The sequence below is a fragment of the Vicinamibacterales bacterium genome (assembly GCA_036504215.1).
In the GTDB taxonomy this organism is placed as follows: domain Bacteria; phylum Acidobacteriota; class Vicinamibacteria; order Vicinamibacterales; family Fen-181; genus FEN-299.
On sequence record DASXVO010000021.1, the window covers coordinates 57,672 to 173,014 of the forward strand.

Below are 115,343 nucleotides of genomic sequence, written 5' to 3' on the forward strand. Positions count from 1 at the left end.
AACGCTCGAGCCACCGACCACCGGGCCAAGGATCTCCATGCCCTCGACGAGCCCGAGGACAACGCCGAACAGACCCAGCCACGACCAGACAGCCTTCCCCCGGCCATCCGCCGCCAGCGCACCCGCGGTGGCGGCCAGGAGGACGAAGGCCAGCCCGCAGGAGAAGTGGACGTAATCGAGCTGCTGGGCGAGAAATTCGATCATTGAGTCCCGGGCAGGGGAATACCGCGTAGGTACGGCACACCCCTACACCATTCTTTCGGCTTTGTCCTCAACTTCAACAGTCCGTAGGTCATCCGGCCGAAAGACGGAGTTCGCTGCAAGGGGTTCGGGCGGGGCGTGGAATCAGGGAATTAAGTCCGCCCCCGGGGTGAATTAGTCTCCGATTTAGACCCCCGTGGTCCATAACACAGCCATATCGATGATGGCATGAGTCTCGCTTACCTCCGTGACGACCCATTCCAACCCCCGTTGTGGGAGCCCCCAAGCCTTCGCCCCGACGACAGAGACAAGGTGACGCGTTCCATTTCGCGACATGGGAGGCGTGACCGTTTGAGCGTGGCCCCCATTGCGGCGGTCCAGCCCTCGGACCGCCGCAACCACTTTCTTCCTTCCGCCTTCCACCTTCCACCTTCCGCCTTCATCCTTCCTCCTTCCGCCTTCATCCTTCCTCCTTCCGCCTTCATCCTTCCGCCTTCATCCTTCCTCCTTCCGCCTTCATCCTTCCTCTTTCCTCCTTCCTCCTTCATCGTTCCTCCTTTCTCCTGCTATCCTGTCGCCCATGCGCCGACTGGCGGCTGAACCGCTTCATGTCCTGCCGGACTTCGTCGGGCGCCCGATTGCGTCGCCCGGGCGACGCCTGGTGGCGTTTGCCATCGACACCGTGCTGCTCGTGATTCCAACAGCCCTCGCCGGTGTGGTGGTCGCCGGGATGATCCTCTACGCCACCGATCGACCGGCCTACCATGCGCTCACGCGGATCAAGAGCGGAGGTGCCAGGGATCCCTCGGCCACCCGAGCGACCCTGCGCGACCTCGCGCCGCTCCTGGTGCGCCTGGAAGCACCTGGCCTTCCGGCGGCAGCCATCGAGGCCACGGAAGCCGGTGAACTCGACAAGGCCGCCGCTCTGTTGGGCGAGTTCAATTACGTCTTGTCGCTGAAACTGACTGAAGGCGAGAACACCAAACCGCTGCCGCCAAAGACGATTCGCATCGACGTCGAACGGATCATTCCCCCGGTGGCGCGTGGGATCGCGCTGTTCGCCGTGCCCGCCTTGTACTTCACGCTCTTCACGTGCTCCTCGCGCGGGGCGACCCCCGGCAAGCGTCTCGCCGGAATCCGCGTCGTCCGGCTCGACGGCGAGCGCTTGTCGTGGCTCGAAGGCCTCGAGCGGTTCATCGGCTACGTGCACATCCCCGCCACCCTGTGCCTCAGCGTGCTGGATCTCTGGCGCGATCCGAACCGTCGCCTCCCGCACGACCGCACGGTCCACACCGCCGTCATCGCCGTCCGGTCGCGGGCGGCGACGCGGGCGACGCAGCCCGCGGCGGTCTGATGGCTCCCGCGCCGGCGACGCCGACACTCCGCGTCAGGACCATCCTCGGGTTCTGGACTCCCCTGGCCGCCACGTGGTTGATGATGGCGATCGAGGGTCCGTACGTTGCGGCCATCATCGCCAGGCTGGCCGATCCGGTCCGCAACCTCGCCGCCTACGGCGTCGCCTTCTCGTTTGCGTTCATGGCCGAAGCGCCCATCATCATGATGATGACGGCGGCCAACGCGCTCGTCGCCGATCGGGAGTCGCTCGTCGCACTGCGCCGTTTCATGATCCGATTGAACACGGCGTTGACCGTGGCCATGCTCGTCGGTCTCTTCCCGCCCGTCTTCCGTTTCGTCACGGATCGTCTGATTGGGCTCCCCCCTGACGTCGCGCAGCTCACGCACGTCGCCACGTCGTTCCTCGTCCTCTGGCCGGCCGCGATCGGGTATCGCCGCTTCTACCAGGGGATCCTCGTGCGGCACCGCATGCCGCGCCGGGTGGCCTATGGGACGGTCATCCGCCTGGGAACGATGTCGGTCGTCGGGGGAGGGCTGGCGATTGCCACGACGCTGCCCGGCGCCTACGTCGGTTCGCTCGCGCTCGGCACAGGAGTGATTGCCGAAGCCGCCGCCAGTCGCTGGATGGCCCGGGCCATTGTCGAGCGGTTGCTGCACGAGGTGCCGAAGCCCGGCGCACCACGGCTGACGATGGGTGAGATCGCACGATTCTACGTGCCGCTCGCGCTGACCTCGTTGCTGGTCATCGTGGTCAACCCGTTCGTCACGTTCTTCCTCGGCCGCAGTCGCTCGCCCATCGAATCGCTGGCCGTGCTGCCTGTGGTGACTGGCTTCGTGTTCATCTTCCGCAGCGGGGCCATCGCCTACCAGGAGGTTGGAGTGGCCCTGACGGGCGCGAATCGTGAGCACGAGGGCCCGGTCGGCCGGGTGGCACTCGGCCTCGCGTCGGTCTCGACCGCGGCCATCGGCCTCGTGCTGTTCACGCCGCTCGGCCCCGCCTGGTTCGAACGCGTGTCCGGCCTGTCGCCGCAACTGTCGGCCTTCGCCCTGTGGCCCGCACGCGTCCTCACGATCGTGCCTGCGCTCGACTATCTTCTCAGCGTGCAGCGGGCGCTGCTCGTACTCGCGCGGCGTACTCGGGTCATCAGCGTGGCGACCGCCGCTGAGGCTGCCACCATCCTCATCGTCCTTGCCGGCGGCATCGCCGGTCTCGACATGGTCGGCGCGATTGTCGCCAGCGCCGCCATCGCGCTCGGGCGCCTGGCCGGCAATCTGTTCCTGCTCGCGTCGGCGCTCGGGTCGGGCCGACGGCCGGTCGCGACCTGACCGTGGATGTGAGCGAGGCCGGCGGGCGGCTCTCCCGCTCAGCTTTCGTTCCTCACTGCCCACCATCCTCCCCTATCGCCATGGCCTTGTCTTGACGAGAAATCAATAAGCAGGGATACCAGACATCGAGGGCGTGCTATGTCGATGCGTCGAAGGGCGATCGGACTGGTCCTCGTCGGGCTCGCGGCTGCCGCCGTGGCGGCAACCATGTGGCTCCACGCTCGCCAGACGCCGCCCGCGACCGTCCGCGTGGGTTACCGCCACTCTCCTCCTTCCTACCTCGCTCCCGAGGGAGCGCCGCCCGGAGGTATCGCCGTCGACACCATCGCCGCGGCGGCCGCCCGCGGCGGCGTCACGATCAAGTGGACGCGGATCTCCGGCGATGCTCTGGCGCCGCTCCAGAGCGGGATCATCGACGTCTGGCCCACTCTCCCGCTGGGCATCGACACCATGGGCCTGCACGTCACCGAACCCTGGCTGCAGAGCACCTTCGTGCTGATCACGCGCGAGGGCAGCCATATCACCAGCGCGCGCACCGCGGCCGGACGACGGGTGGCGCATCTCCCGAGCCGACGCGGCCTCGAGGACGAGATCTTGCGGCGCGCGGTGCCCGGTGCCACCTATCTCGCCGTCGAGGACGCGGCGGTGCTTCCGGCCGTCTGTTCCGGGACTGCGGACGCCGGCTTCATCGAGGGACGCCTGGCCCAGTGGCTGCTGCTGAACCGACCGCCCGCTTGCGCGGATATTCCTCTGGCGTTTGTCGCGCTCGAGGGCGCCGGACTGTCGTACGCCATCGGCTCCACAGTCGCTGCCGGCCCCGTGGCCGACCGGCTCCGGGCTGAGATCGCACGCATGGCGGAGGACGGCACCCTCGCGTCGATCCAGTCCAGGTGGTCGATGGCCGCACCGAACGAAACCGGCCTCGCGACGGCTCTCGAGCGCGCCAGGCAGCGCGCCCGCTGGTCTCTGTACGGCGGCGCCGCTCTGGCCGTGGCGCTGCTGCTGTCGCTCTGGCAGATCCGACGGAGCGTCCAGGCCGCGCAACTGGCCGAGCAGGCGTCGCGGGCGATGAAGGACTACGCGTCGCAGCAGGAGCGCTATCGTCTGCTGTTCGAGCGAAACCTGGCTGGCGTCTTCCGGTCAACGGTTGATGGCCAGGTACTGGAGTGCAACGACGCGTTCGCGCGCATGCTCGGGTACTCCTCCCCGGCCGAGGTCGTGGCTCAGCCGGCCCTCACCCTCTATCCCGGCCCGGCCGATCGGCAGCGATTCGTGTCGCGGGTTCTCTTGAACGGCAGCGTGACCAACGTCGAGAACCAGGTACGTCGACGGGACGGGTCGGCGGGATGGCTGCTCGAGAACGTCAGCGTGTTCCGACAGGGCAACGGGCACGCGACGGTGCTCGAGGGGACGTGCATCGACATCACGGAACAACGACGCCTGGAAGAACAGTACCGCCAGGCGCAGAAACTCGAGAGCGTCGGCCGTCTGGCCGGCGGCGTCGCGCACGACTTCAACAACCTCCTGACTGCAATAACCGGTCACACCGAGTTGCTCCTGGCGGACGTCGGCGAGACGAGCCCGTACCGCGTGTCGCTCCAGGAGATTCGGAAAGCCAGCCACCGTGCCGCATCTTTGACGCAGCAGTTGCTCGCCTTCAGCAGGAAGCAGATCCTCCAGCCCGTGGTGCTGAGTATCAACGACGTCGTCGACGACACCTGCCGGCTCCTGACGCGCGTCATCGGCGAAGACATCGAGCTGACCACGCGCCTGGACCCTGGGGCCGGCACCGTTCGCGCCGATCCCGATCAACTCGCCCAGGTGTTGATGAACCTCGCGGTCAACGCGCGGGATGCCATGCCAGGCGGGGGCCAGCTCACCTTCGAAACCCGCCCGGTGCTGGTGACTCCGGCCGACGTGCAGGACGATGCAGACGCGGTGGTCGGTGCCTGCGTGCGCATCACGGTATCGGACACTGGCCACGGGATGGACGCCGAAACCCAGCGCCGCCTCTTCGAACCCTTCTTTACGACGAAGGAGCAGGGAAAGGGCACCGGGCTCGGGCTCTCCACCGTCTATGGCATCGTCAAGCAGAGCGGCGGCCACATCCGGCTTCGGAGCGAAGTCGGGAAAGGAACGCGATTCGAGATCGACCTGCCGAGCGCTCCGACGGTGGCGGACGGGAACGGCTCGACTGCGCCCAGTCAACACGGATCCGGGGAGAGCCGGTAGGACCGCGGTTCAAGGTCCGGCTCGACCGGCCGAATATCTAGACGAGAGGTTTGCCATGGCGGATGAGTTCGCGAGCGTCACCTTCACGGTCAACCGGACGAACCGGGACCTGCCGCGCCGGGATCCCCAGCAGCAGGACTCGCGCCGGCGTCCACCCAAACACTCACCTCCAGCGGCCGACCCTGCCGTTTCGGCGGCTGTACCGGGAGACGAGGCCCCGACGGTTGGCTCTCACCTGAACGTCCGCGCCTGAACCGCCTCGCGGCCATCTTCCTTCCTGCTGTCCGCGCCTCGTTCTCGGCCTTCCGTTTCCCGTTCCCCGTTCATCGATCGCCGTCGTCATTTTCCATTTCTCACCTTCGGTCTTGCACCATAATTGCAGTGGATATGGAGGACGACCATGTCGCTCGTTCGCTCCCGCCGTTCGGAGATCCCGATGGCCCTCGTGCTCGCGATCCTCATTGCGGCGCTGGCGGCCTGCAGCCAGAACTCCCGCCTGAAGGCCCGATGCATGTCGGGCGACGTCACCGTCTGCACCCAACTCGGCGACATGTTCGCCACGGGAAAGGGCGTGCCACGCGACATGGGGCGCGCCGCGGAGATGTACGAAAGGGCCTGCGGCGGCGGGGCGGCGGATGTGTGCAATACGCTCGGTGAGATCTACGAGAAGAGCGGGGCGATCGAAGGAGGCGTGGAGCGGTCCACGCAGATGTTCCAGCGCGGGTGCGATGGGGGCAGTTCGGCAGGCTGCCTCAACCTGGGTCTTGCGTTTGCCGCCCGTGAGGACAAGGTACGGGCCGCCGGGCTCTACGAGAAGTCGTGCAGCGGCGGCTGGGCGCCAGGCTGTCATCAACTGGCAGTCAGCTACGAGCAGGGGGAAGGCGTGGCAAAGGACGTCACCCGCGCCATCGGGTTCTATACCCAGGCGTGCGACGGAGAGCACGTGGAGAGTTGCCTGGCCATCGGCAATCTGTACGCAGCGGGTGAGCTGGTGCCGAGAGACATGGCGGCTGCGATCCGGATGTACGGCAAGGCACTCGCACTCCACGAGCAGTCGTGCGCCGCGGGCAGCCAGAACGACTGCACGGAGCGCGATCGCATCCGCAACCGCATCATGATCCTGTCGGCCGCGCCGCCCGCGTCACCCGGCGCGACCAAAGAAGGCGGAGTCCGCTGAAGGGCTGGCGCTCGCGGGGCTCGTCGCACGCGATGGCTCACGTTGAGCGGGGGTCGGTAGCCTCCTCTGCCTGATACGCGCTCGACATCTGCAGGTGGTCGTTCATGGCCGCGGATGCGGCCTCGACGTCGCGCCCTCGGATCGCCTGGTAGATGCGGCGGTGCATCTCCGACGAGTCCCGGAGGTTCCGCTCGGTCGCCCGCTCGGCCGTCTCGCGCCTCCGGCCGTAGTACAGCTCCGACACCATCTCCACCAGCGTGGCGACAATTGGGTTACCCGAAGCTGCCGCCACGGCCCGGTGGAAGTTGATGTCGTGCACCAGGAAATCCTGCGGATCGTTCATCGCCGCAAACAGGTTGGCGACCTCCTCAGCGAGCGTCGCCAACTCCTCGGGGGTTGCTCGACTCGCCGCCAGGGCGGCGGCGCCGACCTCGAGAATCCGCCTGGCCTCGTACATCTCCTCGCGGGTGAACCCGTGCAGGGCCGCCAGGAAGCCGAGCGGCTCGCTTCCAAGCGTGGGAGGGCCCGCGGGAATGAACGTACCCGAACCGTGACGGGAGCGGACCACCCCCATCGCCGAGAGTGCCCGAAGGCCCGCGCGGACCGTCGGTCGGCTGACGCCTATCTGAATCGCCAGGTCCCGTTCGGCCGGCAGTCGGTCGCCCGGTTTCAACTGGCCGCGTTCGATGAGCGTTCGGACGTGGGCGACCACGTGCTCCGTGCTGCCTTCGCTCGTCCGTTCGGCCGGGTACCGGCCTCGAGCCGTGCTGCTCATCATCGGTCTGATCCCGTCGCGGTTCCGTGCCGTCAGAAACTGACCTTGATGCCCAATTGCACGTCCCGCGGGAGGTTGCGCTGCTGGTCGAACAAGCCGAAGGTGGCCTTCGTCGGGTCAGTGCCCGGGTTCCAGAAGACGACGTAGTTGAGCGCGTTGATCGCCTCGATGCGCGCCTGGATCCGCACGCGGCTCCCGATGCGGAAGTTCTTGGACGCGCCGAGATCGAACAGGTGGATCGCCTGGTTCCGGATGCCGCCGATCGTGGACGGGAAGTACCGGGCGTTCCCGCTGCCGAGCGAGATCCGCTTGTCGGATATCTGCTTCTTGAAGTCGTCCACGCCGTTGGTCTGCACGGTGGCGTCGTGGAAGTAGAAGTTCGTCAGGTCCCACGCGGGCGTATCCACGCCGATGATCCCGCCGCTCGCGTCCTTCTTGCCGATCGTGGCTGCCAGCGTCGTCGGATCGCCGTTGTAGTAGATGGAGTTGCCGAAGACCACCGGCGCGCCGCTCTGATACTGGTACGTGCCCTGGACCTGCCACCCGCCGAGGATCGCATCGAGGGCGCCGTTCCAGCGCTTGCCCCATTTGCGGTCCCTGCCGAACGGGAGTTCGAAGATCCCCGCGGCCGTCACCCGGTGCGGGCGATCGTCCGGAGACAGCCGATCATCGAGCTGTGTGTCGTACGGATTCAGATAGGAGCTGCGTTCACGAAGCCGCGAGTAGGTGTACGTGCCAAGCAGGTTGAAACCCTGCGAGAACCGCTTCTCGATCCTGAACTCGCCCGCGTTGTAGGTACTCGAGCCGCCGTAGGTCTCGATCGCGACGCGGCCGAACTCGGGGTATGGCTTCAGCAATTGCGACCGTGCGATGGTCGAGCCATTGAAGCTCGTGCCCGGCAGCAGACCGGCAAACGGGTTGGTCACCGTCCCGCTGAGATACTTCTCCTGGTTGTCGTCGCGCGCCAGACTGGTCGAGACGTACTGCTGCGGGATGGCGTTCAGATCCGTGCGCACACCGAGGTTCGATCCGCGCAGGCCCACGTAGTAGGCCTCGACGACGATCTTGCCGGGCAGTTCACGCTGCAGGCCGACCTGGAACCGCGAGTAACGGGCCTTGGTGCGGTCGTACTGGATGAGGCTCGCGCTCGACGTCACCAGGTCGCGGCCGTTCGACGTCGCGAGCCCCTGGCTCGATCCCGGCGGCGTGCCGAGGCCGGACGGGAACGGCCTCGCCAGGTTCGCCGCGAAGGTCAGTCCGGAATCGTTCGTCGGTACGATCAACGTCGGCTGCGAGTAGCCGGTCTGGTTGATCGCATCCATCAGGAAGGGCGTGGTGTACAGGCCCCACCCCCCGCGCAGGACGGTCTTCTCGGTCAACTGATACGCGCCGCCGACGCGCGGCAGGACCGCGCTGGTGTTCGCCCACGCCTTCGGATTCGCGCTGTCGGTGAACAGCAATCCACCGCGGACGGCGAACTGCGAGGCCGGCACCTCGGCGATTGGGGCTTTGGCATACGCCGCCTTGGCCGCGGCCTCGACGGGGTTCGAGCTGGTCAGATCGAACCCGCGCAGGTTCTGGCCGTTGGCTTCCCTCAACCCGATCTCGTACTCGAAGCGCAGGCCGAGGTTCAGCGTGAAGCGCCGTGACACCTTCCAGTCGTCCTGAACGAAGAGGGCGTGTCCCATCGCGTTGTGGTCGCGGTCGACGTTGACATCGATCAAAGACTGGGAACTGCTGGAGGAGGGCACGCCGAGCATGAACGCCGCGAGACCCTGCCCCATCTGGCCGGACACTGAGTTATTGAGCCGCGTGTAGTCGGTGCTGAAGTAAATCCGGCCACCCATGTACCCGTCGTCACTTCTCTTCTCGCGGTTGTACCGCATGTCGTAGCCGGCCTTGACCGAGTGGCTCCCGAAGATCGCCGTGACCGTGGGCAGGAACGACATCGTGTAGAACGGCCGCTCGAAGCCCATCTTGTAGTCGGACCGGAGCGAGCCGAGCGTCGCATAGCCGTTGATGTCGACCCGCGGAATGTACTGGTAGCCGCGCATCAACTCCAGCGTGGCGGCCGGAAAACCGAGCTGGGCCGGATCGAACGTCGATGCGGGCTCGCGCCACTCGCCGAACTTCTGGTAGCTGCCCCGCAGGTCCACGATCAGGTTGTTCTTCACCACGCGCGTGTAGCCAAGGGTCACACCGTCGTTCGACCGGTTGTCGTAACCCTTCGTGATGTCGAAGTTGTTGACCGTGCCCGCCCAGTTGTAGCGATCCTCCAGGCGGTAGTTGCGATACCAGGTGCCGAACACGCGGTTGTTCGCGTTGAAGTTGTGATCGACGCGGACCAACTGCGCGTTGTAACTGTACGTGCGGTCCTGGGACGAGTAGTAGTTGTTCGTGCCGTCGGCCAGGCCCGTCCGATTCGGGAGCGGGTAGTACGCCATGATCTTCTTGGCGATCGCATCGATCCGTTCCGGCGGAATGACGTTCCCGGTGAACGGCGTGCGGACGATGGCACTCCCGACCTTCTTGGCGGAGTAGGGATCGTAGATCTGGATGCCGAGCGGCAGCAGTTCGGAGAAGTCACCGGTCCGCTCCTTCACACTCGGGACCGTGTACATCGTCGGCTCCGCGGAGCGGTCCTTCAGGATCTCCGACGAGAACATGACGAAGGTCTTGTTCTTCACGACCGGGCCGGCAATCATGCCGGTGAACCGGTTGTACTTTCGTGGATCGATGGGCTTCCCTTCGCGCTGGGTGAAGAAGAGGGCGGACGTGCGGCTGTCGTCGCGGTTGAAGTAGGACGCCGCGCCCCTCAAGCTGTTCGTGCCGCTCTTGAGCGCAAGGTTGACGGTCGCACCCGCCGTGTGGCCGACCTGGGCGTCGAAGGAGTTGGTTTCGACCTTGAACTCCTGAACGGCCTCCGACGGCGGCGAGAAGCCCACCCGTTGATCGGAGACGATGTTCGGCGCGCCGTCGAGCGAGAAGTCGTTGCCGCCCTTCGCGCCGTTCGAATTGAACGCCCCGAGGTTCGCGTTGTCGCCCGGGCGGGTGAACTTCAGGTCGGTGGTGTTCGACACCCCCGGCGCGAGCTGGCTGAGCATGTACGCCGTGCCGTCGCCGAGTGGCAGTTCGGTCACCTGCTTCGAGCTGATGATCTGTCCGGTGGACCCGTTGGCGAGGTTGAGCTGTGGCGCCTCGGCGATGACCTGGACGGTCTCGGTGATTCCCCCCGTCTCGAGCGTGAGGTTGATGGCCAGCGTGTCGCCGACCTGCACCTGGATGCCGCTTCGCACGAGCTTCTTGAAGCCGTCGAGCTCGGCGGTGACGCTGTACTTGCCGGGATTCAGGAACCGCGCCTCGTATTCACCGCGGGCGCTCGTCACAGTCGTGACGGCGACGTTGGTGTCGACGTTGGTCACCGTCACCGACACGCCCGGCAGGATGCCGCCCGTCGTGTCGAGAATCACCCCCGTGATGTTGCCGCGGAACTCCTGCGCCGCCACCGGTGCGACGAGCAGCCCGAGGGCTACGATGAGAAAGAACAGGAGGTTCACGCATAGAGACCGCCCGCCGTGAGACCACATCACAACCTCCTCGCGCCAACAAGATCAAATGGTAAGACCACTATGAGTAGAGTACACACCGACGCTTATCCGGACGGGAGAGGATGAACCCGGCGGGCGGATTTGTCAAGCGTTTGAATCAGCCCAACAATTACGCCAAAGCGGAATGTTGTTGGCCCGCTCCCAAACATCCTGGGGACAACCACGAAGACGACGCAAAGTTAGCCTCTCAGCCGGACTGATGCTGCGAGGTCATTCCACTGACCGTAACATCACTTCGCCGACAACGTCACCTCGAGAGGCGATCGGAGGCGGCGTGCGAAGTCGGCAAGGTAGCGTCCCCATCCGTCGGCGCCTCCCGGCACCTGGCCGGTCTGATCCCAGGCGAAGCCCGCGTGATAGACGGCCGGCTTGTCGGCGGCCCGGTTCCCCACGGCCAGGTAGTTGCCGTCCGCCTCCGTGAACGCCACCAGGCCGGCCGGGTCCACCACGACGGCGCAGGCCAGGTTGCCAGGCGCGCCCTTCACGGGCTCCCATGTCCGGAGAATGCCCGTGAGCGGGTCCGAAACCATGAGGGAGCCGGGGTTCTTCTTGATCCCCGCCGCGAACGTGCCGGCCCTCGGGGACCCGTCGAGGGTGTAGCGGCTCTCGAACCGATCGAGGTTCTGCCCGGCGTCGAGCGTAATCCGCTTCACTTCCGACACCCTGGTACCGGCCGCATCCCAGGCCGGGTAGACGAGGTCGAACATCACGCGAATCGGCCCGTTGGCATGGACCTGGCTGTCGCGGAAGTTCGCGGAGACATACAGCTTGCCGTCCACCCAAACGCCGCTGCCGCCGCATCCACGGCTCTTCCCGGCCGAGTAGAAGTCCCCGCCGGTGCCGTTGTCCTTGTGGTAGTCGTCCAGCAGGTACCAGTCGTTGACGATGAGCCGGGGCACACGCTTGCTCCAGACATCGACGGCGCTGCTGGTCAGGGGTTCCTGCGCCCAGGTTTCGAGCGCCGCGCCGTACATCCGGTGTGCGATGCGGTCGTTCTCCCACGCGAAATCGTCGCGGCGTTCCCGCACGAAGCGGCCGTAGGCCTTGAAGTCGTCACGCTTCAGCGTCTGGCGTTCGCCCACGGCCAATTCGAACGACTTCGTCTCGTTCGGACCGAGGTCGACCTGGAAGATCAACTCCTCGAACTTCCCGTCGTCGTTCACGTCCACGGCCTGCGTGAGCAGTTCCCGCCCGCTCGACGCGTCGCGGACCTTGACCTTGCGGACGTCATCGGTCGCCAGCAGTTTCTGCACGTCCGCTGCCGCCAGGGTCACGGTCTCGCTCGTCCGAGGCAGGTCGAGACGGTTCTTGACGGTCACTGCCGGCCCGGTGCCCGATACGGGAATCGGCGCCACCATGGCGCCCAGCGCGAGCACGAACGCGACGATCGAAGCGGTGCGGATCATACGGACTCCTTGATGGCGGCGGGTCTCGCGCCCGCACCCTCGCTGCTCTGGCCATGCGCGGGCACGAACGCCCGCGCCCACTCTGCCTGTTCCCGCCTGCGCCTCTCGGCGGCGGCGGACCTCCGTGCCCGCACGACGACTAGCGCGGGAAGTAGTAGTACGTGTTGTTCGCCCGCCGGATCTCGAAGTTGCGCAACAGCGTGATCATCTCGGCGCCGGCCATCAGGGCCGGGCCGTAGCCCTGCATCGCCCGGAGGTCGGTCGGCCGGTTGTAGTAGTAGACCATGTCGTGCGCCGCCGTCGTGCCGACGCAGATCCCCTCGATCTGGCCGTCCGGCGTGACCTTCTGCTCGAGCGCACGCCACCCGGTCTGCGCGATTGGCGCGTAAGCGGGGGAGATCCAGCCGCGGTTGATGCCGCGCGCGATCGCAAACGTGTACATGGCGGTGGCCGAACTCTCCAGGTAGCTGTCGGACTTGTCCACGAGTTGGTGCCACATCCCGCTGCCGCTCTGGTACGCCGCCACGCCTTGCACGCTGCGCTGGAACTGGTCGAGGACGCGCGCGCGATCCGGATGGTCCTGCGGCATCACGGAGAGGAGTTCCGTCATCGCCATCAGCATCCACCCGGCGCCGCGACCCCAGAAGAATCTCGCGTCCACCGGCGCGTTCTCGAACCACGAGTGATCGTAGAGCCCCTTCCCGCCGTCGAACATGCGCAGCGACATCCCGATCACCTGCTTCGCCGCATCGTCGAAGTACCGGCGCTCACCGGTGAACGCGCCCATCTGCGCCAGGAACGGGATGCTCATGTAGGCGTCGTCGATCCAGAGCGCGACGGGCACCGGCCGCGGGCGCGCCAGCGTTCCGTCGGCGAGGCGCTTTTGCCGCTTGCCGATGTGGTCGTCCACCAGGCCGATGGCTTCGCGGTAGCGTTGGTCCTTCTTCACGGCGTACGCCTTGACGAGGGCGGCGCCGATGGCCCCGCAGTCGTCGAGTTCCTTCATGTCCAGCAGCCGTCGATACCCGGCCGGCTGCGGGCCGAATGCCTTCGCCTGCCGCCTGAAGTAGTCGAGGTGGTCGAAGATGAAGTCGAGGTTCTTGATGGCGTACGCCTGGAAGCTCGGGTCCTTCGTCACGTCGGACACGTGGATCATCGCGGCGAGCACGACGCCCATCGAGTACGTCCAGTCGTTGAACTCTCCCTTCCCGGTGTCGATCCCCGCCGTCTTGGTCGGGTTGGTGAAGTCGGTGATGACCGCGCCCGTCTCGCGATCGACGATCCGGTAGGGCGTCGATCGCACGAAGTGGTCACGAATGCGGTCGAGGACGGCCCTGACGTCGGCCTCGCTCGGCACCGTATAGTCCACGCCGGGAGCCACCGAGGGCTGGCTGAACGACGGATCGCTGCGGCCCGCCTGTGCCACCTTCGATGCGCCGGGCTGCGGCTGCGCCCGCGCGACGGCACCGAACGCGAGAACGACGAGGACCGCCACGAGCAAGATCTTCCGCACCATCATGCCCTCCTCTGGGACCGAGGCCGCGCGCCCGTCAACGGCTGATGGTCTCGGTCGTCGGCTTGCCATTCACCCGGACGTTCTTCAGCACGATGTTGCGGACCGCTTCGAGGACATCCCCCTTCTCGACGTTGTCGAAGGTGCAATCGATCACCCGTACGTCGGTCACCGGGTCGTGCGCGTACCCGCGCAGCAGCAGGCCGTACTGGCTCTTGCGGCTCGTGACGTTGCGGACCTCGATGTCGCGGACGACCGGCGGGAACTTCCCGGCGTCGCCCTCCTCGTAGAAGAAGTTGACCGTCACGACGGCTTCCGCGACCTGGCCGACGGTCACGTCGCGCATGTAGACGTGCTCGATTGTCCCTCCCCTGACCGAGTTCGACTTGATCCGCAGCGCCCGGTCGAGCTGCGGACTGTCCATCCGGCAGCGCTCGGCGAAGATGTACCTGGCGCCGCCGGAGATCTCGCTCCCGATCACCACGCCCCCGTGCCCATCCTTCATCGTGCAGTCGCGGACGATGATGTTCTCGGCCGGCACGTTCAGGCGCCGTCCATCTTCGTTTCGCCCGGATTTGATCGCAATGCAGTCGTCGCCGGTGTCGAACGTGCAGCCCTCGATCAGCACGTCCTTGCACGACTCGGGATCACACCCGTCGTTGTTCGGGCCGTGGCTGAGGATGTCGACATTCCGGACGATCACGTTGGTGCAGAGGACGGGATGGATCTCCCACATCGGCGAATTGCGAACCTTCACGCTTTCGATCAACACGTTCGTGCAGCGGTAGGGCTGGATGAAATTGGGCCGCAGGCAGGAGCCTTCACCGAACACACGCTCGGCTACCGGCGTCCGCTTCTCACCCATCTCGATCAGCTTCGCGCGCGCCCGGTCCTGGGTCACCGCTCCTGGCGTCTTCGACCGGCCCTTCCAGGGCCACCAATACTGCTCACCGGCCTGGCCGTCGAGCGTGCCAGTGCCCGTCACCGCGATGTTCTGTTGCTCGAAGGCGTAGATGAAGGCGGAGTAGTTCATCAACTCGACGCCTTCCCAGCGCGTGAAGACCAGCGGCAGGTACTGCTTCGGGTCGCGGCTGAACCGAAGGACGGCCTTCTCCGTGACGTGGAGGTTCACGCCGCTCTTCAGGTGGATGGCGCCGGTGAGGAACGTCCCGGCCGGCACGACGACGCGTCCCCCTCCCGCCGCCTGGCACGCTGCGATCGCCTCACGGATCGCGCCGGTGCAGTCGAGGACGCCGTCGCCCGCCGCGCCGAACCTGGTGATGTCGAAATCGCGCGCGGGAAAGACCGGCGGCTTGATGCGCGCCAGCACCGAGGCGGCATGCGCCCAGGCATCGTCCCCAGCGCCCGCTGGCGTTTGTCCCACGACCCACGCCGGCACGGCGGCGGCATGGCGGGCGACGAGCAACGCCACGCCTGCCGTACCTGCACGCCTGAGGAAGTCGCGACGAGAGCGATCGATGGACATGATGAGGAACTCCGACTGCGAGGCGTTCGCGTGATCCAAGTGGTCAGTCCACTGGCGAGACTGAACAACATCCCAGTTGGTGGGTTGAATATCACTCCGGCTACGGGGAGTCAAGTGAATTGGCTGCATTAGGGTCGATAACCCCGCCAGAGACGCGCCGATCGAACCGTCGCGATCGACCGCGGAGAATTGCCAAGTGGACGGTCCAATAGTAGTCTATTCGGCAGCTGTGGATTGTCCATACGGCTTCAACCCGCTCCCGATTATCATGATGAGCACTATGACCTTGCCGCCCATCGATCCTCGCACCTGCATTGTTCGCAATACCGCCGCGAAGAGGGGCCGGACCCGCAGCGTCTCTCCCGGCACGACGGCCGCCCGGCACCTCCACTACGGCCGGATCATCCTCGACGCCACCGACGCCCCGGTGCGCGTGGACCCCGGCACGCACGAAACGGGTCTCATCTGCGTGAAGGGACGCGCGATTGTCACGGTCGGCACGGAGGGATTCGCGTGCTCGCGCTACGACACGCTCTACATCCCGCGTGAGACCGCGTTCACGGTCGCCGCGGGCCCGGACGGCTGCGACATCGTCGAACTCTCGGCTCCCGTCGAGGGTCACTATCCCGTGCAGTTCGTCTCGTTCGAGGCGATCCAGGGCGACAGCGGCCTGCACTTCCGGACGGGCAGCGCCAACGCGATGCGGGAGATCAACCTGGTGCTCGCGAAGAACGTCCAGGCTGGCCGCATTGTCGCGGGCGTGACGTTCAGCGACCCCGGACACTGGACCTCGTGGCCTCCTCACGAACACGCGGTCATGCTCGAAGAGGCCTATCTCTACGTGGACATGCCGTCGCCGGCTTTCGCCGTGCAGCTCGTCTACACCGATGTCGGCAACCCCGAACTGGCCACGATCGTGCGAGAGGGCGACGTCGTGCTCATGCCCCAGGGATATCATCCGAACGTCGCGGCGCCGGGCCACCGGATCGGCTTCATCTGGATGATGGCGGCCGAGCGCGAAGGGGTGGACCGCCAGTTCGGCGTCGTCAACGTCCAGCCCGAATTCGCCACGACGGCATCCGGCCTCGATGCGGGCCGGGCGAGGTGAGACGATGACCCACGATCTGTTTCGACTCGATGGACAGGTGGCGCTCGTCACCGGGTCGTCGCGCGGGCTCGGCGCCGCCATGGCCCAGGCCCTGGCCGGGGCAGGCGCCGACATCATCCTGCACGACCGATGCCTGGCGGGCGACACCGAGCAGGCGATCCGCGGCCAGTCCGGCGTCCGGACGAAGTGCCTCGTCGCCGACCTCTCCGACCGTGCCGCCGCCGGCCGGCTGGCGGACGAGGCGATCGCCGAAATGGGGCACGTCGACATCCTGGTCAACAACGCAGGCATCATCCGCCGGGCGCCGGCCGCCGAATTCTCCGACGTGGACTGGGACGACGTGATCGAGATCAACCTGACCGCCGTCTTCCGGCTGTGTCGCGCCGTGGGCGCGCAGATGGTGGCCCGCGGTCACGGCAAGATCATCAACATCGCGTCGCTGCTCTCGTTCCAGGGCGGCGTCATCGTACCGTCGTACGCGGCAGCCAAGGCGGGGGTCGCGCAGCTGACCAAGTCCCTGGCGAACGAGTGGGCGTCGAAGGGCGTCAACGTGAACGCCATCGCGCCCGGCTACATGAAGACGGACAACACCAAGGCCCTCGTCGAGGACCCCGTGCGGTATCGCCAGATCACCGAGCGAATCCCCGCGGGCCGATGGGGCGAGCCGCGCGACCTGGCGGGCCCGGTCGTCTTCCTGGCCTCGCGGGCCTCCGACTATCTCCAGGGCCACGTGCTGGTGGTGGACGGCGGCTGGATGGGGCGGTAGGAGAGGAACGGAGCAGGATCGTGTGACGGTCGAGAGGATCTTATGGCTCAAGGACGAGTGGGAACCACACTGGGGATCGAGGCGTGCGGAGTCGTGGCAGTCATCCGGATGCGTGAACCGGAGAAACTCCGGGCCGTCGTCGATGCGTTGGCTGAAGGCGGCGTTCGCGCACTCGAGGTGACGATGACGGTGCCCCGGGCCATTCAGATGATCGAGCAGCTGGCCCCGGCGCTGCCGAAGGGCTTCCTGCTCGGCGCCGGCACGATCCTCGACCCGGAGACCGCCCGCCTGGCCATTCTCGCCGGCGCGCAGTTCATCGTCGGGCCCGTGTTCCGGCCCGAGGTGATTGCGATGTGCCACCGGTACGACGTTGCGGCCATGCCCGGGTGCTTCACGCCGACCGAGATCCTCTCGGCGTGGGAAGCCGGCGCCGACGTGGTGAAGGTCTTCCCGGCCACGCCGCTCGGCCCGGGGTTCTTCAAGGACGTGCGGGGTCCGTTGCCCCAGATCAAGCTGATGCCGACCGGCGGCGTCTCGCTCGACAACGCGGGCGACTGGATCAAGGCGGGAGCCGTCGCCGTCGGCGTGGGTACGGCCCTGCTCGATGCGAAGGCCATCGCCGCGGGCGACTACGGCGTCATCACGGCGAACGCGAAGCGGATTGTCGGCAATGTGCAGGCGGCGCGGGAGGTGCGGTGATGCAGAAGGTGGTGACGTTCGGCGAGATCATGCTCCGCCTGAGCCCCCCGGGCTTCGAACGCTTCTTCCAGTCCCCGGTGCTGAGCGCCACCTTCGGCGGCGGTGAAGCGAATGTCGCGGTGAGCCTCGCGCACTTCGGACTCGACAGCCACTACGTCACGCGCCTGCCGAAACACGCGGTGGGCGAGGCGGCCGTGAGGACGCTGCGCGCGGAGGGCGTCCGCACCGAGTTCATCCTGCGCGGCGGCGACCGTGTCGGCATCTACTTCGCGGAAGCCGGCGCAAGCCAGCGCGCCTCCACTGTCGTGTACGACCGCGCGCACTCGGCAATCGCCGAGATGCAGCCGGGCAGCATCGACTGGAAGGCCGTGTTCGATGGGGCCTCGTGGTTCCACGTCACAGGCATCACGCCCGCGCTCGGCGCGGATGCCGCCACCTGCACGCGTGAGGCGGTCGAGGCCGCCAGGGCGGCCGGCGCCCGGGTCAGCGTGGACTTGAACTTCCGCAAGAAGCTCTGGTCCGAGGCGCAGGCCCAGGCCACCATGCGGCCGCTGATGAAGTCGGTGGACGTCGTGGTGGCGAACGAAGAGGACATCCAGGCGGTTCTCGGACTCCACGTGCCCGATACCAACGTGACGAGCGGCCAGCTGAACCTCGCCGGGTACCGGCAGGTTGCCGGGCAGGTCACGAGCGAGTTCGGACCGACCGTGGTCGCGATCACGCTGAGGGAGAGCCTCTCGGCCAGCGACAACGGATGGAGCGCGGCGCTGTGGGACGCGACCACGGGCGCGTTCTACCACAGCCAGCACTACGACGTCCGGCTCGTGGATCGGATAGGCGGCGGCGATAGCTTCGCGGCCGGGCTGATCTACGGACTCGTCACGGGGCGGGCGCCCGAAGCCGCGCTGCGATTTGCCGTTGCGGCGAGCGCGCTGAAGCAGACGATCCCCGGTGACTTCAACCGCGTGTCGGCGGACGAAGTCGATCGACTCGCCAAGGGCGATGCCAGCGGCCGGGTGCAGAGATAGCTGACGTTCGGCGGCCGTGCCGCGAGCCCGGCTGAGGCGGCCTCGGGGTGGGACGGACGTATCATTGTACCTGGCGCCCTGCCCGGAGACGTCCCATGCGCTTCAGCCTTCGTGATCGTCGACCCTGGCGTCGACTGATCGGAGCGGCCACGGTGTCGCTCGTCGCCGTCGTTCCCACGATGCTCATCAGCCAGCGGGCCGCGGTTTCGGCGGATTCGAAGCTCGCCAACGTGCTCGCGGACCTGGCGTCGACACCCATTCAGGCGATCACCTCCTGGCGCGCAACAGCCGGGGCAGGCGCCGCCGCTGACGCGCTGCCGCGGTCCGTCCGCGACGCACTCCAGTCGCGGCGCCTGCGCATCAACGACCGCGGCGAGGTGCAGGTCTACGTCCTGGTGGCCGCGGTGACCGACGCCAACCTGCAGGCAATGAAGGCGGCCGGGGCCACCATCGAGATCAGCGCGCCCGACCGTCGGCGCGTGCAGGCGCGGATTCCGACCACCCGCCTTTCCGCGGTGGCTGGCCTGCCGTTTGTCGAGTTCATCCGGCCTCCCACGTACGCCCGGCGGAGAAGTGGCGTGGCGATGACCGAAGGCGATGCGATCCTCCGGTCGGATTCCGTGCGCAGCCAGTTCTCACTCGACGGCAGCGGCGTCCGGGTGGGCGTCGTGTCGGACGGGCTGAAGGGGATCTTTGCGACGAACTGCGCGACCTGCGGCGGCGTGTCCGGCGGGCCAATCGACACAGCCGACCTGCCGTTTGCGACGGGCACACGAAACGCGTCGGGGGTGCTGACGGTGGCGGCCGGCGGCATCACGGGGCGGTCGTTTCAGGCGAACAACGACCTCGAGGGCCTGCCCGATCCCTCACCGCCGTGTGCGTTCGCCGGCGCGGGGGCGGAAGGCACGGCACTGCTCGAGATCGTTCACGATGTCGCGCCCGGCGCCCAACTGGCCTTCGCCAACGCCGACACCGACCTGGCGTTCAACCAGGCGGTCAATTTCCTCGCGGCGAGCAACGACGTGGTCGTCGACGATCTCGGCTTCTTCGGTGAGGCGTACGACGGAACGAGTTCGGTGTCGAGCAACACCGCGGCCGCGCTGAACGAGCCGTCGAACCGCATCCGGACATACGTCACGGCGCTCGGCAACGACGCCGACGAGCACTACCTGGGAACCTTCGCCGACTCGGGCGTGGACGGCACGACGGTGAGCGGCATTACCACGACAGGCCGCCTGCACCTGTTCCAGCAGACGGCGGACACGACCGACGTACTCGGCCTCGGCCCGCGGCCCTACAACCTCATCTCGCTGGCGCGCAACGCCGAGGCGGTCATCTTCCTCACCTGGAACGATCCGTTCGGCGGCTCGTCGAACGACTACGACCTCTACCTCGTGCAGCAGAGCACGGGTCTCGTGGTGGCCTCGAGCACGACCCGCCAGAACGGGCGCCGCGATCCGCTCGAGGTGATCGACTACACGAACACCGGCGCGGCCGATTCCTTCCGGATCCTCGTCCAGAACGTCGGCGATCAGGCGGCGCCGAGGCAACTGAACCTCTATTCGTTCGGCCCGGAGTGCGCCCAGGCCGGCCCGGGACTCCTGGCGCCGGGCCGCCACGAGCGGCACAACTACAACACCGCCTCGCGTAGCATCGCCGCCCAGGGCGACGCAGGCGGATCGCCGGCGAGCGTCATCTCGGTGGGCGCCATCTGCTCCGCCTCGCCGGCGGCCGTCCGGGCCGTTCCCACCGACGAGTCGTGCAACGACAGGAACACCCGGACGATCGAGTTCTTCAGCAGCGTCGGCCCCACGCTCGACGGGCGGATCAAACCCGATGTCACAGCCATCGACGGGGTGACCATCACCGCCGCCGGCAGTTTCAACTCGCCATTCTTCGGCACGTCCGCCGCCGCGCCGCACGTGGCGGGCATCGCCGCCCTCCTGTTGCAGGCGGCGCCGTGCCTGGTGAGCGGGTCGACCGGCGCCCGCGACGTGGTGGCCGCGCGCACCACGCTGCACGACCTCATCGTCCTGCCCAGCACGCCGATGGGCACGACCGTGCCGGACAACGTGTTCGGCTACGGCCGCGCCGACGCGCTGGCCTCCGTGCAGCGGACGTTGCCGGCGCTCGTCGGACCGACGGCGGTGACGGTGAACGGGAACAGCCCGAATGGCGCGGTCGTTGCTGTCGCGGGGCTCGGGTGGTCGGATCCGACCCAGTGTCCGTTGACGAGGCTGTCCTGGAGCGGAGGCTGCGGTACGAGCCCGGGCACGACGATGGACTGCCCGTTCGGCACGACGAAGGTGACCGTTTCGGCGAGCAACAACGGCGTGAGCTTCTCCCCCGGCGTCGAGATGCAGATTACCGTGACGACCTTCTCCGTGGGCGCGACGCCGGGGTCCGCGACGGTTCCCGCGGGACAGTCGGCCGTCTACCAACTCGCGATCCAGTCGCAGGGCGGGCCCTTCACGGGGCCGGTCACACTGGGATGCTCGAGCCTGCCCCAGGGGGCCGGGTGTTCGTTCAACCCGCCCACCGTCACGCCCGGAGCGTCGGGCGCGGTCACCACGCTGACCGTCACCACTACCGCGCGATCGCCGATTGGCGCGCATTCGGTCGGCGGCCGGCCCCGCTCTCGGCCCGTCCCCTGGCTGGCGTTGGCGGCTGCGGCCGTGTGCGTCGCGATGTCGTGGCGGCGGCCGCGCGCGCGAACCTGGATCGGCCCGCGAGGTCTGATGCTCGCCACGACAGGCACGGCCTTGACCGTAGCCATGCTGTTGGTCCAGGCCGCCTGCGGAGGCGGTGGCGGGACCACGCCGACAACACCGCCGTCATCGCCGGTGGCCACGGCGTCTCTGTCCGCCACGAGCCTGACGTTCGGTTCGCAGGCCGTGCAAACGGTGAGCGCGCCGCAGATCCTCACCGTGACCAACACCGGCAACGCCGTGCTGAACGTGTCGAGCATCGCGGCAGCCGGCGAATTCACGCAGGCAAACGGGTGCGGCAGCGCCGTTGCGGCCGGCAGTCACTGTGCGATCAGCGTGAGCTTCGCACCGACAGCCGTGGGACCACGTGCGGGCGTGCTGACGCTCGCCAGCAACGCGTCCAACGGCACACAGACGGTGAGCCTGACAGGAACCGGCGGGAGCACGGCCGGCGGGACACCGGCCGGCACCTTCCAGATCGGCGTGACGGGCGCGTCGGGATCGCTGGTGCAGTCCGGCACCTTGACGCTCGTCGTCCAATAGCGGGGGGCGGAGTCCGGGCGAGACGCCGTTGGTGATACCGGCGTCCAGGGTCTCGACCGCCTGACGTCCCTTCCGGATCAGCGACTCGCTTCCACCGACACCGGCTCCACGTGCCAGATGTCCCGGCAGTAGTCGCGGATCGAGCGATCGGACGAGAAATATCCGATGCGCGCGACATTCAGGATGGACATCTTCGTCCATCGTTCCTGGTCGGCGTACGTCCGGCTCACCCGATCCTGACAATCGACGTAGGAACGGTAGTCCGCCAGCAGCATGTATTCGTCCCAGTTCAGCAGCGAATCCACCAGCGGCTGGAACCGGCACCTGTCGTCGGGCGAGAAGTGCCCGGCGGCGATCTGGTCGATCACCTCCCGCAGTTCGGCATCGGCCTCGTAGCAGGCGCGCGGCCGATAGCCCTGGCGTCTTCGATCCAGCACCTCCGTGGCGGTCAGACCGAAGAGGAAGAAGTTCTCGGCCCCCACCTCGTCCCGGATCTCGATGTTGGCGCCATCCAGGGTGCCGATCGTCAGTGCTCCGTTCATCGCGAACTTCATGTTGCCCGTCCCGGAGGCTTCCAGACCGGCGGTGGAGATCTGTTCGGACAGATCCGCCCCAGGATAGATCTTGTGCGCGCTCTTCACATTGAAATTCGGGAAGAAGGCCACCCTCAAGCGGCCATCCACCGCCTTGTCGCCGTTCACCACCGCGCCCACCGAGTTGATCAGCTTGATGATCAGCTTGGCCATGTCGTAGCCGGGGGCCGCCTTGCCGCCGAAGACGAACGTGCGCGGCTGAATCGACGCGGCGGGATCGTGCCTCGCGCGGTTGTACAGCGTGACGATGTGCAGCACGTTCAGCAGTTGTCGTTTGTACTCGTGCAGTCGTTTCACCTGGACGTCGAACAGCGTGTCGAGATCGATCCCGACGCCGGTTCTCGCGCGCAGCAGGTCGGCCAGGACGGCTTTGTTGTGGCGCTTGACTTCACGCCATGACTGCCCGAACGCGGGATCGTCGGCCAGCGGTTCGAGCCCGCGCAACTCCTCCAGTTGTTTGATCCAGCGATCGCCGATCCGGCTCGTGATCAGGCCGGTCAATCCGGGATTGCTCAGAACGAGGAAGCGGCGTGGGGTGACGCCGTTGGTCTTGTTGCTGAACTTGTCCGGCGCGATCTCGAAGAAGTCGCGCAGCACGCCTGTCTTCAGGAGTTCGCTGTGCAGTCTCGCGACGCCGTTGATGGCGTGGCTGCCCACGCAGGCGAGGTTCGCCATGCGGACGAAACGCTCGCCCGTCTCGTCGATGATCGACAACCGCTGAACGCGCTCCTCGTCGCCGGGGTGGAGGCGACGGATGTCGTCGAGGAAACGCTGGTTGATCTCGAAGATGATCTCCAGGTGCCGCGGCAGCACGCTGGCGAAGAGCGGGACCGGCCAGCGTTCGAGGGCTTCCGGCATCAGGGTGTGATTGGTGTAGCCCAGGATCTTCTGGGTCATCCCCCAGGCGGCATCCCAGCCCACACCGTGCTCATCGACCAACAGGCGCATCAGTTCGGCGACCGCGATCGCGGGGTGGGTGTCGTTGAGCTGAACGGCCCACTTGTCGGGAAGTTCGTCGAACGTTGTGGTTCGCTGCAGGTAGATGCGGATGATGTCCTGCAGCGCGCACGAGACGAAGAAGTACTGCTGCTGCAGCCGCAGTTGCTTGCCCTGCGGGGACCCGTCGTTGGGGTAGAGCACCTTGGTGATGTTCTCGGATTTCACCTTCTCCTGCACCGCACCGTAGTAGTCGCCGGTATTGAACGCCTGAAAGTCGAAGGACTCGGCGGCCTCCGCTTTCCAGAGCCGGAGCAGGTTCACCGTGTCGGTGCGATAGCCGACGACCGGAGTGTCACAGGCCGTGCCTCGCACCACCTCGTGGGGAATCCAGCGCACCCGGGCCACCCCATCCTCGCAGACGCGCTCCGTGTGACCACCGAACTTGACGTCAAAGACGATCTCCGGGCGGGCAATCTCCCAGGGATTGCCAAGTCGCAGCCATTTGTCGGTCAATTCGACCTGCCAGCCGTCGCGGATGGTCTGGTTGAAGATGCCGAATTCGTACCGAACGCCGTAGCTGATCGACGCCACCCCGAGCGTGGCCAGCGAATCCAGGAAGCAGGCCGCCAGGCGTCCCAGGCCGCCGTTGCCCAGCCCCGGCTCTACCTCCTGCTCGAGCAACTCCTCCAGGTCGAGGCCCACCAACCTCATCGCCTCCGCGGCCTGGTCGTAGATGCCCAGGTTCACCAGGTTGTTCCCCAACTGAGGTCCGATCAGGAACTCCGCCGACAGATAGGAAATCGAACGGCTGCGCTGCTCGAAGTACGTGTGGGCCGTGCGAATCTGTCGCTGGAGCAGCCGGTCCCGAATGGTGTAGGCCAGGGCCATGTAGTAGTCATTCCTGGTGGCTACGGCCGGAAACCGGGCCTGAAGGCAGGCCAGATTGTCGCGGAATGCCTGCGCAATGGTGGCCGGGTCGAGCCCAACGCGAACATCGGTCACCGTCTCCGGGGTCTCAGAGGGCTGCTTCTCCATGGTGACGCGTTCCTCCTGTACCGTTGCTCCCGACCCTTCACGACCCGGCTCACCGACGACACGACGCCGGCGACTGATGGCCCTGTTCACCACCACCCCGTCGTCCGGCCGTCGAGCACCCGGCGATCCGTCTCGTCAATATCGACGCATCGCTGCCGGCGCGCAATGACTATTTTCCGACCTGGAGCCGGAGCAGGACACGAATCGGCCGGCGCCCGGCCGCCTCGCTGGGTCCGGAACCACCGCCGACGCAGTCGCAAATCGGCAGGGGTTCCGGAGCCTTTCGACACCCGGGGAGGATTTGATTGACACGGCAGAGCCGGTTGCCATAATGGGCGGGTTCCGAGATGGTCCACGCCGGGGCTGGTTGGTCGAAGGTCGAAACCTGCTCCCCGCCACCGATGTGTCGGTCGCTCGCGGCGGGCTCTCGCGGAATCGATTGGTTTGGTCGGCAACGAAGCGGCGCTCGAACCTACGCCGCGGAGGTGAGTCCATGAAGCGTTCACTCGTCCTCGTCCTGGTCGGCGGAATCATGCTATCCGTCGGGTGTTCGCGGGAGCAGCCAGCCCCGCCGCCGTCCACCGCCGCGGCGTCCGTCCCCGCCGCCGCACCGGCACCTGCCGCCACACCAGTACCTGCCGCGGCTGCAGAGAGCGTGGCCGAGTTCCCTGACTACCCGGGTGCCGTGCGCATCACATCCGGACAGCGCGCCGAAACGGAACATGGATTCACGCGCAAGTCGGAAGCGAGTTGGACGTCGGCCGACCCGTATGGCACGGTGGTCGCCTATTACCAGAAGGCCATTGCCGACCGCGGCTGGACCATCACCGCGACCGAGTCGAAGGCCGCCGAGATCGAATGGCGTCTGGCCAAGGGCACGAGCGTGGGCAAGATCGAGGTCAAGCAGACCGTGCCGGTCACGATCAAGATCGAGCGCAGCGATCGCTGAAGTCGGGCGGCCCCTGGCCGGATGACCGCGATTCGGACGTACTGGCGCCTGACAGCCGACAGTCGTTGGCCACAGGTCAGCGGGATGTGCCGCCCGCGAGCGCGAGCGGTCCTGGAGGAGTTTCATGTCCTCGATGGTGTGTTCGAAGTGCGGCACCAGCCTGGCCGCTGGTGCGAAATCGTGTCCATCGTGCGGGCAGGCGATTGCGGCCCCGCCGTCTGCGGCCGCCAAGGCCAAGAGCCTGCCCATGGCGGCGGTGGTGGGACTGGTGGGCGGGTTGGTCGTTCTGCTTGGTGCCGTCACGCTCTACCGATCCGGCGTGCTGTCCGGCCCCTCCTCCCCGACAACTCCTGTTGCCGCCACTCAGGCCGCGCAGCCGGCTCCGCCGACGGGAGCTTCGACACCCAGCGCTCCAGGATCGACAGCGGCGCCCGGGGCGATGGCGGCAGCCGGTGCCACGGCTTCCACGCCTCCGGCTGCTCAGCCGGCGCTGGGCGCAGCCCCATCCGCGCCAGGCGCCGCGCCGGCGCCCGCGATCCCCGGGACGCCGCCTGCGGTCGCACTACCGGCAAAACCGGCTCCGCCGCCGCCACCGCCGTTCGAGAAGACCTACGAGTGTCGTGAGTATGCCGTCTTCGACGTGTCGCCCGAAACGACGATTGTCACCGTTGATGGCGAACTCATCGGGATCGTGGACGAATGGGATGATGCGGGCGGGGGAAAGAAGTACGAGTTCAAGCGCGAGGGCGTTCACTACGTCAAGCTGTCGCACCGCGACTACAAGACGGTCTGGCTCAGGTTTATCGTCAGCAAGAAGGCGGAGCACAAGACGGCGGACGTCGAGCTCGAGCTGAAGAAGAAGAAGGACTAGCCGGGCCGCGTCGCGATTCACCTGACAGGGGCGGCGGGCGACGTCGGCTGCGCGGTCGGCGGTGCAGGCGTGGTCGGGGCGCCCGGATTCGGGGCCGCCCCGCCCGGCGAGGCCGGCGCCACGACGCCGCCGACGGCCGCCACGGGCGCCGCCGCACCGGCAGGCGCCGGCTCTCCGGTCGAACCGGTGAACACGACGAGATACCCGACCCACATGCAGGCGAGCAGGAGCATGTGCGGCATCAGGCGCGGAATGGCATACTCGGTCGAACGACGGCGCGCAATCATCACGATCGCCACCGCCGAGCCCACCATGCCGCCGGACACCAGCAGGAACGCGATGAAGGTCACGACGGCCGGACTGATGAACGGCGTCACCGTGTAGGTGGATGTCGCGATCGGCACCTGCCCGACGACCGAGTCCCACACCTTCACGATGTAGGCCAGCAGGTTGTAGACGCCGTCCGACAGGAACTCGTGCATCACATGGGCCACGTGGCCGGAGAAGGCCAGTGGCAGGAACGCGATGCCGTAGGCGGCGGCGTTCACTCCCATCGTCTCGCGCGACGCGGCGGCGGACAGCATCGACGTGACCGCGAACGGCACGAGCGCCAGCAGTCCGAACCCGACGAAGAGGATGGTGTGCGCCGTCGCGTCAGACCAGCCGAGCCGTTGCTGGAACGCGATCCACCAGGTCAGCGCCGGAAACTGGTGCTTGGCCATCAGGCCGACCAGGACGACCCCAAAGACCGACATCGCGAGCATCGGCTCCTTGTTGCGCCACAGTTCCTGCAGCGGCGGCCGCAGATTCAACTGCAGACCCCGGTTGTCGCACGTGCGCACGCAGTTCAAGCACATCATGCACTCGGCGTTCGTGTTGATGGACGCCGGGTACGCGAAGAGCGGGCACCCCTCCAGCTCCGCGGTTCCCTTGTGGCAGGAGTGGTCTCCGCACTGGGTCTGGCAGACCTTCTTGTTGCCTCGAATCTCGAAGATGCTCATCGACGAATACGCACCCAGCACCCCGGCCAGCGGGCACAGGTACTTGCAGAACGCCTTCCGCTCGAACAGGACGGTCATGGCCGCGGCGAAGTAGAGGATCACGAGCAGGAAGATCGCCGTCGCCCAGGGCCGGTCGGCCACGCCGAACAACTCCTCGATGTAGTCCACGAAGATGAACGAGGCCGCGAGCAGCCAGAAATCGAGGCGTTTCAGGATCGCGGGAGCCGGCAGGTTGAACCGCTTGACGCGGCCGGCAAGGTCGCCGATGCCGGCAATCGGGCACACGCCGCACCAGATCCGGCCGACCAGGAAGGCCGATACCGGAAGCAGCGGAAACCAGACGAGCCAGGTCACCAGCATCCCGGGATTCGTCGCGAATTGAGTCAGCGGGTGACCCGCGGGCAGAGACCCGCCGTACAGCGTGAACAGCGTGACAACGGCCACGAACACGATGTCCACCCAGATCAGGGTCGACATCAGCCCCGGGCGGCGGAGGAAATCGCGGATCCGATCGTCCCGGAGGAGGTTCCGCTTGTGAAACTCCTTCTCCGGGGGCGCGACGAATATCAGGTCGCCCGGGATGATGTTGTCCTGCGAGGCGACCATCGCCGCGCGCTGCATGACGTTCTCGAGTTCGCGCACGTTGCCCGGCCAGGCGTACGACACGAGTCGCTCGGTGGCCTCCCGCGAGAGCGGCGCCGGCGGCCGCCCCGCGAGCGCAGCGTGGACCTTCAGGTAGTGCTCGGCCAGCAGCGGGATATCCTTCAGGCGCTGGGTGAGGGCGGGCGAAACCACGGTGCGCTTCGCCACGAGTTCCCGCAGTTCCGGGACCAGTTGCTCCAGGACCGCCGATTCATCACCGGTCGCGACGAGAATCACCCGTGTCCGACACTGCACCGTGTCCTTCCCCTGGACCCGGTGGAACCACCCGAGCCGCAGGTATTGCGCCAGCAGTGCCTGCAGGTGCGGCCCGAGCAGTTCGGCGTGCGCGATCATCAGCGTGCCTTCGCCGATCATCTCCAGGTAGCCGATCTGCGGCTTCCCTGGCGCGTCGGTCCGCGGCTCGAGGCCGAAGATCGCCGCGCCATGGTTGCTCGTCGCCGGATCGCTCAACGAGATTTCGACGTACGGATCGTCGTGGTGCGGGCCGACCTTGTGGAAATGACGGGCGAACATCCGCTTGCCGGATCCCTGGGGACCGACGATCAGGACGGGCTGGTCGTCCTTCGAGAGCGCTTCCAGGCGTTCCTTCGCGCGAAGCATCCGCTTGTCTTCGCCGATGATCTCGACGTCGGTCGCGGTGAGGAGGTCGGCGAGGTCGTCGCGGGCGCCTGGCCCCGGGAGGGCGAGCGCGTGGCGCTTGGTGGTCTGCAGCTTCTTCAGGATCGTGCGCGCGATCTTGTGGCTGTCGTCCGCCTCCTTCTGCATCACGCTGTCGAGCGAGGCCATCGTCAACTGCAGCACGCACGAGTCCTCGTCGGCGACCAGCGTCTGTGGTGCGGACACGGCGGTCACGAGCGCCCGTTCACCGATGTGATTGCCGGCCTCCACGCGGCCCACCGCCCGCTCGCCGCCTTCGTCGTTGATCTCGACGACGCGCAGCGCGCCCCGGTGGACGAAGATGATGCCCTCCATCGGCGCCGACTGGCGCAGCAGCACGCCCCCCTTCGGCACGATGCGCGCCGTCATCAACTTCGCGGCGGCGGCCAGCGTGGGCAGCTCCAGCGCCCGCAGCAGATCGCTTCTCCCCATCAGGACCAAGCGCTCGGCGTCGGACACCTCCGGCGAAGGCTCGAGGAATCGCAGGACCGTGCTGCCCAGCTCGATCTTCATTCCGGCCCGCAGCCGGGTCGTCGTTGTCAGCGCACCGTCGACGTAGGTGCCATTCGAGGACTCGAGGTCGCGGAGGACGTAGTCGCCGTCCTCGTAGAGCACCTCGGCGTGCACGCGCGAGACGCCGGAATCGGTCAGCACGATGTCGTTGCCGGTCCCGCGGCCCAGGCGAACCGGCGTCCGGCCGACAAAGACCGAGAGCGGCCTGGCATCACCGCTGACGACTTCGAGCGTCGCGGGCGCGATCGCGCTGGGAGGCGCGGAACCCGGGCGGCCGGGCACAGGCGCGAGCAGCGTCACCGGGAGCGGTGCGCGGTCGGCGTCGGATGCGCCGATCCAGGGAGATTTGGGCTGGTTCATGGCCAATCGTCCACCTTCACCGAGAATCCGGCGAGGTTCCCGCGCCTGCAGGTGAGCCGTGTGGCGCGGTGTCCCGCCTGTCCTATCGCGAGTCCGTGCCGGTCCGCACTCCGGTCCCGATCGGCGCCGGATCTGCGTGATTCGACTCCACGTAGCCGACCTCGCGATACCGTCTGATCTTCTGCGGCACGGTCACGTTCCAGTATTCGTCGAAGTCGAACGCCGAATAGTCGTGAAAGGGTGCGAGTCCGGTGTCGACCAGCAGGCACTCGCACCGCCCGGCCGACTCGACGACGAAGATGTTGTTCGGGCTGACCGAGATCTTGGACGAGGGATGGCGCACGAACAGGTCGAGGAGGCGTTCGACAAATTGCCGTACGGCGGCACGCACGCGCACGTGCCGCGGGCTCCGCGGGTCGCCGAGCCGGTCGTACAGGACCGCGAGCGACCCGCCCGCGAGCCGTTCCTTGACGACGAACCTGCCGAACGGATCGACCTCGAGAATGGCCGGCACCGGAATGCCCTCGCCGACGAAGAACGCGGTCTGCTCGGCTTCGCCGAGCACGTGATCGCGGCAGTAGGGCCGCGGTTTGGCGACCTTGAACACTGCCGTCGGACAGCCTTCGTAATCGAACACGGTGCCGTTCTCGCCCTCACCGATCTTCGGCAACTTCAGCCGGTAGACGTGGCCCGCCACGTCGAGCGACACTGAGCCGGCCGGCGCGTGCAACCCCTTGAGCACGTGGCTCGTCTCGTTGTCGAGGTACAGCTCGCGGAGATCACCGGCCAGGCTCTGCACCGAGTCGGAAGACCCGAACCCGAGCCCCCTTTCGGATCGGTCCTCCCGCAGAAACAGGCCGTGGTAGCCGGCCGCGCGCAGATCCCTCACGAGGTCCGCGACCCGGTCATAGGGGAACGCGAACAGCACCTCGATGAGGCGAGCCTCGCGCCCGGAGAGCGATCGGTAGCCGCACACGCGGCACTCGTCGACCCGGACGCGCGGAATGCTGATGTTGGAGCCGTCGACCATGACCTCGTGCGACGTCTCGACGGTGGTCAGGATACCCTCCTCGCAACGCGGGCAGATCTCGGCGCGCGAGGAAGAGTTCGTCCCGGCTGAGGTGGTGGAGGGAAACTCGCTCACAGTCGCCTCGCTAGCTGCCGCCCCGCTCCTGGGCCTCGAGAACCTCCTGGTGGGCGCGGTCTCGGGCGTGGAGGCGCTCGGCGAGCATGATGGCGATGTTGTGGATGAGCCTGTAGGGCGCCGTCAGCTTCGCATCGAGCATCTCGTTGAATCGGTCACGGTCGATTTCGATCAATTTGCACGCGGTCGTGGCGACGACCGTCATCGAGCGCGGGACGTGCAGCAGAAACGCCATTTCGCCCAGAACCGACCCCTTGCCGATCCGCACGTTCCACGCACTCCCGCGAGTGATGGTGTGACGCCGGGCCTCCACGACACCATCGAGGATGAGATAGAAATTCTCCCCGACCTGCCCCTGGCGAAGAATGGTCTCCTCCGCGTCGAACTCCACGGTCCTCGCGGCTTTCAGCAGGATGAACACTTCCGCCGGCGTCATGCCGCGGAGGATTTCGAACGACTTGACCTCGTCCCGCTCCGACTCGTTGACTTCTCGGGGCACGAGCCACTGCAGGTAGCCGGTGCGCTCGTACTTGCGGATCCGCTCCGGCAGCACCTCGTTCCAGTAGTGGCTGAACGTGAAGCCGTCGTAGTTCTTCTTGAGCGTCGTGCCGGGATCGATGAGCACGAACCGGACAGGATCGTGGAATCGCCCCCCTTCGCTCAGGACGTAGATGTTGTTCGGGCTGATCGACACCTGGCAGTCGGGACGCTTGCGGAAGAGATCCAGCAGGCGGTTCAGGAACTTCTCGAGATCGGCGAGGATCAGCTCCTGCGCTCGCGCCGTGAGCTGGGAGAACCGGAGATAGATACTGGTGATCGACTCGCCCTCGATGAGGTCCTTGACGCAAAAGCGCCCGAGCGGATCCATGGAGTGGATTCGCGGGACGACGACCCCCTCGGCCAGGAAGAACGCGGTGGTCATCGATTCCTCGAGCAGCCGCTCCCTGCAGATGGCTTGCGGCTTCGCGACCTTGAGGCAGAGACGTCCGTGACCCGGAGGGATGGCGAGTGAGTGCGACTCCAGCCTGTAGACCATCCCGCGGTCCCCTTCGCCGAGCGGAGGAAGCGGCAGGGTGAAGCGGGCCGGCCCGTAGGTCACCTCGACAAGCGGAGCGTGCTCGGACGTCGCCCGTTCGACAGCCTGGAAGAAGTCGATCGCCGCCTCCTCCAGCTCGGGGGCGTCCAGGTTCCGGGAACTCGGAGACTCAGGTTTCATCAGCAACCTCGAAGGTCCGCACCCGTCAGGCCCTCTCGCGCCGGAGCACACCTGGACGCGTCGGCGGGACCGGAACTCGCGCAGATCCGACGCCGTCCGCGTCGAGGGTGCGAATGTGGGTGATGTCCGCGCGTCGAACGCGGTGCCATGGTAGCCGGTCGAGTACAGCAACGCAAGTCGTCTGGCGGGCCGCCTTGCTCAACCGGTGGCCGCGTGCTACCGTGCTCGGTGCGAACGCCCATGACGAACGGCCCGACCAGTCCTCGCTTTCACCTCGACGTGGTTCGCGCCGGTCGGATCCTCGGGTCGTCCGCGGACCGGTTGATCGCGATCGGCCGCGACCCGCAGTGCGACATCCCGCTCTCCGATCCTCATGTGTCCCTCCGTCACGGAGAGATTTTCTTCACCGACAAGGGCGCGGCGTACCGGGATCTCAAGAGCCGCAATGGATCCGCGGTCCGCCGCGGCGCGGACACCACTCGGATCGACGCCACGGTCGGGCACCAATTCCCGTTGCGGGATGGCGACGAACTGCGGCTCGGGAATCCCCTCGAGCCCATCGTCCTCCAGATTCGCCTCACCAGAGAGGACCAACCCGCCGGGAGCGCCCCACCCGCCGAGCACGACGACTCGCCCGTCGAGAAGCACGTCACCGGCTACAACCACTACGCGGACATCGAGACGATTCGAGGGCGGCTGGGCGACGACAAGCGGGCGCTCCAATGCCTGTACAACCTCCTCGACCGACTGACGGCCGCGCCGGATCGCGACTCGATGCTGAAGACAGTGGCGAGGCTGCTGTTCGAATCGTTCGAGTCGGCCACCCACGTGACGGTCTACCTGGGCCCACCGCAGGCGAGCACGCCCTCGGACCTCGTCCCTGCCGCTCGGGACGAGGACCTGAAGGCCGACCGGTTCAAGCCGGTCCTCGCGGCGGCCCGGTCGGGCCGGACCGGGAGCCCGAGTCCCCTCAGCCGCGTGCTGTTCGAGCGAATCACCATGAAGGGTGAGGCCCTGCTCTTCGAAGACGCGCTGAAGTCGTTCCCGTCGAGCGAGAGCATGGTGATCGCACGGGTGGTGTCGGGCCTGTGCGTGCCGCTACGGGACCGGGCGGGCATCCGCGGCATCCTGCAGATCGACAACCGGACGATCACCGGCGCGTTCACCGAGGTGGACCTGGATCTTGCGACGCTCGTCGGAAACCACGTCGCCCTGGTGCTGACCACTCTCGAGATGTACGAGCACGTAGTGCAGTTGAACCGCGACCTGTGCGACGCACTGATGCGTATCCGCCTGCTCGACACCGCAAAGGACCACCTGTCGAGGTTCGTCCCTGAAGCCGTTCGGCAGATCGTGGAGAAGAGCCCGGCCAGTCCGAAGCTCGACATGGCGGATTCGGACGCGACGGTGCTCTTCCTCGACATCGGCGGGTACACGAAGCTCTCGGAGAAGCTCGATCGCGACACGGTGAGCTTCCTGGTCGAGCGGTACTTCTCGAGCTTCATCGATGACATCTATCGGCACCACGGTGACATCAATGAAACGGCCGGCGATGGGCTGATGATCATCTTCCGGTCCGACGAGCCCGTCGACCACGCGCGGTCCGCCGTGAGCGCGGCGCTCGACATCCGCCAGCGGACGAAGCAGATCAACAGGGAGGCTGAGGGGAAGACGCCGCCGATCGACGTGAACATGGGAATCAACACGGGCACCGTCCTGCTCGGCTCGCGGCGCATCCAGGGGATTGCGGGCGCGCGATGGACCTACACCGCGACGGGAATGGTGACGAACGTGTGCGCCCGGCTCGCGGCCCACGCCGTTCAAGGGCAGATCATGATCGGACCCGAGACGGCGAAGCGGGTGGCCGCCGTCACGAAACTCAGGGAGGTCGGCCCCGTGCAGTTCAAGAACGTGGCCCAACCGCTGCCCGTGTTCGAGGTCCTGGACCAGCCCTCCGGTCCGGCTGCAGGCCCGCGCGCCAAGTGAGCGCGCCGCCGCCGTGGCGCGGCGTATCACCGCGACGAGGGCGGGTGCTGCGGGAGACCCGGCCTCAGACAGTGTCCTGGGGTCGATGGCCGGCCGCTGACGTCAGGTGAGCGTGAGCCTCTTCGAGCGTGTCGGGGATGGGAATGTGCTGCGGGCACTTCGGCTCGCACTCCCCGCAGCGGAGGCACCGGTCGGCACCAGAACCCTCCTTCACGACCCACATCTGGTAGACCATTGCCGCGGTCTTCCTCGCGTCGAACATCGTGCTCATGTTGTACGCGGAAAAGACATCGGGAATCTGGACGCCGTTCGGACACGGCATGCAGTATCCGCAGGTGGTGCAGGAGACCCGCATCCGTTCGCGGTAGAAATCGCGCACCGCAGCCACGAGACGCAGGTCTTCCGGCGAAAGCGCGTTGGCGCCCGCGGCATCCGCCGACGCGAGATTCTCCTCCACCTGGCTCGACGCGTTCATCCCTGACAGCGCCATCGTCACGCCGGAGTGATTCCACACCCAGCGCAGCGCCCAGTCGGCCGGCGTGCGCGGCACGGCGGCCTGTTGCCAGATCGCCTTCACCGGTTCCGGCGGTTCGGCCGACAGCGATCCGCCCCGTAGCGGCTCCATCGCGAACACGGCGACCTGCTTCGACGCCGCGTGACCAAGCCCTGCCGTCCCCGCCTGAAACTCCTCGTCCATGAAGTTGTACTGGATCTGGCAGAAGTCCCAGTCGTAGCCGTCGATGATCGTCCTGAAGGCGTCTGGCGATCCGTGGAAGGAGAACCCGAGATGACGGATGCGGCCGTCGGCCCTCGCACGTTCGAGCGCCGGGATTCCGTGGAGCCGCTGCACGAGGTCCCATCGCTCTGCCGACAGGCCGTGGAACATGTAGAAGTCAATCGTACTGCAGTCGAGCTTCGTCAACTGCTCGTCGAGCAACCGCTCCCAGTCGACCTCGGCCTGGACGAGCCAGGTCGGCAACTTCGTCGCCACGTGGACCTTGCCGCGCAGACCCTGCCTGAGCAGCCGTCCGACGAATCGCTCACTCTCGCCGTTGTGATACGGCTGGGCGGTGTCGAGGTAGTTCACGCCGCCGTCGACCGCCCGGCGTACGAGGGCGGCCGCGAGTTCCTCGTCGATGTGCCCGTGACCTCGTCCGACCGTCGGGAGCCGCATGCAGCCGAAACCGAGCACCGACAACCGCAACTCCGGAAACTTGGGCAACGGACGATACTGCATGTGCTCTCCAGACCGACCGCCAGGACACCTTCAACGGGCACTCCTCGCGGCCGGCGCGCCGCCGACGGCGAGGCCGACCCGGGCTCAGCGCTTCTTGGCCCTCACGGCTATCCGGACAATCGTCTTGAGCCTGGCCGGGACCACCTTGCGCGGATCGCTCAAGTAGATCTCGTGTCCGGTGCGGTCGCACTCCAGGTGCAACTCGGCCGCCGCGACCATGAGCGTCTGATACGCGGCGCCCACGCTGTCGTACGGCCCGACGTTCAGCACCTGCAGCGCCCGGCCCTCGGTCCACGTGACCCGCTTGACGTTCGACGCGTCGAGGTCCCTGCGCTCCGCCAGCGCCTTGCGCACGGTCTGAATGTCCGCGGCGGTCACCTCGTCGGGGATGCGCAACTGCAGGCGCCAACGCCACTGGTCCTTCGGTGTGTCCATCGGATCGTCGAACCAGAGGCACTCGAGCGGCGGAACGACGAAGTCCAGGAGGCCGGCGCCCTTGAGCGCGAACTTCGCGGTGTAGGCCATCGCGTAGAGCCTGCCGATGGCGGCCTGATAGTCGTCCCCGCCCGGCGCGCCTGCGCCGTCGATGGCCAGATACGTGCCGCGTGCGGCGCGGACGCTCGCCACCTTCCGCGTGGCTCGGTACAACTCGGAGTACGTCTTCTTGAGGTCGATCTTCTCGAGGTGGGCTGCTCGTGGCGTCATCTGCCGCTCTCCTGTTCGGGAGGGCGGGTCTTGACCCCGTACGGCCAAGACCCGGCCCCGGCAGACAGCTTATACGCAGAATGACGCGGGATGTCCAGACAGCGAACCGGAGGTCAGCCCTTCTTCTCTTCCATCTTCGTGGGCGTCACCCAGGTCTTCCCGTCCTTTTCCGCAACCGCGCCAGTCACGACCGCCGGCTTCTCGCCAGAGCAGGTGTGGCCGAACTTCTCGGACACCGCGTTCTTGGTGACGTAGTACTCCTTCGTCGTCCCATCCTGGTCCTTCACAACCAGGACGTCCTGGCAAGTCTTGGCATCGGCTTTCTTGAGCGCGCACTTCGCGCACATGATGCTGCCGGTCAGCGTCGTCTCGTCGGCCGCGGCCGCCGCCGCGACCAGGCCGATCACGAGGACTGCCGCAAGCGAAAACAGCGTGAACGTCTTCATCACGTCTTCCTCCTGCCGCCGCGCATGGCGCGGGGGCGAACCGTGTTTCCTGGTATGGATCCAGCGTAACCCCTGACGGTTGCGCGAGGCAAGCGGCGAAAGCCGTGAGAGAATCGGGGTGTTCGGGAGCTTCCAAGGAGCAGTTCGATGATGTGCACGCCGGCCCTTGCGTCCGTCGTCCTGTCGGTCGCCGTCGCGGCCGCAGCCGCCCAGTCGGTGTCCGCCGCCGACCCGACGCTGCGCGACCGCGTGACCGCGGTCATCCAGGCGAGCGGCGCCGAAGTCGCGATCGCATTCAGGACGCTCGACGGCCGCGACGAACTCTTCGTCAGAGATGGCGAATCGTTCCACGCGGCTTCGACGATGAAGGTGCCGGTGATGATCGAACTGTTCCGGCAAGCCGCAGCCGGGGGCCTCTCGCTCGACAACGCGGTTCCCGTCGTCAACGAGTTCAGGAGCATCGTGGACGGCAGTCCGTACACGCTCGGCGCCGACGCGGATTCGGAGCCCGATCTCTACAAAGCGGTCGGCCAGAGGCGCACGTACCGGGAACTCTGCGAGTTGATGATCACGGTCAGCTCGAACCTCGCTACGAACATCCTGATCGAGCACCTGGGGGTGGAGCGCATCCGTGCCGCGGTGCGCGATTTCGGCGCCGATGGCATGAGCGTACGGCGGGGCGTCGAGGACAACCTCGCGTTCAAGGCCGGTCAGAACAACACGACAACGGCGCGGGCGCTCCAGGTGCTGCTCGAGGCGATTGCCAACGGCAGGGCCGTGTCGCCGGAGGCCAGCCGCCAGATGGCGGGCATCCTCGAACGTCAGCGGTTCAACGAGTCGATCCCCGCCGGCCTGCCCGCGGGGACCCGCGTGGCCCACAAGACGGGCAGCATCACCCGCATCCAGCACGATGCCGGAATCGTCTTCCGTCCACGGCCGTACGTGCTGGTCGTCCTGGTCCGCGGCCTCGAAGACGAGAAGAAGGGGCATGCGTTGATCGCGGACATCACGCGGGTGATAGACGGGGCGACCAATCCCAGGGACTGACTCGGACGGGAAGGCGGCCCGAGCCGAAGGCTGAACCGGCGGGCGGCGTTCCTCGTCCAATCAGACGATGACCCCGTCGCCAGGGTGCTCACGTTGTAACATAGGCGTTTCGTGGCGCGTGTCACCCGGTCGGCATCCTCGCACTCATCCTCGAAAGCGGGCAGAACGTCATGGCGAGTGACTCGCAGTCTCTCGAAGCGCTCAAGATCGACAAGCGCGCCAAGGCTCCAGGCAGCGTCCCGGCGTGGCTCTGGCTCATCGTCGGCCTGATCGTGGTGGTCGCGATTGGGGGTTGGTGGTGGGCCAGGACACCGCGCGCGATTCCCGTGAAGACGGTGACCGTCGAGCAGCCGAAGAATGTCGGATCGGGATCGACGGTGCTCAACGCATCGGGCTACGTCACCGCCAGACGCCGGGCGACGGTTTCGTCGAAGGTGACGGGCCGCGTCGTGGAGGTGCTCGTCGAGGAAGGCAAGGGGGTCCGCGCGGGACAGGTCCTGGCCCGCCTCGACCCGACGACCGCTGAACGCAACCTGGCTCTGACCAGGGCTGAACTCGTCGCCACCGAGCGCGCGGTGGCCGAGAACCGAGTCAGGCTCGAGCAGGCTCGCTTGAACCTGCAGCGCGCCAGGTCGCTGCGCGCCGACGGGATCGTGAATCAGTCCGAGCTGGACAACGCGGAGACCGAGGTGCGGGCGTTCGAGGCGAGACTCGCGCTCACCGAAGAACAGGTGCACGTCGTGGAGCGCCAGGTGGCACTGCGTGAGACCGAACGGGCCGACCTGGTGATCACGGCCCCGTTCAACGGCGTGGCCATCTCGAAGGACGCTCAGCCGGGAGAGATGATCTCGCCCGTGTCGGCCGGCGGCGGCTTCACGCGGACCGGCATCTGCACCATCGTGGACATGACGTCGCTCGAAATCGAGGTGGACGTCAACGAGAGCTACATCAACCGGGTCGCCTCGGGCCAGCGCATCGAGGCCACGCTCGACGCCTATCCCGACTGGCGGATTCCGGGCAAGGTGATCACCATGGTGCCCACGGCCGATCGCCAGAAGGCCACCGTCCTGGTGCGGATCGGCTTCGACCAGCTCGATCCCCGGATTCTGCCCGACATGGGCGTGAAGGTCGCCTTCCTCGGCGCCGAGGCACCGAAGGCGGTGCTGCCGCCGATGACGGTACCGAAGACCGCGATCCGGACCGACGGCGGCAGCCAGGTGGTGTTCGTGGTCACCGGGGACAGCCGGCTGGAACGCCGGGCCGTGCGCGTGGGCTCCACCAAGGACGACCGGGTGGAGATCGTCTCCGGCCTCTCGTCGGGCGAAGCCATCGTCACCGAGTCGCCGGGACCGCTGAAGGACGGTGACCGCGTCGTGGTCGTCAAGTAGGCGAGGATTCCGAAACGGAGCACGCTGTGTCGAATGACATCCTGGTTCGCGCAACCGACCTGCACAAGGAATTCCGACGCGGGGGTGAACGGATCGACGTCCTGCAGGGCGTCAACCTGGAGATCCCGTCCGGTGATTTCCTGGCGCTGATGGGACCGTCCGGTTCGGGCAAGACAACCCTGCTCAACCTGCTCGGCGGCCTCGACACGCCGACGCGCGGGACGATCGCGATCGGCGGCCAGCGCATCGACTCGATGTCGTCCGGCCAGCTCGCGCGATGGCGCGCGACCAATGTCGGCTTCGTGTTCCAGCTCTACAACCTGCTGCCGATGCTGACCGCGGAGCGCAACGTCGAACTGCCGCTGCTCCTGACGCGCCTGTCGAGGAAGGAGCGAAAGCTCCACGTGGACACGGCGCTCCGCGCGGTGGATCTGTCGGCGCGCGCCAAGCACTATCCCCGTCAGCTCTCGGGCGGCCAGGAGCAGCGTGTCGGCATCGCCCGCGCCATCGTCATCGACCCGACGCTGCTGCTCTGCGACGAGCCGACCGGCGACCTCGACCGCAAGGCCGGCGATGAAGTTCTCGACCTGTTGCAGGGACTCAACCGGGAGAACGGCAAGACGATCATCATGGTGACGCACGACCCGCATGCGGCGGCGCGCGCCAAGCGCGTGCTGCACCTCGACAAGGGCGTGCTCACGACGGAGTCGGCCGCATGAAGTACCTGCCACTCCTTTTCCGAAGCCTGTTCCGTCGCAAGGTGCGGACGATCTTCACGCTCCTGGCGGTGTTGGTGGCGTTCACCCTCTTCGGCTTCCTGTCGGCCATCGAAGCGGCCTTCGGGATGGGCGTGGAGTTGGCGGGCAGCGAGCGCCTCGTGATGACGCACAAGGTGTCGATCATCCAGTTGCTGCCGGAGAGCTACCTGGAACGCATCCGGGCGACGCCGGGCGTCGTCGACGCCTGCCACCAGACCTGGTTCGGCGGGGTCTACCAGGATCCGAAGAACTTCTTCATGCAGGTGCCGGTGGACCCGGAGTGCATGTTGCGGATGTATCCTGAATTCACGCTGCCCGAGGATCAGCAGAAGGCCTGGTTCGCCGATCGGCAGGGCGCGATCGTCGGGCGGGACACGGCGAAGCGGTTCGGCTGGAAGATCGGCGACCGGATTCCGATCCAGGCGACGATCTGGCGGAAGAAGGACAATTCGTCCAACTGGCAGTTCAACCTCGACGGCATCTACGACGGCGCCGAACAGGGCACCGATCGGACCCAGTTCTTTTTCCACTACAAGTATTTCGACGAGTCGCGCCTCTTCGGGCAGGGCAATGTCGGCTGGTACGTCGTCCGCATCGGCACTGCGTCGAAGGCGGCCGCGATCTCCCGGCAGCTCGACGATCTGTTCGCCAATTCTCCGGCTGAAACCAAGACGACCACCGAGAAGGGGTTCCTGCAGGCCTTCGCCAACCAGGTCGGCAACATCGCGCTGATCGTTCGGAGCATCATCGCGATGGCGTTCTTCATCATCCTGCTCGTCACGGCGAACACGATGATGGAGTCGGTCCGCGAGCGGACCAGCGAACTGGCGGTGCTCAAGACGCTCGGATTCACCGATGGGCGCGTCCTCGCGCTGGTGCTCGTCGAATCGTGCCTGATCGCCGGGGTCGGCGGTCTCCTGGGCCTGGGCCTCGCGGCGCTCCTCGTGCCGGGCATCCCGACGAGCGCCATGCTGCCGAACTTGTTCATTCCGACCAGGTCGTTCGGCATCGGCGTGGTGTTCGTCCTCGCCCTGGGTGTCATTGCAGGCATCCTCCCGGCAGTCCGCGCGATGCGCCTGCGCATCGTCGATGCGTTACGGAGGGTGTGACCGCCATGTGGATCTTCTCAGGACTGTTCCAGGCTGCCGTCGTCACGGCCCTCAATCTGCGGACGATTCCCAGGCGGCTGAGTTCGTCGGCCGTCGCCGTGATCGGCATGGCTGGCGTCGTCACGGTGCTCGTGTCGGTGTTGTCGATCGCGGAAGGGCTCAGAACGACAATGGCCAACACCGGATCGCCGGACACGGCCATCGTCATGCGCGCCGGCTCGGATGCCGAGATGACGAGCATCATGTTGCGTGACGATCTGGTTGCCGTGAAGGACGCGCCGGAGATTGCGCGTACGGCCGCCGAGGGGCCACTCGCCTCGGCGGAACTCTTCGCGGTCGTGGACCTGATCAAGACCAGCACGGGAACCACGGCCAATGCGCCGCTGCGGGGCGTCGAACCGGCGGCGTTCAAGATTCGCAACTTCAAGATGCTGAAGGGGCGCCGCTTCGAGCCGGGACGCAACGAAGTGATCGTCGGGAAGGCGGCGGCCGAGGAGTTTCGCAGCCTCGACGTCGGATCGCAGCTCAAGCTCGGTCCGAACGTGTGGATGATCGTCGGCACCTTCGACGCGGGCGGGACGGTGCCCGATTCCGAGTTGTGGTGCGATGCAGGCGTGTTGGCGCCGCTCTACCGGCGGGGCAACAGCCGGCAGGCCGTGTACGTGCGCCTGCAGTCGCCGGAGGCGTTCACCCCGTTCAAGGACCGGCTGACGACCGACCCGCGGGTGAAGCTGAAGGTCATGCGCGAGCAGGAGTACTACGCCGGCCAGTCGGAGATGCTGTCGAAGACGATCGTACTCATCGGCAGCATCATCGGCCTGCTCATGGGCATGGGCGCGCTGTTCGTGGCCGTGATCACGATGCATTCGGCCGTCGCCAGCCGCACGCGCGAGATCGCGACGCTGCGCGCGCTCGGGTTCCGCGGCGGACCCGTGGTGATTTCGATCCTGGTCGAATCGATGATGCTGGCGCTCGTCGGCGGCGCGCTCGGCGCGATCGTGTCGTACGTCGGCTTCAATGGCTACCAGGCCGCGACGATGAACTGGCAGAACATGAGCAGCGTCGCCTTTGCGTTCCGCGTCACGCCCAGGCTGCTCGCCTTCGGCATCGGCTGGTCGCTCGTTCTCGGGTTGTTGAGCGGCCTGCTGCCGGCCATCCGCGCGATGCGGATGCCGGTCGTGACCGCGCTGCGCGAGTTGTAGCGCTCAACACGGAGGACGCCCGCCTATATCGCGGGCCTCCCGACGATCGTCATCGTCCCGCTTTCGCTGACGATGTAGAAGTCCTCGCCCTTGATGGCGATGCCGGTCGGCTTCGCCAGTCCGGGAATGGCGTACGCGGCGACAACCGAGCGCCGTGCGAGATCGATCGCCACCAGCGTGCTGTATGCCGCGCTCAGCGCGTACATCTTCCCGTCTGCGACCGTCGTTCCGGTGACATACAGTTCATCGAGCGTCCGCTTCGGGCCGAGCGTCAGCCCGGAATCGGCAGCGAGCGCCGGCGAGTACTCCTCCGACAGCGTCAGATCCCTCCGGTCGAAGCGCGACACCACCAGACGCTTCACCTTGTTGTTCGGAACCGTGACAGTGTAGATCGACCGGCCCGCGGCGTCGTACGCCGCGCTCATCGTGTACATCATCCGTGCGCGAACCGTGCCGAGGCGCGAACGCGACACCTCGTCGAACTTGTCGAACGACTCCAGGAAGTAGCGGAAGTTCCGGTCGGCATTCGCCCGATCGTTCTGTCGCAGGATGACGTAGCTCTTGTTCTCGCCCACCGCCATCACGGTCTTGCCGTCGAGAAACGCCGCACCCGCGAACCTGCCGAGGTCCACCGAGAAACCGACGTCCACGACCGTGTAGCGGCTCACGTGTCCGAGCGAGCCATCGGTCACGTAGAGCCCCTGCTGAGTGGTGATCAGGAACTGGTCGCTCGCCGCGTCGTACGCGAGGTCCGTCGGTGTGCCCTTCAGCGAGAGCGCCAGCGGCCGCTGCGACTTCACGACCAGCGTCTGGAGGCCAGCCAGCGGGCCGGCCTTCACGTCGGCATTCACGGCTCCGACGCCCGGCTCGTCGATCGACCATCGCCCGCGCAGCGAGATGGGCGCGGGCGACCACTCCTCGGCCGACCACACCCAGTGCTTCGGGTCGAACGAGAAGCGGATTGGATCGCTCTGTCCCAGGAAGGGCGGCGGGCCGGTGCTCGCGAACGCCTGGACGATGTTGCCGGCGATGACCGTCAGGTAGACGATGCCCGCCAGGGCCTCGAGCGGCCGCAACGTCCGGGGCGCCTCGTCGAGGTCCTCCTTCCGCGTCTGCATCAACAGCACGCTCATCGTGACGACGCAGATCCAGAAGATGAACAGCGCCCAGGTGTAGGTGTGGGCGCCGAGGATCTCGGCGCTGAAGCCCTGCCCCACGTCCCGCGCGGCGTGCATGGCGGTGTGGCGGATTCCCATGAACACGCCCCAGGCGCCGACCAGCACCGACAGGCCGACGTATTTCAGCTTCGGGCCGTAACGCAGGACGAACAGGCCGATGAGCGCGATGAGCGCCATCCCGATGCGCTGCTCCCAGCACATGACGCACGGGGAATCGCCGTAGATGAACCCGAGCACGAATACCGCCACACCCACCGGGATCGCGGCGAGGCCGAGGACGGCCAGAGCGAGTATCGTGTAGAGAGTGGTGCGCCTCACAGAGACTCCTTGGTGCTTCGATTTGCCGGACTTGTGCATCGAAGGACTCAGTAGTTCGCGCCGGGCAGCAGCGACGTACGGGTCGCCACCGAGAACAGGAACACCATCAGCAGCACGCTGACGACGAGCAGTCGGAAGGCGAGGCGTTCCTTCTCCGGCTTGCGCAGCACCAGCCACGCAGTGATGAACATCAAGACGAGATTGAGACACTCCAAGGCGAATCCTCCTCTACAGGACCGATATCATCTGCCGGCAGGCGGCGGTGCGCAAGCGGTGTTTCGCGACAGAAAGTCGAGAACGACTTCGTTGAAGGCGGCCGCGGCCTCCCACGTGGCCGCGTGGCCGGTGCCGGGGAGGACGTGCAACTCGCTGCCGGCGATCGCCCGGTGGAGAATGCCGGCGTATCGCGGCCCCTTGAGCAGGTCGGCCTCGCCGACGATCACGCACGTCGGGACATCGATCGCCGGCAGCCTGGCGGTGAAGTCCACACCGTCGAACGCCTCACACAGTCGCGCCACGGCCGGGAGATCGAGGTCGCGGTACCGCGCCCGAGCCGCGGACAGGACGTGCTGGCTGGCCTCGATGAACGCCGGCGAGAAGTTCCACGGAGCAGTGACGAGGAAGAAGAGATCGGGGTCGCCAGACAGCGCGGCGGCCCGCCATCCGGCGACGATCAGGCGCAGCTCTGGCCCCACCTCGCTCACCGTGTCGGCGAGGATCAGCGTCAACACGCGGTCCGGGTGGTCCAGCGCGAACGCCTGCGCCACCTCACCGCCGTACGAGATGCCGAGGATGTGCGCACGATCGATTCCGAGCGTGGTGAGCAACGCCGCCAGGTCGTCGGCGTGCAGCGCCATCGAATAGGGTCCGTCCGGGTGGTCCGACTGGCCCTGCCCCCGACAGTCGTACTGCAGCACGCGATACCTGGCCGACAACGCGGCGGTCTGGGGCCGCCAACTGGCCGCCGCGTTCATGAGGATGCCGTTGTTGAGCACGACGACCGGCGCGTCTTCCCTGCCGTGCAGTTCGTGGTAGAGGTGGATCCCGTTGCAGGCGGCGATTGGCATGGCGCCGTCATTGTAGAGGATCGGCGAGCGGGGCTGTGGGCTTCGCAGTTCGAAGGGGACATACTGTGCACAGCAGGGAGCGCAGCCATGGAAGCGATGACCGCACGGGAGATCGGAACGGCGGGGTCGGCAGCCGGGCTGGATGCGGCGTTTCGCGCGCAGCGCGAGGCGTGCTCGCGCGAGCCCATGCCTGACGCCCGCACGCGTCGGGAGTGGCTGCAGCGGCTGGCTGATCTCCTGAGGCGGAACGAGCGCGCCATCTGCGACGCGATCGACTCCGACTTCGGCCGCCGCCCCGCCCCAGAGACGCGGATTCTCGAGCTGTTTCCGAGCCTGTCCTCGGTCCGCTATGCGCGGGCCCACGTCCGCCGCTGGATGCGGCCCGAACGGCGCCACGTGTCGATCTGGTTCCAGCCCGGCCGCGCGGAACTTCGCTACCAACCGCTCGGCGTCGTCGGCATCATCGTCCCGTGGAACTACCCGCTCTTCCTCGCGGTCGGTCCGCTGGCGGCATCGCTGGCAGCGGGCAACCGTTCGATGATCAAGATGAGCGAGTACGGCCCGGCATTGGGTGCGCTCCTCGCGGGACTGATGGCGGACGTGTTTCCGGCGGATCTGGTCACGGTCGTTCTTGGGAACGTGCAGGTCGCACGCGACTTCGCCGCGCTGCCCTTCGATCACCTGTTGTTCACCGGATCGACCGCCGTCGGCCGAGACGTCATGGCCGCTGCGGCGAAGAACCTGACGCCGGTCACGCTCGAACTCGGCGGCAAGTCGCCCGCGATCGTCGCGCCCGGATACAACCTGGCCACCGCAGCGCAACGAATCGTCTTCGGCAAGCTGGTCAACGCGGGCCAGACATGCATCGCGCCGGACTACGTCCTGTTGCCGAAGGGCGAGGAGGACGCGTTTCTGGCCGCGGTGAGGTCGTGCGCGAAGCAGTTCTACGGCACGGCCGCCTCTCCGGATTACGCTTCGATCGCGCACGACCGCCAGCACACGCGACTGCTGGCCGTGCTCGCCGACGCCGAGGCGAAGGGCGCCCGCATCGAGCCGATCCTGGAACCCGGCGCGCCGGGACCGAGACGGCTGCCGCCAGTGGCGCTCTTCAACTGCACCGGTGACATGCGCGTCATGCAGGAGGAGATCTTCGGCCCGCTGCTGCCCATCGTGCCCTACGACAGTCTGGAGCATGCGGTGCAGTACGTGACCGGGCGGGATCGTCCCTTGTCGCTCTATGTCTTCGATGGGGATCGTGGCCGCGTCGATCGACTGCTCGACGCGACGCACTCGGGCGGCGTCACGGTCAACGATTGTCTGCTGCACATCGGGCAGGACGACCTGCCGTTTGGGGGCGTGGGACCTTCAGGGATGGGGCGGTATCACGGTCCGGAAGGGTTCAGGACGTTCTCCCACGCGCGGTCGGTCTTCCGTCAGAGCCGCGTCAACGGCCTGCCCGCACTCTATCCGCCGTATGGGAGACGACTCGGCGAGTGGCTGCTGAAGCTGATGCTGAGGTAGTGGTCCGTCACGCGTACACGCTGATATGCTGGCCCACGTCCGGCTGACGGCCGGCCTGCGCAATCAGCTCCACGAGCTGGGCTGCCTGCTCGGTCTCCTGTCGGCGGGCCATGCGCATCACGGAAATCACGCGCTGGACGTCTCTCGATGACTGCGTGGCGGCCGGCGAGGAGGCGCCGCCGCTCGAAATGCCGGATACACTCATACGGTCAGAATCGGCAGTGGCGGCGAGAGCTTGAATGGACACTGAGAACCTGCCTGGAGATTGATGGGATCCCGTCGATGAATACAGCGCACTCAATGCTCACGGTACTGGTTGGCTCCGGGCTCATCATTGCCGGGCTCTGCACGGTGGCAGTGGCCACACCGCAGCAGGCACCCCCTGCACGGCCGCCAATCGTGACGCCCGTGATCTCGGCACCCGCTGGTTCTGCCGCGGTCGAGCAGACATCCGCGGGGACACGTCCGGCCGCGGAAATCGTCTCCAGCTTCGAGGGCCTCGGCGTCGGTTTCGAAGGCCCCGAACCGATGCCGCTCGTGCGCAATCCGTCCGACAACACCCTGGCGGTCGGTCCCGATCACATCGTTCAGATCGTCAACACGCGGATGGCGATCTTCAGCAAGAAGGGCAAGCGCTTCGACACCACCGGCAAGGTTCTCTACGGCGCGGCGCCGACCAATGCCGTCTTCAAGGGCTTCGGCGGCATGTGCGAGGCGACCAACAACGGCGATGCCGTCGTGCGGTACGACCAACTGGCCGATCGGTGGCTCATCGTCATGCCGATCTTCAGGCGCGGGGCGGCGCGACCGGACCAACCGGAGGAATGGACGGCGTCGTCGGCGGCGTACCTCAGCCCTGTCGGCCGGCCCGGGCAGCCGGGCCCGGCGGTGCGACTCGAGTCAGCCCGATCTGAGCACCGCGCGTTCGCGCCCTCCCCGGTTGTTGTTCGCCCGTCGGACGCGGCACGGCGCCCGAGCGACGACGCGCCGAAGGGGCCGTACTCGATGTGCTACGCCATGAGCGCGGGCTCGGACCCGTTCGGTCCCTACTATCGGTACGAGTTCCTGCGTCCGCTGTTCCCGGACTACCCTCGTCCGGCCATCTGGCCCGATGGCTACTACGTCCCGACGAGCACTGGTGACAATCCGATCTCCGAGACGATCGCGACGCAGAAGCACGCGTGCGTCGCGGACCGCACCAGCATGCTCGGTGGCCGGCCTGCAACCGAGCAGTGCATCGTCATCAATGACGTCGGCTTCCTGAACAGTGCGGACGTGGACGGCAGGACGCCGCCTCCGCCAGGTGCGCCGAACATCGTGATGGCGGCCGGCGGCGTGCAACTCAGGACGCAGTTCGAGGCCGACGCCATTGGCGTCTGGCAGTTCCACGTCGATTGGGCGCATCCGGCGAACACCCGGCTGACCGCGGCGAAGGCCATTGGCGTCGCGCCCTATCACTACCTCTGTGACGGCCAGCTCACCCACTGCGTCCCCCAGCCGGGTACCGACTCGCGGCTCGACGCCCAGGGCGACAAGATCATGTCCCGGCTCGTCTACCGGCGGATCGACGACGAGGAATCAATTGTCGCTGTGCACTCGGTGAACACAACGGCCGGCGGCGGCGGCGTGCGATGGTACGAGTTCAGGGTTGGACGGGATCGGGAGGTCAGCCTTCGCCAGCAAGGCACGTACGCGCCCGATGGCCTGTTCCGATGGCTGCCCAGCCCGGCGATCGATCGGGCGGGGAACATCGCCATCGGCTATTCGTTCGGCGGCCCGCCGCACTTCGCGGGCCAGCGCCTGGCCGCGCGCCTCGCAAGTGATCCGCGGGGCCTGCTGACGCTGCAAGAAGCCGTGCTGGTGGAAGGCGAGGCCGCGCAGGCGGCAATTCGCTGGGAAGACTACACACAGACCGCTGTCGATCCAAGCGACGATTGCACGATTTGGTACGTCGGCGACTATCTCAAGAAGGAGGCAGCCAACTACTCGACGCGGGTTGGCGCCTTCCGCCTTCCGGGCTGTGCGGGGATCCGTCACTGACGGATGCGCGGAGTCTGGTTGAATCGACGATGACACGCTGAGGCGGGACGGACCCCGGCAGGCGTTGGCGTGGCAGACGGGAGGAATCATGCATCGGAACGTGCGGATGATGTGGATGATGTGGGTGCTGGCAGCGGTCGTCTCGGCCGCGACGATCGTGGCGAGCGCCGCACCGCAGGTGGTCTCGAAGTACTTCCCGCCCCGGGGCGAGTGGCAGAAGCGCGAACCGGGTGCGGTCGGCCTGGACAAGGCAAAGCTGGACGATGCGGTGGCGTTTGCGATCGCGAACGAGAACCCGAACCCGAAGGACCTTGCGGCCGACATCGTCAACACGTTCAGGAACGAGTCGCCGTACAACACGCTGGCCGGCCCCGCCGCACCGCGGGCGGGGGCGAACGGCCTCATCATCCGCCACGGACTGGTCGCCGCCGAATGGGGCGAGACCGGTCGCGCCGACATGACCTTCAGCGTCACGAAGACATTCCTTTCGACCGTGGTCGGTCTCGCCGTGGCGAACGGTCGCATCCGCGACGTGAAGGATCGCGTCGCGCCGTATATGCCTGCCGGCGTCGATTTGTTCGCGAGTCCGCACAATGCGCCGATCACGTGGGAGCATCTGCTGCGGCAGACGAGCGACTGGTCGGGGACGCTGTGGGGCCAGCCCGATTGGGCGGATCGGCCGCCACGCGGCCAGAGACCCGAGCAGTGGCCGGTTCGCGAGATGCACGACCCCGGCACGTGCTACAAGTACAACGACGTGCGGGTGAACGTGCTCGCGCTGGCCACGCTCTACGTCATGAAGCGCCCGATCCCAGAGATTCTGAAGGAGTCGATCATGGATCCGATTGGCGCCTCGAACGGTTGGCACTGGGAGCCGTACGAGAACGCGTTCGTGACGATCGACGGCAAGCGGATGGCGTCGGTACCTGGTGGCGGGCACCATGGTGGCGGCATGTTCATCAGCGCGTGGGACCTGGCGCGGTTCGGCTATCTGTTCCTCAACAACGGCAGGTGGAACGGCCGCCAGCTGGTGCCTGAGACATGGATGGCCATGGCCAGGACGCCGGGGCCTGCGAACCCGACCTACGGCTTCATGAACTGGTTCCTCAACACGCCGAATGCGGCGGGCCAGCGTCCGTTCCCGAGCACCCCGGCGTCGAGCGTGACCTTTCAGGGCAACGGCCAGAATATCGTCTTCATCGACTGGGAACACGACCTCGTCGTGGTGGTCCGGTGGATCAAGGGCGGGTCGGCGCTGAACGACTTCCTGGGCAAGGTGCTGGCGGCCGTCTCCGCTGGCACGTAGGCAGCGGCAAGTGGATGGCGCCCGCTTTCAACGACTGACGTACGCTGCGTCAGAGCATTGTCGATCACGATCAGGACGAGTGACATGGCTTCCGCGGACAAGCAGACGGGCAACTTGACCCGAGACATCCTGATCGGCGCCGTCCTGCGGTTCCTCGCCGGCCAGGATCCTGTGCTGCTCGAGAGCAGCCGCGCCGCTCTCGAGCGCGAGATCGACGGCGCTGGACCCGATGCCCTGATCGCACTCGATGAACGGCTGACGATGGACATCGGCTGGGAGTACTACCCAAGAGATCCTCTGGCGCAGCGAATTCACCATCTCCTCGCCGATCGATTCCTCCTGGAAGGCTCCGAGCTGCAGGGGGCCGAACATCTGGCAAGGGTGGTCACTGGGCCGGTGGTCATGTTCGCGAACCACCTGTCGTACGCGGATGCGAACGTCGTCGAGGTTCTGCTGCAGCGGTCGGGCGGCGAGGCGCTGGCGAATCGTCTGACTGCGGTTGCCGGCCCGAAGGTGTTCACGAGCCGGCAACGACGGTTCTCGAGCCTGTGCTTCGGCACGATCAAGGCGCCGCAGAGCGCCGGGGTCTCGTCGGAGGAGGCGACCCTGAGCGCACGAGACGTGGCACGGGCGGCACGGCGCTCCATCGAGGTTGCCCGCGGGAGGCTGCGGGCCGGCGACGTCCTCTTGCTGTTCGGCGAGGGAACGAGAAGTCGAACTGGCGAAATGCAACCGATGCTGGCAGGTGCGGCACGTTATCTGGATGTGCCCGGCGTGTGGGTATTACCGGCCGGCCTGACTGGGTCAGAGCAGTTCTTCCCGATTGACGGCGCGACCATTCGGCCGGCTCGCATCACGATGCGGCTTGGGTGCCCTGCACGAGCCGACGCACTTCTGGCCGGCGCCGACGGGGATCGACGTCTCGTCATGGACGCGATCGGCCTCGCTGTGGCGGAACTGCTCCCGCCGCGGTATGGCGGCGTCTATGCCGACGGCGATTGCTTTCCTGAGGCAAGGCAAGTCCTGGAGGCCGCGAGGCTGACGAGCGCCTGATGAGAGAATCGCGACCGCCTGGGCTTGTCACCATTCGCCGCACGTGCGCATCTCTGGAGGGTGGTGACGGCACGCCGGAACGGACTGCGCCGGCTGCCCAGTCTGAGAGGAGTCCTGCCGTGGAGATGATCGTGACGTTCCCTGGCGGCGCCCGCGTGGACGCCGAGTTCGGGCCTCATACGATTCGCACCGACCAGCCGCCACAGGGCGGCGGCGAAGGGTCGGCGCCGGCACCGTTTGCCCTCTTCCTCGCGTCGATCGGGACGTGCGCGGGGATCTACGTGCTCGGGTTCTGCCGGCAGCGCAGTCTGCCGACCGAGGGAATCCGCCTCGTCCAGCGCATGGTGCCCGACGGCCGGACGGGGTTGATTGGAAAGGTGGAGATCGACATCCAGGTACCGGCCGGATTCCCCGAGAAGTACCACGAGGCGCTGATCCGTGCGGCCAGCCAGTGCGCGGTCAAGAAGCACCTGGAACAGCCGCCGCAGTTCGAGGTCAGGACCGTCGTCGTCTGAACTCTGCGCTATAAAGTGCTTGACACGAACAGGCGCTCCCGTCCATGATCGGCGCATGTCCGGGTCCCGCCTGCTCCGATCGCGCCTGGCCTCGGCCACGCCCCGCCTGTCCGCGCGCGACGACCGCGCCACCGAACACCTGCAGTTCATCCGCGAGACGATGGAGCGGGCAGGGTCGTTCACGGCGGTGTCTGGCGTCGGGCAGACGATCGTTGGCGTCATCGGGCTGTTCGCGGCGTGGATTGCCGGACGGCAGGCCACCCAGGACGCGTGGCTGGCCACGTGGGTGGGCACGGCGGCGCTGTGCGCGGGCGTGGCGGCGGCCGCCATCCGCGCCAAGGCGCGCCGGCTCGGCATCCCGCTCTACTCGGGTCTCGCCCGCCGTTTCGCCCTGACCTTTCTCACGCCTCTTGTCTCGGGCGCCGTCCTCACCCTCGTGCTCTACCTCGATGGCATGACCGCACGGTTGCCCGGGACGTGGCTCCTGCTGTTCGGTACGGCGGTCGTCACCGGCGGCGCGTTGTCCGTCGGCGTCGTGCCGCTGACCGGCGTCGGCTTCATCGCGGCGGCCGGTGTCGCGTTCGCGCTGCCCGCGCCCTGGGGCAACCTCGTCATGGCGGCTGGCTTCGGGCTTCTCAATATCGTGTTCGGGCTCATCATCGCGGTGAAACATGGCGGGTAGACAGCTCATCGCCCGCGCCGGGACACGGCGCGCGGGAAAGGTACGAGAGGGACGGAGGATGCCGGCGCCATCGCTCGACACCGCGTTACGGCCGTTCGACACGCTCGTGCACGAGCGGATGCGCCTCGGGATCCTGAGCGCGTTGGCCGTATCCATGCCGCTCAGCTTCGTGGAGTTGAAGGCGTCACTGCGGACGACCGACGGCAACCTGAGCGTCCACGCCCGGCGCCTCGAGGATGCCGGCTACATCACGTGCACGAAGCGCTTCGAAGGCCGCGTGCCGAAGACCGAGTTCCAAATCACCGACACCGGCCGCCGCGCGCTCGAGACGTACCTCGAGCGGATGGAAGATCTGATTCGGCTGACGCGGGAACGGTAGCCTCTGGTGTCGAGGTGATCGGCCGGCCGTGCCAACTCACACGTTTGCCGGCGTCGTCTGCGGCGTCCGGGCAAGAAACCGGGCGGCCAGCAGCACGAACGCGATCCACAGGGCATCGGCGATCAGCAGGTGCACCATCTGCATCCAGACGGGCGCCAGCAGGACGATGTTGATGAAGCCCGCCAGCACCTGCACGCCCGCGATAATCGCCACGGCGGCGCCGAGTCTGCGGGTGAGGCCGCGTGCCTGAAAGGCCGTGCGGGCTCCGGCGATGGCCAACCCGAGGGCGACAACGACGGTGATGGCCGGGTGGAGCAGCCTGAGGCGAACGAGCAGGTGCGATGTGGCTGAGAAATCGGCTCCGAGCGCATCGGCCAATGATCCTGCCGGATACAGGGTGTCGCCGAGCGCGGTGACGGCCCCGCTGATTCCCGCAATGATGATCGCCAGCGCCCCGCCTGCGACCGTCAACGCGGGCGCGCCACGACGCGGCGCGTTCACCGGTTCGCCGCCGGACAACCAGTAGGCGGTCAGCGCGAGGCAGGCCAGGAGCAGGAACGTGTTGGTGAGATGCGCGGACATGAACAGCGCGCGCGCCATGCTCGCATTCTCGGCGACAAGTTGAAACAGCACGAGCGCGGCGCCGACACCGGCCTCCGCGAGCATGAACACCATGGCCCACGCGGCGCCGCGTCTGGCCGGATGCCCGGGCGCGCACGCTCGCCAGACCCAGATCAGCAATACCGCGACGAACAGCAGCGCCAGTCCGCTCGTCGCGCGGTGCGAGAACTCGACGAGCATCGCGGCGGTCGGCGCCTGCGGCACCACCTCCCCGTTGCAGAGCGGCCAGTGGGCACCGCAGCCGGCTCCAGACCGTGTCGCCCGCACGTAGGCGCCCCACGCAATGACGCCGAGGTTGTACACCAGCACGCCCCAGCCGAACCGAGCCAGTCTGGTCATGGCGGCATCCTCCGTTGGTTGCGCGATCGCCCTATCGATTCGCCAGCAGCCAGGTCGAGGCGAAGGCGAGGCGCGTCATCTTCAGCACCTGGCTGACGTCCAGTTTCTCGATGGTGTCGGACGGCTCATGGTAGCCGTCGAAGTAGTTGCCGAAGAACCGCACGAAGGGCCGGCCCTCGCGGGCGAATTCCCGGTAGTCGCTCCCTCCGCTCTTCCCGTCGGTCCGGTCGAGATGGAGCGCCACGCCGATGCCGCGGGCGGCCTGCGCGAGCACCGGACCGAGATCCGTCGCCGACTCGGCGACGCCGAGTTCGATGAAGTCGGCGGGTTTCACGCTCACGAGGAATTCCGATCCGTGCTCGAGATGCGTCTCGCCCACCAGGGTCCGCAACTCCTGGGCGGTCCATGGATGCCCAATCATGTCGAGATTGAGATAGACCGTCGTCCGCTCGAGCGGCCACAGCGGGTGCTGGACGTAGTACGTCGAGCCGAGGTGGCCTTCCTCTTCACCCGTCCAGAAGGCGAAGATCAACGTCCGCTTCGGTCTGTTCCCGGGTGATGCGAACACCCGGGCGATCTCCAGGACGGCGGCGACGCCCGACGCGTTGTCGTCCGCGCCGGGATACCAGTTGGCACCGGATCGCCCGAGATGGTCCATGTGGGCACCGAGGATGACGGCCTCGTCGCGGTGCGCCGGATCGGCGCCAGGGATCATCCCCACCACATTCCGACTGGCGGTCGCGCGTTCGTCCGCGCTGACCTGGACCGTGACGATTGCGCCGGGCAGCGGCCGGCTCGCCTGCGTGCGCGCCGCGGCGCTCGTCGACCCGACGCCCGCCAGGAGGCGGTCCCCCACGCGCTCCGACACCCGGATCACCGGCGGAAGCGTCCACTCGTTCTCGTGAACCGGCACGAAGAAGGCCGGCACGGGTGCCTGCGCGTTCACGGTCAGAGCCGAGATCGACGCGTCGGTCTCGATCGCTAGCACGGCCCGGGCGCCAAGCGACGACGCGAGCTGCGCCTTCGCCGCAAAACGCGGCCGGGCGTCATCTGCCCCGTACCGGGCGACCAACTCCGGCTTGTTCCACTCGTGACCCGCCGGCAACCCGGCGAGGATCAGGACGATCTTTCCTCTCACGTCGAGACCGCGGTAGTCATCGCGCGCGGGACTGGTCTCACGGATTCCATATCCGGCAAAGACGACGGGCGCCGCGAACTGTTGGGGCGCGAGTTCCGGAAAGAGGCAGTCGATCCCCGATTGGAACGTCTGCGCGTCGGTCGACTCGGGGCGTCGCGTTTCGATCGCCACCCGCCCGGCCATCCGGCTAATCTCGCGCAGCGGCACCAGGTGGAAGTACGGTGCGGACGGGTTGCCCTTCTCCGCCGGTATCGCCGGGGATATGCCCATCAGGGCGAGGCTCGCGGCGAGATACTCGGCGGTCGCGTCGAGGCCGCGCCCGGACAGGCCGCGACCTTCCAGGCTCGGCGCCGAAAGGTACGCGATGTGGGCCGCGAGCGCCGTCGCCCGCAACCCCTCGAGCGCGGTGGCCAGCGGCGGCGTCAGCGGGACGACAGGACCGGACGCGACGAAATCGGCGGAGACCGGCGACACCGGTCTTGCGATCTGCGCAGACCCCACGCCGACGACGGCCGCGGCCAGGGCGATCGGCAACAGGCAACGGGCCTTCATGGCTACTCCCAGCGGAAGAAGAGCACGGGCGGAATCAGCAGCAGGAAGCTGAGCACGATGAGGATCAGCATCAGCGGCAGGAACCACCTGGCCCAGCGTTCCCACGGGATCTTTCCCGCACCCAGCACGCCCATCGTCACCGCGCTCGTCGGGAGGATGGGGTTGATGAACTCGCACAACTGGTAGGCGTAAACCGTGGTCTGGCGGGTGATGCCCACGAGATCCGACAGCGGCGACATGATGGGCATCGTCAGAGCCGCCTGGGCCGTGCCCGAATGGATGAAGAAGTTGATCACGCACTGGATGAGGAACATCACCTGCGCGATGACGCCGCGCGGCAGCAACGACAGCGTGCTCGAGGTCCCGTAGAGGATCGTGTCGAGGATCTTCGCGTCCTGCGCGATCACGAGCAGCGCCCGGGCGCAGGCGATGATGAAGACGACGCCGACCATGTCCTTTGCGCCCGTGACGAACGTCCGGGCCACGCGACTCGGACCGAGCCCTCCGGCGAATCCGAGGACGATGCCCATGCCGAGGAACAGCATCGCGATCTGGTCGATGTACCACTTCCACTTCAGGACACCGACCACGAGCAGCACCATCGAGGCGACGAACAGGGCCAGCGTGGCGACGTGGCGAACGTCCCAGCCCCCGCCCTCCTCCGCCTGAATCGTCACGGCCTCGCGTTCGAGGTCGATGTCGCGGACCGGGCTGATCTCCGGGTTCCGCTTCACCCGCCGCGCGTACCACATCACGTACGCCACCATCACGGCGGTGCCGATGATCCACGAGACCACCCGGTAGCCGAGCCCCGAGTAGAGCGGCACGCCGGCGATGCTCTGCGAGATTCCGACCGTGAACGGATTGAAGAAGGCGGCCGCGAATCCGGCGGCGGCGCCGAGGAAGGGGATGGAGACGCCGACGATCGAGTCGTAACCGAGACGCCGCGCCAGCGGGATGAAGATCAGGACGAACGGAATCACCTCTTCCGACATGCCGAAGATCGATCCCGCGAGCGAGAAGATGATCATCAGCACCGGGACGAGGAATCCCTCGAGGTAGGGCCGCCCGGCAATCGTGGCGACCAGGCGCCTGATCCCGAACTCCACGGCGCCGGTTTCCTGGAAGATCCCGAAGCTCCCGCCAATAAGCAGGAGGAAGCAGATGAGCAGCGCCCCGTCGAGGAAACCCTTGATTGGCGACTCGAGCACCATCTGCGGCCCGAGGTAGACCTTCGACACCTGGTGATAGGTGCCGGCCACGGTCACGGTGCGCACGCCCTCGCTGGTCTGCACCTGGACGCGTTGGTACTCGCCCGACGGCACGAGCCACGACACCGCGAGGACGAGGATCACCAGGATCATCACCACGACGAGCGTGTGCGGCATCGCCAGGCGCTTGAGGAACGGCGTCTCGGTGGCCATACCTACTCGAAGGTGCCCGCCCGCCGGGGCACGCGGTCCTTCATCAGCCATTCGCCCTTCGCGATGACGCCGCAAATCTCCAGCGTCTTCGGCTCGAGCAGGACGACATCGGCGTCGGCACCGGCGGCAAGCTGGCCCTTGCGGCCGAGCTTCAGCGCCCGGGCCGGATTCGCGGTGATCACGCGCATCGCGGTCTCGAGCGGCACCTTCTCCTCGCGCACGGCGTCGCGCACCTCGGCGAAGAGGCTGGTCACCCGCCCAATCTCGAGCCGTTTCAGACGGCCCTGTTCGTCGAACGAGGGCAGGCTGCCCTGACCGTCGGAGGTGAACGTGACCCGCGAGATGTCGACGCCGGCCTCCAGCATCATCCGGAGCCCCTTGCTGCACTTGACCTCGCCGTCGTCGATGAACACGGGCGCGCTCGATGTGGTGAGGTCCACCACGCCGCCCGCTTTCGCGAAGGCCACCCCTTCCTCGAACAGCGCAAGGTTGCGGTTGATGTGCGTCGGCACGAACTGGCTGATCGGAATCTCGGTCTCCTCGACAATGCGACGAATCATCGACAAACCGCGAGGCCCATCACCCATGTGGACGTTCACCACGCCGGCCTTGCCAGAGAGGATGCCTCCCCGCCGTGCCTCGGCGACGGTCCTCGAGAAGGCTTCGAAGGTCGGCTGGGTCGACCGGTGATCCGACAGCGCCACCTCACCGACGCCGATGATCTTGTCGATCAGGATCAGGTCGCGCTCGATGCTGCCGGTCAGCGTCTCCACCGGCACGGCGTAGTAGCCGGTGTACATGAACGTGCTGATGCCCTCATCGTCCAGGCCGCGCGCCTTGGCGAGCAGCGCCGCGAGGCTCCGTGTGACGCCATCGGTGCCCAGACAGCCGACGACCGTGGTGATGCCGCCGCGGATCACGTCGGAGAGCGAGAGTTCCGGTGTGCGGGTCGCGTACCCGCCCTCTCCGCCTCCGCCGGTCACGTGGACGTGGCCGTCGATGAAACCGGGCGTGACGATGAACGACGATGCATCGACCGTCTCGCACCAGGACTGCGAGATCTGAATGTCTTGTTGGATCCGGATGACCCGGCCGCCCGCCATCAGAATGTCGGTGCGGCCGGCCGGGTCTGGCGTGTAGAGTTCGGCGTTCTTGAGCAACAACATGTCGGCACTCCTAAGCTCAGCAGAGCTGAGCGGGAGTGTAGCACGCTACTGCTTCTTGCTCCGTGCCCAGGCCTCGGGCGTGAGCTTGACGATCGGGTCGAGCTTCTTCTTCGCGAGTTCCTGGTTCAACGGCACCAGATCCTTGCCGGTCGCCGTGTCGAACTCCGCGGTCCCGGCATCGAGTTCGGCCGCGAGCACGGCCATCCGATCGATTTGCGATTTCGTCGGCCGGCCATCGAAGCCGTTGACGTTGCCGTACAGCGTCCCGAGTTCCTCGCGAAGCCGCTCGTCGCCCGAGATGCCCTCGCCCTTGCTGGTCGCGACGAGCGCCGTGCGCTGCTTCTCCATCCGTGCCGCGTACGCCTCCAGACGCTTGCGCATCGGATCGGCGGCCGCCAGCTTCGAGGCGCGGGCAGTCGCCTGATCGCGGGCGTCCGTGATGCCCTCGATGACGTACGTCGATCGCTCGACGAGCGCGAAGAGCTTGCCGACAACCTCGCCTTGCACCTGACGACCGGCGGCCGTCGCCTTCGATCGCGGGTCGGACACGAGGCGGATCTGCGTGGTGTACGCGTCCTTGCCCTTGATCAACCTGACCGTGTAGGTGCCCTCTGGCGCCCGTGGCCCCATCAGCGCGTAGAGGTTCGGGATGATCCCCGACCCCGCCGCGAACTGCGGCGGCTTGGACCGCATCGGCCATTCGACGCGATTGATGCCCTTGCGTTTGCCGCCCTGAATCGACGCCAGGAGCTTGCCGGTCGAATCGGACACCTCGATCCTCAGATCGCCGAACAGGTGGCGCTTCTTCAGATAGTAGGTGATGAACGCCGCCTCGGACGGGCTCTGACCCACGAACTCGCCGTCGCCGTTGAAGCCGAAGTCCATCGACCCGTTGACCATCACCTGCGGCCTCACGTCGAGGAACGCGGCATCGGCATCGAGGATCGCCGGCGTCAGCTTCCTGAGCGGCGTGATGTCGTCGATGACGTACAACGATCGCCCGTGCGTCGCGAGGATGACGTCGTGGTCGCGGGGATGGATGGCGATGTCGCGCACGGCCACGTTGGCCAGACCGGACGAGTACTGCCCCCACTGCCGGCCGCCATCCACGGAGATGAACAGGCCGAACTCGGTGCCGACGAACAGGAGGTCTCGGTTGACGAGGTCCTCCTTGACCACATGGACATAGCCCTTCAGGTCTGGCGTCGCCAGCGCCTGCCAGGTCTTGCCAAGGTCGGTTGTCCGGAACACGTACGACTTCAAGTCACCGGTCATGTGGCCGTCGAAGGTCACGTAGGCGGCGGCCTCGCCGAAGTGGCTCGGCTCGACACTGCTCACCCACGTGTTCCTGGGCAGACCCGGCACGTGGGCCACCACGTTGGTCCAGGTCTTCCCGCCGTCGCTCGTCACCTGCAGGTTCCCGTCGTCGGTCCCGACCCAGATCACGCTGCCGTTGCTCGGCGACTCGCCGATCGCGAAGATCGTGCAGTGGTTCTCCGCGGTGGAGTTGTCCGGTGTGAGGCCGCCCGAGTCCGTCTGCTGCTGCTTCGCCGGATCGTTGGTCGTGAGGTCCGGCGAGGTCCGCTCCCACGATTCGCCCTTGTCGCTCGATCGGAAGAGGAACTGCGCCGCGTAGTACATCGTCCCCGACTTGGTCGGGCTCATGTGAATCGGCGTGTTCCAGTTGAAGCGATACTTCGGCTCGCCCTTCTGTGGCGAGGGGCTGATGTCCTTGCTCTCGAGCGTCGAGCGCCGGATCCGAAAGAGGTTTCCGCCCTGGATCTCGTCGTAGATGGTGTCGGTGTCGGTGGGATCCGCGAACGCCCAGAACCCGTCGCCGCCCGACAGCGACTGCCACAGCCGATTCGGAATCCCGCCCGATCGTCGCGACGGCCCGAACCACGAACTGTTGTCCTGGAGGCCGCCGTAGACGTTGAACGGGAACTCCATGTCGAAGCTCACGTGGTAGAACTGCCCGACCGGCAGGCTGCCGACGAACCGCCAGGTGGCCCCGCGGTCCTGCGACACGTATACGCCGCCGTCGGTGCCGGCCAGCAACTGCTCGGTGTTCTTCGGGTTCACCCAGAAGTCGTGCACGTCCGAGTGGTAACTGCTCCCGTACATGCCCATGCCGCCCAGCCCGCTGAACGTCTTGCCGCCGTCGTTGCTGACCGCGGCGATCTGCCCCATCTTGTAGATGCGGTGAGGGTTCAGGGGGTCGACGAGCATCCGTGAGAAGTAGAACGGCCGCGAGTTGACGAGACTCGAGTCGTTGACCTGCGTCCACGTCTCACCGTGGTCGTCCGAGCGGTAGAGCGCGGTCTTCTTCGCTTCGACAGTCGCGTACACGATGTTCGGCTTGGACGGGGAGATGGCAATCGCGATGCGCCCGAGGTCTCCGGCCGGCATCCCGTTCTTGATGGGCTGCCACGTGGAGCCGCCGTCGGTCGAGCGATAGAAACCGCTCTTCGGGCCGCCTGAGGTGAAGAAGTACGGCGTGCGGCGCATCTGCCACATGCCGGCGTACATGGTGTTCGGGGACTCGGGATCCATGGCGAGATCGCCGCATCCGACATCCGGCGCCACATACAGCACCTTGTCCCACGACGTGCCGCCGTCCTTCGTGCGGTACACGCCGCGGTCCGCATGGTCGTCGTACAGGTGACCAGTGGCGCAGACGAACACCGTGCTCGCGTCCTTCGGGTGGACGATGATGCGCGCGATGCGCTCGGTGTCGGCCAAGCCGAGCCTCGACCAGTTCTCGCCCCCGTCGGTCGACCGGTACACGCCGTCGCCCACCGACACGCTGTTGCGAACCCATGTCTCGCCCGTGCCGACCCAGAGCGTCTTCGGGTTCGACGGGTCGATGGCGATCGCACCGATCGACTGGTTGTACTTGTCGAAGATCGGCTTGAACTGCAGCCCTCCGTCAACCGACTTCCAGAGGCCGCCGCCTGCGGTGCCCGCGTAGACCGTGAGACGGTCACCAGCAACGGCCTCGATCGCGGCCACGCGACCGCTCATCGACGCCGGGCCGATCGGCCGCGCTTCCAATCCTCCGAACGTGTCCCCATCAATCTTGACGCCCTGCGCCCCCACCGCCGCCGACACGCAGAGCATCGCACCGAGCACCAAAAAGGCGCATCGCAACGAGTGCATCATGTCAGGCTCCTGTTGTCGGGCTACTGTTTGGCCGCCGTGGGCATCTTGAACCGGGCGCCGTCGATCGGCACGTTCAGCTCGGCTTTCTGGATCGTCATCTTCATCTTCTGCGGGCTGCCCTTCGCGCCCTGTTCGACGGCGAAGGGGATCATGATGCCGTTGACCTCCTTGTAGTCGCCGATCGTGCTCTGGCTCTCGATCTCGGTTCCGCGAACCGTCGTCTTGCCTTCGGTCCTGATCTCGAGGTACTGGTCCGCGTCGAGATAGAGGTACCGGGTGTCACCGTTCTTCAGCGTGACCTTGAGCTTCCAGGCGTCGCTGCCCTCGACCTTCTCCTTGCCGATGAGCTCGACCTTGTGTCCCTTGACCTTGTAGTCCACGAGGGGGCCGTCGAAGTCGGCCTGCTCCTCGACCTGCTTGAGCTGGTCTTCGGGCATCGGCTCGGCGTCCTTCCGCCCGCCGAACGGCATGATCTGCCAGCCCGTCTTGCCGTCGTAGGCCTGGCTGCCGGTCATCCCCTGGATGGTGAAGTCGGTGCGCACCAGATTCGGCCGCTTCTGCTCGACGACGAACGGCGCCTCCATGCCGGGCCCGACCGTCATCGTGCCCGTCAACCGGATGGTCTGCACGGCCTTGAGCTTGTCGGCCCCACCGCGGGCCTGCAGGTTCTTGGCAAGAATCTCATCCAGCGTCTGCGCCGACGCGGGAATGGCCACGAGGGCGCCGAGAGCAAGCAGTGCGAACATGCGACGGAGCATCAACGGCCTCCTTGAACTGGACGGGGGAAGGGGAACACGTGAGGACTCACGAGGGAAACGGCCCATTGGATAAAGATACGAGGGGGACATGGGGAAGTTCCACGGGAAAACGAGTGGGCGCCGTCAGGCACTGAGGCGGAGGATCTCCACCAGCATCGCGACGGCCCGCTCCATGTCCTCGACGTGGATGTGCTCGTCGAGCGAGTGCTCGAGGCGCGCGCCGATACCCACGACGCCCATTTCGATGCCGTGGTTGTTGTAGATCGACGCATCGGTGAATCCGCACACGAGCGCCGGCTTCGCTTGGATACCGAGCGTGGCCAGGGCCTGCTGCGCCGTCCGCACCGTCCACGCATCGTCCGCGATGAACGATGCCTGACAGAGGTTGTTGACTTCGACCGTGACCTCGGCACCGACGCTCTCGACTTCACGGCGGATGGCGCGCACCATCTCGTCGGCCACGGCCTGGCCCTTGTCATGTGTGAGGCTGCGGCACTCGGCGGCGAAGGTGCATGAACCGGGCACGCCGTTGCGGATCATCCCGCCGTGGATGATGCCCACGTTGGCCGTCGTTTCGTGATCGAGACGGCCGATCCTGAGCGCAGCGATTGCCTTCGCGGCGGCCTGGATCGCGTTGATGCCCTTCTCCGGCTCCATGCCCGCGTGCGCAGCCTTGCCCTTGATGGTGACGTCGATGGCGAAGTACGACGGCCCGCCCGTGATGATGGTGTCGAGCGTGTCGTTGTCGAGCAGGAATCCGCGCGTTGCGCTGATCTGGCTGAAGTCCAGGTTCTTGACGCCGATGAGACCGACCTCCTCCTGCCGAGAGATCGCGATCTCGATGGGCGGCCGCTTGGGCGCGATGCGCAGCGCTTCGAGCATCTCGGCGATGCCCGCCTTGTCATCCGATCCGAGGATCGTCTGGCCGCTCGAACGGATCACGCCGTCGGAGAGCACCGGTTCGATCCCCTTGCCGGGTTTCACCGTGTCTCCATGACACGACAGGAGGATGGGGTCAGCCTCGCTCTTCCTCGCCTGCAGCTTCGCGATGAGGTTGCCGTACGCGTCGAGGTGCGCACGGGCGCCGATCTCCTCGAGCCGCGGCAGCAGCCACGCCATGAAGCGCGATTCGTCGCCCGATTCACTGTCGACGCGCACCATGTCCATGAACTGCGCGACCATCCGTTCCGTGTCCATCGACGTACCAAAGCGGTCCTGTAGCGCCATTCGTCACCTCCACCCTGCGACGGTCCTTTTGCCCTGAACATAGCACGCCGGATGATTTCCGGACACACGGCTGAGTTTCCTGTATGCGCGAGTCATTGTAGATGGGACTTAATCGAGCTAAGACCTAAGGAATCCCCACACCGACGGGGTGGCATGGATCTGGCTCGTGCATCCGCCCAGGTTCGCCAGAAACACATTTCAGGAGGTGCGGATGCAGGCTCGCTCGCTGCGTACAGCGCGGGTGGCCTCGGTGCTGCTCGGCGTCTGTCAGTTCATCATCGGCCTTCTCGCGGCAGCGCCATCGCTTGCCGCCGAGCCGCCCGGCAACGCGCCGCCTGCGGTCGTCGCGTCACCGTCAAGCCCGGTGCCCTACGCGGCGATCATCGACAAGGCGGCCGCCCGCCTGGGCGTTGACCCCAGGCTGGTGCGCGCGGTGATCCAGGTGGAATCCGGATTCCAGGCTACCGCGCTCTCACCGCAGGGCGCGATGGGCCTCATGCAGTTGATGCCCGGCACCGTGAAGCGCTACGCGGTCGTCGATCCGTTCGACCCGCGCGCCAACGTCGAGGCGGGGATCAGGCATCTCAAGTCGCTGCTCGATCGGTTCGATCTCTCACTGGCTCTCGCCGCGTATCACGCGGGAGAAACGGCGGTCGATCGCTTCGGCGGCATGCCCCCGTATCGCGAAACCCGCACCTACGTCAGCCAGGTCCTCCGATTGATGAGCGGTTCGACGCCAGACTGATTCGACAGCGCGCCGACGCGCACGGCCCTCCCCACCGGTGTTCTGCTACAATCCGTGGCCGGCACGCCTTCTCGACGAGCGACCCAGCCATGGATGATGTGCGGTCTGACCAGACGCTGCGCGCACTGCTCGACCTCGCCCCGGTGACAATCGCACGATTCGATCCCGGCGGGCGTTTCCTCTACGCCAACCGGGCCTGCGCGGCGCTCCTGGGCCTCGAGACCGGCCAGATCGTCGGGAGGACCATTCGCGAGCTCATCGCGCCGGCGTCGGTGGCGACCGTCTGGGAGCAGCACGTCGTACGCGTCATGGACACTGGGAGCACGATCGATGTCGAAGTCGTGGTTTCCCACGAGCCACGGCGAATCTATCGCACCCACTTCGTGCCTGAGCAAGGGGCCGATGGCCGACCGATCGCGGTGTTGGCGTACGCGACGGACGTCACGGAACGCAAGGCCGCCGACGAAGCCGTGCGGTTGTCGGAAGAGAAGTTCGCGAAGGCGTTCCACGCGACCCCGGATGCCATCAACATCAACCGGCTGTCCGACGGCTTGTTCGTCGACATCAACCCGGGCTTCCAGGCGCTGACCGGATATGCCAGGGATGAGGTGATCGGGCGGACGTCTGCTGACGTCAATATCTGGGCCGACCCGGCTGACCGCGATCGGCTCGTGGCGCACCTGGCGCGTGACGGCCAGATGAACGACCTGAAGGCGCCATTCCGCCTGCGGAGTGGCACCGTCCGCGTGGGAATCATGTCGGCCCGCGTGATCACGCTCGACGGCGAACCGCACATCATCTCCGTGACGCGCGACATTCACGATCGTGAGCAAGCTGAAGAGACGCTGCGCCAGCAGGTCGAGGAACTGGCGGCGCTGGCCGCGCTGGGACAGGCGGTCAACGCCACGCTGTCCCTCGACCAGACCATCGTGGCCGCGCTCGACGGCATGTGCCGCGCTGTGAACCCGGACGTCGCGTTCTTCTTCCTGCGAGAGGATGACGGTCTCGTCCTGAAGCACGTGATGCCGGGATCGTCCCGCGCGCGTTTGGGCACGATTCCCGACCATCGTGTCGGCGAGTGCATGTGCGGGCTGGCGGTGAAGGAGAAGCGGTCGCTCTACTCGGCAGACATCTTCGGCGACCCGCGATGTACGTGGGAGGAGTGCAAGCGGGCCGGGATGCGTTCATTCGCGGCGCTGCCGCTGATCAACGGCGACGACGTCATCGGTATCGTGGGACTGGCGTCGGACACCTCACGCGACTTCGAGGGCCGGGCGCGGTTTCTCGAGACGATGACCGGTCAGATCTCGGTCGCGCTCGCCAACGCCCGGCTGTACGACGAGGTGCACCGCGAGCTTGCCGATCGCCAGCGCGCCGAGGCCGAGCAGGGCCGGCTGCAGGCGCAGTTGCTCCAGGCACAGAAGATGGAATCGGTGGGGCGTCTGGCCGGCGGCGTTGCCCACGATTTCAACAACATGCTCAGCGTCATCCTGGGCCACGCCGAACTCGCCGCCGACACGACGGGATCAGAGGCCATCAACGAACATCTCGAGCAGATCCTGTCGGCTGGCCGCCGCTCGGCTGACCTGACGCGTCAACTCCTCGCCTTCGCCCGCAAGCAGGCCATCAGTCCAAGGGTCCTCGATCTCAACGACACCATGTCGGGCATGCTGAAGATGCTCCAGCGCCTGATCGGCGAGGAAATCGCACTCGTCTGGAGGCCCGGGCCGAGTCTCTGGCCAGTGGTGATCGATCCGTCCCAGGTCGATCAGATCCTCGCAAACCTCGTCGTCAACGCGCGCGACGCGATGGACGGCGTGGGCACGCTGGCCATTGAGACCGCCAACACGGTCATCGACGAGGCGTACGGCGCAGACCCTGTCGAGTGCAGCCCCGGCGAGCACGTGCTGCTGGCTGTGAGCGACACCGGCGCAGGCATGACGCGCGAAGTGCTCGACCACATCTTCGAACCGTTCTTCACGACGAAGGCGTCCGGGGAGGGCACCGGCCTGGGATTGTCCACCGTGTACGGGATCGTGAGGCAGAACAACGGGTTCATCAACGCCTACAGCGAGCCCGGGGCCGGTACGACCATGAAGATCTGGCTGCCGCGCGCCGCGACGGCCGCAGCGCTCGATCGATCGGGCGCGACGGCGGTCACGCCGACGGGCACGGAGACGATTCTGCTCGTCGAGGACGAAGACGCGGTGCTCGAATTGGGCCGCTCGATGCTGACGCGGCTCGGCTACCGTGTGCTGGCCGCCCGTTCGCCGCTGCAGGCCGTCCAACTGATCGCCGAGCTCGGTGGGTCGATTGATCTGCTCATCAGCGACGTGGTGATGCCGGAGATGAACGGCCGCGAACTGGCGGCGCGCCTGACGCTGAGCCTGCCGTCGCTGCGGTGCCTCTTCGTGTCCGGCTATACCGGCGACATCATCTCGCACCGTGGCGTACTCGACGGAAGCGTGCATTTCCTGCAGAAACCGTTCTCGCTCCCGGCGCTCGCGCAGGCCGTCCGCCGCGCCTTGGGCGACTAGCCGCCTACCCACCCGCCCGTCTGGCCCACCGCAGCTTGGCGGCGGTCGCACGCGGGTTCGCCCGGCACTCCTCGGGGCTCGGACGCGCCGGCTCGTCGGCGATGGCCGTGTACCAACCTCCCCGCAGACCTGCCTGGAACGCCTTCTTCACGCGCCGGTCTTCGCCCGAGTGAAACGTGATGATGGCCACGCGCCCGTTTTCGAGAAGGCACTGTGGCAGGTGACGGAGGAGCGTGTCGAGCGCACTGAACTCGTCGTTCACCGCGATGCGCAGCGCCTGGAAGACCCGGCGCACACTGTTTTCGCGCGCCTCGTCGGAGACCTGCGGCAGCGCCCGGCGAATGGCGTCGGCCAGCGTCGTCGTCTGCTCGATGAGCCGACCGGCCAGCGCGTCGGCCAACGTGTCGGCATGCGGTTCGTCGGCGCCCTCCAGGAGCAGGGCTGCCAGTCGATCGCGGCTCGTCCGCTGCAGCAGCTCGGAGGCCGATAGGCCACGCGCAGGATTCATGCGCATATCGAGCGGCCCGGCCGCCTTCACGGAGAATCCGCGGTCCGGTGTGTCGAGTTGCATCGACGACACGCCAAGGTCGGCCAGGACGGCGTGCGCCCCCGCCAGGCCTTCTGCGGCGAGGACCTGCGGCAGGCCAGCGAAGTTCGAGCGCCGCGTGACGAACGCCTCGGGGCCGTGGCCAAGGGCACGCATCCGCGCTTCGGTCCGCGGCAATTCCACCGGGTCCACATCGAGGCCCAGCAGCTTCCCGCCAGGTGCAAGCCGCGCGAGGATCGCCCGGGCGTGGCCGCCGTACCCGAGCGTGCAGTCGACGGCCGTCTCGCCGGCCTTCGGCGCGAGCGCCTGCAGCACCTCGTCGACGAGCACGGCCACGTGCGCGCCGGCCGGTGTCTTCCCCGAGGCACGCACCCTGGCCACCGTCTCCGGATATTTCTCGGGGGACAGTTCCTTGTACTTCTCGTGGAACCGGCGCGGATGGGTGCCGCGGTACCGTGGGCGACGCCGATGAGGCGTGGAGGATTCGTCCGTCACAGCTCGTCGTACTTTCGGTTCGAGCCCCGGGCCTTCTCCACCGGATACCGCACCTCGTTCTGGCGGAGCTTCCTGCGCATGGCAGCCGCGAGGTCAATCTTGGAGTTGTCGGCGAGCTCGAAGAGGAGAATCGCGACGTCTGCGATCTCCGATTCGATCTCCGAACGGTGGTCCACGATGCGGCGGTTCGACTGGTCGGGATCCTGCCAGACGAAGTGCTGGAGCAGTTCGCCCGCCTCAGCCGTGATGGCAACGGCCAACTCCTTCGGGTTGTGGAACTGCTTCCAGTCGCGCGCGTCGCGAAACGCGCGAATCTCCGCGGTCAGGGCGTCGATCGTGGTGGGCATGGGAGCGATCCTAACACCGCACGTCCACCAGCCTGGTTCGGCGGTGCCGTTCTGGTAGAATCGCGCCGGATACCATTTTGGGACAGACGCTCGCGCACGACGTCATCGAGTCGAAGCCGGGCGAGGGCGGAATGGGTGTCGTCTGCCGGGCTCGCGACACGCGACATGGCCGACCGGTGCCGGCTGTTCTCTACGTGCCGCCCGACGTCGCAAGGCTCGTCCATCCCCCGGCTGCTCCTCCGCCCGTCTCGTCATCACCCTCGCCCCGAGGAGAGACGTCATGACGCTCCGTTTGTCCATGGTCCTGTCCGTGGTCGTCGCGGCCGCGCTCTCCGGTCAATCCCGGCCCACGACCATGGAAGAGATGCACAAGCTGCATCAAGACTCGAAGGCCTACATCGCGGTGCTGGAGGACCCGGCACGCGACGCGTACCAGAAGCCGCACGAGGTGGTGATGGCGCTCGGCCTGAAGGAGGGTTCGCGCGGCACGCCGGCGCGACCGGGCGTGTCTATGCCATCGACGTCAGCCCGGAGATGATCCTGCACCTCAATCGCCGAATCAGGGACCTGAGCCTCGACAACGTCCGGACGATCCTCTCCCCGCCGGACGATCCCCTGCTGCCGGCCGCGTCGGTGGACCTCGTATTCATCTGCGACACCTGGCACCACATCGATCAGCGCCCGCACTATTTGGCGCTCCTCCGCAAGGTCCTCAGGTCCGGCGGTCAGATAGCCATCGTCGACTACCAGAAGCAGGACACACCGGGCGGCCCGCCGATGGACATGCGCCTCTCACGCGAGGACGTGCAAAAGGAGTTCGAGCAGGGCGGCTTCCGCATGGTCAAGGAGCATTCGTTCCTGCCGTATCAGTACTTCGTGGTGTTCGCGCCAGCGCCGAAACCGAAGTAAAGTCCCCAGGGTGCAGGGGCGGAGGGTGTGATGAAGCAGATTCGTCGAGGCGCGCTGCTGGGGCTGTTGGCAGGTGCGGTGGTCGGCGTCGGCGCGCAGGGGCCCGGGCAGGCGCCCGGCGGCCCGCGTGAAGGCGCATATCTCTATCGGTTCTCGATGCTCCAGGCCGCGCCCGGTCGGCTGGTCGATCTCATCGACGCACTCGTGAAGCAGGCCCCGCTCGTTGCCGCAAGCGGTGACGAACTGCCCTTCATCGTCCGGCACTCACAGGGCGACCATTGGGACCTGCTCGTCGTGTATCCGATGGGCAGCCTCGCCGAGTTCTACGGCCGTGACCGCGTGGCCAGACGCGCGGCGGTGGCCGGCACGGGCGGCAGCGATCCGACAACGCTCGCCCGCCAAGTCCGTGCAATGTTCTCGTGGCAGGAAGATCTGTTTGTCGCGGGTCCGCCCGTCGAGGCATTCCGGGCGAACGTAAGCGGAATGGGACTGCTGCATTTCGAGATGATGCAGGCGCTTCCAGGCCGGTTCGACGATCTCGTCCAGGAGCGACGCATGGAGAATGCCTTCAACGAAGCTCGCGGACGGGGCCAGACGCTCATCTTCACGCGTGAACAGGGTGCGGCGTGGGACGTGGTGACACTGGGGGCCTACCGGAACTGGCGACACTATGCCGAGAGTGAAACCATCCCACCGGAACTCGCCGAGCAGGCGGCCCGCAAAGCCGGATTCGCCGGCGTCGACCTCGTCGGGCCCTACATGCGGACGCTCATCTCGACGCACCGGGATACCTTGGGGCCGCCGGTCCCGGCGCCCGGACGATAGCCGTTGGCCCCGGTACCAGGACCCGCCGGACGAACGCCCTGCCGACAGCGTCGTCGCGTGTGTTGGCAATAGCGCGGGTGCTTACGCCGTCCGGCGAGCGAGTGCAAAGAGCGACGTACCGCTTCTCGCGCGCCCGCTAAGGGTCAGCTTGGTCTCGGCCTTTGCGATCGCAGCGAACGCCCACGAAAGTGGAGGTCGTGGCGCTCTGACGTAACGCTCGTAGATGGCATCCGGACGCTCACCAACGTGACCCTTGCGACGCCTCCGCTGCCACCGCAGGAGCGGGACGAACGTCCGCCCCCACCAGAGCATCTCTTGGACTTCCAGCCCGGTGCCTTCGCATGCGCGGCGCAGCATTGTCTCGTCGTACCGTCTCCGATGCCCCTGCACCTCGTCGAATTCCGAGAACAGTTCCTGGAGTGCAGGAACGCTCAGCACGACCAGGCCGCCGATCTTCGCCAGGGCCGCCACGTTGGCAACGGCCGACCGGTCATCATCGATGTGTTCGATGACGTCGAGCGCAAGCACGGCATCGAACCTGGGGTGATTCTGCGGCGGCTTCTTCGTGAGGTCCGCCAGAATCAGGCGGCGCGCCCGTTGGTCGAGACGTTCGAGTGCCCGGGTCGAGACGTCGAGGCCCGTCGCGCTGAACCGACGACGCTCCAAAGCAGCCAGCGTGACACCCCATCCACATCCGGCGTCCAGGACGTCGGCCGGCGGCATCACGAACGCACGGTCCAGCAAGGCGAGGGTGAGCCGCGCGCGCGCCTGCCACCAGGGATGTCGCTCGATCTCGCCGGCGAGGCGGACGAGCATCTCCTCGTCCATGCCTGCGCCTGCATCACCGACCGACCAGCGCTCGATCATGATGGCCGTGGCCCGGACGGTGGGATTGAAGCGTCCCGACCGGTCGAAATCACGCCGGTCCGCCTGACATCGGCAGTGATGTAGCCCGGCCGTCCCTTGGCTTCCAGGAAGATCCTCCGCAGATACTCGCCGATGATGCCGAGGCTGAGGAGTTGCACGGACGCCATCACCAAAACGACGATCATGAGGCTGGCCCAGCCCGGCGGCGTCGTCTTCATGACGAAGAACCCGGCGAGCGCCCACGCAATCAGCACGACCGACACGGCGGCAAACACCAGGCCGCAGTAGGTTGCGATCAACAGGGGACGGCCGCTGAAGCCGACGAGTCCATCGAGCGCGAGGTGCACGAGGCGGCGGAGTGTGTACTTGGGCCGACCTCGGAAGCGTTCCGCGCGCGGACACTCGACGCCCACCTGACGGAAGCCAACGAATGCCCTCAGGCCGCGGACAAACCGGTTCCGTTCCGGCAGGCTGCGGAGCGCAACCACGACCCGGCGGTCCATCAGCGAGAAGTCGCCACTGTCGAGCGGGATCTCCAGTTCGCTCACCCACCGCAGCAATCGATAGAAGGCGCGGTACGCCATTCGCTTGAGGAGGGATCCCTGCCGTCTCGAGCGGACCGCGTAGACGACGTCCGCGCCTGATCTCCACGCTGCCAACAGGCGGGGGATCGCCTCGGGCTCGTCCTGCAGATCGCCGTCCATGACAACCGTGGCCCGCGCTTCGGCGTGCTCGAGGCCGGCGCAAATGGCAGGCTGGTGGCCGAAATTCCTGCTGAGATGAACGACCGTCACCCGGGGATCCGACTCGTGCAGACCGTCCAGCGTCGCGCCGCTGCCGTCGGTGCTACCGTCGTTGACGAAGATGATCTCGTGGGAGGTCGAGGACACGGTGAGGACCGCAGTGAGGCGCCGATACAACTCGGCCAGGTTCTCGCTCTCGTTGAAGACGGGAATGACCACGTCGACCTCCGCCCGATCGCGCTCACTCATCGGCCGACTCCCTTTGCGGGCACCGACCCGGCGGGCCCGGAGGCGGAACGGAGGAGCACCAACTTCGGTGCTCCCACGTCTACTGCCCAAAATCGCAGCGCCGTCACGTCAGGTCCGCAGGATGCGGTCCCGCTCCACCCGTAGTTGATGCCGGGTGAGGCGTTCAATGCGGCCGCCGCGTCGGGCCGCGACTGGGACGGGAACAGCACCGTGCAGGCGACGTCGCGCCCATTGGCGGTTCGCGCCGTCACCAGTACCGTATCACACGCCTCCTGCCGCCCCGGCAGGTAGCACCATCCGGCCGCCGCTACTCCGCCCCCGGCCTGCGGGACGACCGTGTCGACCCAGCCGACATCCTGCCTGAGCGATTCGTCGCGCGCCACGGCCGACAGGTCGCGGAACAACGGGGGACGGACGTACCCACGGTGGTCGAGCCATCGTCCGAGCCAACGCGTGGAACCGTCCGAACTGCCGTACCAAATGAGACGCTTGATATCCGGCTGGGGAGTCACATCGATCAGCCAGAGCGCTGCCTTCGCTTGCAGTCGTTCGGTGTGGAGCTTCGGGTACTCTGGAAACGCGGCCGTCGAGGCAAGTGCATGCAGCAACATGAACCCGACGCCAGCCGCAGCACCACAGAGAACGGCCATCCTCCGCAGCACCGTTCCGGGTCTGATGGCATCCGTCCGGGTCAGGAGCAGGGCCACGATGTGGAGCAGGCCGACATGAACCCACAACGCAAATGCGACATAGCGGGGCGCGAGGGAGTAGCTCGGAGAGAATCCCAACCGCCCTGCGACGATGAGCACACCAGAGAGCAATCCAAATCCCAGAAAGGCAAGCCACGGCGCAGCGGCGGCCAGCAGTCCCTGAGCACGGCGATGTCTCACCAGGACGCCAAGCACCGTCGCCGCCACGGCGAGTTCGACTCCACCGAACAGCGCCGGCACGGCGACGTGGCTCGGCGACCCGTCGTAGACGGACGAACCGAAGTACAGAAGAAATGCCCGAACCGCATCCCAAGGATGCTCCAGCGCGATGGTCATCTTCGGATGCCACGGCGGTCGCTGGTAACCGTGGAAGTAGGCCCACGCGGCGAGCACGCCGCAGCCGACCCAGAACGCCACCGCCGCGATGCCAGCGTGCCGGCGCAGACGAGCGGGGCGTCTCGAAATCTCAACCGATTCCACGACCAGCGGAACGAAGATCCACAGGCTGAGCCCGTTCGAGAAGGAGTACATCCCGACGACACAGCACAGCGCGGCGACAACGCGCTTCGCCCACGCCCGCCAGCCAGAGTACGCCACCAGGATCCCAAGCGCCAGGCACAAAGGCGGCACGAACACGATGAACTGGATGCCCCACAGGGGGTTCTGGTATTGGACGAGCGAATAGAGCATCAGCGACGTACCGGCAAGAACGAGCAGGCGGATCTGAAGCGTCGTCTTGAGCGTCTGTCGGGCCACGAAATACAGCGCGGCCAGCAGCGCAGCCATGATGCCCTGCTGAAGGAACAGCTCGGCCTTGACGTTCCAATTGGTGAGGAGCGCGAGCCCGAAGATCACCAGCTTTGGAAACGGCAGTCGGCTCTCGTTGACCTGGCAGAAGAGATCGCTCCATTCCCATTGTGCGGACACCAACTTCCTGAACACAAGGACCATGTGCCAGGAATCGTGCACCGGGACGTCCACGCCGTAGCGCCAGACGACCCATAGCATCAAGGCGGCTGGTGCACAAGCCAGGCAAACGAGCGCCGCGGTCTCGCCGCGTTGACGGTGTGGCCCTGTCGTGTCGGCGGGCCCGATTGCAGGAGATTCGGTCGTAGGCCTCATGGGTCGCTCAGTCTCCGCTATGCGATGCGCGGTTGTCAATCGCCGAAGCGGTCGGCACTCCGAGCCCCAGGAGTGCCCGGACCGGGGCTATACTCACCCCTCATGAGCACGCTTGACCGTCGCGAGTTCCTGGCGAGCGTCGCGGCCGGTGTCGCGGCCGGCACGGTTCCGCTCGCCACCGAAGGCGGGACCATGGCCGCAACGCCCGGGCTCGAACAGCCGGCGCCGAAGGCCGCGGACGGCCTCGCCCAGCCCGCGTTCCGTCCGCTGCCGCTTGGTGCGGTGCGGCCCCGTGGCTGGCTGCAGCGCCAGTTGAGGATTCAGGCCGACGGCCTCACTGGACACCTCGACGAGTTCTGGCCGGACGTCGGCCAGAGCCAGTGGTTCGGGGGCACTGCGGAAGGCTGGGAGCGTGCGCCCTACTGGCTCGACGGCGCCATCCCGCTCGCGTGGCTGCTCGACGACCAGCCGATGAAGACGCGCCTCTCGCGCTACGTCGACTACATCGTCGCGCACCAGCGCGCCGACGGCTGGTACGGTCCGTACCCCGAGGATGCCGTCGCGAAGCGGTACGACATGTGGGCGATCCTCCTCGCCAACAAGGTGCTCGCCCAGTATCACGACGCGACCGGCGACCGACGCGTCCTCGACGCTGTCGTCCGAAGCCTGCGCGCGGTCCACGCCGGCCTCGATCGCACGCCGCTCTACGGCTGGGGCAAGTTCCGGTGGTACGAAGGGGTCGTCGCCACCCTCTACGCATACGAGCGGACGCACGAGCCGTGGCTGCTCGACCTCGCGCGAAAGCTCCGCACGCAGGGCGTGGATTTCCAGAAGCTGCTCGCAACCAACGATCTCGCGGTCCCGACGCCGCGCCGCGGGCTGTGGAAGTGGACCAAGCACGTGGTCAACACGGCGATGGCCACCAAGGCCTCGGCGCTGAGCTGGCGCCTCGATCAACGCCCGACCGATCGCGCGTTCGCCACGGCGATGATCGAGTTCCTCGACAGGCATCACGGCCAGGTCACCGGGATGTTCTCCGGCGACGAGTGCCTGGCGGGCAGAAACCCGCTTCAGGGCACCGAGCTCTGCTCGGTCGTCGAGTTCATGTACTCGCTCGAACACCTCTTCGCGGTCTTCGGCGACCCGGTGTTCGGCGATCGCCTCGAGCGCGTCGCGTTCAATGCCCTGCCGGCGACGTTCGCGCCCGACATGTGGTCGCATCAGTACGACCAGCAGGTCAACCAGGTGCAGTGCACGATCAACCCGGACCACCACTGGACGACCAACGGACCGGAGTCGAACCTCTACGGCCTCGAGCCCAACTTCGGATGTTGCACGTCGAACATGCACCAGGGGTGGCCGAAGTTCGTCGCACACCTGTGGATGAAGACTCCGGACGAGGGTCTGGTGGCAGCAGCGTGGGCCCCGTGCCTCGTCGAGACCCGCCTGCGCGACGTCCCCGTGTCCATGACGGTGGAGACCGACTATCCGTTCAGGGACATCATCAAGGTCACGGTCGCGCCCGGCGATCCCGTGCGCTTCCCGCTCCTGCTCCGCGTGCCGGCGTGGGCCGTGGGCCCGTCGGTGCGCGTCGGGTCAGGCCCGGAACAGCCGATGGCTCCGGGCACGCTGCACCGAATCGAGCGCGAGTGGACCAAGCCCGTGGACCTCACGCTGCGCTTCCCGATGCACGCGAAGACCTCCGTGCGCTACAACGAGGCCGTGGCCGTGGAACGCGGCCCGCTCGTGTACTCGCTGCAGATCGGCGAGGAGTGGTCCCGCGTGAACGCCGACAAGCCGCACCGTGAGTTGCCGCACGGCGACTTCGACGTGCGCCCGACGACGCCGTGGAACTACGGGATTGTCGTGGACGACGGGCCTCAGGGCGACAGCCTGACGTTCTTAGAGCGCCCCATCGGCGAACGGCCGTTCTCACCAGGCGGCGCGGGCGTGGTGGCGACGGCGAAGGCGCGGCAGATCCCGAGCTGGAAGCTGAGCGCCGGCTGGGCCGGCGAAATCTCGCCACCCGACGTCGCGTGGTCGGACCCGGGAAAGGCCGTCACCGACCAGCCGGTGACCGAGGTGACCCTGATCCCGTATGGCTGCACGAACATCAGGATCACGGAGTTCCCAAGGGTTCGCCGGCCGTAGCCCGCGTCGGATCCCCCGATGGAGCTCCCGGGCGGCGGCCGGGGAATTCGGCTTCAGGGAGGTTCCGCCATTGCGGTTTGAGCGATATAATTGTCGGCAACCGTGCAGGCATTCGTCGGACATCACGCGTCCTGATGCCTGTTGTCGATATTTTTTTCTGCGTCGATGACCTCCGTTTTCCGCTCGGGTGCGTCGTCTGCCCCGGGCCGACCAACTCATTAGCGCTGAGGAGTAGTGCTCATGCCCAAGTACAAGATCGCGTGGCTCCCCGGAGACGGCATCGGCGTGGACGTCATGGAGGCGGCCCGCATCATCCTCGATCGGATCGCCCTGGACGCCGAGTACATCCACGGGGACATCGGCTGGGAGTTCTGGCGGACGGAGGGCGACGCATTCCCGGCCCGGACGATTGAGTTGCTCAAGAACGTCAACGCGGCGATGTTCGGCGCGATCACCTCGAAGCCGGCCAAGGCCGCCGAGGCGGAGCTCGTCGAGTCGCTGAAGGGGAAGGGGCTGCAGTACCGCTCGCCGATTGTCCGGATGCGGCAGACATTCGATCTCTACAACTGCCTGCGCCCGTGCAAGGCGTACCCGGGCAACCCGCTGAACTTCAAGGAAGGCCTCGACTTGGTGATCTTCCGCGAGAACACCGAGGACCTCTACTCCGGCGTCGAGTTCGCGCCGGTGCCGGCGGAACTGGCGGCGACGCTCGGTAAGCTCAGTAAGGCCTTTGCGCCGTTCCAGTCGCTCGACGCGAACGACTACGCGGTGTCCTGCAAGATCAACACGCGGAAGGGCTCCGAGCGCATCGCGCGTGCCGCCTTCGAGTTCGCCAGGAAGTTCGGCCGCAAGAAGGTCACCGTAGTGCACAAGGCCAACGTCGTCCGTGCGACGGACAATCTCTTCCTCGAGATGGCGCGCTCGGTCGCGAAGGGTTTTCCCGAGATCCAGATGGACGAGGCCAACGTCGACGCCCTGACGATGTGGCTGCTGAAGAACCCGTTCAACTATGACGTGCTCGTCGCGCCGAACCTCTACGGCGACATCGTGTCCGACCTGTGCGCGCAGATGGTCGGCGGCCTGGGCTTCGGCTGCTCGGGCAACATCGGCGAGAAACTGGCGGTGTTCGAGCCGACGCACGGGTCGGCGCCGAAATACGCCGGGCTGTACAAGGCGAATCCGATCGCAACGATCCTGACCGCCAAGATGATGCTGGACTGGCTCGGCGAGGTCGAGAAAGCGACGCGCCTCGAGAAGGCCGTGGCCGCCGTCATCGCGGAGGGCAAGGTCCGGACGTACGACATGGGCGGGAAGGCCACGACGCTCGAGATGGCCGAGGCGATCGCGGCGAAGCTGTAGCCGCACAAAGGAGATCGAACATGGCGGGTATGACAGTCGTGCAGAAGATCCTGGCGCGGGCGACGGGCCGGGCCTCGGTGGACGTCGGCGAGGTCGTCGAGCCGGCCGTCGACCTGGCCATGTCCCACGAGAACGCCGCGCTGGTCATGAACCAGTTCGAGGACGTGTTCAACGGGACCGGCCTCGACGCGAAGGTCTGGGATCCGTCGAAGCTGGCCATCATCTTCGATCACCGCGTGCCCGCGGAGAGCTCGAAGACGGCCACCAATCAGAAGAAGATCCGCGGGTTCGTGGCCAAGCAGGGGATCGCCCGCTTCCACGACATCCGCGCGGACGAGGGCGGAATCTGTCATCAGATCCTGACGGAATACGGCTATTCCCGTCCCGGCATGGTCGTCGTCGGCACCGACAGCCACACGACGACGCACGGGGCGATGGGAGCCTTCGCCTTCGGCATCGGGGCCACGGAGATGGCGGGCGTCTGGGCCCTCGGCACCATCTTCAACGTCGAGGTGCCCGGAACCATCAAGGTCGTGGTCAACGGCGTGATGTCGCCCCACGTGCTGCCGAAGGACCTCATCCTCCATGTGGTCGGCAAGTTGACGGCCGAGGGCGCGAATTTCAAGGTCATCGAGTTCCACGGCGACACGATTCGACGCATGCCGACATCGGGCCGGCTGGTGCTGTGCAACATGTCCGTCGAAGCCGGCGCGACGGCGGGCATCGTCCCGTGCGACGACGAGACGCTGCGGTACCTGCGCGAGGACGCTGGCGTGACGGACCCGACTGACGCGGTGAGGCCGGACGCCGACGCCGTGTACGACCGGGTGCTCGAGATCGACGCGGCCTCGCTGGGTCCCCAGATCGCGTGCCCACACACGGTTGACAACGTCAAGCCGGTTGGCGACGTGGCCGGTACGACGGTGAACCAGATCGTCATCGGGTCGTGCACGAACGGCCGGCTCGACGACCTCGAGATCGCGGCCGGCATCCTGCGCGGCCGCAAGGTGGCGCGCGGGGTGCGGATGATCGTGTTCCCGGCCTCGTGGCGGATCTACCGGGCCGCGATGAAGCAGGGTGTCCTCGCGGACCTCGTGGACGCGGGCGCCGTCGTGATGAACCCGGGGTGCGGATGCTGCCTCGGCATCCACCAGGGCGCGCTCGGCGACGGTGAGGTGGCGCTGTCCACGACGAACCGGAACTTCAAGGGACGGATGGGCAATCCGAAGTCGGAGGTCTATCTCTGCTCGCCGGCAGTGGCGGCGGCCTCCGCGCTGACGGGTGTCATCACCGATCCGAGAGCCTGAGAGAGAGGAACAGCCATGGCAAAGGTCGTGTTGAAAGTCGGAGATGACATCTCCACGGACCACATCTACCCGGGTCGCTTCATGGCGACCGTGCTGCCGTCGGAGACGCCGCAGTTCGCGTTCGCCGATTTCGAGTTCAACGCCCGCCTGAAGTCGGGCCAGGTGGAACAGGGCAGCGTGATCGTGGGCAACAACAACTTCGGCTGCGGGTCGTCGCGGGAGCAGGCGGCGTCGTGCCTGAAGGGCTACGAGTTGACCGTGATCGCCAAGGGTTTCGCGCGGATCTTCCTGCAGAACTCGTGCAACCTCGGCCTGAGGACGATCATCTGCCCGGCAATCGAAGCCTCGGAAGGTGATGAACTGGAGATCGGCGAGACCAAGGTCGTGAACAAGACCACGGGCCGCACGTTCGCGATCGAGCCGCTGCCCAAGGCGCGGCAGGCCATCATCGACGCCGGCGGGCTCATCGCCTACACGCGCCACCGCGTGTTGCAGAAGTACGGCAAGGCGTAGGTAACGTTCGATGTGCAGGGGCGCGACGGCTTGCGCCCCTGCAGTGCCTCCTGGCCAGCCCTCGATTCCGGACGGCTCGAAGCCCGCCTCCATCCAGCGTCAGTCGAGCGTAGGCCTCGACTTCGGCTCGTCGAGGCGCGGCGCTTCACCGATCTCACGGGGCCGTCTCGAACGTTGCCAGTCCCTTCAGATTCCCACGCCCGCACCTGGCGTCAGCGGGTTGCCGCGGATGCGCCCTGGATCCCCGCGAAGTGGTCGGCGATCCACTCGATCCACCGCCGCTGCACGTCGCGCTGGTGCACCGGGTCAGCCGCGTTGTGGCCGGCCAGCGGATAGGCGATGAATCTCGTCTCCACGCGGTTGTCCTTCAGCGCGTGGTAGAGCTTGTAGGACTGCGTCACGGTGACGCGGTAGTCGCCCGTGTTCGACATGACGAGGGTCGGCGCCGTGATCTTCGTCGCGTACGTGATCGGCGACTGTGCGCGGTACGCGTCCATCAGCGCCCCGGTCCACGGCGAACCGCCGAACGAGCCCGCCCCGCCGACGTTGCCGTCGTTCAGGTTGTACTGGTCGAGCCAGTCGGTGACGGCCGCTCCCGCGACGGCGACGGCGAATCCGGGGTAGTGCCCCGCCAGCCACGTGGTCATGTAGCCGCCGTACGACCAGCCGGACACCGCCACGCGCGCCTCGTCCACCACGCCGCGCTTCTTGACCGCCGCGACACCCGCCATGACGTCGCGCCCGGGACCATCGCCCGCGTCATTGAGGATGGCACTCTGGTACGCATTGCCGAGGTGGTCGCTGCCACGGTAGTTCGGCTGGAAGACGATCCACCCTTGCGAGGCGAAGATCTGGGCCTGTGACGAGAACGCCTCCAACGAGGCCGTCCGCGGGCCGCCGTGGACCACGAGGACGAGCGGGTACTTCCTGCCGGGCGTGAAGTCCGGCGGGTAGGTGAGAATCCCGTTGTGCATGAACGCGTCCGACTTCCACTCGATCACTTCCGAGCGCCCGAGGCTCATCGCGGCGATGTCGGCATTGAAGTCCGTCAGCTTCCTCGGTGCGGTCGAGGCCGAAGCCATGTAGTACAGTTCCGCAGGCGTTCTGGGGTCGCTGCCGGCGAACGCGATCGACCCGGCGCGACCGACGGTGACGTCCACCCAGAACGACGAGGCCGGGCTCACGGTCCCGAGATCCAACCTGCGGGCCGCGCCGACGAGCGGTTGCAGCCACAAGGAGACGCGTGAGCCGTCGTTGCCGCCGACGAGGAGCGACTGTCCATCAGGCATCCAGATCGAACGCGCGAGATTGCGATCGATCGAGCGGGTGAGACTTCTGCCGGCGCCGCCTGCGACCGGGACCACGTGCACCTCGTTGCCGTTCGACCGTGCGCCGTCCCGCGGGTACCAGTACGCGATCTGCGTCCCGTCGGGCGAGAAGCTCGGATACCCCTCGAACTTCTCCCCTCGCGCAACGGCACGGATCGCGCCGTTACCGACCTCCACCACCTGGGCGGTGCTCTGCCCGCGGTCTCCCGAGTGCGCGCTGGCGGTCCGCACGAACGCCAGCAGCTTTCCGTCGGGTGACCACGAGAGCGGCGACGCCGGCGCGCCCGGGGGAAACGCGACGGGAAGGCTCCACGTGCCGCTCGTCAGGCGACGCGGGGAGCCGCCGTCGGCCGAGACGAGCCAGATGTGCGTCGACGTCGGAGCGGCCGTCGTCAGGAAGTTGTCGTTGGTCACCTCGAACGAGTGGTTGAACCGGTCGGCGCCCTTTCGCTGCTCTGGCTCATCGGCCGTGGCGTATGCGACCGTCCTGCCGTCGGGCGACCAGGCGAACTGCTGGACGCCGGTCGGCGAGTTGGACAGCCGGCGTGCATCGCCCCCGGCCATCGGCATCACGAAGATCTGGAGGGCGGCGTCGCGGCCGCTGCCCGACAGCGCGAGGAAGGCGAGGCGATCGCCGGTGGGCGACCAGCGCGGGTGGGCGACGCTCCGGCGGTCCACGGTGAGCGGGCGACGGGCGAGGCTGGCGATGTCGACGAGCACCAGTTCGCTGTCACTGCGATTCTCCTCGTAGTTCGGGCGGGCCACCACCACGACGATCGACTGGCCATCGGGAGAGATCTGCGGATCCGACACCCGCACCAGCCTGCCGAGATCGTCCAACCGCATGGGCCGGGTCCCGGCCGCGGCCGGGGACACCAGCGCGGCCACCAACACGAGAGCAGAGAAGACGGAGATCGCGTGTCGCTTCATGGTGTGCCTCGAAGGGGCGGGGTTGATGCGCGATGATACACGGCCGCCGCGCCGGCGGCCCCGCGGTCACTTCCGGAAGTCGAACGGCGGCGTCGCGCCCGCGACCGACGTGTACTTGAATGCCGCCCCGCCCCGTTTCTGCAGGAACTCCTCCTTCGCCTTCGCAAGCGTCGCGGGGTTCTGCATCAGGTCGGTCACCGTCAGCGCCATCGTCTTGGCCGCCACGAGCATCCCCTTCGCCCCGATGGACATGCCGGCGCAGGCGACAGCCTGCCAGCTGTGCGCGGGCACCCCCGGCGAGAAGGTCGCGGCGCCCATCTGCGCGGTCGGCACGTTCCAACTGACGTCACCCATGTCGGTGGACGCCGACCCGACGAGGCCGGTCCTCATCGGCTGCACTGCCTTCTGGGCGCCCATCGGCGTGGCGGGGCTGATCAGCGTGGCGCGAATCTTCTCCGCGAAGGCCTGTTCGTCTGGCGTGTAGTCGAAGCCGCCGACGCGCTGCAGACTGCGATACTGGACGGCCGACAGGGTTTCGTTCGGCAGGACGTTCCAGTACGACGTGATGACCTCGTGCTCGACGCGCGTGCCGGTGCCCATCGCCGCCCCCTCGGCCGCCTTCAGGATGCGGTCCCAGATGCCCTCGAGCGTACGCATGTCGGGATGCCGCGCCTGGTACTCGCCCTCGGCGTAGTCGGGCACGATGTTCGAGGCGACGCCGCCCTTCTTGATGATGTAGTGGATGCGCGTCTCCTGCGGCACGTGCTCGCGCATCATGTTGATCATGTAGTCGAAGGCCTCCACCCCGTCGAGGGCGGAGCGGCCGCGGTCGGGCGACGCGGCGGCGTGAGCAGCCGTGCCGTAGAACCGGAACGTCGCGGCGATCGTCGCGAGCGAGCTGGCCGGGTTCGCCTGGTTCTGGTCTCCGGGATGCCAGCCGATGACGGCATCGACGTCGGAGAACAGCCCCGCGCGGACCATGTAGACCTTGCCGCCGCCGCCCTCCTCCGCCGGCGACCCGTAGTAGCGCACGGTGCCGGCGCGGTGTCCCTGCTGCAGCCACGCCTTGACGGCGATCGCGGCCGCGGCCGACGCGGTGCCCAGCAGGTTGTGGCCGCAGCCGTGCCCGGGGGATCCGACCGTGACGGGACTTCGCGCCGGGTCTCCGGCGCGCTGTGACAGCCCGGGCAGCGCGTCGAACTCGCCCATGAGCACGATCACGGGCTTCCCGCTGCCGTAGGTGGCGGTGAAGGCCGTCGGCATGCCGGCGGCTCCCTTCGACACGGTGAAGCCCGCGTCCGCCAGGGTCTTCTGCAGCAGGGCGCTGCTCCGCTCCTCCTGATAGCCCAGTTCCGCGAAGTCCCAGATCTGCTTCGCGACCGCCGCGTAGCGGTCCTTGTCCGCGTCGATCGACGCCAGGATGCCGGCGGCCGGGTCGGGGAGCTGCTGGGCCGATCCCGCCAGCACGGCGACGACGACGAGGGCGGCGGCAGTCAGGGTGCGTGTCAGCATGGATCCTCCGGCGAGACCACCCGGCATCCGCGGGATGCGGCATGGTCGGTGGAATGGCGTTCCGGCACGTGATGCTCGCGAGCGGCGCCAGCGCGCGATCGGCAGCCGCCTTCTGGAAGGCGGCGAGGTCGGCCGGCGCGCGGTCCTTCGCGAGCAGCGCGGCTGTCTGCGACATCCTACCGGATCCCGCGCCGATCGGTTTCGGCAATCGGCCGGCCCCGTTCACCACGTATCAGTCGAGCGTGGGCATCGACTTCGGTTCGTCGTCGTGGATCCCTGTCGTGAACGCCAGGGTGAGTAGCGCCTGCTGCTCCATCTGATGCGCCTTCCCGGAGCCGGTCGCCGGGCTCGCCGAGGCGCGGCGCTTCACGGACGTCACACCGGGATGCCGGACGATCGTCCGGAGCCTGGGCAGCACGTAGAAGTGCGCCCCCATGTTCTTCGGCTCCTCCTGCACCCACGTCACCTCGCGGGCTTCCGGATACCGGTCGAGCGCCTTCGTCAGCGGCGTGGCCGGGAACGGGTACAACTGTTCGAGGCCGAGAATCGCGGTGCTCGTATCGCCGCGGCGTCTCCGCTCGGCGCGAAGCTCGTGCAGGATCTTCCCGGTGGCCACCAGGATCCGGCGTGCGTCCGCCGGAACCTCGTCGTCCAGGAGCACGGTCTGAAAGCGTCCCTGCGCCAGTTCCTCGATTTCAGACGACGAGCCGGCATGGCGCAGCATGCCCTTCGGCGTGAAGACGACGAGCGGCTTGCGCCAGGCCCGCAGCGCCTGTCGTCGCAGCATGTGGAAGTACTGCGCCGCGGTCGACGGCTGGCAGATCTGCAGGTTGTCCTCGCCGGCGAGTTGCAGGAACCGCTCGATGCGAGCGCTCGAATGCTCGGGACCCTGCCCCTCGAAGCCGTGGGGCAGGAGCAGGACGAGTCCTGACAGCAGGCCCCACTTGTCCTCACCCGCGCTCAGGAACTGGTCGATGATGACCTGCGCGTTGTTCGCGAAGTCGCCGAACTGCGCCTCCCACAGCACGAGCGCCTCGGGATAGTCGCGGCTGAACCCGTACTCGTACGCGAGCACCGCCGCTTCCGACAGCGTCGAGTTGTAGATCTCGCAGCGCGCCTGGTCCGGAGAGACATGCGCGAGCGGCATGTACTTCTGCTCGGTCTCGACGTCGATCAGCACGGCGTGCCGCTGGTTGAACGTCCCGCGTTCGCTGTCCTGCCCGGTGAGCCGGATCGGCAGACCACGAACCAGCAGTGTCCCGAAGGCCAGGGCTTCGGCCATCCCATAATCGAGCCGGCGCCGGCCAGCCCCCATTTCCGCTCGCTGCTCGAGCAGCTTCCTCACCTTCGGATGGATGTGGAAACCCTCCGGCCAGGTGGTGATCCCCGCCGCAACGGCCCGCAGTTCGTCGATTGGCGCGCCCGTGTCGACCTCGAACGACGCGTGGTGGCAGCCCCCCTGGTACGGCGCCCAGTAGCCGGGAAGCTGCGCCAGCGCCACGCGCGCCTCGACCTTCTTGCCGTCTTCCTGCGCCTGGTTGTACTCGGCGCGCACCCGGGCGGCGGTCGCTGTCCCATCGAGGCCGGTGCGGTCTGCGAACACCCTCCAGAGAGGCGGGTGGTCCTTGATCGCCTTGTACATCAGCGGCTGCGTGATCGTCGGGTCGTCCACCTCGCTGTGCCCGTGACGTCGGTACCCAATCAGGTCGATCACGACGTCGCAGCCATACGTATACCGGAACTCGGTGGCGAGGCGGGCCACGCGCGCAACCGCCGGAAGGTCCTCGCCGTTCACATGGAAGATCGGAATTGGCAGGCGGCGGGCGATGTCGGTGGCAAACGGCGACGCGTGCAGCTCGCGGTCGGAGGTCGTGAATCCCAGTTGGTTGTTGGCGACGATCTGGATGGCGCCACCAACCGTGTACCCGGGCAGGCTCGAGAAGTTGAGGGCCTCGGCCGTGATGCCCTGCCCGGCGAACGCCGCGTCGCCGTGCAGGACGATGGGCACGATGCGGGCCCTCGAATCGTCGCCTTCCCTGGTCTGGCGGGCCCTCGTCCGGCCGACGGCGACCGGGTAGACCGCCTCGAGGTGGCTCGGGTTCGACACGAGCTTGACGCGGAGGTCGCGTCCACCCAATGTGTGATACGTGCCGGTGGCGCCCATGTGGTACTTGACGTCGCCGCTGCCGAGCACGCTCTTCGGGTCGATGTCCTCGAAGCCCGCGAACACGTCGGTCGGCGCCCGTCCCACGATGTGGACCATGACGTTGAGTCGGCCGCGATGGCTCATCCCGATGAGCGCCTCCTCGAGGCCGTGGCCCGACCCGGTTTCGAGCACCTCGTCGAGCAGCGGAATGAGTCCGGTCACGCCCTCGAGCGAGAACCGCTTCGAGCCGGGATAGCGTCCGTGCAGCACCTCCTCGAACAGGTCCGCACGCACCAGCCGCTCGAGCACCCGGGGATCGTCGATCCCCGGCGTCGGCTGTTCCATCCGTTCCTGCACCCATTTGCGGCGGCCCGGGTCGGGGATGTGCATGAACTCGACGCCGATGGAACCGCAGTACCAGGAGCGGCCCAGACGGGCCGTCTCGCCGTCCAGGGTCAGCTCGGGATGGGGCTCGGCGTGCAGGAGCCCCAGCGGGTCGAGCCCGGCCTCGAGGTATCCCCATCTCCGGAATGCATCGAGCACCTGTTCGTCCGCGGCGTTCGCGGCGGCTCCACGATGCTCGCGATCGACCATCTCGGCCTCGTGCGGTTGCGGCATTGTCGTCTGCCCCTATTGTTCGGGAAATGTCCCGAAGAACAGTGTTGCTTATCGCCCGAGGCCTTGTCCACCGTCGTCCTCCCGGTTTGAAACCGTCCCCTCAATGCGCGTAAGCTCGGTATGTGAACGCCAATCTGCTCCTGCTCTGTACTTCGACTCGCAATGATGACGCCGGTCGGCGGTCACGGGACGCGGCCGGTTGTGCTCGCCCAGCATCGAGTCCTGAGGGCACCGATACGTCGCCGTATTCCTGCATCGAAGGACTCAGGAAACGCGCGTCGGCCGTGGTCTTCGTGTCGGCGGTGCTGGCTGCGCTCGGCCTCGCCAGCGCACAGGATCGACCGGCGCCGCCGCCGCCCCAGTCCATCTCGCTCGACCAGCCCGTCCCGGTCGATCCGCGCATCACGATCGGCTACCTGCCGAACGGCCTCCGGTACTACATTCGCGCCAACGCGCGGCCGTCGCAGCGCGCCGAACTGCGCCTGGTCGTCAACGTCGGCTCGGTCGTCGAGGATGCCGATCAACGCGGCCTCGCGCACTTCGTCGAGCACATGGCGTTCAACGGCGGCGCGCACTTCGCCAAGCAGGACCTCATCCGGTTCATGGAATCGATCGGGATGCGCCTCGGTCCGGGTGTCAACGCCGACACGTCGTTCGACGAGACGGTGTACATGCTGCACGTGCCGACCGACAACCCGGAGGCCATGCGCAATGCGTTCCTGTTCTTTGCCGACGTCGCCCACACGCTGTCGTTCGACGCCGACGCGATCGACAAGGAGCGCGGCGTCATCATCGAGGAATGGCGCCAGGGAAGGGGGGCCGCGGCCCGCATGCAGGATCAGCAGGTGCCGACTTTGCTGAGGGGCTCGCTCTACGCCGACCGCAATCCGATCGGCACGCGCGAGAACATCGAGAGCTTCAAGCCCGAGGTGCTGAAGCGGTTCTACGCCGACTGGTATCGCCCCGATCTGATGGCGGTCATCGCGGTGGGCGACTTCAACAAGACCGACGTGGAGCGTCTGACCAAGGAGCAATTCAGCCAGATCCCGGTTCCCGACCAGCGTCGTCCGCGTCCGACGGTCGAGGTGCCGGACCACGCGGACACCCTCTACGCGATTGCCACCGATCGGGAAGCGACGGTGACGACCGTGGGGCTGTACAACATGCTGCCGCTTCGGGAGCAGCAGTCCGTGGGCGCCTACCGACGGCAGCAGGTCGAGCGGCTCTACACCAACATGCTCAACTCCCGGCTGATGGAGTTGACGCTGAAGCCCAATCCTCCGTTCATGCGGGCCGGCATCTCGCGCGGCATCTTCGTCAAGTCGAAGGAAGCCGCGTCACTGATGGCGCTCGTGAAGGAAGACGGGATCGAGCTGGGCCTGGCAGCGCTCGTCACCGAATCCTCACGCGCGGCCCGGTTCGGGTTCACCGCGACGGAACTCGACCGTGAGCGGCGGCAGATCCTCCGGGGATATGAGAGCGCGTTTGCGGAGCGCGACAAGGAGGAATCGGCGGATCTCGCGGCAGAGTTCATCCGCGCCTACACGCAGAAGGAACCGACGCCCGGCATGACCTACGAGTACGGGCTGGTGCAACGTTTCCTGCCGGAGATCACGCTCGACGAAGTGAACACGGTCGCGAAGGACTGGGCCAGTGGCAGCCGGGTGGTCATGGTCAATGCGCCGCAGAAGCCCGGCCTCGCGGTGCCCGACAGCCAGCAGCTCGCGGCCGTCCTGAAGACCGCTGGGGCGGGTGATGTCAAGGCGTACGTCGACGTCTCGGCCGACCAGCCGTTGCTCGACCGCATCCCCACTCCCGGAAGCGTCGCAAGGACGGCGACGAAGGAACGGTTCGGCATCACGGAATGGGAATTGTCGAACGGCGTGAAGGTGGTCTTGAAGCCGACGAGCTTCAAGCAGGACGAGGTCGTCTTCCGCGCCACGAGCCCTGGCGGCACATCGCTCGCCAGCGACAAGGACTGGGTGGCGGCGATGACCGCCGCACAGGTGATCGGCGCGGGAGGCGTCGGCAAGTTCGACGTCATCCAGCTTCGAAACGCGCTGTCCGGCAAGGCGGCGTCGGTGTCCGCGTTCATCGGTGACACCGAGGAGGGCCTCGGCGGCGGTGCGTCGCCAAAGGACCTCGAGACGATGTTCCAGCTCATCTACCTGACGTTCACGCAGCCGAGGGCGGACACGGCCGCCTTCCAGATGGTGACGTCCCAGATGAGGGCGATGCTGGCGAACCAGCAGGCCAGTCCCGAGTGGGCGTTCAGGCACATGCTCGGGACGACGCTTGCGCAGAACCATTTCCGCGCGCGGCCGATGACGCCCGCGATGGTGGACGAGATGGACCTGCAGCGGTCCTTCGCGTTCTACCGGGACCGGTTCGCCGATGCCAGCGATTTCACGTTCGTGTTCGCGGGGAGCTTCGACGTGGCGACGATCCGGCCGCTCGTCGAGCGGTATCTCGCGTCGCTGCCGTCGCTCCGCCGTCGCGAGACGTGGAAGAACGAGGGGATCACGCCGCCGCAGGGCGTCGTGGAGAAGGTGGTGCGGAAGGGGATCGAGCCCAAGAGCCAGGCCGCCATCGTCTTCACGGGACCGGTCCAGTTCGATTCGCCGCACGAGGTCGCGCTCGACGTCCTCGCCCTCGTCCTCGAGACCCGTCTGCGCCTGACGCTGCGCGAGGCGCTGCGCGGCACGTACGGTGTCGCGGTGGCGGCAACCGCGTCCAAGATCCCCGAGGCGCGATACAGCATCGCCGTGGAGTTCGGCTGCGATCCCGAGCGCACCGAGGAACTGGTCAGGACGCTGTTCCGCGAAGTCGAGCTGTTGAAGGCCAAGGGGCCGACCGAGGCGGAAATCAACGACGCGCGCGAAGCGCTGATGACCGACTACAAGACCGACAACGCGCAGAACGCGCGGCTGGTGGCGAAGATCGTCGATCGGTACGAGCTCGGCGAGGATGTCGAGGAGTTCTTCAATCTGCCCGGGCAGTACATGGCGGTGACGCCAGGCTCCATTCAGGACGCGGCGCGCCGCTACCTGAACGCCGGCAACTACGTCCGGGTGACGCTGTTCCCCGAACAGGGCGGCGCCCCGAAGTAGGGGCGGGCCGCGTGCCCGCCCGCTCTCCCGGGCCTCACGCCTTCGCCGAACGGCTGAGGACCACCCCCGATCGCTCGCCATCGGGCGGTCGTCCGGTATATGTTGTCTATGGTTGTATATACAGGTGAGTCCATCATGTCGAACCGACCCGCCGCCTCCCTCACCCTGCGCCCCGGTCACGTCACGTTGTCCGAGCTGCGCGAGGTCTTCGTCAGCCACGGCACGATTCGCATCGATCCGGCGGCCCGCCCCGATGTCGACGCCGCCCGCGCGGCCGTCCAGACCATCGTCCGCGAAGGCCGCGTGGTCTACGGCGTCAACACCGGATTCGGCAAGCTGGCCCAGACCATCATTCCCGGCGAGCGGCTGGCCGAGCTCCAGACGAACCTGGTGCTCTCGCACAGCGTGGGCACGGGGCCGCTGCTCCCCGACCGCGTCGTCCGCCTCGTCATCGCGCTGAAGGCGATCAGCCTCGGCCGCGGTCATTCGGGCGTGCGGTGGGACGTCGTCGAGGGCCTGCTGGCCATGGCCAACGCCGGCGTCCTGCCGTGCGTGCCATCGAAAGGCTCGGTCGGCGCGTCGGGAGACCTCGCCCCGCTGGCGCACCTGAGCGCGGCGCTGCTTGGCGTGGGCGAGGTCAGGGTCGAGGGCCGCTGCATCCCGGCTCAGGAAGGTCTGCGCCTCGCCGGGCTCGGTCCGTTCGCGCTCGAACCGAAGGAAGGGCTGGCGCTGCTCAACGGGACGCAGGTCTCCACGGCTCTGGCACTCGCCGGGCTCTTCGCCGCCGAGGACATCTTCGCGGCGGCGATCACGGCGGGTGCACTCGCCCTCGAGGCCGTCAGAGGATCGCTCGGTCCGTTCGATCCGCGCATCCACGCCGCGCGCGGCCAGGACGGGCAGATTGCCGTCGCCACGGCGTTTCGCCGGCTGCTCGCCGGCAGTGAGATCGTGGCGTCGCATGCCGACTGTGGCCGGGTCCAGGACCCCTACTCGATCCGGTGTCAGCCGCAGGTGATGGGCGCGTGCCTCGACAACTTGAGCTATGCCGCGCGAACGCTGCAAATCGAGGCGAACGCCGCATCGGACAACCCGCTGGTCTTCGCGGACACCGGCGAAGTCGTGTCGGGCGGCAACTTCCACGCAGAACCGGTCGCCTTTGCGGCCGATATCATCGCGCTGGCCCTGGCCGAAATCGGTGCGCTGTCCGAGCGGCGGATCGCGCTGCTCGTGGACGGGAGTCTGAGCGGCCTGCCGCCGTTCCTGGTCGAAGACGGCGGCCTGAACTCGGGCTTCATGATTGCCCACGTCACCGCCGCGGCGCTCGCGTCGGAGAACAAGAGCCTCGCACACCCGGCCAGCGTGGACAGCCTGCCGACGTCGGCCAACCAGGAAGACCACGTCTCGATGGCCACCAACGGCGCCCGCCGGCTGCACGAGATGGCATCGAATACGGCGACGATTGTCGGCATCGAGGCGGCGGCCGCCGCGCAGGGCGTCGAGTTCCGTCGGCCGCTCCGTTCGTCGGAGGTCCTCGAGGCACAACTCGCGGACATCCGGACCCGCGTGGCGCCGTATCGACGCGACAGGTTCTTCGCGCCGGACATCGAGGCCATGCAGCTCTGGGCCGTTGGCGCGAGCCTGCCGCCGGACGTCGTGCGCCTGCTCCCGAGCCGGAACTCCGATGCTTCCGGGAGGAGGTGAGCGTGGCGAAGCGGCCGGCCAGGAGGACGCTGCAGCGGGCACTGACGCGCCAGTCCCCCAGGCCGCTCTACCAGGTGGTCAAAGACCACGTCCGGGACCAGATCTGCGAGGGGCAGTGGAAGCCTGGCGATCGGGTCGCATCCGAGCACGAGTTGGTGGCCACGCTGGGCGTGTCGAGGATGACTGTCAACCGGGCGTTGCGTGAACTGGCCGCCGGCGGCGAGGTGGTGCGGCTCGCGGGCGTTGGGACGTTCGTCGGTGACGAGCGGCCGCAGTTGGGGCTCCTGCGCGTCGCGAACATCGCCGACGAGGTCCTGGCGCGAGGTCATGCGTATTCGTGCGATGTCGTGCTGGTGGAACGTGAGTCCGCTGCCGTCGAGGTGGCGGCCGCGCTCGGCTTGAAGGCTGGGGACCGCGTGTACCACTCCGTCTGTGTTCATCGAGAGAATGGTGTGCCGATCCAGCTCGAGGACCGCTACGTCAACCCCAAGGCCGCACCACGCTTTGCATCCCAGGACTTCCGCCAGATCACGCCCGCCAAATACCTTCTCCAGGTCGTGCCGCTCGACGAAGTGGAACACGTCGTGGACGCGGTGACGCCGAGCAAGGAGGAAGCCCGCCTGCTCGGGATCCGGTCCACGGTTCCCTGCCTCGTGCTGACCCGGCGCACCTGGGCGGGTCAGGATCTCGTCACCTGGGTGCGCTGCCTCCACCCCGGTCCGCGCTACCGCCTTGGCACCCGGTTCAAGGCTCACGCCTCCCTGGCGTTCGCATAGCCCACGCACGAGCCCCTGGGCTCGTGATACACTCCGGAACGATAATCCTTCGAGCCTCCTCCGGTGCTTCGTCCCCCGGATCACTTCTGCCATGTGGATCGTTCGCCTCGCGTTAGGCCGACCCTATACCTTCGTGGTCCTGGCGCTCGTCATCCTCCTGATCGGTCCCCTGGCGATCCTCCGCACGCCCAAGGATATCTTTCCGACTATCGACATCCCGGTCGTGGCCGTCATCTGGGGCTACGGCGGCCTCTCGGCCGAGGATATCTCGAACCGGATGGTGTCGATCTACGAGCGCGCGCTGACGACGACGGTGAACGACATCGAACACATCGAGTCGCAGTCGCTGCGTGGCACGGCGGTCGTGAAGGTCTTCTTCCAGCCGGGCGCGAAGATCGAGATGGCGCTGGCGCAGGTGACGGCCATTTCGCAGTCGATGCTGCGGCAACTGCCCGCCGGCACGAACCCGCCGTTCATCCTCAGCTACAACGCCTCGACCGTGCCCGTATTGCAGCTCGCGCTGTCGGGCGAGCGCCTGTCCGAGCAGCAACTCTACGACCTCGGATCGAATTTCATCCGCACGCAACTCGCCACGGTGCAGGGGGCGTCGATTCCGCAGCCGTACGGCGGCAAGCAGGCCCAGGTGCTCGTCGACCTCGATCCGTCGGCGCTCCAGGCCAAGAGCCTGTCGCCGCTCGACGTCGTCAATGCCCTCGCCGCGCAGAATCTGATCCTCCCGGCTGGCACCACCAAGATCGGGAGGATCGAGTACGACGTCGACATCAACGCCAGCTCGCCGTCCGTCGAGGGGCTGAACGATTTGCCGATCCGGGTCGTGAAGGGCAGCCCGATTTACATCCGCGACGTCGCGCACGTCCGCAACGGCTTCCCGCCGCAGACCAACATCGTCCGCGTCAACGGACAGCGCGCGTCGTTCCTGGCCGTGCAGAAGTCCGGCAGCGCGTCCACGCTCGACATCATCGATCGCGTCAAGCAGGCGTTGCCGAAGATTCTCGCCGGCCTTCCGCCCGAGTTGAAGGTCCAGGAACTGGCGGATCAGTCGCTGTTCGTCCGCGCCTCGATCGAGGGTGTGCTGCGCGAGGCCATCATCGCCGCCTGCCTGACGGCGCTGCTGATCCTGATTCTGCTCGGCAGCTGGCGGAGCACCGTCATCATCACGGCGTCGATCCCGCTCTCGATCCTCACCGCGATCATCGTGCTCAGCGCGCTCGGCGAGACGATCAACATCATGACGCTCGGCGGTCTCGCGCTGGCCATCGGGATCCTCGTCGATAACGGCATCGTCGCGATCGAGAACATCAGCTGGAACCTCGAGCAGGGCAAGCCGCTCGAACAGGCCATTCTCGACGGCGCGGAGCAGATCACCGTGCCGGCGTTCGTGTCCACGATCTGCATCTGCATCGTCTTCGTCCCGATGTTCTTCATCGCGGGCGTCGGACGTTATCTGTTCGTGCCGCTGGCCGAGGCCGTCGTGTTCGCCATGCTGGCGTCGTTCGCGCTCTCGCGGACGCTGGTGCCGACGATGGCGAAGTACATGCTCGAGGAACACGCAGCCGACCGCCATGCGGCGCGTCGCGCGAGCCGCAACCCGCTGGTCCGCATCCAGGCGGCGATCGACGCGGGGTTCGGGCGGGTGCGGAACGCGTATCGGGCGGGCGGCGTCCTCAGCCTCCGTCACCCGAAGGCCGTGGCGTTCGGCTTTCTCCTGGTGTGCCTCGCCTCGCTCGGCCTGGCGCCGTGGATCGGGCGGGATTTCTTCCCCTCGGTGGACACCGGCCAGTTCAAGCTCCACCTCCGGGCGCCCACCGGCACACGGATCGAGGAGACGGCCGCCGTGTGCGATCAGGTCGAGGCCGCGATCCGCGAGGTGATCCCGCCGTCGGAGATCGCCAGCGTGACCGACAATATCGGGCTTCCCTACAGCGGCCTCAACCTGGTCTATACGAACTCGGCGCCGATCGGACCGTACGACGCGGACGTCCTCGTCGCCCTGAAGGAGAACCACAAGCCCACCGAGAGGTACGTCCACGACCTTCGATTCACGCTGAACCGAAAGTTTCCGGGCGTGCTCTTCACGTTCATCCCGGCCGACATCGTCAGCCAGATTCTCAGTTTCGGTCTCCCTGCACCCATCGACGTGCAGGTGATCGGCCGCGACCTCGAGGCCAACCGGCGCTTTGCGGCGAGCCTGCTCAGCCGGATCGCGCGGGTGCCTGGCATCGCGGACCTGCGGGTGCACCAGGCGTTCGACCAGCCCAGACTCCACCTCGAGGCGGACCGGACGCTCGTCGCCCAGACTGGCCTGACCCAGCGCGAGGTCGCGAGCAACCTGCTCATCTCGCTGAGCGGGAGCGGTCAGACCGCGCCCACGTTCTGGCTGAACCCGGCAACCGGCGTGAGCTACAGCCTGGCCACGCAGACGCCGCAGTACCGGATCGACTCGCTCCAGGACCTCGGGAACATTCCGGTGACCGGCGCCTCCGGTTCGAAGCCGCAGGTGCTCCGGGGACTCGTGTCGATGAAGCGCACCGCGGGCATGGCCGTCGTCTCGCACTACAACGTGCAGCCCGTCATCGACATCTTCGGGTCGGTTCAGGGGCGCGATCTCGGCGGCGTGTCGCGCGACCTCGATCCCATCCTGGCGGACGCCGAGAAGAAGCTCCCGCGCGGGTCGCGAATCATGGTGCGCGGGCAGATCGAGACGATGAACGCGTCGTTCAGAGGGTTGCTGGCGGGTCTGCTGCTGGCCATCGTGCTCGTCTATCTGCTGATCGTGGTGAACTTCCAGTCGTGGCTCGACCCGTTCATCATCATCTCGGCCCTGCCCGCCGCCCTTGCGGGCATCGTCTGGATGCTGTTCCTGTCGGGGACCACGGCCAGCGTCCCAGCGCTGACCGGTGCGATCATGTGCGTCGGCGTCGCAACCGCCAACAGCATTCTCGTGGTGAGTTTCGCCCGCGACCGGATGGTCGAGGGCGTCGGCGCCGTGGAAGCCGCCATCGACGCCGGCTTCACACGCTTCCGGCCTGTGCTGATGACGGCACTGGCGATGATCGTCGGCATGGTGCCGATGGCGCTGGGGTTCGGTGAGGGCGGCGAACAGAACGCGCCGCTCGGGCGCGCCGTGATCGGCGGCCTCACCGTGGCCACAGTGGCCAGCCTGTTCTTCGTGCCGGCCGTATTCGCGCTGCTGCACCGTCGCGGCCGGGCGCCTGTCAGCGACGCAAGGAGTTGATGCCAGTGACCGAGCGCGATCGCGTGCGAGCGGGAACATCGAAAGGGTGGATCGTGGCCGTGGCCGTCATCGCGGCGGTGGTGCTCTGCGCGGCCGCCTGGCGGGGCGTCTCCAGCCGGGCAACCGCGATGGCCGTCCTGGACCGGGAGACGCGCGATCTGGCGACGCCAACCGTGACCGTCATCCATCCGAAGCGTGGCGCCCCGACCGAGGAGATCGTCCTGCCGGGGACGCTGCAGGCCTTCACGGACGCGCCCATCTACGCGCGGACCAGCGGATACCTGAAGAAGCGGTACGTCGAGATGGGCGACCGCGTGAAGAGCGGGCAGTTGCTCGCCGAGATCGACGCGCCCGAACTCGAGCAGCAACTGCAGCAGGCGCGGGCCGACCTCTCGACCGCAGATGCGAACCTGCGCCTGGCGCAGGTGACGTCGGACCGATACCAGGATCTGGTGCGCACCGAGTCGGTGTCGAAGCAGGACGCCGACAACGCCACCGGCGCCCTCGAAGTCCGCGGCTCGGCTGTGCAGTCCGCGCGTCACAACGTGCGGCGACTCGAACAGCTCCAGGCATTCACGCGGATCTACGCGCCGTTCAGCGGCGTGGTCACCGCGCGCAATACCGACATCGGCGCCCTGATCGACCCTGGTGCATCCGGTGGTGCTGCCCGAGAGTTGTTCCACATCGCGTCGGTGGACCGGCTGCGCGTATTCGTCAACGTGCCGCAGGTCTACGCACGGGATGCGCGCCCGGGCCTCGAAGCCTATCTCCGGCTTGCCGAGTTCCCCGGCCGGAGCTTCATGGCGCGGCTCGTGCGGACGGCGCAGACCATCGATCCGGGATCGCGCACGCTGCTCGCGGAGTTCGAAGCCGCGAACCCTGCTGGCGAGCTCCTGCCTGGATCGTACGGCGAGGTGCACGTGAAGCTGCCGGTGCCCGCCGCTACTGTCGTCCTTCCGGTGAACACCTTGTTGTTCCGCGCCGAGGGCCTCCGCGTCGCGACGGTTCGGAACGGGCAGCAGGTCGTGCTCGCGGCCATCACGATCGGCCGCGACTACGGCACCGAGGTCGAGGTCGTCGCGGGCCTCGACGCCCGCGACTTCGTCATCGTGAGTCCGCCTGACTCGCTGGTGGACGGACAGATCGTTCGTACCGTGCAGCGGGCCGTGAACGGAACAGACGGGAGCGCGCGGTGAATCCTCGAGCAGACCTGGGTTTCGGGCTCGCCCTCGTCTTCGCGCTGGGCTGCACGGCGTGTACGCTGGGGCCCCCCTACCGCCGGCCGGAGGCGCCCGTGCCACCGGCGTTCAAGGAAGCCGACGGATGGAAGGTGGCGGAGCCGAACGACCAGGTGTCGAAGGGCAAGTGGTGGGAGCTGTTTGGCGACACACAGCTGAATGCGCTCGAAGAACGGCTGACCGTATCGAACAACTCGCTGCGCGCCGCCCAGGCGCAGTTCGAGCAGGCGCGGGCGCTGGTGCGGACGGCGCGCGCGGCGCAGTTGCCATCGGTTGTCGCCGCCGGTGCCGCCGTCGCAACCAACGCCTCCGAGAACAAGGCGAACGTCAGCAAGACTCCGGACTACGCCGACTACCTGGTTCGCGCGGATGTGGCGTACGAGCTCGACGTCTGGGGCCGCGTCCGCCAGACGGTTGCCGCCAGCCGCGCTGCGGCGCAGGCGGCAGCCGCCGACGTCGAGAGTGTCTCGCTCAGCCTCCACGCCGAACTTGCGCTCAACTACTTCGCGCTTCGCGCCCTGGACGCAGAGCAACGGTTCCTCGACGAGACGGTGGCCGCCTACGAACGGGGCGTTGACCTGACGGTGAACCGGTACAAGGGCGGCATCGCGTCGGCCGTGGATGTGGCCCAGGCGCGCACCCAACTCGAGTCGACGCGGACGCTCGCGATCGACCTTCGCGCCCGCCGGGCGCAAGTGGAGCACGCGATCGCGGTTCTCGTCGGCCAGCCCGCGTCCACCTTCTCGCTGACCGCCGCGCCGCTCTCGGGCCAGCCGCCTGGAGTTCCCGCCGACCTGCCATCCTCCCTGCTCGAGCGACGGCCCGACATTGCAGCCGCGGAGCGACGCGTGGCCACCGCCAACGCGCAGATTGGGATCGCGGCGGCGGCCTTCTACCCGGTCATCGGTTTGACGGCGTCCGGCGGGTTCGAGAGCGCCGCGCTCGTGGACCTCGTCCGCCTGGCCAGCAACTTCTGGTCGGCTGCGCCGGCTGCGGCTGTCGTGCTCTTCGACGGCGGCCGGCGGCGGGCGGCATCCGATCAGGCCCGTGCGGTGTACGACCGAACCGTGGCCGCGTATCGGGAAACGGTGCTCGTCGGGTTCAGGGAAGTCGAGGACAACCTGGTGGCGCTTCGCGTGTTGGCGGCAGAAACGAGGACGCAGAGCGCAGCGGTGGCTGCCGCTGAGCGCTATCTCGAGTTGTCGACGAATCGCTACAAGGGTGGCGTGGCGACCTACCTGGAGGTGATCAACGCGCAGACGGCCGCGTTGTCGAACCGACGCGCCATGCTGAACATCCTCGCCCGCCGGATGACTGCCACCGTTCTGCTCGTGAAGGCCCTCGGCGGCGGCTGGCACGCCAGCACGCTGCCGATGTAGCAGGCCGACGACGCGGCGGCGGTCAAGGTTTCAGTCCAAACTCGCCCCGTTCGAGCGCGAGGAGCCACTCCTTGTTCTTCAGCCCACCGCCGTAGCCGGTCAACTTCCCGTTGCTGCCAATGACGCGGTGACAGGGGATGACGATCGAGATCGGGTTGGAGCCATTCGCCAGTCCGACCGCGCGTGAGCCGTTGGGATTTCCGATGCGACGCGCCAGTTCCCCGTACGAAATCGTGTCGCCGTACGGGATGTTCAGGAGTTCGCGCCAGACGCGCTGCTGGAACGGCGTGCCCTCGGGCGCGAGGGGGAGCGTGAACTCGCGGAGACTACCCGCGAAATAGGCCTCCAACTGGCGGATCGCCTCGGCGAGGCGGCTCGCATCCTCGCGCCAGCCGGCCTGCGGCTGCACCAGGGATCGTCCTTCGGCGAACAGCACCTGGCGCAGGCCTGTGTCGTCCGCCGCGATGAGCAGTCTGCCGACGGGGCTATCCTGCCAGACGTAGTCAACAGTTCGAGTCATTGATGCCTCTCCGACTGGCGGGTCCAGGCGCCCGCAATCCTCAGACCCGCGATCCTCCGGCCGTCCACAGGTGCATGGCCGCGTAGGCGCGCCAGGGCCGCCACGCGTCGGCAAGCGCCGCAAGTTCTCGTGCCGATCTCCGCTTCGCCGCCTTAAGCAGCCCCAGGTCGCCTGAAGGAAACGCGTCAGGATCGCCGAGTGCCCGAAGCGCCATGTACTCGGCGGTCCATTCGCCGATGCCGAACAGCAACCGAACGCGAACGCGAAACACCGCCGGATCCATTTCGCCACCAAACGAGAGCTCGCCATTCGCCACCGCCCGCGCAAACCCGCCAATCGCCTCACCTCTCGTCGCCGGCACACCGAACTCCGCAGCGCGAGCGTCTGCCAGCACCTCGGGTGAGGGAAATGTATGCGTCAGGCCCGGAACTTCTCGAGGCAGTGGCCGGCCGAATGCTGCAACCAGGCGCCCGGCGAGCGTGGTTGCCGCCGCGACGCTGACCTGCTGCCCGAATATCGCGCGAACGCCGAGTTCGAATCCGTCCCAGGTGCCGGGCACGCGCAGGCCGGGCCGCCGCTTCACCAGCGGGCCGAGGAGCGCGTCGCGGCCAAGCTGTCCGTCGATCGCCATGGGGTCGGCGTCGAGGTCGAGCATGCGGCGCACGCGGGTGACGATGAGCAGCAGGTGTGCCGGGTTCGAAATGTCGATCGTGAGCCTCAGCGCGCCAACCCCTCGAGATGCGACTTCCAGCCATCCGACATCGTCCCCAATTTGGAACGTCCGGCGGTAGCTGCCCTCCATCACCGACTCGACGCCGGGAATTGCGCGCGGCGCCAGGAACCCAAGGAGCGCGTCCCAGTCGAACGGCGGACGATACCGGAGCTGAAACAGGTAGCGGGGCGGCGACCCGCCGTGCAACCGCGGCCGGACGCTTTGAGCCGATACGCCGCGTCCAGTCCTCGCCTCACGCAGTTCGCGCGGACTTCGCCCGTAGCTCCCGAGGAACGCCGCGTTGAAACGCCGGATGCTGCCGTACCCTGCCGACATGGCAATCGCCGTCAGCGGCATGTCGGTCTCGTCGATCAGCCGCTTCGCCGAAAGCAGCCGGCGGGTCTGTGCCACCGCGATCGGACTCGCGCCCAGATGCTCGACGAAGAGCCGCCTCAGGTGCCGATCGCCGACGCCCAGACGCTCGGCCAGTTTCTCCACCCCGCCCGCCTCGAGTGCGCCGTCTCCGATCAGGCGCAACGCCCGGCCGACCGTCGTCGAATCGCCCACCCAGGCGGGCGTTCCGGGCGCGCACTCGGGCCGGCAGCGCAGACACGCGCGGAACCCGGCCTCGGCCGCGGCGGCGGCCGTTGGGTAGTAGTCCACGTTCCGCTCGGCAGGCGAGACCGCCGGGCAGATCGGCCGGCAGAAGACGCCCGTGGTCCTGACACCGATGAAGAACCGTCCGTCGAAGCGGACATCCCGCGCGAGGCGGGCCTGGCGGCAGGTTGCTCGGTCGATCTGCATCACCCTTCCTTCTGACTGCGACTATAGCCCGACGCGGAGGTGAGGACTAGCCGTATTCGGACATGGTGCTGCAAGGGCCCGGTGAGGAACCTTCGGTTCGTGCTACCCTCTGCGACGACATCTGGAGGCGCCATGAAGCTCCTGCTCGCGCTACTCGTCCTCGTCTCCACAGCCACCGTGACGGCAGATCCGCCGCGGCCGCGCATCGCCGGTCTGGCCCACGTCGGCCTCTTCGTCCACGATGTCGAGAAGGCCAGGGCCTACTACCGAGATCTCCTCGGCTACACCGAGGTGTTCCCGGTCAGGAACGACGATGGGAGCCTGCGGTTGACGTATTTCAAGGTGAACGACCGGCAGTACATCGAGCTGTTCCCGGAGCGGGCGGTGGGAACCGACCGCCTCGCGCACGTCGCGTTCGAGACCGACAACGCCGAGGCGCTGAGGCAGTACCTGAAGGCGAAGGGCGTGGCCGTTCCGGACAAGGTGAACAAGGGCCGCATCGGAAACACGGCGTTCACCGTCAAAGACCCGGACGGCCACATCATCGAGTTCGTTCAGTACGAGCCGGACGGCATGACCGTGAAGGAGAGCGGCAAGTCACTCGGCACCGATCGGGTGTCGCCGGTGATGCGCCACGCCGGCTTCCTGGTTGGGACGCTCGACGCTTCGATGACGTTCTACAGGGACCTCCTGGGATTCCGCGAGACGTGGCGCGGGAGCCGCGACGGAACGACGCTCGACTGGGTGAACCTGCAGATGCCCGACAGCGAGGACTACATCGAGTTCATGCTCTATCGCGATCTGCCCGCCGAGCACGCGCGCGGCAGTCAGAACCACCTCTGCCTGGTTGTCCCGGACATCACTGCGGCCGCTGCCACGGTGCAGGCTCGAGCGCCGAAAGTCGGGTACTCGCGCCCGGTGGAGGTGCGCACGGGCGTCAACCGCAAGCGGCAACTGAATCTCTTCGATCCGGACGGCACGCGCAGCGAACTGATGGAGCCGCAGACGATCGACGGCAAGCCGACGCCCTCCTCCGCCGCCCCGCCGCCGGTTCGCGCCGGCCGCTGACAGTACCAAGCCGGGTGCGGAAGGCCACGACTCGTCATCGCGGCCTTCCGTCTAGAACACGACCTTCAGACCCATTTGCAGTTGGCGCGGATCCCCGGCAGCCGTTGCGCGGCCGAACGTGGGCACCGCCGTCGCTCCCGTGCCGAAGACGTTGTTCGGGATGAGGAGGTTCGTGCGGTTCAAGACGTTGAAGGCGTCCAGGACCGCGTCGATCTTCAGCCGCCGGCCCAGAACGAAGCGACGGCTCACGCGGAGGTCAACGGTCGCGCTGTCGAACCCGCGCCCGGTATTGCGTCCGACGCCGGCTGGCCGGTCGTTGACCGTCGTGTCGTTGTTGCGATCGGTTCCGGTCTGGACGTTGAACGGCAGCGCCGACGCGTAGCTCACGATGTACGAGAGTTGCCAGTCGTTCAAGGCGCGGCGGAGGGTGGACCCGTGGGCCGATCGTCCTGCCCCATGTGTGCCGCTGACGACGAACCGGTGCCGCTGGTCGTTGTCCGACGGGCCCCAATCGTCGTACACGTTCGCATTGTCCTGCGGCGTGCTGAAGAAGAAGTTGCCCGTATCGTCCAACGCCTTCGACAGCGTGTATGCCGCGCGGACCTGTCCCCACCGCGCCGACCGCAGTGTGACCGATGCGGTGAGGCCGTCGTACCGTGATGCGCCGACAGCTTCGTAGCGGCTGATGTTCCCGAAGTTCGGATTGGGACGGCCGAGGTTGGCAATGCCGAGCGCCGCGGCCTGCGCGGCGCTCAGCGTCGGTGCGTTGACGTTGCGCGACATGATGATGTGCCGGCCGTCGAGGTGCGTGTACGTCACCGACAGCGAGGCCCCCGGCGCCAGTTCCCGCTCGACCTGGAAACCTGCCTGCGCCGTGCGCGTATGCTGAATACCGGGATCGATCGTCGTGACGGCCGTCAGGACATTCGCCGGGTACGACGGCAGCACCTGTGGAAACGCCGGGGCGCCCGCCTGGCCGAACGACAGTACCGCCACCTTGTAGCCAATCCCGTCGCGCTGCAACGCATTGGACACGGCCCGCAGCGGGAGGCGATCGAAATAGAGTCCGTAGCTCGCGCGCAGCACGGTCCGGCGACTGCCGGGTGCCCACGCCACACCGAGGCGCGGTGACACGTTGCCCGTTTCGGTCCTGATGGGATCTGGGAGCCACTGCAGGTCGTACCGCAGGCCGACGTTCACGGTCAGGCCGCGCTGCACCTGCCACTCGTCCTGCGCGAACAGCCCGACATTGGGGTTCGACTGGAACTGCGATGCCGCGCCGAACGCCTGTTGGAAATTGATGTACCGGGCGCCGCCGAGCGCCGACAGCGACGCGAACGTATACACGCCCTGCAGTGCACCGGGAAAGACAATCGTGAGGCGGTTCAGTAGTGCGTCCCCGCCGGCTTTCACGAGATGCGGTCCGTGCTGCCAGGACAGGCCGTCGGAGACCTCGAGAACATCCGCATCTCGGGCCGTCGGCGACGAGGTGGCCGTGCCGAAGCTCGCAACGCCCGACACGTTGACCGCGGGACCCACGGGGTCGTTCGCCGGGGCGGACAGCCGGCTTCTCGTGAATTGTGCCCGTGCTTCGTTCAGCATCGACGACGAGAGCGGCGTGGCGAGGCTCACCGACAGCGAATCGTCGCGGTTGTCGAGGGGCGTTCCGCGGCTCGCGTCGTTCAGGGCGCCGGCATTTCGCGCGTTCGTGCTCGAGAGCGAATATAGGCTGTAGCGGAACGACAACAGCCCGCCCGCCGGCAGTTGGCGGTCGATCTTCGCAAACACGTTCGATGTGTCGTAGCCGGTCGAGAACTCACCCGTGGCGATGCGCGGCCCTCCGTACCCGACCTTGTCGAGGAACCCGTTGATCGCCGCAACGGCGTCCGGCGAGATCGTGACGAGGCCGGTCCGGTGCTGTCGCGTCTGTTCGAAGTTGCCGAACGCGAACATGCGATCGGGGGTCACCGGCCCACCCAGACTGAGTCCGTACTGACCCTGCGTCAATGGGTCCCTCCTCGCAGCCAGCGGGTTTCTTGCATCGAGCGCTCCGTCGCGAGTGTAGAGGTAGGTGGCGCCGTTGAACCGGTTCGTGCCCGACTGTGTGATGATGCTGACCGCGCCCGCCGCCGCGCGGCCGAACTCCGCCACGCCTCCCGAGCTCACGACCTGGAACTCGCGGATGACCTCTTCGCTCATGTAGACGCCCGACAGCCCGGCCGCATCGTCGTTGGCCGAGAGGCCATCGACGAGGAAGGTATTGCTCAGATTCCGCTGGCCGTTGATCGACAGCCCGGTGCCAGGCACGGCCGACGTCTCGGCGAAGCGCTCGGTGCTGCGCGTGTTGGTGCGCGAGGCGCCGGGCGTGAGCAGCGCCAGGTCGAGGTAGTTGCGGCCGTTGAGCGGCAGGCTGCTGATCTCGCCCAACGAGACGCCTTCGGCGGTCTGGGTTCTGCCCGCGTCCACCAGACGCGTGTCCGCTTGCACTGATACCTGCGCCGACACACCGGCGATCGCCAGCGTGAACGGCAGATCGAGTGGGCGGCCGGCCACCAGCGTGACGGTCACCGACGCCTGCTGGAACCCATCATGGTCGGCGTCGACGCGGTAGTCGCCGGCGGGCACCGACAGGAATCGGTAGCGCCCGTCTTCGGCGCTCACCGTGGTCCAACGTTGCGACGTGCCTGAACTTGTGGCTGCGATACGCGCCCCGCGGACAACTCCACCGGTCGCATCTTCGACGCGCCCGGTCAGGCTTGCGCCGGTGACGACGGTCTGGGCCGCAGACGGCCGCGCCGGACAAACCAGGGTGACAGTTACGAGACCCGCGAGCAGAAGTCGCAGTGTCGAGATCGATCGTGTGGCAGTCAGCATGACTTCCTCGGATTCGCTCCATGGCCGAAGCTCAGTTGTCCTGACGAACGCGCCGGCGTCGGGATCGGTCGTCTCGCTGCCACGCTCCTCGATGGCACGACGAGTGCCGCGGCAGAGCGAGATGCACACGACAGGCGCGTCGTGGCATCAGACAGATCGGGAGCGTGCCCCTTCGATTCAGGTGGGTTGCGCACGGCTGGCGGCGGTCGCGCTCGACGGTTGAGGTCGGACTAGGCCTGCCGGGTTCGCAACACGGATGAGTTCGGGGCGTTGGGCCGACTGAGCGCGAACTTCGGCGGAGGGGCTGGAGGGCTGACGTGTGACTCGAGGAGAGGTGGCGTGGGTGCGGCGGAACGACTGTTCCGGTCGGCGGTGAGCGGCAACTCCGGCCCATCCGCGAGGGCAGCAGTCACGTTCAACAGCCACGGCAGCGACGGATGCTCACGCCCGCACGCCGCGCGGCAGTTGGCCTTCGGCGTGCCCGCGCCGTCGGACCGGGCGCCCGGGACGCACTGTCGCCCTGAGCCCGTCCTGCAGCACTGACACACGGCTGCCGTCATGGTCCCGCCCCCCGTGCAACACTCGCAACGAGCGGGGACGATGAAGCCACTGCCGTGCACGAGGAGGAGGCTCATCGCGACGGCGACAAGGTGTGGTCGATTCGCACGCAACATGGGGGCGGACGGTGTCCCGACCGCTACGGTCGAGACTGCCGGTCGTCTACGTATGCAGCAATGGTACCAAAGTGCCAGAGCCTGCTTGGAGCCGTCGAGCTCGGCCGTTCATCGCGGTCAAGGCCCACGACGGGCGGGCGGTGTAACCACGGGCCGAATTTGTGAATCCTTGAAAAAGCTCGGTATTCGCCCCCCTGAGCTTTGCGCCAGAGATTGTGCAATCTGTCACATGCACGCCGGCACCCGTCGCGTTGGGTGGTGCTTGGTGGTAAGGTGTTCGCCATGATCCCGGTCAGCAGACGGCGATTCTTGAAAATTTCCGGCGTGGCTGCCGGACTCGCAGCCTCGGCAGGGGCGCGTCCGGCACTGGAGCACGTGTCCGGTGCGGCGACCACCGAGAAGGGCATCCGGAAGGTGCCGACATTCTGTGACATCTGCTTCTGGAAGTGTGGCGCCATCGCGCACGTCAAGGACGGCCGCCTCTGGAAGGTCGAAGGCAACCCGGAAGATCCGCTGAGCCGCGGTCGGCTGTGCCCGCGTGGCACCGGCGGCGTCGGCGCCTACTTCGATCCAGACCGCCTCAAGGTCCCGCTCGTGCGCCGGCAGAAGCGCGGCCAGGAAGAGTGGGTCCAGACCACCTGGGACGAGGCGCTGAACGTCGTCGCCGGGAAGATGGAGACGATCAAGACGAAATGGGGCGCGGAGGCGATGGCGCTGTTCGCGCACGGCCTCGGCGGTACTTTCCTCAAGCACACCCTCAAAGCCTACGGCTCACCGAACATCGCCGCACCGTCGTTCGCGCAGTGCCGCGGCCCCCGCGACGTCGGCTTCGCGCTGACTTTCGGCGAGGAAATCGGATCGCCCGAGCGGACGGACATCCGCAATGCCCGCTGCCTGGTGCTCATCGGGTCGCACCTTGGCGAGAACATGCACAACACCCAGGCCCAGGAGTTCGCGGAGGCCGTGGGCGCGGGCGCCTCGATCATCGTCGTCGACCCCCGATTTTCGGTGGCCGCGAGCAAAGCGAAACACTACCTGCCGATTCGCCCCGGGACCGACATGGCGCTCCTGCTGGCGTGGATGCACGTCATCGTCGGCGAGGGGCTGTACGACAAGGAGTACGTGGCGGCTCACGGTTACGGATTCGTGCAGTTCCAGGCAGAGCTCGAGCCGTACACACCGGAGTGGGCGTATCCCGAGACGGGCATTGCGCCCGACGCGATCCGTGAGACCGCCCGCGAGATGGCGCGCTACCGGCCGGCCACGCTGATCCACCCGGGCCGTCATGCCACGTGGTACGGAGACGACTCGCAGCGGAGTCGCGCGGTTGCGCTGCTGAATGCGCTGATGGGGAGTTGGGGACGCAAAGGCGGGTTCTGGACGCCGTCGAGCATGGATGTCCCGGGATACCCGTATCCAGCCTATCCAAAATCCACCAAGGGCAAGGTGGACAACCCCGGGTCGAGACACCGGTTCGCGACCGAGTCGATTACCACCGGCATTCGTGAGGCCACGCTGACGGGTCAGCCCTATCCGGTCAAGGGCTGGATGGTCTACGCGACGAACCTCATCAATGCGCTGCCGAACCAGGAAGAGACGATTCGCGCGATTCAGGCGCTCGAACTCCTGGTCGTGGTCGACGTCGCGCCGAGCGAAATCGCCGGCTGGGCAGATGTCGTTCTGCCCGAGAGCACGTACCTCGAACGATACGACGAGCTGAACGTCGAGTCGTTCCGCGAGCCGTTCGTCGCCCTGCGTCAGCCCGTGCTGCACTCACCCCACGACCAGAAACCGAACTGGTGGATCGCACGGACGCTGGCCGGCAAGCTGGGCCTGCAGGCGTACTATCCATGGAAGACCATTGAAGACTATCTCGACCACCGCCTGGCCAAGGCGAACCTCAGCTTCACCGAGCTGAAACGGAAGGGCATCATCCGGGGAGCGGCTGTGCCGGTGTACTTCGACGACGGTGTCGAGCCGTCGTTTCCGACGCCCTCGGGCAAGATCGAGTTCTACTCCACGCAGCTCCACGATGCGGGGTTCGACCCGGTGCCGAAGTACACGCGCCATCCCGAGCCGCCGGCCGGGTCGTTCCGGCTGCTGTTCGGCCGGGCGCCGATGCACACGTTCAGCCGGACCCAGTCGAACCCGCTGCTCCACGATCTGATGAGCGAGAATGAGGTGTGGGTCAACGCTGATGTCGCCTCGCGGCTCGGACTCGATGACGGCCGATACGTCCGGCTGCGCAACCAGGACGGCGTGCTGGGCCAGCGCATCCGGGTGAAGGCCACCGAGCGCATTCGCCCCGACTGTGTCTTCATGGTTCACGGCTTCGGCCACACCTCGAAGATGATGCGACGCGCGCTTGGCAAGGGCGCGAGCGACGCGCAGCTCATCACGCGGTACAAAACCGATCCGCTCATGGGTGGAACGGGTATGAACGTCAACTTCGTGACGATCGAGGCGGAGGCGTAGGGCGATGGCTCGTTACGGCATGGTCATCGACACGCGCCGATGCGTCGGATGCATGGACTGCGTGGTCGCCTGCAAGACCGAGAACCAGGTGCCCGAAGGGTTCGATCGCGACTGGATCGCGACCGACACCACCGGCCGCTTCCCGAACCTGCACCTGGAGATTCGCAGCGAACGCTGCAACCACTGCGACGCACCGCCGTGCGTCGACTGTTGCCCGACCGGCGCGAGCCACGTCGAGCCGTTCGGCCACGTCGTGCTCGTCACGCCGGAGCAGTGCATCGGCTGCAAGGCCTGCCTGGCTTCGTGCCCGTACGACGCCAGGTTCGTGAACCCCGACGGCTTCGCGGACAAGTGCACGTTCTGCATCCATCGCGTCAAAGAAGGGCTGGACCCGGCGTGCGTGTCGGTCTGCCCGACGCGGTGCATGACATTCGGTGATCTCGACGATCCGCGGAGCGAGGTGAATCGGCTGATCGAGTCGCGAACGCACCATGCGCTCATCCCGGCGGCCGGCACGTCGCCGCGCATCTTCTACCTGACGTAACGCGGGGCTCGCGATGCACGAATACACGCTGGCGCGTCACAACGACCTGATCGATCCGCTCGTCCACGTCTGGAACTGGCAGATTCCGTCCTACCTGTTCCTGGGCGGCTGGGTGGCGGGGATGATGATCATCGTCGGGTTCTTCCTGCTCCGCGGCCGCCACCGCGAGGAGACGAGCGTCACTGGGGTCCTGCCCGCGGTGAGCGTCGCGCTCCTGAGCCTCGGCATGCTGGCGCTGTTCCTCGACCTCGAGCACAAGCTGTACGTCTGGCGCCTCTACACGACCTTCCAGGGGACGTCGCCGATGTCGTGGGGCGCGTGGATCCTGCTCGCGGTCTATCCCGCGCTGCTGGCGGTGTTCGCGCTTCGTCCGCCAGACGTGCTGCGCGACCTGTGGCCGGCATTCGACCGCCTGTCGGACCGGCTCGCCGAGCCCCGGATGGTCCGCGTCATCGCGGTCACGAACATCTTCCTGGGCGTCGGCCTCGGGATCTACACGGGAATCCTGCTGAGCGCGCTCGGCGCCCGACCGCTCTGGAACAGCGGGATTCTCGGCGTGCTGTTCCTCGTGTCCGGCCTGTCGTCGGCCGCGGCGTTCACGCACCTCGTCGCGAGGGACAGAGGGGAGCGCGAACTGCTGGCGACGAGCGACAACGTCTTCCTGCTGGTCGAACTGGGCGTCATCGCGCTGTTCCTGATCGGCCTGCTCAGCGGGTCGCAGGCACACGCACAAGCGGCGCGGTTGGTGCTGGGCGGCCCGTTCACCGGCGTGTTCTGGGTGATTGTCGTCGGGTTGGGAATCGTGCTGCCGCTGATCGTTCAATCGCTGACCACGGCCGGCCGGCTCGCCCACACCGCGCTGGCCCCGCTTCTCGTCCTTGCCGGCGGTCTCGCACTCAGGGTCGTCATCGTCAACGCGGGCCAGTTCAGTCATTGGGCAAGGTTCTGAGGTCCGCCCGGGAGAAATGTCATGTCCTCCACAGCCACAACATTGCCGGCTGATCGAGTGGGACGCTCGATGACGGCCGACGAGGCCGCCGCCAGGAGCGGTCCTGCGCCGTACTCGAACCCGTACCTCGCCGGCATCGGCCTGGGACTCGTCCTGCTCGCCAGCTTCGTCCTCATGGGCCGAGGCCTCGGCGCGTCGGGAGGCGTCAGCGCCGTCGTCGCGGGACTCCTCAACTCCGTGGCCCCCGCCCACGCCCAGAGCCGCGAATGGCTCGCGGGCTACCTGGCGGACGGCGCGAACCCGCTCAAGGAATTCCTCGTCTTCGAAGGCCTCGGGGTGTTCGCCGGAGCGTTGCTGTCGGGCCTGCTCGCCCGGCGCGCGATGTTCATCATCGAGAAGGGACCGGTGGTCTCGCGGTCGAAACGCCTGGTGTTCGCGTTCATCGGCGGGGCGGTGATGGCGATCGGCGCCGCGTTCGGCCGCGGGTGCACGAGCGGCCAGGCGCTGACTGGCGGCTCCCTCCTCAATCTCGGCAGCTGGGCCTTCATGTTGATGGTGTTCGCGGGCGCCTACGCGGTGGCCCGCCTCTTCAGGTGGGAATGGCGATGATGGCACCACTCTTCAAATACGGGCTGTTCTCCGCTGACACCAGCCTGGTCGTCGCATTCATCATCGGGATCGGATTCGGCTTCTTCCTCGAGCGCGCCGGCTTTGGCAGCGCGCGCAAGCTGGTGTCGCAGTTCTACCTGGACGACATGGCCGTCTTCAAGGTCATGTTCACGGCTATCGTCACCGCGATGCTCGGTGTGACGTATCTCACGTGGATGGGCGTCCTCGATCTCTCGCTCGTCTACCTGGTGCCCACCTATCTCGCGCCGCAGGTGGTCGGTGGCCTGGTGCTCGGCGCCGGCTTCGTCATCGGCGGCTACTGCCCGGGCACGGCGTTGGCCGCGACGGCAACCGGCCGAATCGACGCGCTGGTCTACGGATTCGGCCTCTACGCCGGCACGCTCGCCTTCGCGGAAGCCTATCCCCTCGTCAAGTCGTTCCACGGCATGACGTCGCTCGGCCAGGTGACGATTCCGCAGTACTTCAACCTGCCATATGGGCTCGTGGTGTTTGCCGTCGTCCTGATGGCCGTCGGCGGCTTCTGGGGCGCCGGATGGGTGGAGAAGAAGCTCGCGGCGAGCAACGGGGGATCGCGATGAAGTGGCTGACCCGCTTGACCGTGAACCAGGCGCTCGCGCTCGTGGCCTTCGTCCTCGGCGCCGGCGCGATCCTCGCGCAGCCGACGAACGGGGCCGCGGTCCGCATCGATCCGCAGGAACTGGCCCTCGTCGCCGAGCGCGGTTCGGACCTCGTGAAGCCAACCGAACTGGCCGACTGGATCATCCAGGGCCGGGCGGACTTCCGGCTGATCGACCTTCGCGACGAGGCGTCGTTCACGGCGTATCACATCCCATCGGCGACCAATGTCCCGCTCGCCACGTTGCCCAACGCGGATCTGGCGCGAAACGAGAAGCTCATCCTCTACGCGGACGATGGAACGCGATCGGCGCAGGCGTGGTTCCTGCTGCGGGCCAAGGGGTTCAGAGGCGTCTACATGATCACCGGGGGGATCGACGGCTGGAAGCAGGACGTGCTGTTCCCGGTGCTGAGGGACGACGCCGATCCAGTGCTGGCCGCGAGACTTCGCGCGATCAGCACGCACTTCGGTGGTAACGTGGTCGCCGCGGCAACGTCCGTATCGGGCGCTGCCGCCCCCCCGGCCGTCCCGGTGGTCGCGTCCGCTGCCAAGACGGTGCTGCCGCCTCCGCTGCCCGAAACGAAGGCAGCCGAGGTCAAGAAACCGAAGAAGAAGGAAGGTTGTTGATTCCCGATCGTCTCCGGCTGACACGGCGAAGACTGTTTCAGGGCGCCGGAGCGGTCATCGCGTCGGCGCTCGCGGTCGCGTTCCGCTCGATGGCCAACCGCGTCAACGAGGTGGGCTCACGCTCCCGCCGCATCGTCATCCCGCCCGGGTCGGCCGCGGACATCGTCTTCGTGGAGGACGTCATTGTCTGCCGCACGCCGGGCGGCATCCGCGCCTTCTCCGCACGGTGCCCGCATCTGGGCTGTGTCATCACGAAACAGGTGGACGGCGAGTTCGTCTGTCCGTGTCATGGATCGCGCTTCCGCCTCGACGGATCAGTTGAGGCCGGTCCCGCGATTCGTCCCCTCGAACCGCTTCGTCACTCGTTCGATGAGGCCACCGGTGCGATTGTCGTGCAGGGCTGACGGGCCATGGAGCCGGGCCGCGGCATGAAGCTGCACTGGCTGCGCCACTGGGGCTCCTCCGGCGCACTGGCGTTTGCCGCGCTCGCCGTGGCCGTTGTGTCGGGCGTCGCGCTCGCCCTCCCGTTCGACATTCACAACCCTTACGACTCGGTTGCCCTCCTGCTGCTGACGAACCCGGGCGGCCGGTTCTACCGGAACGTCCACTACTGGTCCGCTCAGGCCTTCGTGATCCTGACCATCGTGCACGCGTGGAGGCACCTCGCCCGATCGTCCGAACGGAGGCTCTCGCTCGGCTTGTGGACGCGGGTATCCTTGTCGCTTCCGCTCTGCGGCTTCCTCATGCTCTCGGGGTTCATCCTCAAGGGGGATGGCGAGGGGTGGCAGGCGCTACGGATCATCTCCACGGCCATCGCGCAGATCCCGGTGGCCGGTCGTCTGCTCTCGCTGTTGTTGTTCGGCACGGATCCGGCATCGCTCCAGGTGCTCTACGTCCATCACGTGGCAACCGCTACGGTGCTCGTGTGGCTCTTCGTCAGCGAGCATGCCAAGGCGATCTGGCCGCGAGTACCGTCACTGGTCCTCGTGTCGGCGGCCGCGATGGCACTCGGCATGGTGGTCGCGCCGAAGCTCCACGACAGCCTCGACCCGGCGCTGCAGGGACCGTGGTACTTCGTCGGCCTGCAGGAGGTCCTGCATCACGCGACGAGGCCCCCGCTGGTCACCGGACTTGCCGGGCTGGTCCTTGTGGTCGTGTTCGCGCTTCCTCGACTCTCGCTGGTCGGCGCGCGACGTACGAAGGTCGCCCTCGCGGTGCTCGCCGTTGCCTACGCCGCAACGACGGTGTTCGCGTTGTCCTTTCGCGGCGAGAACTGGTCGCTGACGACACACGCGCCAGGACTCCGCGCCGGGCTCTCGCTCGAGTCGCCGCTGAACGTGCCGTCGCTCGAGGCGCTTCGAGCGCGAGCCGTGCCGATCGTGCTCGGGCGCAGGGAAGGCTGCCTCTTCTGCCACGCCGAAACCACCGGCCTGTCTGCCTCGCATCGCCCCGATGCGGTCGGGTGCGCGTCCTGCCACGCTGGGAATCCATTCAGCCTCGACAGGACCATTGCACACCGCGGTCTCGTCCTCATTCCAGGCAACCTCGACGCCGCTCGGCGAACCTGTGGATCGGCCGGCTGTCACGACGGCATCGTTTCGCGGGTGAACGTCTCGATCATGACGACGATGAGCGGGGTGATTGACGTCGATCGTGCGACGTTCGGCGAGCGCGCGACGCCCACGACACCCTCGGCGCTCGGGTCTTCCGCCGCCGACACACACCTCCGGCAGTTGTGCGCGTCGTGTCATCTGGGCACCGTCAAGCGGGAGCCGGGACCGATCACCGACGCCTCGCGGGGAGGCGGTTGCCTCGCGTGCCACCTGCAGTACGGCCGGGACGCGTCAGCGGCGCTGGCCAACTACAAGATGGTGCCTCAGACGCGGAAGAGCGACGTGCTTCGATTCGTGCACCCCGACGTCTCGACCAGGATCACCGGCGACCATTGTTTCGGGTGCCATAGTCGCTCCAGCCGGATCTCGACGAGCTACGAGGGCTGGCATGAACAGGCGTCGCCAATGGGGCCGGGCGCGCCGCCTCGGACGCTCGCCGACGGGCGCGTGTTCGTCCGCGAGCGTTCCGACGTCCATTTCGAGAAGGGCATGCTCTGCGTGGATTGCCACACGTCGCGAGAGGTGATGGGTGACGGCTTCGCGCACGCCCGCAAGCACGAACAGTTCTCGGTGGCCTGCGAAGACTGCCATGCGGAACAGGTCGCCATGAAGCGGCACGAGGAGGTCGATGCCGAATCGAAGCGGATCCTGACGCTGGCGGGACGGTTTCGGCCGGGCCAGTCTGTGCTCGTCACGCGCAAGCACGGAGAGGCGCTGACCAACACGAATGTCAACGCGGCCGGTCGGCCCAGGTTGGTTACGAAGCGCGGAGGCGCCGAACTCGACCTCAAGCCGCCGCTGCCCGTCTGCGTCCAGGACGGTGGCCATGCACGACTGTCCTGCATCACGTGCCACGGCGCCTGGTCTCCACGGTGCGCGAATTGTCACACCGCGTTCCAGCCGACGGTGCCGGCGTACGATCACGTGAAGGAGGCCGACGTGACGGGGGCGTGGACCGAGACGGGGACCGATTTCAGGGCCGAGCCGCCGACGCTCGGAATCCGGACAGCCGTGACACCCGGCAGCCAGCCACGGGAAGCCATCGATCCGTTCATCCCGGGCATGATACTCACGATCGATCGGAACCGGCGTGCCGGCGCGCCACCCGACACGGTGTTCCGCCGGCAGTACGCGCGCACCTTCTCACACACGGTTTCGGCGCGCAGCCGCACCTGTCAGTCGTGCCACAACGACCCGGTCGCGCTTGGCTACGGGCGAGGCGCGCTGCGGTACGAGCGCACCGCGCGGGGCGGGCGCTGGACGTTCACGCCCGAGCAACCGCGCAGCTCGTTCGACGGCCTCCCGGCCGACGCGTGGATTGGCTTCCTGGAGGGACCGGCGGTTGGCGAACCGCCCCTGCTCCGGCGTTCGACGCGGGCCGACGTCAGGCCGTTCAACGTCGCCGAGCAGAAACGGATCCTGTCCGTCGGCGCCTGCCTGACGTGTCATCCACCCGAATCAGCCGTCATGCGCGAGAGCGTGCGGGACTTCAAGGCGGTCCTGGGACGGACGACCACGCGCTGTCTCCTGCCGCGCTGGGATCGGTAACGTGGCGTCGGGGCGTCGTCGGGACGATTCGCGAATCGCCCCTACGTCGACAGTCCCAACTGCCTCAGCGTGTCCTTCAGCGCCGCTGCGCTCGCGGCCAACTGCCGGCGTTCGTCGGCGGCCAGCACGATGGGCAGCACCTCGCGAATCCCTTCGCGCCCGACCACCGCGGGCAGGCTCAGGCACACATCGCTGACGTCGCCGAAATGCTCGATGTAGGTCGACACCGTCAGCACGCTCCTCTCATCGTCGAGTATCGCCTCGATGATGCGGGCGACGGAGAGCGACACGGCATAGAACGTCGCGCCCTTGCGCTGGATGACCTCTTTGCCGGCTGCGACGACCGCGCGGTAGATGCGCTCGCGGGCGGCGGCGTCGAGCGGAACACCGCCGGGAGGCGCGTAGCGTGTGACGGGGACCTGCCCAAGGCTGGCCATGCTCCACAGCGGCACCGAGGAGTCGCCGTGCTCTCCGATGACAAAGGCATGGATATTCCGGGGATCGATGCCGAACTCCTGCCCGAGCATGTAGCGGAAGCGAGAGGAATCGAGCGACGTGCCCGATCCGATGATCTTGGTTGGCGGCGCCGGCAGCCGCTTGACGGTCAAATACGTCAACACATCCATCGGATTGGACACGACGATGACGACGGCACCTCGGTAGTGGGGTGCGATGCCGGCGAGAACATCTTCCATGATCGCGGCATTGCCGCGCGCCAGGTCGAGACGCGACTCTCCCGGCTTCCGGCCGCGACCCGCCGTCAGCACGATGACGTCGGCATCCGAGACGCCGTCGTAGTGCTCGGCACGAATGTCCACGTTGTCGAGGTACGAGGCGCCGTGTGCGAGGTCGAGCGCCTCTCCGAGCGCCTTCTCGTGGTTGACGTCGATGAGGCTGACGCTACTGGCCGCGTCGTGCAGCAACAGCGTGTAGGCGAGCGTCGCGCCGACGTTTCCGGCACCGATGATGGCAACCTTCATGACGCCTCCGGTCGAAACACACTGTATTCCAGAGGTGCTCTGCGGGACGAGCAGGGCGGCTCGGGACTCCCCTGCATCGTGTTCATCGCCAATCGGTCTGTTGCGCCATCAGCCGCTCGAGCTGGATGCGATGTCGCATCGGGTGGACGACTGCGTGTTCCAGCATCTGCTCGATGTTGTAGTCCTCGCCCCAGCGCGACTTGTAGATCGCCGGTGAGAGCTCGTCGTCGGTGAGCACGGCAAGATGCCGGCGCCAGGCGGTGAGGACCTCATCGACGAACGCTCCTCCCTTGCGCGCGATGCTGAGCGGGTCGGTGTCGGTATCGACATCTGTGACCGGCCGACCGACGCACTGACCAATCCACGAGAGGTAGTTGCGCGCCGCGCGGAAGATGTGGCCGCCCAGGTGGTCGGGCGACGCGTACGACGGGTCGTCGGTCTTCGGCAGCGCCGCACCCGATGTGCGGAATGCTTCCCATGTCACATGGAACCGCCTCAGTTCGATTTCGTGAAGTTCTACGCAGCTCCGGACGGCGTTGCTCTTGAACATCGCGCCTCCTTGCGATTCTGCCAAACGTGTGCGGGGCGGTTCACGAACCACCCCTACTGTTCGTCCGAATATACTCGCGAATGCGGCGCCGTTCCTCGTCGTCACGAATCGGGCGGTCGTGGTACCCAGGCTGCCACACCATCGTGCCTGGCGTGCCGCGCATCAGATTGATCTGTTTCGTCGATACGGTCTTGAACGCGCCGACCAATCGACCAATGGGTCTGCGGTCACAGTGGAACCCGGTCTGCGAGCCGCCCAACACCAGTATGCCGTGAACGTGGTCCGGCACGACGCACCATTCGTCCAGCGTCACGTACGGGTGTTGGTCAGCCAGCCACCGCGATGTGCCGGGCACCACCTGGCCAAATTGTCCAGCCGCATCCGACTTTCGCACGCCGTGCCGGATCGATCCCTTTCGTGAACCGCCCCGACACGTTCAGCGGTGCAGACCGCAACATGACATGCGCCTCAGCCGGGAATTGTGGCGTGCGACGCGGGCAGGCCAACGACCTCCATCCCTTACCGATCTCGTCGCGGGTTTTCGTGCCTTGTATGCGGCTGAGACGGCCGTCGCCCGGCTGGTTTGGACGCATGTGCTCAGAGGTTGAGGAATTCGGAGCAGTAGACCGCGTCGGAGACGAGGCGGCGCACCGGCGCGGGCGGACCCTCACCAGGCATCGGTGTTGCTGACTGGAGTTGTCGAGGGTATGACTATGATGATCCGCAAGCAGATGACGGCAGTGTCGTGCGCTGCTGTCCTGGCCGTAACGCTCACCGGCTGCAGTGGCAAGGGTCCCGACTCCCCGGCGGCCCCAACATCCACGTTGCCGACGCTGCAGACTCCAAGTCCGACGCCCAACCCACCACCGAACCCGTCGCCAACACCGACACCTACGCCTGGCCCAACCCCGACGCCCAACCCACCGCCGAACCCGTCGCCGACACCGACACCCACGCCCAGCCCAACCCCGACGCCCAACCCACCACCGAACCCGACGCCGACACCGACACCCACGCCCGTACCGCCGGGCCCCTCAGCGACTGTCTCGGGCACCGTGGCGACCGGCGGCTTCGTCTTCGGAAGCTGCCCCAACCTCAAGTTCTACATCGTCGAACAGGGCACGGGTGCGGCGATCGTGATCTTCACGAACGCCGGCACACAATTCATCAATGGGGCCTGCGCAGGCATCTCTGGCGCGCTCCAGGTGCAAGTCACGGGGATCCGGCAGGCTGACGGCAGCATCGTCGCGTCGGCAGTCCAGAGCCAGGACCACATCGGAGGCTGATCGGCAAGCAGGCCGCCCGACCATTCCAGCCTGGTCGGCGTGCATGAGGGCGGAGACCCCAGAGCCCGGACGGGTTGTGCGGCCTCCGCTCGTCGCACCTCGCTCGTCGCTCTCCGCCAGTCGCATCGTGTGCGCCTGTTCGTCTGCCCGCCTGGCCACGGGATCGAGTCGCCGCCTGCCCCCCGCCATCGGCGTGGCGGAGCGCCGGGACGCGCCTCTGAAGACGCTGGCAAGACCGTGCCTCGAAGCCGTGGCGGACACTACCTGATGCGTGTGGAAGAGGGCGGCAATCGCGACGATTCGTTCATCGACCTCAGCCCTATCTTCACTGCCAGGTGCGACGTCGTCAGTCCGGCCCCACCTGCACCATCGCCTGCGTGTCCGCTGGCGGTCCCACCTGCCGACGAGGGCCGCGTGGCCGATGGGGTCCCCGAAGGTGCTATCCCCGGATTTACCTCACGCGTAATTCCTTTCGGGGCGCGAACGCCCCGACTCGGCAGGAGGAGGTGGCACCCAAACGCGAAACGGACCTTACGGTTCGCGTGACGCGGTCGGTCCGATTTGGCGCACCGCCGAATCGATCCTCGAAAACACTGGCACAAACACGCGTGTTCTGAGCAGGCCCCCTTGCGCCAGGCTGGCAGCCCTTGTGCGTCCGGGTGGCATCGCACACACCCGTCCGGGCACCCGGACACACAGATGAGGGAGAGAACAGCCATGAGCATCTACCTGCCAGAGGACGCGTCGAAGGCGCGTATCCGCGATGCCGAGAACGCCAGGAAGAATCGTGCCGAGATCGTCCGAGCGCAGTCATGGGGCCAGGTGACGCGCCGCGATCTCGTCAAGTGGGGTCTGTTCACAACCGCCGGGCTGTTGGCACCGATCGGCGGGCTCAACCCGTTCGTCGGCAGCGCCCGCGCCGACGGCGGCGGCAGCAGCATTCCAACCGGGGCACCGCGCAGTCCGCTGTACGGAGTGCAGCCGTTCACGCAGGTGATGCCGCGCTTCGACGTCCTGCCGCGCAACCCCGTGTCGTCTCTGGATCCCGTCCCTTCGGCCATGGCCAATCAGACGATGCAGCCGGTGCCGGGGGAGCTCGGCGGAGGCTACGGTCCCATTGAAGGGCGTCCTCCGGGAGATGTCTGGGCGCACCAGCGATTCGAGCAGTTTCCACCGGCCGTGTGCGTCCAGGCCATGCAGGCCGGCGCTCGGGCCAACCTCACGTACAATCCCGGCGTCCCGTCCAGCCTGAATTC

Annotated in this window: 87 protein-coding genes (2 of these 87 cut by a window edge); 50 read left to right on the plus strand and 37 right to left on the minus strand. The window is 67.0% G+C overall.

Features of this window, described 5'->3' with window-relative positions; all coding sequences use genetic code 11:
* On the minus strand, positions 1-204 hold the 5' end (the start) of the coding sequence (locus tag VGK32_04990; protein ID HEY3381101.1) for a PAS domain S-box protein. 4,890 nt of this gene lie to the left of the window's left edge; only the first 204 of its 5,094 coding nucleotides appear in the window; its start codon is at positions 202-204; the stop codon falls past the left edge of the window.
* Between the two features lie 577 nt (positions 205-781).
* Here VGK32_04990 and VGK32_04995 point away from each other — a divergent pair.
* The 4 genes from VGK32_04995 to VGK32_05010 all read left to right on the plus strand — a co-directional run bounded on the left by VGK32_04995 (position 782) and on the right by VGK32_05010 (position 6,292).
* Positions 782-1,555, plus strand: a complete 774-nt coding sequence (locus tag VGK32_04995; GenBank protein ID HEY3381102.1) for an RDD family protein — start codon at positions 782-784, stop codon at positions 1,553-1,555.
* Positions 1,555-2,883 carry a hypothetical protein gene (locus VGK32_05000; GenBank protein HEY3381103.1) on the plus strand — a complete coding sequence of 443 codons (1,329 nt, stop codon included), beginning with the start codon at positions 1,555-1,557 and terminating at the stop codon, positions 2,881-2,883. The genes VGK32_04995 and VGK32_05000 overlap by 1 nt, the downstream gene beginning before the upstream one ends.
* A 138-nt stretch (positions 2,884-3,021) precedes the next feature.
* The gene (locus tag VGK32_05005) at positions 3,022-5,115 is read left to right on the plus strand and encodes an ATP-binding protein (protein ID HEY3381104.1); all 2,094 of its coding nucleotides are present in this window, start codon (positions 3,022-3,024) and stop codon (positions 5,113-5,115) included.
* 400 nt (positions 5,116-5,515) lie between these two features.
* Positions 5,516-6,292, plus strand: coding sequence for a tetratricopeptide repeat protein (locus VGK32_05010; protein ID HEY3381105.1), 777 nt, complete (start codon positions 5,516-5,518; stop codon positions 6,290-6,292).
* 37 nt (positions 6,293-6,329) lie between these two features.
* On the opposite strand, the gene VGK32_05015 is transcribed toward VGK32_05010, so the two are convergent.
* The 5 genes from VGK32_05015 to VGK32_05035 all read right to left on the minus strand — a co-directional run bounded on the left by VGK32_05015 (position 6,330) and on the right by VGK32_05035 (position 15,080).
* Entirely contained in the window at positions 6,330-7,070 is a 741-nt protein-coding gene (locus tag VGK32_05015) for a FadR/GntR family transcriptional regulator (protein HEY3381106.1), read from the minus strand.
* Between the two features lie 29 nt (positions 7,071-7,099).
* Positions 7,100-10,624: a TonB-dependent receptor gene (locus tag VGK32_05020; GenBank protein HEY3381107.1), complete on the minus strand. Its 3,525-nt coding sequence runs from the start codon at positions 10,622-10,624 to the stop codon at positions 7,100-7,102.
* 281 nt (positions 10,625-10,905) lie between these two features.
* Complete coding sequence (locus VGK32_05025; protein HEY3381108.1) at positions 10,906-12,081, minus strand: DUF4861 family protein; 1,176 nt, start codon at positions 12,079-12,081, stop codon at positions 10,906-10,908.
* A gap of 139 nt (positions 12,082-12,220) precedes the next feature.
* Positions 12,221-13,600, minus strand: a complete 1,380-nt coding sequence (locus VGK32_05030; GenBank protein ID HEY3381109.1) for a glycoside hydrolase family 88 protein — start codon at positions 13,598-13,600, stop codon at positions 12,221-12,223.
* A gap of 31 nt (positions 13,601-13,631) precedes the next feature.
* On the minus strand, positions 13,632-15,080 hold the full coding sequence (locus VGK32_05035) for a glycoside hydrolase family 28 protein (protein HEY3381110.1): 1,449 nt from the start codon (positions 15,078-15,080) through the stop codon (positions 13,632-13,634).
* A gap of 280 nt (positions 15,081-15,360) precedes the next feature.
* Between VGK32_05035 and VGK32_05040 the strand changes: the two genes are divergently transcribed.
* From VGK32_05040 to VGK32_05060, 5 genes are all read left to right on the plus strand, one after another.
* Positions 15,361-16,188 (plus strand): 5-deoxy-glucuronate isomerase, encoded by an 828-nt coding sequence (locus VGK32_05040; GenBank protein HEY3381111.1) that lies wholly within the window; start codon positions 15,361-15,363, stop codon positions 16,186-16,188.
* Positions 16,189-16,192: 4 nt separating this feature from the next.
* A complete protein-coding gene (gene kduD / locus VGK32_05045; protein HEY3381112.1) occupies positions 16,193-16,954 on the plus strand; it encodes a 2-dehydro-3-deoxy-D-gluconate 5-dehydrogenase KduD in 762 nt (253 codons plus the stop codon).
* 42 nt (positions 16,955-16,996) lie between these two features.
* Positions 16,997-17,653, plus strand: a complete 657-nt coding sequence (gene eda, locus VGK32_05050; GenBank protein ID HEY3381113.1) for a bifunctional 4-hydroxy-2-oxoglutarate aldolase/2-dehydro-3-deoxy-phosphogluconate aldolase — start codon at positions 16,997-16,999, stop codon at positions 17,651-17,653.
* Positions 17,653-18,681, plus strand: coding sequence for a sugar kinase (locus VGK32_05055; GenBank protein ID HEY3381114.1), 1,029 nt, complete (start codon positions 17,653-17,655; stop codon positions 18,679-18,681). Before eda ends, VGK32_05055 begins: the two co-directional genes overlap by 1 nt.
* Before the next feature lie 95 nt (positions 18,682-18,776).
* Positions 18,777-21,932, plus strand: coding sequence for a choice-of-anchor D domain-containing protein (locus VGK32_05060; protein ID HEY3381115.1), 3,156 nt, complete (start codon positions 18,777-18,779; stop codon positions 21,930-21,932).
* A gap of 77 nt (positions 21,933-22,009) precedes the next feature.
* Here the strand turns inward: VGK32_05060 and VGK32_05065 are convergent, their stop codons facing one another.
* Positions 22,010-24,499, minus strand: coding sequence for a glycogen/starch/alpha-glucan phosphorylase (locus tag VGK32_05065; GenBank protein HEY3381116.1), 2,490 nt, complete (start codon positions 24,497-24,499; stop codon positions 22,010-22,012).
* A 493-nt stretch (positions 24,500-24,992) separates the two neighbouring features.
* On the opposite strand from VGK32_05065, the gene VGK32_05070 reads away from it, so the two are divergent.
* A complete protein-coding gene (locus VGK32_05070; GenBank protein HEY3381117.1) occupies positions 24,993-25,448 on the plus strand; it encodes a hypothetical protein in 456 nt (151 codons plus the stop codon).
* Between the two features lie 124 nt (positions 25,449-25,572).
* Complete coding sequence (locus tag VGK32_05075; GenBank protein ID HEY3381118.1) at positions 25,573-26,319, plus strand: zinc ribbon domain-containing protein; 747 nt, start codon at positions 25,573-25,575, stop codon at positions 26,317-26,319.
* A 17-nt stretch (positions 26,320-26,336) separates the two neighbouring features.
* Here the strand turns inward: VGK32_05075 and VGK32_05080 are convergent, their stop codons facing one another.
* The 3 genes from VGK32_05080 to VGK32_05090 form a co-directional block, all read right to left on the minus strand.
* On the minus strand, positions 26,337-29,513 hold the full coding sequence (locus tag VGK32_05080) for an FHA domain-containing protein (protein ID HEY3381119.1): 3,177 nt from the start codon (positions 29,511-29,513) through the stop codon (positions 26,337-26,339).
* An 82-nt stretch (positions 29,514-29,595) separates the two neighbouring features.
* Positions 29,596-30,657, minus strand: a complete 1,062-nt coding sequence (locus VGK32_05085; GenBank protein ID HEY3381120.1) for a hypothetical protein — start codon at positions 30,655-30,657, stop codon at positions 29,596-29,598.
* A gap of 10 nt (positions 30,658-30,667) precedes the next feature.
* A complete protein-coding gene (locus VGK32_05090) occupies positions 30,668-31,873 on the minus strand; it encodes a cyclic nucleotide-binding domain-containing protein (protein ID HEY3381121.1) in 1,206 nt (401 codons plus the stop codon).
* 240 nt (positions 31,874-32,113) lie between these two features.
* Here VGK32_05090 and VGK32_05095 point away from each other — a divergent pair, with 240 nt between their 5' ends.
* Positions 32,114-33,859 (plus strand): adenylate/guanylate cyclase domain-containing protein, encoded by a 1,746-nt coding sequence (locus tag VGK32_05095; GenBank protein ID HEY3381122.1) that lies wholly within the window; start codon positions 32,114-32,116, stop codon positions 33,857-33,859.
* A 64-nt stretch (positions 33,860-33,923) separates the two neighbouring features.
* Here the strand turns inward: VGK32_05095 and VGK32_05100 are convergent, their stop codons facing one another.
* The 3 genes from VGK32_05100 to VGK32_05110 all read right to left on the minus strand — a co-directional run bounded on the left by VGK32_05100 (position 33,924) and on the right by VGK32_05110 (position 36,247).
* On the minus strand, positions 33,924-35,096 hold the full coding sequence (locus tag VGK32_05100) for an aldo/keto reductase (GenBank protein HEY3381123.1): 1,173 nt from the start codon (positions 35,094-35,096) through the stop codon (positions 33,924-33,926).
* Between the two features lie 84 nt (positions 35,097-35,180).
* Complete coding sequence (locus VGK32_05105) at positions 35,181-35,801, minus strand: GyrI-like domain-containing protein (GenBank protein HEY3381124.1); 621 nt, start codon at positions 35,799-35,801, stop codon at positions 35,181-35,183.
* Positions 35,802-35,914: 113 nt separating this feature from the next.
* Complete coding sequence (locus tag VGK32_05110) at positions 35,915-36,247, minus strand: DUF6370 family protein (protein ID HEY3381125.1); 333 nt, start codon at positions 36,245-36,247, stop codon at positions 35,915-35,917.
* 147 nt (positions 36,248-36,394) lie between these two features.
* On the opposite strand from VGK32_05110, the gene VGK32_05115 reads away from it, so the two are divergent.
* From VGK32_05115 to VGK32_05135, 5 genes are all read left to right on the plus strand, one after another.
* Positions 36,395-37,294, plus strand: a complete 900-nt coding sequence (locus VGK32_05115) for a serine hydrolase (protein ID HEY3381126.1) — start codon at positions 36,395-36,397, stop codon at positions 37,292-37,294.
* Between the two features lie 170 nt (positions 37,295-37,464).
* Positions 37,465-38,682, plus strand: a complete 1,218-nt coding sequence (locus tag VGK32_05120; protein HEY3381127.1) for an efflux RND transporter periplasmic adaptor subunit — start codon at positions 37,465-37,467, stop codon at positions 38,680-38,682.
* A gap of 26 nt (positions 38,683-38,708) precedes the next feature.
* A complete protein-coding gene (locus tag VGK32_05125) occupies positions 38,709-39,401 on the plus strand; it encodes an ABC transporter ATP-binding protein (protein HEY3381128.1) in 693 nt (230 codons plus the stop codon).
* A complete protein-coding gene (locus VGK32_05130; protein ID HEY3381129.1) occupies positions 39,398-40,549 on the plus strand; it encodes an FtsX-like permease family protein in 1,152 nt (383 codons plus the stop codon). The genes VGK32_05125 and VGK32_05130 overlap by 4 nt, the downstream gene beginning before the upstream one ends.
* Before the next feature lie 5 nt (positions 40,550-40,554).
* Positions 40,555-41,751 (plus strand): ABC transporter permease, encoded by a 1,197-nt coding sequence (locus VGK32_05135; protein HEY3381130.1) that lies wholly within the window; start codon positions 40,555-40,557, stop codon positions 41,749-41,751.
* Between the two features lie 23 nt (positions 41,752-41,774).
* On the opposite strand, the gene VGK32_05140 is transcribed toward VGK32_05135, so the two are convergent.
* The 3 genes from VGK32_05140 to VGK32_05150 are packed head-to-tail and all read right to left on the minus strand — an operon-like array spanning position 41,775 to position 44,314.
* Positions 41,775-43,247, minus strand: coding sequence for a disulfide bond formation protein B (locus VGK32_05140; protein ID HEY3381131.1), 1,473 nt, complete (start codon positions 43,245-43,247; stop codon positions 41,775-41,777).
* 47 nt (positions 43,248-43,294) lie between these two features.
* Positions 43,295-43,462 carry a dihydroneopterin aldolase gene (locus VGK32_05145; protein HEY3381132.1) on the minus strand — a complete coding sequence of 56 codons (168 nt, stop codon included), beginning with the start codon at positions 43,460-43,462 and terminating at the stop codon, positions 43,295-43,297.
* Positions 43,463-43,489: 27 nt separating this feature from the next.
* Positions 43,490-44,314: an alpha/beta hydrolase gene (locus VGK32_05150; protein ID HEY3381133.1), complete on the minus strand. Its 825-nt coding sequence runs from the start codon at positions 44,312-44,314 to the stop codon at positions 43,490-43,492.
* A gap of 87 nt (positions 44,315-44,401) precedes the next feature.
* Here VGK32_05150 and VGK32_05155 point away from each other — a divergent pair, with 87 nt between their 5' ends.
* Positions 44,402-45,835, plus strand: a complete 1,434-nt coding sequence (locus VGK32_05155) for a coniferyl aldehyde dehydrogenase (protein ID HEY3381134.1) — start codon at positions 44,402-44,404, stop codon at positions 45,833-45,835.
* Between the two features lie 7 nt (positions 45,836-45,842).
* On the opposite strand, the gene VGK32_05160 is transcribed toward VGK32_05155, so the two are convergent.
* Complete coding sequence (locus VGK32_05160) at positions 45,843-46,040, minus strand: hypothetical protein (GenBank protein HEY3381135.1); 198 nt, start codon at positions 46,038-46,040, stop codon at positions 45,843-45,845.
* Between the two features lie 77 nt (positions 46,041-46,117).
* Here VGK32_05160 and VGK32_05165 point away from each other — a divergent pair, with 77 nt between their 5' ends.
* The 6 genes from VGK32_05165 to VGK32_05190 all read left to right on the plus strand — a co-directional run bounded on the left by VGK32_05165 (position 46,118) and on the right by VGK32_05190 (position 51,810).
* Complete coding sequence (locus tag VGK32_05165) at positions 46,118-47,875, plus strand: hypothetical protein (protein ID HEY3381136.1); 1,758 nt, start codon at positions 46,118-46,120, stop codon at positions 47,873-47,875.
* Between the two features lie 88 nt (positions 47,876-47,963).
* On the plus strand, positions 47,964-49,181 hold the full coding sequence (locus VGK32_05170; GenBank protein ID HEY3381137.1) for a serine hydrolase: 1,218 nt from the start codon (positions 47,964-47,966) through the stop codon (positions 49,179-49,181).
* Between the two features lie 84 nt (positions 49,182-49,265).
* Positions 49,266-50,234: a lysophospholipid acyltransferase family protein gene (locus VGK32_05175; GenBank protein ID HEY3381138.1), complete on the plus strand. Its 969-nt coding sequence runs from the start codon at positions 49,266-49,268 to the stop codon at positions 50,232-50,234.
* A gap of 125 nt (positions 50,235-50,359) precedes the next feature.
* On the plus strand, positions 50,360-50,749 hold the full coding sequence (locus VGK32_05180) for an OsmC family protein (protein ID HEY3381139.1): 390 nt from the start codon (positions 50,360-50,362) through the stop codon (positions 50,747-50,749).
* A gap of 55 nt (positions 50,750-50,804) precedes the next feature.
* Positions 50,805-51,431 (plus strand): hypothetical protein, encoded by a 627-nt coding sequence (locus VGK32_05185; protein ID HEY3381140.1) that lies wholly within the window; start codon positions 50,805-50,807, stop codon positions 51,429-51,431.
* 58 nt (positions 51,432-51,489) lie between these two features.
* Entirely contained in the window at positions 51,490-51,810 is a 321-nt protein-coding gene (locus VGK32_05190; GenBank protein HEY3381141.1) for a transcriptional regulator, read from the plus strand.
* A gap of 36 nt (positions 51,811-51,846) precedes the next feature.
* Here VGK32_05190 and VGK32_05195 read toward each other — a convergent pair whose 3' ends face one another.
* From VGK32_05195 to VGK32_05225, 7 genes are all read right to left on the minus strand, one after another.
* A complete protein-coding gene (locus VGK32_05195; GenBank protein HEY3381142.1) occupies positions 51,847-52,770 on the minus strand; it encodes a COX15/CtaA family protein in 924 nt (307 codons plus the stop codon).
* Between the two features lie 31 nt (positions 52,771-52,801).
* Entirely contained in the window at positions 52,802-54,460 is a 1,659-nt protein-coding gene (locus VGK32_05200) for a M20/M25/M40 family metallo-hydrolase (GenBank protein ID HEY3381143.1), read from the minus strand.
* 2 nt (positions 54,461-54,462) lie between these two features.
* Positions 54,463-55,884: a Na+/H+ antiporter NhaC family protein gene (locus VGK32_05205; protein HEY3381144.1), complete on the minus strand. Its 1,422-nt coding sequence runs from the start codon at positions 55,882-55,884 to the stop codon at positions 54,463-54,465.
* Between the two features lie 2 nt (positions 55,885-55,886).
* Positions 55,887-57,050: a beta-aspartyl-peptidase gene (gene iadA / locus VGK32_05210; protein ID HEY3381145.1), complete on the minus strand. Its 1,164-nt coding sequence runs from the start codon at positions 57,048-57,050 to the stop codon at positions 55,887-55,889.
* A gap of 45 nt (positions 57,051-57,095) precedes the next feature.
* Positions 57,096-60,212, minus strand: coding sequence for a hypothetical protein (locus VGK32_05215; GenBank protein ID HEY3381146.1), 3,117 nt, complete (start codon positions 60,210-60,212; stop codon positions 57,096-57,098).
* A gap of 20 nt (positions 60,213-60,232) precedes the next feature.
* On the minus strand, positions 60,233-60,970 hold the full coding sequence (locus tag VGK32_05220; protein ID HEY3381147.1) for a hypothetical protein: 738 nt from the start codon (positions 60,968-60,970) through the stop codon (positions 60,233-60,235).
* Positions 60,971-61,093: 123 nt separating this feature from the next.
* A complete protein-coding gene (locus tag VGK32_05225; protein ID HEY3381148.1) occupies positions 61,094-62,197 on the minus strand; it encodes a M20/M25/M40 family metallo-hydrolase in 1,104 nt (367 codons plus the stop codon).
* A 211-nt stretch (positions 62,198-62,408) separates the two neighbouring features.
* Between VGK32_05225 and VGK32_05230 the strand changes: the two genes are divergently transcribed.
* Complete coding sequence (locus VGK32_05230) at positions 62,409-62,942, plus strand: lytic transglycosylase domain-containing protein (protein ID HEY3381149.1); 534 nt, start codon at positions 62,409-62,411, stop codon at positions 62,940-62,942.
* A gap of 89 nt (positions 62,943-63,031) precedes the next feature.
* Positions 63,032-65,479, plus strand: a complete 2,448-nt coding sequence (locus tag VGK32_05235) for a PAS domain S-box protein (protein ID HEY3381150.1) — start codon at positions 63,032-63,034, stop codon at positions 65,477-65,479.
* Positions 65,480-65,483: 4 nt separating this feature from the next.
* Here the strand turns inward: VGK32_05235 and rsmH are convergent, their stop codons facing one another.
* Positions 65,484-66,521 carry a 16S rRNA (cytosine(1402)-N(4))-methyltransferase RsmH gene (gene rsmH, locus VGK32_05240; GenBank protein HEY3381151.1) on the minus strand — a complete coding sequence of 346 codons (1,038 nt, stop codon included), beginning with the start codon at positions 66,519-66,521 and terminating at the stop codon, positions 65,484-65,486.
* Positions 66,518-66,868: a nucleotide pyrophosphohydrolase gene (locus VGK32_05245; GenBank protein ID HEY3381152.1), complete on the minus strand. Its 351-nt coding sequence runs from the start codon at positions 66,866-66,868 to the stop codon at positions 66,518-66,520. Before VGK32_05245 ends, rsmH begins: the two co-directional genes overlap by 4 nt.
* A gap of 280 nt (positions 66,869-67,148) precedes the next feature.
* On the opposite strand from VGK32_05245, the gene VGK32_05250 reads away from it, so the two are divergent.
* The 3 genes from VGK32_05250 to VGK32_05260 are packed head-to-tail and all read left to right on the plus strand — an operon-like array spanning position 67,149 to position 68,602.
* Complete coding sequence (locus tag VGK32_05250; protein HEY3381153.1) at positions 67,149-67,406, plus strand: hypothetical protein; 258 nt, start codon at positions 67,149-67,151, stop codon at positions 67,404-67,406.
* Positions 67,385-67,777 (plus strand): class I SAM-dependent methyltransferase, encoded by a 393-nt coding sequence (locus VGK32_05255; GenBank protein ID HEY3381154.1) that lies wholly within the window; start codon positions 67,385-67,387, stop codon positions 67,775-67,777. The genes VGK32_05250 and VGK32_05255 overlap by 22 nt, the downstream gene beginning before the upstream one ends.
* 30 nt (positions 67,778-67,807) lie before the next feature.
* On the plus strand, positions 67,808-68,602 hold the full coding sequence (locus VGK32_05260; GenBank protein ID HEY3381155.1) for a hypothetical protein: 795 nt from the start codon (positions 67,808-67,810) through the stop codon (positions 68,600-68,602).
* 81 nt (positions 68,603-68,683) lie between these two features.
* Here the strand turns inward: VGK32_05260 and VGK32_05265 are convergent, their stop codons facing one another.
* Genes VGK32_05265 through VGK32_05275 form a run of 3 tightly spaced genes read right to left on the minus strand, consistent with a single transcriptional unit; the run spans position 68,684 to position 72,179 of the window.
* Positions 68,684-69,469 (minus strand): class I SAM-dependent methyltransferase, encoded by a 786-nt coding sequence (locus VGK32_05265; GenBank protein ID HEY3381156.1) that lies wholly within the window; start codon positions 69,467-69,469, stop codon positions 68,684-68,686.
* A complete protein-coding gene (locus VGK32_05270) occupies positions 69,466-70,461 on the minus strand; it encodes a glycosyltransferase family 2 protein (protein HEY3381157.1) in 996 nt (331 codons plus the stop codon). Before VGK32_05270 ends, VGK32_05265 begins: the two co-directional genes overlap by 4 nt.
* Positions 70,458-72,179: a hypothetical protein gene (locus tag VGK32_05275; protein HEY3381158.1), complete on the minus strand. Its 1,722-nt coding sequence runs from the start codon at positions 72,177-72,179 to the stop codon at positions 70,458-70,460. Before VGK32_05275 ends, VGK32_05270 begins: the two co-directional genes overlap by 4 nt.
* A gap of 216 nt (positions 72,180-72,395) precedes the next feature.
* Here VGK32_05275 and VGK32_05280 point away from each other — a divergent pair, with 216 nt between their 5' ends.
* The 4 genes from VGK32_05280 to VGK32_05295 all read left to right on the plus strand — a co-directional run bounded on the left by VGK32_05280 (position 72,396) and on the right by VGK32_05295 (position 77,623).
* Entirely contained in the window at positions 72,396-74,444 is a 2,049-nt protein-coding gene (locus VGK32_05280) for a beta-L-arabinofuranosidase domain-containing protein (protein ID HEY3381159.1), read from the plus strand.
* Positions 74,445-74,684: 240 nt separating this feature from the next.
* Positions 74,685-75,803: an isocitrate/isopropylmalate dehydrogenase family protein gene (locus VGK32_05285; protein ID HEY3381160.1), complete on the plus strand. Its 1,119-nt coding sequence runs from the start codon at positions 74,685-74,687 to the stop codon at positions 75,801-75,803.
* A gap of 20 nt (positions 75,804-75,823) precedes the next feature.
* Complete coding sequence (locus tag VGK32_05290; protein HEY3381161.1) at positions 75,824-77,110, plus strand: 3-isopropylmalate dehydratase large subunit; 1,287 nt, start codon at positions 75,824-75,826, stop codon at positions 77,108-77,110.
* Between the two features lie 15 nt (positions 77,111-77,125).
* Entirely contained in the window at positions 77,126-77,623 is a 498-nt protein-coding gene (locus VGK32_05295; protein HEY3381162.1) for a 3-isopropylmalate dehydratase, read from the plus strand.
* A gap of 212 nt (positions 77,624-77,835) precedes the next feature.
* On the opposite strand, the gene VGK32_05300 is transcribed toward VGK32_05295, so the two are convergent.
* From VGK32_05300 to VGK32_05310, 3 genes are all read right to left on the minus strand, one after another.
* Positions 77,836-79,881, minus strand: a complete 2,046-nt coding sequence (locus VGK32_05300) for a S9 family peptidase (GenBank protein ID HEY3381163.1) — start codon at positions 79,879-79,881, stop codon at positions 77,836-77,838.
* Positions 79,882-79,947: 66 nt separating this feature from the next.
* Entirely contained in the window at positions 79,948-81,393 is a 1,446-nt protein-coding gene (locus VGK32_05305; GenBank protein ID HEY3381164.1) for an amidohydrolase, read from the minus strand.
* A gap of 232 nt (positions 81,394-81,625) precedes the next feature.
* Positions 81,626-84,157, minus strand: a complete 2,532-nt coding sequence (locus tag VGK32_05310) for a 2-oxoglutarate dehydrogenase E1 component (protein ID HEY3381165.1) — start codon at positions 84,155-84,157, stop codon at positions 81,626-81,628.
* 284 nt (positions 84,158-84,441) lie between these two features.
* Here VGK32_05310 and VGK32_05315 point away from each other — a divergent pair, with 284 nt between their 5' ends.
* The 6 genes from VGK32_05315 (at position 84,442) to VGK32_05340 (ending at position 95,617) form a co-directional block, all read left to right on the plus strand.
* Complete coding sequence (locus tag VGK32_05315; GenBank protein ID HEY3381166.1) at positions 84,442-87,267, plus strand: insulinase family protein; 2,826 nt, start codon at positions 84,442-84,444, stop codon at positions 87,265-87,267.
* Between the two features lie 135 nt (positions 87,268-87,402).
* Positions 87,403-88,968, plus strand: coding sequence for a histidine ammonia-lyase (gene hutH, locus VGK32_05320; GenBank protein ID HEY3381167.1), 1,566 nt, complete (start codon positions 87,403-87,405; stop codon positions 88,966-88,968).
* A gap of 2 nt (positions 88,969-88,970) precedes the next feature.
* Positions 88,971-89,744: a histidine utilization repressor gene (gene hutC / locus VGK32_05325; GenBank protein HEY3381168.1), complete on the plus strand. Its 774-nt coding sequence runs from the start codon at positions 88,971-88,973 to the stop codon at positions 89,742-89,744.
* A gap of 91 nt (positions 89,745-89,835) precedes the next feature.
* Positions 89,836-93,000 (plus strand): efflux RND transporter permease subunit, encoded by a 3,165-nt coding sequence (locus tag VGK32_05330; GenBank protein HEY3381169.1) that lies wholly within the window; start codon positions 89,836-89,838, stop codon positions 92,998-93,000.
* Positions 93,000-94,196 (plus strand): efflux RND transporter periplasmic adaptor subunit, encoded by a 1,197-nt coding sequence (locus VGK32_05335; protein ID HEY3381170.1) that lies wholly within the window; start codon positions 93,000-93,002, stop codon positions 94,194-94,196. Before VGK32_05330 ends, VGK32_05335 begins: the two co-directional genes overlap by 1 nt.
* Positions 94,193-95,617 carry an efflux transporter outer membrane subunit gene (locus VGK32_05340; GenBank protein HEY3381171.1) on the plus strand — a complete coding sequence of 475 codons (1,425 nt, stop codon included), beginning with the start codon at positions 94,193-94,195 and terminating at the stop codon, positions 95,615-95,617. The genes VGK32_05335 and VGK32_05340 overlap by 4 nt, the downstream gene beginning before the upstream one ends.
* Positions 95,618-95,639: 22 nt before the next feature.
* Here VGK32_05340 and VGK32_05345 read toward each other — a convergent pair whose 3' ends face one another.
* Together VGK32_05345 and VGK32_05350 are read right to left on the minus strand one after the other, a co-directional pair.
* Positions 95,640-96,137, minus strand: coding sequence for a methylated-DNA--[protein]-cysteine S-methyltransferase (locus VGK32_05345; protein ID HEY3381172.1), 498 nt, complete (start codon positions 96,135-96,137; stop codon positions 95,640-95,642).
* A 40-nt stretch (positions 96,138-96,177) separates the two neighbouring features.
* Positions 96,178-97,653, minus strand: a complete 1,476-nt coding sequence (locus VGK32_05350) for an AlkA N-terminal domain-containing protein (protein HEY3381173.1) — start codon at positions 97,651-97,653, stop codon at positions 96,178-96,180.
* 132 nt (positions 97,654-97,785) lie between these two features.
* Here VGK32_05350 and VGK32_05355 point away from each other — a divergent pair, with 132 nt between their 5' ends.
* A complete protein-coding gene (locus tag VGK32_05355) occupies positions 97,786-98,721 on the plus strand; it encodes a VOC family protein (GenBank protein HEY3381174.1) in 936 nt (311 codons plus the stop codon).
* A 51-nt stretch (positions 98,722-98,772) separates the two neighbouring features.
* Here VGK32_05355 and VGK32_05360 read toward each other — a convergent pair whose 3' ends face one another.
* Positions 98,773-101,595, minus strand: coding sequence for a TonB-dependent receptor (locus VGK32_05360; protein HEY3381175.1), 2,823 nt, complete (start codon positions 101,593-101,595; stop codon positions 98,773-98,775).
* 998 nt (positions 101,596-102,593) lie between these two features.
* Here VGK32_05360 and VGK32_05365 point away from each other — a divergent pair.
* The 8 genes from VGK32_05365 to VGK32_05400 are packed head-to-tail and all read left to right on the plus strand — an operon-like array spanning position 102,594 to position 111,271.
* On the plus strand, positions 102,594-104,744 hold the full coding sequence (locus VGK32_05365; protein ID HEY3381176.1) for a molybdopterin-dependent oxidoreductase: 2,151 nt from the start codon (positions 102,594-102,596) through the stop codon (positions 104,742-104,744).
* Between the two features lie 4 nt (positions 104,745-104,748).
* Positions 104,749-105,288 carry a 4Fe-4S dicluster domain-containing protein gene (locus VGK32_05370; protein HEY3381177.1) on the plus strand — a complete coding sequence of 180 codons (540 nt, stop codon included), beginning with the start codon at positions 104,749-104,751 and terminating at the stop codon, positions 105,286-105,288.
* Positions 105,289-105,301: 13 nt separating this feature from the next.
* A complete protein-coding gene (nrfD, locus tag VGK32_05375; GenBank protein ID HEY3381178.1) occupies positions 105,302-106,237 on the plus strand; it encodes an NrfD/PsrC family molybdoenzyme membrane anchor subunit in 936 nt (311 codons plus the stop codon).
* 21 nt (positions 106,238-106,258) lie between these two features.
* Positions 106,259-106,846, plus strand: coding sequence for a YeeE/YedE thiosulfate transporter family protein (locus VGK32_05380; GenBank protein HEY3381179.1), 588 nt, complete (start codon positions 106,259-106,261; stop codon positions 106,844-106,846).
* On the plus strand, positions 106,846-107,445 hold the full coding sequence (locus VGK32_05385) for a DUF6691 family protein (GenBank protein ID HEY3381180.1): 600 nt from the start codon (positions 106,846-106,848) through the stop codon (positions 107,443-107,445). The genes VGK32_05380 and VGK32_05385 overlap by 1 nt, the downstream gene beginning before the upstream one ends.
* A complete protein-coding gene (locus VGK32_05390; GenBank protein HEY3381181.1) occupies positions 107,442-108,110 on the plus strand; it encodes a rhodanese-like domain-containing protein in 669 nt (222 codons plus the stop codon). The genes VGK32_05385 and VGK32_05390 overlap by 4 nt, the downstream gene beginning before the upstream one ends.
* Positions 108,107-108,514, plus strand: a complete 408-nt coding sequence (locus VGK32_05395) for a Rieske 2Fe-2S domain-containing protein (protein ID HEY3381182.1) — start codon at positions 108,107-108,109, stop codon at positions 108,512-108,514. Before VGK32_05390 ends, VGK32_05395 begins: the two co-directional genes overlap by 4 nt.
* 24 nt (positions 108,515-108,538) lie before the next feature.
* Entirely contained in the window at positions 108,539-111,271 is a 2,733-nt protein-coding gene (locus VGK32_05400) for a hypothetical protein (GenBank protein ID HEY3381183.1), read from the plus strand.
* A gap of 41 nt (positions 111,272-111,312) precedes the next feature.
* Here the strand turns inward: VGK32_05400 and VGK32_05405 are convergent, their stop codons facing one another.
* Together VGK32_05405 and VGK32_05410 are read right to left on the minus strand one after the other, a co-directional pair.
* Complete coding sequence (locus VGK32_05405; GenBank protein ID HEY3381184.1) at positions 111,313-112,251, minus strand: L-lactate dehydrogenase; 939 nt, start codon at positions 112,249-112,251, stop codon at positions 111,313-111,315.
* An 82-nt stretch (positions 112,252-112,333) separates the two neighbouring features.
* Positions 112,334-112,801: a hypothetical protein gene (locus VGK32_05410; protein HEY3381185.1), complete on the minus strand. Its 468-nt coding sequence runs from the start codon at positions 112,799-112,801 to the stop codon at positions 112,334-112,336.
* 1,055 nt (positions 112,802-113,856) lie between these two features.
* Here VGK32_05410 and VGK32_05415 point away from each other — a divergent pair.
* Both VGK32_05415 and VGK32_05420 read left to right on the plus strand, forming a co-directional pair.
* Positions 113,857-114,087 carry a hypothetical protein gene (locus VGK32_05415; GenBank protein HEY3381186.1) on the plus strand — a complete coding sequence of 77 codons (231 nt, stop codon included), beginning with the start codon at positions 113,857-113,859 and terminating at the stop codon, positions 114,085-114,087.
* Positions 114,088-114,804: 717 nt separating this feature from the next.
* On the plus strand, positions 114,805-115,343 hold the 5' end (the start) of the coding sequence (locus VGK32_05420; protein HEY3381187.1) for a multicopper oxidase domain-containing protein. The gene runs 1,672 nt beyond the window's last position; the window shows 539 of its 2,211 coding nt (coding positions 1-539); the start codon lies at positions 114,805-114,807; the stop codon falls past the right edge of the window.

Bases quoted from the DNA above. Each gene is read 5' to 3' on its own strand.
- VGK32_05230 (HEY3381149.1), top strand. From the start codon at position 62,409: ATGCAGGCTCGCTCGCTGCGTACAGCGCGGGTGGCCTCGGTGCTGCTC.
- VGK32_05305 (HEY3381164.1), bottom strand. From the start codon at position 81,393: ATGCTGACACGCACCCTGACTGCCGCCGCCCTCGTCGTCGTCGCCGTG.
- VGK32_05000 (HEY3381103.1), top strand. From the start codon at position 1,555: ATGGCTCCCGCGCCGGCGACGCCGACACTCCGCGTCAGGACCATCCTC.
- VGK32_05035 (HEY3381110.1), bottom strand. From the start codon at position 15,080: ATGTCCATCGATCGCTCTCGTCGCGACTTCCTCAGGCGTGCAGGTACG.
- VGK32_05095 (HEY3381122.1), top strand. From the start codon at position 32,114: ATGACGAACGGCCCGACCAGTCCTCGCTTTCACCTCGACGTGGTTCGC.
- VGK32_05290 (HEY3381161.1), top strand. From the start codon at position 75,824: ATGGCGGGTATGACAGTCGTGCAGAAGATCCTGGCGCGGGCGACGGGC.
- VGK32_05330 (HEY3381169.1), top strand. From the start codon at position 89,836: ATGTGGATCGTTCGCCTCGCGTTAGGCCGACCCTATACCTTCGTGGTC.
- VGK32_05040 (HEY3381111.1), top strand. From the start codon at position 15,361: ATGACCTTGCCGCCCATCGATCCTCGCACCTGCATTGTTCGCAATACC.
- hutH (HEY3381167.1), top strand. From the start codon at position 87,403: ATGTCGAACCGACCCGCCGCCTCCCTCACCCTGCGCCCCGGTCACGTC.
- VGK32_05165 (HEY3381136.1), top strand. From the start codon at position 46,118: ATGAATACAGCGCACTCAATGCTCACGGTACTGGTTGGCTCCGGGCTC.
- VGK32_05070 (HEY3381117.1), top strand. From the start codon at position 24,993: ATGAAGCGTTCACTCGTCCTCGTCCTGGTCGGCGGAATCATGCTATCC.
- VGK32_05280 (HEY3381159.1), top strand. From the start codon at position 72,396: ATGAGCACGCTTGACCGTCGCGAGTTCCTGGCGAGCGTCGCGGCCGGT.
- VGK32_05180 (HEY3381139.1), top strand. From the start codon at position 50,360: ATGATCGTGACGTTCCCTGGCGGCGCCCGCGTGGACGCCGAGTTCGGG.
- VGK32_05075 (HEY3381118.1), top strand. From the start codon at position 25,573: ATGTCCTCGATGGTGTGTTCGAAGTGCGGCACCAGCCTGGCCGCTGGT.
- VGK32_05080 (HEY3381119.1), bottom strand. From the start codon at position 29,513: ATGAACCAGCCCAAATCTCCCTGGATCGGCGCATCCGACGCCGACCGC.
- VGK32_05345 (HEY3381172.1), bottom strand. From the start codon at position 96,137: ATGACTCGAACTGTTGACTACGTCTGGCAGGATAGCCCCGTCGGCAGA.
- VGK32_05100 (HEY3381123.1), bottom strand. From the start codon at position 35,096: ATGCAGTATCGTCCGTTGCCCAAGTTTCCGGAGTTGCGGTTGTCGGTG.
- VGK32_05105 (HEY3381124.1), bottom strand. From the start codon at position 35,801: ATGACGCCACGAGCAGCCCACCTCGAGAAGATCGACCTCAAGAAGACG.
- VGK32_05025 (HEY3381108.1), bottom strand. From the start codon at position 12,081: ATGATCCGCACCGCTTCGATCGTCGCGTTCGTGCTCGCGCTGGGCGCC.
- VGK32_05185 (HEY3381140.1), top strand. From the start codon at position 50,805: ATGTCCGGGTCCCGCCTGCTCCGATCGCGCCTGGCCTCGGCCACGCCC.
- VGK32_05155 (HEY3381134.1), top strand. From the start codon at position 44,402: ATGGAAGCGATGACCGCACGGGAGATCGGAACGGCGGGGTCGGCAGCC.
- VGK32_05200 (HEY3381143.1), bottom strand. From the start codon at position 54,460: ATGAAGGCCCGTTGCCTGTTGCCGATCGCCCTGGCCGCGGCCGTCGTC.
- iadA (HEY3381145.1), bottom strand. From the start codon at position 57,050: ATGTTGTTGCTCAAGAACGCCGAACTCTACACGCCAGACCCGGCCGGC.
- VGK32_05380 (HEY3381179.1), top strand. From the start codon at position 106,259: ATGTCCTCCACAGCCACAACATTGCCGGCTGATCGAGTGGGACGCTCG.
- VGK32_05370 (HEY3381177.1), top strand. From the start codon at position 104,749: ATGGCTCGTTACGGCATGGTCATCGACACGCGCCGATGCGTCGGATGC.
- eda (HEY3381113.1), top strand. From the start codon at position 16,997: ATGGCTCAAGGACGAGTGGGAACCACACTGGGGATCGAGGCGTGCGGA.
- VGK32_05360 (HEY3381175.1), bottom strand. From the start codon at position 101,595: ATGCTGACTGCCACACGATCGATCTCGACACTGCGACTTCTGCTCGCG.
- VGK32_05110 (HEY3381125.1), bottom strand. From the start codon at position 36,247: ATGAAGACGTTCACGCTGTTTTCGCTTGCGGCAGTCCTCGTGATCGGC.
- VGK32_05285 (HEY3381160.1), top strand. From the start codon at position 74,685: ATGCCCAAGTACAAGATCGCGTGGCTCCCCGGAGACGGCATCGGCGTG.
- VGK32_05005 (HEY3381104.1), top strand. From the start codon at position 3,022: ATGTCGATGCGTCGAAGGGCGATCGGACTGGTCCTCGTCGGGCTCGCG.
- VGK32_05160 (HEY3381135.1), bottom strand. From the start codon at position 46,040: ATGAGTGTATCCGGCATTTCGAGCGGCGGCGCCTCCTCGCCGGCCGCC.
- VGK32_05150 (HEY3381133.1), bottom strand. From the start codon at position 44,314: ATGCCAATCGCCGCCTGCAACGGGATCCACCTCTACCACGAACTGCAC.
- VGK32_05385 (HEY3381180.1), top strand. From the start codon at position 106,846: ATGGCACCACTCTTCAAATACGGGCTGTTCTCCGCTGACACCAGCCTG.
- VGK32_05300 (HEY3381163.1), bottom strand. From the start codon at position 79,881: ATGAAGCGACACGCGATCTCCGTCTTCTCTGCTCTCGTGTTGGTGGCC.
- VGK32_05015 (HEY3381106.1), bottom strand. From the start codon at position 7,070: ATGATGAGCAGCACGGCTCGAGGCCGGTACCCGGCCGAACGGACGAGC.
- kduD (HEY3381112.1), top strand. From the start codon at position 16,193: ATGACCCACGATCTGTTTCGACTCGATGGACAGGTGGCGCTCGTCACC.
- VGK32_05310 (HEY3381165.1), bottom strand. From the start codon at position 84,157: ATGCCGCAACCGCACGAGGCCGAGATGGTCGATCGCGAGCATCGTGGA.
- VGK32_05355 (HEY3381174.1), top strand. From the start codon at position 97,786: ATGAAGCTCCTGCTCGCGCTACTCGTCCTCGTCTCCACAGCCACCGTG.
- nrfD (HEY3381178.1), top strand. From the start codon at position 105,302: ATGCACGAATACACGCTGGCGCGTCACAACGACCTGATCGATCCGCTC.
- VGK32_05410 (HEY3381185.1), bottom strand. From the start codon at position 112,801: ATGTTCAAGAGCAACGCCGTCCGGAGCTGCGTAGAACTTCACGAAATC.
- VGK32_05215 (HEY3381146.1), bottom strand. From the start codon at position 60,212: ATGATGCACTCGTTGCGATGCGCCTTTTTGGTGCTCGGTGCGATGCTC.
- VGK32_05195 (HEY3381142.1), bottom strand. From the start codon at position 52,770: ATGACCAGACTGGCTCGGTTCGGCTGGGGCGTGCTGGTGTACAACCTC.
- VGK32_05120 (HEY3381127.1), top strand. From the start codon at position 37,465: ATGGCGAGTGACTCGCAGTCTCTCGAAGCGCTCAAGATCGACAAGCGC.
- VGK32_05265 (HEY3381156.1), bottom strand. From the start codon at position 69,469: ATGATCGAGCGCTGGTCGGTCGGTGATGCAGGCGCAGGCATGGACGAG.
- VGK32_05065 (HEY3381116.1), bottom strand. From the start codon at position 24,499: ATGGAGAAGCAGCCCTCTGAGACCCCGGAGACGGTGACCGATGTTCGC.
- VGK32_05405 (HEY3381184.1), bottom strand. From the start codon at position 112,251: ATGAAGGTTGCCATCATCGGTGCCGGAAACGTCGGCGCGACGCTCGCC.
- VGK32_05250 (HEY3381153.1), top strand. From the start codon at position 67,149: ATGACGCTCCGTTTGTCCATGGTCCTGTCCGTGGTCGTCGCGGCCGCG.
- VGK32_05275 (HEY3381158.1), bottom strand. From the start codon at position 72,179: ATGCTATGGGTCGTCTGGCGCTACGGCGTGGACGTCCCGGTGCACGAT.
- VGK32_05030 (HEY3381109.1), bottom strand. From the start codon at position 13,600: ATGATGGTGCGGAAGATCTTGCTCGTGGCGGTCCTCGTCGTTCTCGCG.
- VGK32_04995 (HEY3381102.1), top strand. From the start codon at position 782: ATGCGCCGACTGGCGGCTGAACCGCTTCATGTCCTGCCGGACTTCGTC.
- VGK32_05225 (HEY3381148.1), bottom strand. From the start codon at position 62,197: ATGGCGCTACAGGACCGCTTTGGTACGTCGATGGACACGGAACGGATG.
- VGK32_05350 (HEY3381173.1), bottom strand. From the start codon at position 97,653: ATGCAGATCGACCGAGCAACCTGCCGCCAGGCCCGCCTCGCGCGGGAT.
- VGK32_05400 (HEY3381183.1), top strand. From the start codon at position 108,539: ATGAAGCTGCACTGGCTGCGCCACTGGGGCTCCTCCGGCGCACTGGCG.
- VGK32_05135 (HEY3381130.1), top strand. From the start codon at position 40,555: ATGTGGATCTTCTCAGGACTGTTCCAGGCTGCCGTCGTCACGGCCCTC.
- VGK32_05055 (HEY3381114.1), top strand. From the start codon at position 17,653: ATGCAGAAGGTGGTGACGTTCGGCGAGATCATGCTCCGCCTGAGCCCC.
- VGK32_05205 (HEY3381144.1), bottom strand. From the start codon at position 55,884: ATGGCCACCGAGACGCCGTTCCTCAAGCGCCTGGCGATGCCGCACACG.
- VGK32_05220 (HEY3381147.1), bottom strand. From the start codon at position 60,970: ATGCTCCGTCGCATGTTCGCACTGCTTGCTCTCGGCGCCCTCGTGGCC.
- VGK32_05170 (HEY3381137.1), top strand. From the start codon at position 47,964: ATGCATCGGAACGTGCGGATGATGTGGATGATGTGGGTGCTGGCAGCG.
- VGK32_05245 (HEY3381152.1), bottom strand. From the start codon at position 66,868: ATGCCCACCACGATCGACGCCCTGACCGCGGAGATTCGCGCGTTTCGC.
- VGK32_05060 (HEY3381115.1), top strand. From the start codon at position 18,777: ATGCGCTTCAGCCTTCGTGATCGTCGACCCTGGCGTCGACTGATCGGA.
- VGK32_05335 (HEY3381170.1), top strand. From the start codon at position 93,000: ATGCCAGTGACCGAGCGCGATCGCGTGCGAGCGGGAACATCGAAAGGG.
- VGK32_05190 (HEY3381141.1), top strand. From the start codon at position 51,490: ATGCCGGCGCCATCGCTCGACACCGCGTTACGGCCGTTCGACACGCTC.
- VGK32_05115 (HEY3381126.1), top strand. From the start codon at position 36,395: ATGATGTGCACGCCGGCCCTTGCGTCCGTCGTCCTGTCGGTCGCCGTC.
- VGK32_05235 (HEY3381150.1), top strand. From the start codon at position 63,032: ATGGATGATGTGCGGTCTGACCAGACGCTGCGCGCACTGCTCGACCTC.
- VGK32_05295 (HEY3381162.1), top strand. From the start codon at position 77,126: ATGGCAAAGGTCGTGTTGAAAGTCGGAGATGACATCTCCACGGACCAC.
- VGK32_05090 (HEY3381121.1), bottom strand. From the start codon at position 31,873: ATGAAACCTGAGTCTCCGAGTTCCCGGAACCTGGACGCCCCCGAGCTG.
- VGK32_05390 (HEY3381181.1), top strand. From the start codon at position 107,442: ATGAAGTGGCTGACCCGCTTGACCGTGAACCAGGCGCTCGCGCTCGTG.
- VGK32_05010 (HEY3381105.1), top strand. From the start codon at position 5,516: ATGTCGCTCGTTCGCTCCCGCCGTTCGGAGATCCCGATGGCCCTCGTG.
- VGK32_05270 (HEY3381157.1), bottom strand. From the start codon at position 70,461: ATGAGTGAGCGCGATCGGGCGGAGGTCGACGTGGTCATTCCCGTCTTC.
- VGK32_05260 (HEY3381155.1), top strand. From the start codon at position 67,808: ATGAAGCAGATTCGTCGAGGCGCGCTGCTGGGGCTGTTGGCAGGTGCG.
- VGK32_05175 (HEY3381138.1), top strand. From the start codon at position 49,266: ATGGCTTCCGCGGACAAGCAGACGGGCAACTTGACCCGAGACATCCTG.
- VGK32_05130 (HEY3381129.1), top strand. From the start codon at position 39,398: ATGAAGTACCTGCCACTCCTTTTCCGAAGCCTGTTCCGTCGCAAGGTG.